The organism is Synechococcus sp. A10-1-5-1 (assembly GCF_023115425.1).
In the GTDB taxonomy this organism is placed as follows: domain Bacteria; phylum Cyanobacteriota; class Cyanobacteriia; order PCC-6307; family Cyanobiaceae; genus Vulcanococcus.
This window is the reverse complement of sequence record NZ_CP096032.1, coordinates 224462-337109: the sequence shown is the minus strand read 5'-3', so window position 1 is coordinate 337109 and position 112648 is coordinate 224462. Positions and strand designations below refer to the sequence as shown.

General features: G+C 61.0%; 113 protein-coding genes, 1 tRNA gene and 1 riboswitch (2 of these 115 cut by a window edge). Of the genes, 59 read left to right on the top strand and 55 right to left on the bottom strand.

Annotation, left to right across the window (positions count from 1 at the left end; translation table 11 throughout):
* Positions 1 to 626: the 3' end of a glucose-6-phosphate isomerase gene (locus tag MY494_RS01725; protein ID WP_247911019.1), read on the top strand. 976 nt of this gene lie to the left of the window's left edge; only the last 626 of its 1602 coding nucleotides appear in the window; its start codon lies off the left edge, out of view; its stop codon occupies positions 624 to 626.
* Between the two features lie 7 nt (positions 627 to 633).
* Here MY494_RS01725 and leuS read toward each other — a convergent pair whose 3' ends face one another.
* Positions 634 to 3282 carry a leucine--tRNA ligase gene (leuS, locus tag MY494_RS01720; protein ID WP_247911018.1) on the bottom strand — a complete coding sequence of 883 codons (2649 nt, stop codon included), beginning with the start codon at positions 3280 to 3282 and terminating at the stop codon, positions 634 to 636.
* Between the two features lie 42 nt (positions 3283 to 3324).
* Positions 3325 to 3564, bottom strand: coding sequence for a hypothetical protein (locus MY494_RS01715; protein ID WP_247911017.1), 240 nt, complete (start codon positions 3562 to 3564; stop codon positions 3325 to 3327).
* Positions 3565 to 3608: 44 nt separating this feature from the next.
* On the opposite strand from MY494_RS01715, the gene dapF reads away from it, so the two are divergent.
* From dapF to MY494_RS01690, 5 genes are all read left to right on the top strand, one after another.
* Positions 3609 to 4751, top strand: coding sequence for a diaminopimelate epimerase (gene dapF / locus MY494_RS01710; protein WP_247911016.1), 1143 nt, complete (start codon positions 3609 to 3611; stop codon positions 4749 to 4751).
* A complete protein-coding gene (locus MY494_RS01705; protein WP_247911015.1) occupies positions 4748 to 5935 on the top strand; it encodes a cysteine desulfurase family protein in 1188 nt (395 codons plus the stop codon). Before dapF ends, MY494_RS01705 begins: the two co-directional genes overlap by 4 nt.
* A gap of 24 nt (positions 5936 to 5959) precedes the next feature.
* Entirely contained in the window at positions 5960 to 6649 is a 690-nt protein-coding gene (locus MY494_RS01700) for a DUF1995 family protein (RefSeq protein WP_247911014.1), read from the top strand.
* A gap of 62 nt (positions 6650 to 6711) precedes the next feature.
* Complete coding sequence (locus tag MY494_RS01695) at positions 6712 to 7227, top strand: DUF4330 domain-containing protein (RefSeq protein WP_247911013.1); 516 nt, start codon at positions 6712 to 6714, stop codon at positions 7225 to 7227.
* Between the two features lie 2 nt (positions 7228 to 7229).
* Complete coding sequence (locus tag MY494_RS01690) at positions 7230 to 8510, top strand: D-alanyl-D-alanine carboxypeptidase/D-alanyl-D-alanine-endopeptidase (RefSeq protein WP_247911012.1); 1281 nt, start codon at positions 7230 to 7232, stop codon at positions 8508 to 8510.
* Here MY494_RS01690 and MY494_RS01685 read toward each other — a convergent pair.
* The gene (locus MY494_RS01685; protein WP_247911011.1) at positions 8507 to 9442 is read right to left on the bottom strand and encodes a hypothetical protein; all 936 of its coding nucleotides are present in this window, start codon (positions 9440 to 9442) and stop codon (positions 8507 to 8509) included. The genes MY494_RS01690 and MY494_RS01685 overlap by 4 nt on opposite strands.
* 20 nt (positions 9443 to 9462) lie before the next feature.
* Positions 9463 to 9939: a pantetheine-phosphate adenylyltransferase gene (coaD, locus tag MY494_RS01680; RefSeq protein ID WP_247911010.1), complete on the bottom strand. Its 477-nt coding sequence runs from the start codon at positions 9937 to 9939 to the stop codon at positions 9463 to 9465.
* Positions 9940 to 10022: 83 nt separating this feature from the next.
* Here coaD and MY494_RS01675 point away from each other — a divergent pair, with 83 nt between their 5' ends.
* The 7 genes from MY494_RS01675 to MY494_RS01645 are packed head-to-tail and all read left to right on the top strand — an operon-like array spanning position 10023 to position 16209.
* A complete protein-coding gene (locus MY494_RS01675; RefSeq protein ID WP_247911009.1) occupies positions 10023 to 10505 on the top strand; it encodes a flavin reductase family protein in 483 nt (160 codons plus the stop codon).
* Positions 10502 to 12550, top strand: a complete 2049-nt coding sequence (uvrC, locus tag MY494_RS01670; protein WP_247911008.1) for an excinuclease ABC subunit UvrC — start codon at positions 10502 to 10504, stop codon at positions 12548 to 12550. The genes MY494_RS01675 and uvrC overlap by 4 nt, the downstream gene beginning before the upstream one ends.
* A gap of 5 nt (positions 12551 to 12555) precedes the next feature.
* Entirely contained in the window at positions 12556 to 12843 is a 288-nt protein-coding gene (locus MY494_RS01665; protein ID WP_247911910.1) for a hypothetical protein, read from the top strand.
* Positions 12840 to 14363, top strand: coding sequence for a cryptochrome/photolyase family protein (locus MY494_RS01660; protein ID WP_247911007.1), 1524 nt, complete (start codon positions 12840 to 12842; stop codon positions 14361 to 14363). Before MY494_RS01665 ends, MY494_RS01660 begins: the two co-directional genes overlap by 4 nt.
* Positions 14364 to 14392: 29 nt before the next feature.
* Positions 14393 to 14977, top strand: a complete 585-nt coding sequence (gene hemJ / locus MY494_RS01655) for a protoporphyrinogen oxidase HemJ (protein WP_247911006.1) — start codon at positions 14393 to 14395, stop codon at positions 14975 to 14977.
* On the top strand, positions 14977 to 15645 hold the full coding sequence (locus MY494_RS01650) for a PHP domain-containing protein (RefSeq protein ID WP_247911908.1): 669 nt from the start codon (positions 14977 to 14979) through the stop codon (positions 15643 to 15645). Before hemJ ends, MY494_RS01650 begins: the two co-directional genes overlap by 1 nt.
* Before the next feature lie 27 nt (positions 15646 to 15672).
* Positions 15673 to 16209: a hypothetical protein gene (locus tag MY494_RS01645; RefSeq protein WP_247911005.1), complete on the top strand. Its 537-nt coding sequence runs from the start codon at positions 15673 to 15675 to the stop codon at positions 16207 to 16209.
* On the opposite strand, the gene cobN is transcribed toward MY494_RS01645, so the two are convergent.
* On the bottom strand, positions 16206 to 19895 hold the full coding sequence (gene cobN / locus MY494_RS01640; RefSeq protein WP_247911004.1) for a cobaltochelatase subunit CobN: 3690 nt from the start codon (positions 19893 to 19895) through the stop codon (positions 16206 to 16208). The genes MY494_RS01645 and cobN overlap by 4 nt on opposite strands.
* An 86-nt stretch (positions 19896 to 19981) precedes the next feature.
* On the opposite strand from cobN, the gene MY494_RS01635 reads away from it, so the two are divergent.
* From MY494_RS01635 to MY494_RS01625, 3 genes are read left to right on the top strand one after another with little or no spacing between them, the layout of a single operon-like run.
* The gene (locus MY494_RS01635) at positions 19982 to 20899 is read left to right on the top strand and encodes a branched-chain amino acid transaminase (RefSeq protein ID WP_247911907.1); all 918 of its coding nucleotides are present in this window, start codon (positions 19982 to 19984) and stop codon (positions 20897 to 20899) included.
* A gap of 7 nt (positions 20900 to 20906) precedes the next feature.
* Positions 20907 to 24515, top strand: a complete 3609-nt coding sequence (gene metH, locus MY494_RS01630; protein ID WP_247911003.1) for a methionine synthase — start codon at positions 20907 to 20909, stop codon at positions 24513 to 24515.
* A gap of 26 nt (positions 24516 to 24541) precedes the next feature.
* Positions 24542 to 24817, top strand: coding sequence for a DUF4090 family protein (locus tag MY494_RS01625; RefSeq protein WP_247911002.1), 276 nt, complete (start codon positions 24542 to 24544; stop codon positions 24815 to 24817).
* A 1-nt stretch (position 24818) separates the two neighbouring features.
* Here MY494_RS01625 and MY494_RS01620 read toward each other — a convergent pair whose 3' ends face one another.
* A complete protein-coding gene (locus MY494_RS01620) occupies positions 24819 to 25046 on the bottom strand; it encodes a hypothetical protein (RefSeq protein ID WP_247911001.1) in 228 nt (75 codons plus the stop codon).
* A 128-nt stretch (positions 25047 to 25174) separates the two neighbouring features.
* Between MY494_RS01620 and MY494_RS01615 the strand changes: the two genes are divergently transcribed.
* From MY494_RS01615 to MY494_RS01595, 5 genes are read left to right on the top strand one after another with little or no spacing between them, the layout of a single operon-like run.
* The gene (locus MY494_RS01615; protein ID WP_247911000.1) at positions 25175 to 25555 is read left to right on the top strand and encodes a DUF2237 family protein; all 381 of its coding nucleotides are present in this window, start codon (positions 25175 to 25177) and stop codon (positions 25553 to 25555) included.
* Positions 25555 to 26472: an NAD(P)H-dependent glycerol-3-phosphate dehydrogenase gene (locus MY494_RS01610; RefSeq protein WP_247910999.1), complete on the top strand. Its 918-nt coding sequence runs from the start codon at positions 25555 to 25557 to the stop codon at positions 26470 to 26472. Before MY494_RS01615 ends, MY494_RS01610 begins: the two co-directional genes overlap by 1 nt.
* Before the next feature lie 33 nt (positions 26473 to 26505).
* The gene (locus MY494_RS01605; protein WP_247910998.1) at positions 26506 to 27399 is read left to right on the top strand and encodes a PhzF family phenazine biosynthesis protein; all 894 of its coding nucleotides are present in this window, start codon (positions 26506 to 26508) and stop codon (positions 27397 to 27399) included.
* Between the two features lie 36 nt (positions 27400 to 27435).
* Positions 27436 to 28275, top strand: coding sequence for an ATP adenylyltransferase (locus MY494_RS01600; protein WP_247910997.1), 840 nt, complete (start codon positions 27436 to 27438; stop codon positions 28273 to 28275).
* A gap of 60 nt (positions 28276 to 28335) precedes the next feature.
* Positions 28336 to 29049 (top strand): sigma-70 family RNA polymerase sigma factor, encoded by a 714-nt coding sequence (locus MY494_RS01595; protein WP_247910996.1) that lies wholly within the window; start codon positions 28336 to 28338, stop codon positions 29047 to 29049.
* On the opposite strand, the gene MY494_RS01590 is transcribed toward MY494_RS01595, so the two are convergent.
* Positions 29000 to 29188 (bottom strand): sigma factor SigF, encoded by a 189-nt coding sequence (locus tag MY494_RS01590; protein ID WP_247910995.1) that lies wholly within the window; start codon positions 29186 to 29188, stop codon positions 29000 to 29002. The genes MY494_RS01595 and MY494_RS01590 overlap by 50 nt on opposite strands.
* Positions 29189 to 29360: 172 nt before the next feature.
* On the opposite strand from MY494_RS01590, the gene MY494_RS01585 reads away from it, so the two are divergent.
* Both MY494_RS01585 and MY494_RS01580 read left to right on the top strand, forming a co-directional pair.
* Positions 29361 to 30926, top strand: a complete 1566-nt coding sequence (locus tag MY494_RS01585) for a DUF3370 family protein (RefSeq protein WP_247910994.1) — start codon at positions 29361 to 29363, stop codon at positions 30924 to 30926.
* Between the two features lie 25 nt (positions 30927 to 30951).
* Entirely contained in the window at positions 30952 to 32028 is a 1077-nt protein-coding gene (locus tag MY494_RS01580; RefSeq protein ID WP_247910993.1) for a J domain-containing protein, read from the top strand.
* Positions 32029 to 32704: 676 nt separating this feature from the next.
* Here MY494_RS01580 and MY494_RS01575 read toward each other — a convergent pair.
* Positions 32705 to 33199: an allophycocyanin subunit alpha-B gene (locus MY494_RS01575; protein WP_247910992.1), complete on the bottom strand. Its 495-nt coding sequence runs from the start codon at positions 33197 to 33199 to the stop codon at positions 32705 to 32707.
* A gap of 107 nt (positions 33200 to 33306) precedes the next feature.
* Between MY494_RS01575 and rlmD the strand changes: the two genes are divergently transcribed.
* Complete coding sequence (rlmD, locus tag MY494_RS01570; RefSeq protein ID WP_247910991.1) at positions 33307 to 34683, top strand: 23S rRNA (uracil(1939)-C(5))-methyltransferase RlmD; 1377 nt, start codon at positions 33307 to 33309, stop codon at positions 34681 to 34683.
* On the opposite strand, the gene pheT is transcribed toward rlmD, so the two are convergent.
* Entirely contained in the window at positions 34672 to 37134 is a 2463-nt protein-coding gene (pheT, locus tag MY494_RS01565; RefSeq protein WP_247910990.1) for a phenylalanine--tRNA ligase subunit beta, read from the bottom strand. The two genes, rlmD and pheT, sit on opposite strands and share 12 nt — an antisense overlap.
* Before the next feature lie 116 nt (positions 37135 to 37250).
* On the opposite strand from pheT, the gene rpmG reads away from it, so the two are divergent.
* The 3 genes from rpmG to MY494_RS01550 all read left to right on the top strand — a co-directional run bounded on the left by rpmG (position 37251) and on the right by MY494_RS01550 (position 39745).
* Positions 37251 to 37445: a 50S ribosomal protein L33 gene (gene rpmG, locus MY494_RS01560; protein WP_010316985.1), complete on the top strand. Its 195-nt coding sequence runs from the start codon at positions 37251 to 37253 to the stop codon at positions 37443 to 37445.
* Positions 37446 to 37492: 47 nt separating this feature from the next.
* Positions 37493 to 37714 (top strand): 30S ribosomal protein S18, encoded by a 222-nt coding sequence (rpsR, locus tag MY494_RS01555; protein ID WP_010316983.1) that lies wholly within the window; start codon positions 37493 to 37495, stop codon positions 37712 to 37714.
* Between the two features lie 219 nt (positions 37715 to 37933).
* Positions 37934 to 39745, top strand: a complete 1812-nt coding sequence (locus tag MY494_RS01550; protein ID WP_247910989.1) for a ribonuclease catalytic domain-containing protein — start codon at positions 37934 to 37936, stop codon at positions 39743 to 39745.
* A 3-nt stretch (positions 39746 to 39748) separates the two neighbouring features.
* On the opposite strand, the gene MY494_RS01545 is transcribed toward MY494_RS01550, so the two are convergent.
* A complete protein-coding gene (locus MY494_RS01545) occupies positions 39749 to 41569 on the bottom strand; it encodes an FAD-dependent oxidoreductase (RefSeq protein WP_247910988.1) in 1821 nt (606 codons plus the stop codon).
* Between the two features lie 73 nt (positions 41570 to 41642).
* Between MY494_RS01545 and metG the strand changes: the two genes are divergently transcribed.
* Together metG and lptC are read left to right on the top strand one after the other, a co-directional pair.
* Positions 41643 to 43211, top strand: a complete 1569-nt coding sequence (gene metG, locus MY494_RS01540) for a methionine--tRNA ligase (protein ID WP_247910987.1) — start codon at positions 41643 to 41645, stop codon at positions 43209 to 43211.
* Positions 43211 to 44428 carry an LPS export ABC transporter periplasmic protein LptC gene (lptC, locus tag MY494_RS01535; protein ID WP_247910986.1) on the top strand — a complete coding sequence of 406 codons (1218 nt, stop codon included), beginning with the start codon at positions 43211 to 43213 and terminating at the stop codon, positions 44426 to 44428. The genes metG and lptC overlap by 1 nt, the downstream gene beginning before the upstream one ends.
* On the opposite strand, the gene MY494_RS01530 is transcribed toward lptC, so the two are convergent.
* On the bottom strand, positions 44361 to 45023 hold the full coding sequence (locus tag MY494_RS01530; RefSeq protein WP_247910985.1) for a cofactor assembly of complex C subunit B: 663 nt from the start codon (positions 45021 to 45023) through the stop codon (positions 44361 to 44363). The genes lptC and MY494_RS01530 overlap by 68 nt on opposite strands.
* Positions 45024 to 45121: 98 nt before the next feature.
* Between MY494_RS01530 and MY494_RS01525 the strand changes: the two genes are divergently transcribed.
* The 9 genes from MY494_RS01525 to MY494_RS01485 all read left to right on the top strand — a co-directional run bounded on the left by MY494_RS01525 (position 45122) and on the right by MY494_RS01485 (position 51197).
* Positions 45122 to 45547, top strand: coding sequence for a tellurite resistance TerB family protein (locus tag MY494_RS01525; protein WP_247910984.1), 426 nt, complete (start codon positions 45122 to 45124; stop codon positions 45545 to 45547).
* 72 nt (positions 45548 to 45619) lie between these two features.
* A complete protein-coding gene (gene psb32, locus MY494_RS01520) occupies positions 45620 to 46264 on the top strand; it encodes a photosystem II repair protein Psb32 (RefSeq protein WP_371820701.1) in 645 nt (214 codons plus the stop codon).
* Positions 46265 to 46271: 7 nt separating this feature from the next.
* Complete coding sequence (gene pxcA, locus MY494_RS01515; protein ID WP_247910982.1) at positions 46272 to 47417, top strand: proton extrusion protein PcxA; 1146 nt, start codon at positions 46272 to 46274, stop codon at positions 47415 to 47417.
* Positions 47407 to 47985 carry a bifunctional adenosylcobinamide kinase/adenosylcobinamide-phosphate guanylyltransferase gene (cobU, locus tag MY494_RS01510; protein WP_247910981.1) on the top strand — a complete coding sequence of 193 codons (579 nt, stop codon included), beginning with the start codon at positions 47407 to 47409 and terminating at the stop codon, positions 47983 to 47985. The genes pxcA and cobU overlap by 11 nt, the downstream gene beginning before the upstream one ends.
* A 5-nt stretch (positions 47986 to 47990) precedes the next feature.
* On the top strand, positions 47991 to 48464 hold the full coding sequence (locus MY494_RS01505; RefSeq protein WP_247910980.1) for a tRNA (cytidine(34)-2'-O)-methyltransferase: 474 nt from the start codon (positions 47991 to 47993) through the stop codon (positions 48462 to 48464).
* A gap of 155 nt (positions 48465 to 48619) precedes the next feature.
* Positions 48620 to 49672, top strand: coding sequence for a M23 family metallopeptidase (locus MY494_RS01500; RefSeq protein WP_247910979.1), 1053 nt, complete (start codon positions 48620 to 48622; stop codon positions 49670 to 49672).
* A gap of 54 nt (positions 49673 to 49726) precedes the next feature.
* Positions 49727 to 49800, top strand: a tRNA-Met gene (locus MY494_RS01495).
* Between the two features lie 156 nt (positions 49801 to 49956).
* Positions 49957 to 50553: a uridine kinase gene (locus MY494_RS01490; RefSeq protein WP_247910978.1), complete on the top strand. Its 597-nt coding sequence runs from the start codon at positions 49957 to 49959 to the stop codon at positions 50551 to 50553.
* An 83-nt stretch (positions 50554 to 50636) separates the two neighbouring features.
* Positions 50637 to 51197: an alpha/beta family hydrolase gene (locus MY494_RS01485; RefSeq protein WP_371820643.1), complete on the top strand. Its 561-nt coding sequence runs from the start codon at positions 50637 to 50639 to the stop codon at positions 51195 to 51197.
* Positions 51198 to 51213: 16 nt separating this feature from the next.
* On the opposite strand, the gene rpaB is transcribed toward MY494_RS01485, so the two are convergent.
* On the bottom strand, positions 51214 to 51978 hold the full coding sequence (gene rpaB / locus MY494_RS01480) for a response regulator transcription factor RpaB (protein ID WP_247910976.1): 765 nt from the start codon (positions 51976 to 51978) through the stop codon (positions 51214 to 51216).
* A 110-nt stretch (positions 51979 to 52088) separates the two neighbouring features.
* Positions 52089 to 52418, bottom strand: a complete 330-nt coding sequence (locus MY494_RS01475; protein ID WP_247910975.1) for a hypothetical protein — start codon at positions 52416 to 52418, stop codon at positions 52089 to 52091.
* Between the two features lie 154 nt (positions 52419 to 52572).
* Here MY494_RS01475 and MY494_RS01470 point away from each other — a divergent pair, with 154 nt between their 5' ends.
* A complete protein-coding gene (locus MY494_RS01470) occupies positions 52573 to 53163 on the top strand; it encodes a peroxiredoxin (protein WP_247910974.1) in 591 nt (196 codons plus the stop codon).
* Between the two features lie 29 nt (positions 53164 to 53192).
* Here the strand turns inward: MY494_RS01470 and MY494_RS01465 are convergent, their stop codons facing one another.
* Genes MY494_RS01465 through purS form a run of 3 tightly spaced genes read right to left on the bottom strand, consistent with a single transcriptional unit; the run spans position 53193 to position 55117 of the window.
* A complete protein-coding gene (locus MY494_RS01465) occupies positions 53193 to 54194 on the bottom strand; it encodes an LD-carboxypeptidase (RefSeq protein WP_247910973.1) in 1002 nt (333 codons plus the stop codon).
* On the bottom strand, positions 54191 to 54844 hold the full coding sequence (gene purQ, locus MY494_RS01460) for a phosphoribosylformylglycinamidine synthase subunit PurQ (RefSeq protein WP_247910972.1): 654 nt from the start codon (positions 54842 to 54844) through the stop codon (positions 54191 to 54193). Before purQ ends, MY494_RS01465 begins: the two co-directional genes overlap by 4 nt.
* A 3-nt stretch (positions 54845 to 54847) precedes the next feature.
* The gene (gene purS, locus MY494_RS01455; protein WP_247910971.1) at positions 54848 to 55117 is read right to left on the bottom strand and encodes a phosphoribosylformylglycinamidine synthase subunit PurS; all 270 of its coding nucleotides are present in this window, start codon (positions 55115 to 55117) and stop codon (positions 54848 to 54850) included.
* 91 nt (positions 55118 to 55208) lie between these two features.
* On the opposite strand from purS, the gene MY494_RS01450 reads away from it, so the two are divergent.
* Positions 55209 to 55544, top strand: a complete 336-nt coding sequence (locus tag MY494_RS01450) for a hypothetical protein (protein WP_247910970.1) — start codon at positions 55209 to 55211, stop codon at positions 55542 to 55544.
* Here the strand turns inward: MY494_RS01450 and cobW are convergent.
* The 3 genes from cobW to MY494_RS01435 form a co-directional block, all read right to left on the bottom strand.
* Positions 55541 to 56608: a cobalamin biosynthesis protein CobW gene (cobW, locus tag MY494_RS01445; protein WP_247910969.1), complete on the bottom strand. Its 1068-nt coding sequence runs from the start codon at positions 56606 to 56608 to the stop codon at positions 55541 to 55543. The two genes, MY494_RS01450 and cobW, sit on opposite strands and share 4 nt — an antisense overlap.
* Positions 56609 to 56610: 2 nt before the next feature.
* On the bottom strand, positions 56611 to 57201 hold the full coding sequence (locus MY494_RS01440; protein ID WP_247910968.1) for a HupE/UreJ family protein: 591 nt from the start codon (positions 57199 to 57201) through the stop codon (positions 56611 to 56613).
* A 23-nt stretch (positions 57202 to 57224) separates the two neighbouring features.
* Positions 57225 to 57373, bottom strand: a riboswitch (cobalamin riboswitch).
* A 5-nt stretch (positions 57374 to 57378) separates the two neighbouring features.
* Positions 57379 to 57804 (bottom strand): pentapeptide repeat-containing protein, encoded by a 426-nt coding sequence (locus tag MY494_RS01435; protein ID WP_247912095.1) that lies wholly within the window; start codon positions 57802 to 57804, stop codon positions 57379 to 57381.
* 166 nt (positions 57805 to 57970) lie between these two features.
* Between MY494_RS01435 and upp the strand changes: the two genes are divergently transcribed.
* The 3 genes from upp to ilvD are packed head-to-tail and all read left to right on the top strand — an operon-like array spanning position 57971 to position 60688.
* A complete protein-coding gene (gene upp / locus MY494_RS01430; RefSeq protein ID WP_247910967.1) occupies positions 57971 to 58642 on the top strand; it encodes a uracil phosphoribosyltransferase in 672 nt (223 codons plus the stop codon).
* Between the two features lie 30 nt (positions 58643 to 58672).
* Positions 58673 to 58969, top strand: coding sequence for a hypothetical protein (locus tag MY494_RS01425; RefSeq protein WP_247910966.1), 297 nt, complete (start codon positions 58673 to 58675; stop codon positions 58967 to 58969).
* Positions 58970 to 59011: 42 nt separating this feature from the next.
* Complete coding sequence (ilvD, locus tag MY494_RS01420; protein ID WP_247910965.1) at positions 59012 to 60688, top strand: dihydroxy-acid dehydratase; 1677 nt, start codon at positions 59012 to 59014, stop codon at positions 60686 to 60688.
* On the opposite strand, the gene MY494_RS01415 is transcribed toward ilvD, so the two are convergent.
* The 7 genes from MY494_RS01415 to glpX form a co-directional block, all read right to left on the bottom strand.
* Positions 60685 to 61068: a hypothetical protein gene (locus MY494_RS01415; RefSeq protein WP_247910964.1), complete on the bottom strand. Its 384-nt coding sequence runs from the start codon at positions 61066 to 61068 to the stop codon at positions 60685 to 60687. The genes ilvD and MY494_RS01415 overlap by 4 nt on opposite strands.
* A gap of 7 nt (positions 61069 to 61075) precedes the next feature.
* Positions 61076 to 61648: a CIA30 family protein gene (locus tag MY494_RS01410; protein WP_247910963.1), complete on the bottom strand. Its 573-nt coding sequence runs from the start codon at positions 61646 to 61648 to the stop codon at positions 61076 to 61078.
* Positions 61649 to 61652: 4 nt separating this feature from the next.
* A complete protein-coding gene (gene pgl, locus MY494_RS01405) occupies positions 61653 to 62378 on the bottom strand; it encodes a 6-phosphogluconolactonase (protein WP_247910962.1) in 726 nt (241 codons plus the stop codon).
* A 10-nt stretch (positions 62379 to 62388) separates the two neighbouring features.
* Complete coding sequence (gene gndA / locus MY494_RS01400) at positions 62389 to 63807, bottom strand: NADP-dependent phosphogluconate dehydrogenase (RefSeq protein ID WP_247910961.1); 1419 nt, start codon at positions 63805 to 63807, stop codon at positions 62389 to 62391.
* A gap of 146 nt (positions 63808 to 63953) precedes the next feature.
* Positions 63954 to 65249 (bottom strand): glucose-1-phosphate adenylyltransferase, encoded by a 1296-nt coding sequence (locus MY494_RS01395; protein WP_247910960.1) that lies wholly within the window; start codon positions 65247 to 65249, stop codon positions 63954 to 63956.
* Positions 65250 to 65385: 136 nt separating this feature from the next.
* Positions 65386 to 66690, bottom strand: a complete 1305-nt coding sequence (locus MY494_RS01390) for a glutamyl-tRNA reductase (RefSeq protein WP_247910959.1) — start codon at positions 66688 to 66690, stop codon at positions 65386 to 65388.
* Positions 66691 to 66777: 87 nt separating this feature from the next.
* A complete protein-coding gene (gene glpX / locus MY494_RS01385; RefSeq protein ID WP_247910958.1) occupies positions 66778 to 67782 on the bottom strand; it encodes a class II fructose-bisphosphatase in 1005 nt (334 codons plus the stop codon).
* Positions 67783 to 68018: 236 nt separating this feature from the next.
* Here glpX and rpe point away from each other — a divergent pair, with 236 nt between their 5' ends.
* Positions 68019 to 68687, top strand: a complete 669-nt coding sequence (rpe, locus tag MY494_RS01380) for a ribulose-phosphate 3-epimerase (RefSeq protein WP_247910957.1) — start codon at positions 68019 to 68021, stop codon at positions 68685 to 68687.
* A gap of 85 nt (positions 68688 to 68772) precedes the next feature.
* On the opposite strand, the gene ccsB is transcribed toward rpe, so the two are convergent.
* From ccsB to MY494_RS01340, 8 genes are all read right to left on the bottom strand, one after another.
* Entirely contained in the window at positions 68773 to 69714 is a 942-nt protein-coding gene (ccsB, locus tag MY494_RS01375) for a c-type cytochrome biogenesis protein CcsB (protein WP_371820642.1), read from the bottom strand.
* 24 nt (positions 69715 to 69738) lie between these two features.
* A complete protein-coding gene (locus tag MY494_RS01370) occupies positions 69739 to 70941 on the bottom strand; it encodes an LptF/LptG family permease (RefSeq protein ID WP_247910956.1) in 1203 nt (400 codons plus the stop codon).
* Complete coding sequence (gene lptB / locus MY494_RS01365) at positions 70938 to 71666, bottom strand: LPS export ABC transporter ATP-binding protein (protein WP_247910955.1); 729 nt, start codon at positions 71664 to 71666, stop codon at positions 70938 to 70940. Before lptB ends, MY494_RS01370 begins: the two co-directional genes overlap by 4 nt.
* Entirely contained in the window at positions 71663 to 72220 is a 558-nt protein-coding gene (locus MY494_RS01360) for an LptA/OstA family protein (RefSeq protein ID WP_247910954.1), read from the bottom strand. The genes lptB and MY494_RS01360 overlap by 4 nt, the downstream gene beginning before the upstream one ends.
* A 49-nt stretch (positions 72221 to 72269) precedes the next feature.
* Positions 72270 to 72665 (bottom strand): DUF309 domain-containing protein, encoded by a 396-nt coding sequence (locus tag MY494_RS01355; RefSeq protein WP_371820640.1) that lies wholly within the window; start codon positions 72663 to 72665, stop codon positions 72270 to 72272.
* Positions 72662 to 74470: a translational GTPase TypA gene (gene typA, locus MY494_RS01350; protein WP_247910953.1), complete on the bottom strand. Its 1809-nt coding sequence runs from the start codon at positions 74468 to 74470 to the stop codon at positions 72662 to 72664. The genes MY494_RS01355 and typA overlap by 4 nt, the downstream gene beginning before the upstream one ends.
* 285 nt (positions 74471 to 74755) lie before the next feature.
* The gene (locus MY494_RS01345; protein ID WP_247910952.1) at positions 74756 to 77275 is read right to left on the bottom strand and encodes a U32 family peptidase; all 2520 of its coding nucleotides are present in this window, start codon (positions 77273 to 77275) and stop codon (positions 74756 to 74758) included.
* Positions 77276 to 77291: 16 nt separating this feature from the next.
* Positions 77292 to 77996, bottom strand: a complete 705-nt coding sequence (locus MY494_RS01340; protein WP_247910951.1) for a D-alanyl-D-alanine carboxypeptidase family protein — start codon at positions 77994 to 77996, stop codon at positions 77292 to 77294.
* Between the two features lie 195 nt (positions 77997 to 78191).
* On the opposite strand from MY494_RS01340, the gene chlP reads away from it, so the two are divergent.
* Entirely contained in the window at positions 78192 to 79556 is a 1365-nt protein-coding gene (gene chlP / locus MY494_RS01335) for a geranylgeranyl reductase (protein WP_247910950.1), read from the top strand.
* A gap of 68 nt (positions 79557 to 79624) precedes the next feature.
* Here chlP and MY494_RS01330 read toward each other — a convergent pair whose 3' ends face one another.
* A complete protein-coding gene (locus MY494_RS01330; protein WP_247912092.1) occupies positions 79625 to 80572 on the bottom strand; it encodes a fatty acid desaturase in 948 nt (315 codons plus the stop codon).
* A gap of 227 nt (positions 80573 to 80799) precedes the next feature.
* Positions 80800 to 82965, bottom strand: a complete 2166-nt coding sequence (glyS, locus tag MY494_RS01325; protein ID WP_247910949.1) for a glycine--tRNA ligase subunit beta — start codon at positions 82963 to 82965, stop codon at positions 80800 to 80802.
* A gap of 175 nt (positions 82966 to 83140) precedes the next feature.
* Between glyS and sir the strand changes: the two genes are divergently transcribed.
* Positions 83141 to 84871 (top strand): sulfite reductase, ferredoxin dependent, encoded by a 1731-nt coding sequence (gene sir, locus MY494_RS01320; protein ID WP_247912091.1) that lies wholly within the window; start codon positions 83141 to 83143, stop codon positions 84869 to 84871.
* On the opposite strand, the gene MY494_RS01315 is transcribed toward sir, so the two are convergent.
* The 11 genes from MY494_RS01315 to MY494_RS01265 form a co-directional block, all read right to left on the bottom strand.
* Positions 84860 to 85582, bottom strand: a complete 723-nt coding sequence (locus MY494_RS01315) for a M15 family metallopeptidase (RefSeq protein WP_247910948.1) — start codon at positions 85580 to 85582, stop codon at positions 84860 to 84862. The genes sir and MY494_RS01315 overlap by 12 nt on opposite strands.
* The gene (gene recG / locus MY494_RS01310; RefSeq protein WP_247912090.1) at positions 85582 to 88020 is read right to left on the bottom strand and encodes an ATP-dependent DNA helicase RecG; all 2439 of its coding nucleotides are present in this window, start codon (positions 88018 to 88020) and stop codon (positions 85582 to 85584) included. Before recG ends, MY494_RS01315 begins: the two co-directional genes overlap by 1 nt.
* A gap of 14 nt (positions 88021 to 88034) precedes the next feature.
* Positions 88035 to 89258, bottom strand: a complete 1224-nt coding sequence (locus MY494_RS01305) for a hypothetical protein (protein ID WP_247910947.1) — start codon at positions 89256 to 89258, stop codon at positions 88035 to 88037.
* Between the two features lie 31 nt (positions 89259 to 89289).
* Complete coding sequence (tsf, locus tag MY494_RS01300; protein WP_247910946.1) at positions 89290 to 89946, bottom strand: translation elongation factor Ts; 657 nt, start codon at positions 89944 to 89946, stop codon at positions 89290 to 89292.
* A 105-nt stretch (positions 89947 to 90051) separates the two neighbouring features.
* Positions 90052 to 90771, bottom strand: a complete 720-nt coding sequence (gene rpsB, locus MY494_RS01295; RefSeq protein ID WP_247910945.1) for a 30S ribosomal protein S2 — start codon at positions 90769 to 90771, stop codon at positions 90052 to 90054.
* A gap of 140 nt (positions 90772 to 90911) precedes the next feature.
* Positions 90912 to 91844 carry a glycosyltransferase family 2 protein gene (locus MY494_RS01290; RefSeq protein WP_247912089.1) on the bottom strand — a complete coding sequence of 311 codons (933 nt, stop codon included), beginning with the start codon at positions 91842 to 91844 and terminating at the stop codon, positions 90912 to 90914.
* Between the two features lie 72 nt (positions 91845 to 91916).
* The gene (locus MY494_RS01285; RefSeq protein WP_006850288.1) at positions 91917 to 92072 is read right to left on the bottom strand and encodes a hypothetical protein; all 156 of its coding nucleotides are present in this window, start codon (positions 92070 to 92072) and stop codon (positions 91917 to 91919) included.
* Positions 92073 to 92119: 47 nt separating this feature from the next.
* Positions 92120 to 92830 carry a DevA family ABC transporter ATP-binding protein gene (locus tag MY494_RS01280; protein ID WP_247910944.1) on the bottom strand — a complete coding sequence of 237 codons (711 nt, stop codon included), beginning with the start codon at positions 92828 to 92830 and terminating at the stop codon, positions 92120 to 92122.
* A 4-nt stretch (positions 92831 to 92834) separates the two neighbouring features.
* On the bottom strand, positions 92835 to 94022 hold the full coding sequence (gene devC / locus MY494_RS01275) for an ABC transporter permease DevC (protein WP_247910943.1): 1188 nt from the start codon (positions 94020 to 94022) through the stop codon (positions 92835 to 92837).
* Positions 94019 to 94927 (bottom strand): HlyD family efflux transporter periplasmic adaptor subunit, encoded by a 909-nt coding sequence (locus MY494_RS01270; RefSeq protein ID WP_247912088.1) that lies wholly within the window; start codon positions 94925 to 94927, stop codon positions 94019 to 94021. Before MY494_RS01270 ends, devC begins: the two co-directional genes overlap by 4 nt.
* Complete coding sequence (locus MY494_RS01265) at positions 94927 to 95658, bottom strand: phycocyanobilin:ferredoxin oxidoreductase (protein ID WP_247910942.1); 732 nt, start codon at positions 95656 to 95658, stop codon at positions 94927 to 94929. The genes MY494_RS01270 and MY494_RS01265 overlap by 1 nt, the downstream gene beginning before the upstream one ends.
* Here MY494_RS01265 and MY494_RS01260 point away from each other — a divergent pair.
* A complete protein-coding gene (locus MY494_RS01260) occupies positions 95636 to 96985 on the top strand; it encodes a pitrilysin family protein (RefSeq protein ID WP_247910941.1) in 1350 nt (449 codons plus the stop codon). The genes MY494_RS01265 and MY494_RS01260 overlap by 23 nt on opposite strands.
* Complete coding sequence (locus MY494_RS01255; RefSeq protein WP_247910940.1) at positions 96982 to 98265, top strand: pitrilysin family protein; 1284 nt, start codon at positions 96982 to 96984, stop codon at positions 98263 to 98265. Before MY494_RS01260 ends, MY494_RS01255 begins: the two co-directional genes overlap by 4 nt.
* Here MY494_RS01255 and MY494_RS01250 read toward each other — a convergent pair.
* Complete coding sequence (locus tag MY494_RS01250) at positions 98262 to 98480, bottom strand: DUF3148 domain-containing protein (RefSeq protein ID WP_247910939.1); 219 nt, start codon at positions 98478 to 98480, stop codon at positions 98262 to 98264. The two genes, MY494_RS01255 and MY494_RS01250, sit on opposite strands and share 4 nt — an antisense overlap.
* 55 nt (positions 98481 to 98535) lie before the next feature.
* Between MY494_RS01250 and MY494_RS01245 the strand changes: the two genes are divergently transcribed.
* The 3 genes from MY494_RS01245 to MY494_RS01235 all read left to right on the top strand — a co-directional run bounded on the left by MY494_RS01245 (position 98536) and on the right by MY494_RS01235 (position 101193).
* Positions 98536 to 99108 carry a biotin transporter BioY gene (locus tag MY494_RS01245; protein WP_247910938.1) on the top strand — a complete coding sequence of 191 codons (573 nt, stop codon included), beginning with the start codon at positions 98536 to 98538 and terminating at the stop codon, positions 99106 to 99108.
* Positions 99108 to 99557, top strand: a complete 450-nt coding sequence (gene lspA, locus MY494_RS01240) for a signal peptidase II (RefSeq protein WP_247910937.1) — start codon at positions 99108 to 99110, stop codon at positions 99555 to 99557. The genes MY494_RS01245 and lspA overlap by 1 nt, the downstream gene beginning before the upstream one ends.
* Before the next feature lie 61 nt (positions 99558 to 99618).
* Positions 99619 to 101193 carry a GTP-binding protein gene (locus MY494_RS01235; protein WP_247910936.1) on the top strand — a complete coding sequence of 525 codons (1575 nt, stop codon included), beginning with the start codon at positions 99619 to 99621 and terminating at the stop codon, positions 101191 to 101193.
* A gap of 140 nt (positions 101194 to 101333) precedes the next feature.
* Here the strand turns inward: MY494_RS01235 and MY494_RS01230 are convergent, their stop codons facing one another.
* Entirely contained in the window at positions 101334 to 102767 is a 1434-nt protein-coding gene (locus MY494_RS01230; RefSeq protein WP_247910935.1) for an aminotransferase class V-fold PLP-dependent enzyme, read from the bottom strand.
* 31 nt (positions 102768 to 102798) lie between these two features.
* On the opposite strand from MY494_RS01230, the gene MY494_RS01225 reads away from it, so the two are divergent.
* Entirely contained in the window at positions 102799 to 103347 is a 549-nt protein-coding gene (locus MY494_RS01225; protein ID WP_247910934.1) for a nucleoside deaminase, read from the top strand.
* Here the strand turns inward: MY494_RS01225 and MY494_RS01220 are convergent.
* Entirely contained in the window at positions 103277 to 104467 is a 1191-nt protein-coding gene (locus tag MY494_RS01220) for an alanine--glyoxylate aminotransferase family protein (protein ID WP_247910933.1), read from the bottom strand. The genes MY494_RS01225 and MY494_RS01220 overlap by 71 nt on opposite strands.
* A 54-nt stretch (positions 104468 to 104521) precedes the next feature.
* Positions 104522 to 105052: an allophycocyanin subunit beta gene (locus MY494_RS01215; protein ID WP_247910932.1), complete on the bottom strand. Its 531-nt coding sequence runs from the start codon at positions 105050 to 105052 to the stop codon at positions 104522 to 104524.
* A 241-nt stretch (positions 105053 to 105293) separates the two neighbouring features.
* Here MY494_RS01215 and glnA point away from each other — a divergent pair, with 241 nt between their 5' ends.
* On the top strand, positions 105294 to 106712 hold the full coding sequence (gene glnA / locus MY494_RS01210) for a type I glutamate--ammonia ligase (RefSeq protein WP_247910931.1): 1419 nt from the start codon (positions 105294 to 105296) through the stop codon (positions 106710 to 106712).
* A 52-nt stretch (positions 106713 to 106764) separates the two neighbouring features.
* Here the strand turns inward: glnA and MY494_RS01205 are convergent, their stop codons facing one another.
* A complete protein-coding gene (locus tag MY494_RS01205) occupies positions 106765 to 106995 on the bottom strand; it encodes a hypothetical protein (RefSeq protein ID WP_247910929.1) in 231 nt (76 codons plus the stop codon).
* Positions 106996 to 107158: 163 nt separating this feature from the next.
* Between MY494_RS01205 and MY494_RS01200 the strand changes: the two genes are divergently transcribed.
* Both MY494_RS01200 and MY494_RS01195 read left to right on the top strand, forming a co-directional pair.
* A complete protein-coding gene (locus MY494_RS01200) occupies positions 107159 to 108214 on the top strand; it encodes a class I SAM-dependent methyltransferase (protein WP_247910928.1) in 1056 nt (351 codons plus the stop codon).
* A 56-nt stretch (positions 108215 to 108270) separates the two neighbouring features.
* Positions 108271 to 108588: a copper-binding protein gene (locus tag MY494_RS01195; protein ID WP_247910926.1), complete on the top strand. Its 318-nt coding sequence runs from the start codon at positions 108271 to 108273 to the stop codon at positions 108586 to 108588.
* Between the two features lie 9 nt (positions 108589 to 108597).
* On the opposite strand, the gene MY494_RS01190 is transcribed toward MY494_RS01195, so the two are convergent.
* The gene (locus MY494_RS01190) at positions 108598 to 108870 is read right to left on the bottom strand and encodes a hypothetical protein (protein ID WP_247910925.1); all 273 of its coding nucleotides are present in this window, start codon (positions 108868 to 108870) and stop codon (positions 108598 to 108600) included.
* A gap of 9 nt (positions 108871 to 108879) precedes the next feature.
* On the opposite strand from MY494_RS01190, the gene MY494_RS01185 reads away from it, so the two are divergent.
* Positions 108880 to 109212: a DUF6439 family protein gene (locus tag MY494_RS01185; RefSeq protein WP_247910924.1), complete on the top strand. Its 333-nt coding sequence runs from the start codon at positions 108880 to 108882 to the stop codon at positions 109210 to 109212.
* Positions 109213 to 109221: 9 nt separating this feature from the next.
* Here MY494_RS01185 and MY494_RS01180 read toward each other — a convergent pair whose 3' ends face one another.
* Positions 109222 to 109611 (bottom strand): ATP-binding protein, encoded by a 390-nt coding sequence (locus tag MY494_RS01180; RefSeq protein ID WP_247910922.1) that lies wholly within the window; start codon positions 109609 to 109611, stop codon positions 109222 to 109224.
* A 61-nt stretch (positions 109612 to 109672) separates the two neighbouring features.
* Positions 109673 to 110395: a GUN4 domain-containing protein gene (locus MY494_RS01175; RefSeq protein WP_247910921.1), complete on the bottom strand. Its 723-nt coding sequence runs from the start codon at positions 110393 to 110395 to the stop codon at positions 109673 to 109675.
* Positions 110396 to 110491: 96 nt separating this feature from the next.
* Here MY494_RS01175 and mnmH point away from each other — a divergent pair, with 96 nt between their 5' ends.
* The 3 genes in view from mnmH to MY494_RS01160 are tightly spaced (at most 49 nt apart) and all read left to right on the top strand, a layout consistent with a single transcriptional unit that may run on beyond the window.
* On the top strand, positions 110492 to 111553 hold the full coding sequence (gene mnmH / locus MY494_RS01170) for a tRNA 2-selenouridine(34) synthase MnmH (RefSeq protein WP_247910920.1): 1062 nt from the start codon (positions 110492 to 110494) through the stop codon (positions 111551 to 111553).
* Between the two features lie 24 nt (positions 111554 to 111577).
* Complete coding sequence (gene psb28, locus MY494_RS01165) at positions 111578 to 111946, top strand: photosystem II reaction center protein Psb28 (protein ID WP_247910918.1); 369 nt, start codon at positions 111578 to 111580, stop codon at positions 111944 to 111946.
* Between the two features lie 49 nt (positions 111947 to 111995).
* Positions 111996 to 112648: the 5' portion of an AI-2E family transporter gene (locus tag MY494_RS01160; RefSeq protein WP_247910917.1), read on the top strand. 406 nt of this gene lie beyond the right edge of the window; the window shows 653 of its 1059 coding nt (coding positions 1–653); its start codon is at positions 111996 to 111998; the stop codon falls past the right edge of the window.

Genomic DNA, 112648 nt, shown 5'->3' with positions numbered 1-112648 from the left:
AACAGCTTGTGATGGAGAGCCTGGGTAAAAAGCTGGACCGCAACGGTCAGGTCGTGCACCAAGGCATTGCTGTCTACGGCAATAAGGGTTCAACGGACCAACACGCCTACGTGCAGCAACTCCGTGACGGTGTCGACAATTTCTTTGTCACCTTTGTCGAGGTCCTTGAGGATCCAGGCGATATTCCGCCACTCGAGGGTGAGAACCCCGGAGATTTCCTTGATGGTTTCCTGCAGGGGACTCGCTCAGCCCTCACTGAAGAGGGTCGCTTCAACCTGAGCATCACGATGCAGCGACTGAATGCCCACAGCTTGGGTGCCCTGATTGCGCTGTTTGAGCGTGCCGTTGGTTTGTACGGCGAGTTGGTGAATGTGAACGCCTACCACCAGCCCGGCGTTGAGGCCGGCAAGAAGGCCGCAGCTGCACTCCTTGACCTGCAATCCAGGTTGGAGATGGTCATGGCTGACCAAAGGGAGCACACCCTGGCGGAACTGCAGACGAAACTGGATCTAGAGACCGCAGAGCCGCTCTACTGGATCCTCCGCCACCTCTGTGCCAACCGCCGTCACATCTCAGCCAACGGGGACTGGGGTCAGCCCGAGTCCCTCGTCTTTATCCACGACTGAGGTGGGGTTAAGGCACCAGGTTCACCAGTTTCCCAGGGACGACGATGACTCGGCTGGGGGCTTTGCCCTCGAGCCATTTCGCCGCAATGTCGCTTTCTAGGGCCAGCCGCTCCAGGGTCGCCTTGTCAGCATCCGCTGGGACCTCAAGGTTGCCTCGAACCTTGCCCTTGATCTGAATCACCAGGGGGACTGTGTCCCGGACAAGGGCTGAGACGTCGCTTTCGGGCCAACGCTGCGTGTGGATGCTGGTGTCAGCGAGAGTGTCATCACCGTTGCGGCCGCCGAGCTTCAGCCAAAGCTCTTCCGCCAAGTGCGGTGCAAAGGGTGCGAGCAGGATCAACAGCGTGCGAAGGGCTTCACAGGCGAAGACGTCGGAGCTGTCCGCCAGGTGGGTCCCCATGGCGTTGCTCAGTTTCATCAGCTCCGAGACCGCCGTATTGAACTGAACGTCTCCATCGAGGTCGTCGGTGACCTCTTGGATGGCGGTGTGCACGGCGCGGCGAAGCTCCTGCTCGGCCGTAGAAAGGGGTGTGGCTGAGGCCATGGCCTCGGCCACGGCCTCAGCCGAACCTGCTCCATGAGCCAAGCTCAGACCCCGCTCTCGGGCGGTTTCCGCCAGGCGCCAGATGCGCTGCAGGAAGCGGAACTGGCCTTCCACATCGGCGTCATCCCACTCGAGATCCTTCTCTGGGGGTGCTTTGAACAGGATGAACATCCGCGCCGTGTCGGCGCCGTACTTGTCGACCACGACAGCAGGATCGACGCCGTTGTACTTGGACTTCGACATCTTCTCGAAGAAGGTGTCGAGGGGATCTCCTGTGAGTGGATCACGAGGATCAGTGGCATCCGCCACCTCGGAGGGGGGGATGTACTTGCCCGTTTTTGGGTTTTTGTAGGTGATGCCCTGGACCATCCCTTGGGTGAGGAGGCGTTGGAAAGGCTCGTCGAAACCCAGGAGGCCTCGATCCCTCAGCACCTTCGTGAAAAAGCGGGAGTAGAGGAGATGAAGAATGGCGTGCTCGATGCCGCCAACGTATTGATCGACAGGTAACCACTGATCAACAGCGTTCTTTGCGAACGGCAGCTGGCTGTTCTTGGCGTCGCTGTAACGGAGGAAGTACCAGCTGGAGCACATGAAGGTGTCCATCGTGTCGGTCTCCCGCCGGGCAGGTTTGCCGCAACAGGGGCAATCGACGTTGACCCAACGCTCCAGCTGGGCGAGTGGCGAGCCGCCCTTGCCACTGAAGGCAATATCCCTAGGGAGTTCGACTGGAAGTTGCTCGCAGGGGACAGGAACAACACCGCAGCTCTCGCAGTGAATCACCGGGATTGGGCACCCCCAGTAGCGCTGCCTTGAAATCAACCAATCCCTAAGGCGGAACTGGACTTTCCCCTTCGCCCAGCCGCCCTCCTCTCCGGCCTTCGTGATGGCGGTTTTGGCGGCTGTGTTGGTCAAACCATCGAAGCCCGCCGAGTGGATCAGCACTCCGGACTCGGTCCATGCACCCCCTTCAAAGGCATGTTCATCACTGCCTTCGGGAATGATCACCTGCTTGACGGGAAGTTCGTACTGGCGGGCGAAAAGGAAATCGCGTTGGTCATGGGCTGGTACGCCCATCACGGCCCCCGTCCCGTATTCGGCCAGGACGTAGTCAGCAATCCAGATCGGGATCAGTTCGCCATTGGCGGGGTTCCGCACCTGTGAACCGATCGGAACACCGCGCTTGGGCTTGTCCTCTGCGGTGCGATCCTGCTCGCTTTGGCGTGAGACCAGGTCACAGAAGGCCTCCACCTCCGTTTGGTGAGCAACGGTCGTTAGGGCCGGGACCAAGGGATGCTCGGGTGCCAAGACCACATAGCTCGCACCAAATAAGGTGTCCGGCCGGGTGGTGAAAACGGTGACACGCTCCTCAGTGTCCTGACCGCCGGCATCGACAACGGTGAAGTGCAGTTCAGCCCCTGTGCTCCGACCAATCCAGTTGGCCTGCATTGTGCGCACCCGCTCAGGCCAGCCGTCCAACTGGGAGAGGTCGTCGAGCAGCTGCTGCGCGTAGTCGGTGATTTTCAGGAACCACTGGCGCAGTTTGCGCTTCTCCACCAGCGCACCGGAGCGCCAGGAGCGCCCCTCGCTATCCACCTGCTCGTTGGCGAGCACGGTCTGGTCAATCGGATCCCAATTGACCGTGGCATCTTTTTGATAGGCCAGTCCTGCCTCAAGGAATTGCAGGAAGAGCCATTGGGTCCAGCGGTAGTAATCGGCGTGGCAGGTGGCCACCTCCCGATCCCAATCGATGGAGAGCCCGAGCTGATCAAGCTGCTCCCGCATGGAAGCGATGTTCTGATCGGTCCAGGCACCGGGATCCACGCCCCGTTCAATGGCGGCGTTCTCGGCGGGCAGGCCAAAGGCGTCCCATCCCATCGGATGCAAGACCTTTTTTCCGCGTAAGCGTTGAATCCTGGCGACCACATCGGTGATCACGTAGTTACGGACGTGACCCATGTGCAGGTTCCCTGAGGGGTAAGGGAACATCGAAAGGGCGTAAAACGCCTCATCGCCGGCCTTGACCTCTGGGGTGCTGTGCAGCCCGTTTGCCTTCCAGGCCCGTTGCCAGCCGGCCTCTGTGGCCTGGGGTTGGTAGCGGCTGGACTCGCTCACGGGCGGATCGGGAGTGGAGCAGTGATGCTCCCATAGCTGCTGTTAAGTCAGCGGCCGCAGCAGCACGATGGCGTCCCGATTGATCAGAACAGCGGCTGCTCCTGTCTCAGGCTCCAGAGCCAGAAAGCAGGCATCGATCCACAGCGGACGACCGCTCAGGCTGCTGCCATTGCTGAGTTGAAGGGAGAGCGGACTCTCTGAACGAATCCATGCCTGGATTTGACGCACTCCCGGTTGAGAGGTGTCGAGGTCTCCGGACCGCCCTTCTCGACTGCTCCCCATAGGATCGATCGAACTGGTGAGCCTGCATCAACAGGCTGTCGCGCGTGTTCCAATTCAGCAAGTACCAAGGGCTTGGTAACGACTTCTTGATGCTCGACGGGCGTCAATCCGGCGATACCGAATTTCTCTTTGGCTTGACCCCAGATCTGGTGGTTCAGCTCTGTGACCGGCGTTTTGGTGTCGGAGGGGACGGCGTGATCTTGGCGCTGCCGCCAAACGCCGGGGGGGAACTGCGGATGCGCATCTTCAACGCCGATGGCACCGAACCCGAAATGTGCGGCAATGGCATCCGCTGCCTGGCGCGCTTCCTGGCGGATTGCGATGGGGACGGCCCTGGGCGCACCTGGCAGATCGACACTCTGGCTGGGCGCATCGTCCCGGAACTGCTCCCCGACGGGACGATCCGTGTGGACATGGGGGCTCCTTTTCTCAACCCCAGCGACATCCCTACAACCCTGGAAGTCGGGGAGGCCCGACTTCCCATGGGTGAGCTGGAGATTGATGGGGAGCGGTTTGCCGTGGCGGCCGCTGGCATGGGGAACCCCCACGTGGTCGTTCCCGTGGATGCCGTCGCTGAGATCGATCTCGATCGCTTTGGCAGTCAGCTGGAGGTGCACCCTGCCTTCCCCGCCAAGACCAATGTTCACTTCGTTGAGGTGCTCTCGCCTTCGCACCTGGTGATGCGGGTCTGGGAGCGCGGAGCTGGTCCAACGCTGGCCTGTGGCACCGGCGCGTGCGCCACGTTGGTGGCCTGTCACCTCCTGGGTCTCTCCGAGCGCACGGCTCGCCTGGATCTCCCGGGTGGACCACTTCAGATCCATTGGGATGCCATCAACGGCAAGGTCTTTATGGACGGGCCGGCCGAGCACGTTTTTGACGGTTCGATCCCTGACCCGGCGGCTGTTGCCGCTGCGCGCCAGCAGGCCGCTGGAGGGCTTCGCTCGGATCATTCCGAGGCGGATCTGCCAGCAGTCGAACAGCCGCAAGGCTCAGGGAGGAGCGAGAAAGGGATTGATTGCTCCACGGTCTGCGCCAATGGCTGCATTCGCCCAGAGAATTGCCCAAGCGAGGCTGCACGGGCCAAGGTCGCTGAACTGCTGAACAACACCTCGTTGGATGACCTGGTGACGATTGCCACCAACTCCCTCGAATCGCGCACGCGGGCCCGTTTTGAGCGGGAGACATGACCTTGGATCTGCGCCGATACCTCGACTGCGCAGCTACAACCCCGGTACTGCCAGAGGTACAGGCGGAGATCCAGCGCGTTGATCGCGAAGCCTGGGCGAATCCCTCAAGCCTCCACGGCTTCGGCCTAGCGGCTGCTGAGCAGCTCGAGCGCAGCCGTGAGCAGATCGCCGGCCTGCTCGGTTGCAGCGGTCAGCTGATTTTCAGCTCAGGTGGCTCAGAGTCGATTCATCTCGCGCTCCAGGGTTCTGCTGCGGAGCTCTGGGATCAGCAAAGCAACCCGCCACGGCTCTTGCTCTCAGCCGTTGAGCATCCCGCCACCGAAGCGGCGGCGCAGCAGCTCCAGCGACAGGGCTGGACCGTAGAGCGAATCCCTGTGAGCCCTCAAGGTCTGATCGATCTGGACGCCTTGCGCCACCACCTGGCGCGGCCGACCCAATTGGTTTCGCTCATCTGGGGTCAGAGCGAGGTCGGTGCGTTACAGCCGCTCCAGGAGATCGGAGACCTCTGCCGCGAGGCGGGCGTGCTCCTTCACGTCGACGCCGTTCAGGTGGCGGCTCAACGCCCCATTGATTTCGACGCTCTCCCGATCGATCTGATGAGTGTGGCCAGCCACAAGCTCAACGGTCCCCGTGGGGTCGGCGCTTTGTTAGTTCGTGAGGGGATCAAGCTCCGCCCGATTCAGTCCGGTGGTGGCCAGGAGCGGGGCCTGCGCTCCGGCACTGAACCGGTGGCCTTGATCGCTGGCTTTGCCAAAGCCCTCGAGCTGCTCCAGGTCCGGCGCTTCAAGGACGGGCAGGATCCGATGCCCTCCCTGCGCGATCGCTTGTTGTCCGCAGTGCTGCAGGTCCCTGGCCTGCAACTCACAGGCCCTGACCCACGCGCCCATCCAAAATTGCGCCTGGCGAATCACCTCAGCCTGCTCGTGCGGGCGGCAGATGGCCGGCCCCTGTCTGGGCGCGCTGTCGTCCGGGAACTCTCGCGGTCCGGCTATGCCATCAGTAGTGGTTCAGCTTGTAGTAGCTCCAGGGCTGCTGGTAGCCCTGTTCTTGAGGCGATGGGCATTGATTCGCACTGGTCGGCCAGTGGGATTCGTCTCTCCCTTGGTTACTGGCACACCGAGTCCGATCTTCAGGACATTCCGGAAGCGTTGCGCTTGGCCATCGCGTCGGTGGCGGCTGATTAGGGTCAGCCGAACGACATGGTCTGGATGCTCCCCGCCGATCTGCGACGTGCTGAAGCCGAAGCCGTCGAAGCGATTCTGGCTGCCTTGGCTAGCCAGACCAAGGGCTTCTGGACCGCTGAATTTCGCTTTGAGGGACTGCGCATCCTCCCGGTGGCCCTTCGTTTGTTGAGCGCCCTGACCCACGCCCATTCCGATGCACGCCTGGTCTTCCCCGATGCGGGGGCTGCTGCCTTGGCGAAGCGTGATGCGGCGGAGCAGGCGGCTGGCATCACCGAACTCAGTGGAATCAAGCGCCTCCAGCAAGCCGATGGCGGCAGTGATGGCCTTCTGGTCCTTGTGGCACCAACCCCAGCGGACTATGAGGATGTGGAGGCGGTCTGTGCCCTGCACCGCGGCAGTGTTGTGCTGCTGAACGGCAAATTGGAAGATGCCGCAGTCGGCATTGGCACTGTTGCCCGAGAGCGCCGCAAGGGCTTCCTGTCTGGTTGGCAATCCGCCTATGCCCTGATCCCGACAGGCGATGGGGCACTGCGACGCGCCTTTCCCCAGGATTGGCAGCTCTACCGCCAGGATCCCGATGGCTACCGCTTCGTTCGGGAGTTTGAGGCGAAGCCGGATGCCGAGCAGATGACCGATGCCCTCGAGGGTGAAGGCGGCGGAGTGGTCCGTGGCCTCAAAGCCGTCGACCGCCTGATTGAGGGTCTGCAGAACTAGGCCAGGGGAATGCTTGTTTCGGCGGCCCAGCCTCCGTACAGTTTGAACTCTGTTTCTCTGCCATGCCTGTGTTGTCGCGTCGTTTCTCGCTGGTGGATGCGGGGGCTGCGGCGGCTGTGGTCCTGGCTATTGGCGGTGTGCTCTGGAGTCCCAAGCTGAGTGGTGCCGTCGCCCGTGCCACCGGTGGTCTCCAACCCGTCACGGTGTTTGTGGATGTCCGCAACGTACCGGTGGCCAACCCGTCGGCCTTGATCGCTGGTGCAAAGGAGCAGGGCAAGGTCGCGATCGTGATCCGCAACCAACCCCATGGTTCGGTGACCGTGGATGACGTCATTCCGCTGCAACGGCAATTGGCTGCGGTCTTCGCTGACGGCAAGGTGGTCACCGCGCCAGATCCCAACCAGAACCAGCTCGGCAACTTGGACGCCCGCTTTGTTCTCAAAGGAGAAGGGCGTAAGGGTGCAGGCGGCGTCGTCTTCGGCAACCAGACCCTGAAGATTGGAGCACCGATTGAACTAGAGGGCCGTGCGTTCCGGCTGAACGGTTCAGTCTCTGGTCTCCAGCTCGGTCAGTCCTGACCATGGCGGGGCTCCGCGCTGGAGTGGGTCTCGGGCTAGGCCTGGCTTTATTTCCCTGCGTTGCCCTGCAAGCGGCGATTCCAGAAACCACCCAGGCAGCCAGGGCCATTGCCCTGCCCCCGGCGCCTCCGCCGTTGGGGCTGCCCCAGCTGCAGGCCCGGGTCAGTTGCCCGGCCCTTCAGAACCGCCTGCGCCAGGTGCTCGGCAGTGAGGCCAGTGTCTGGAGTGTGAGCGTGGCCGATGAATCCGGTCGTCTCCTGGCAGATCTCAATGGTCTGACGCCTCGCATCCCCGCCTCCAATCAGAAATTGGTGGCGACTGCGATTGCCCTGGATCGTCTCGGACCGGATTACAGCCTCACGACGCGACTTTGGCGCCAATCCGACGGAAGCCTGCTGATTACCGGCGAGGGGGACCCCGATTTCAATACCCCTCAACTGCAGCGCTTCGCCAAGTTGGCGCTGGGTCAAGGCGGTAGTGGATCGCCGGCACCGTCCGCGGTCCGAATCCAACTCCAGGAGGAGCCTCCCCAGCGTTGGTGGCCAGCGGGATGGCCCGGCGAGGATCGCGTCGAGGCCTACGGCGCTCCGATCACCCGTTTGGCGGTGACGAGCAATGCCAAAGCGATGGCCGTGAGCGATCCCCCCAGTCGCCTGCAGCAACTCTTGGGCGCGGAGATCCAGCGTCAGGGCGGTCAGGCGGTGATCACCACCGTGAGTCCAGCCCGATCGGGAAATCCCTCCTCAGGCGCTGTTTTGCTCCATGAGGAGCGCTCCATTGGCATGCACGGCCTGCTCAGCCTGGCCAACACCGAAAGCCACAATTTCACCGCTGAGGTGCTCCTGCGTCAGGGCACAGGGAGTTGGGACCAGGCCACCAGTCAGGCGTTGGCCAGCCGATGGCTCGCCGCCCAGGGGTTACCGATGGCAGGGGTCAAGGTCGTCGACGGCAGTGGCCTTGACCGCGGGAATCGGCTCACCAGTCGCCTGCTGGTGGCTCTGATGCTGCGGATGGCTCAACATCCGATGGCGGATCACTACTTCGCTTCGATGGCGATCGCTGGCGAGCGTGGGACCTTGCGTAACTACTGGTATGACACCGAGCTGCAGGGTCAGTTTTTCGGCAAGACCGGAACGATCCGTGGGGTTCGTTCCGTCAGCGGGTTGTTGGACACCAGCTCGGGCCCCCGCTACATCAGCATGATCTCCAACGGATCTGCAGCCCCCAATTCGGTCATGGGGCAACTCTTGCGTCAAACCCGCAATGGGGCGCTCTGCCCCTAGCGATTTCCAGCTGCCCTGCGGATGCGATCAGCTGCGCGGCGGGCGCGGGTGATCGGCACGGCTTGCTGACCTGAGGTTGGATTGGGCACAAGGGAGGCGGGGTTAACGCCTTGGAGCTTCACCAGCTCTCGCTTGCCGGCAACGACCACCTGGCCCATCTCCCGCAGACGGTCCTCCAGTTCACCCAGAACCTGCTCGGCGTAGCGGTTAGCACCCTCTTGAATGGAGCTGGCTTCCTGCCGGCTGCGGGCGATGAGTCCCTCGCATTGTTGCTGGGTCTGCTGGCGGAATTGCAGAGCATCGCCCTGAACGCGCTCGGCTTCGGCCTGGCTGCTCTGTTGAAGCCGAAGGGCCTCAACACGGACTTTTTCCAGTTCCGCAATGCTTTGCTTGCGCGCTTGTTCGTGTTGTTCGCTCAGCTGGCGCTTGAGTTCAATGGCTTCCTGGTCCAGCTGTTGTCGGCGCTGCAGTCCTTCTTGTTCCAGCTGCTGACGACGCTGGCTGAACTGTTGCTCCAGCTGGGCCAGCCTGGTTTGGTGTTCCTGTTCTGTTTTGGCGACCTGCTGGCGCGCTTGGGCGATCATCTGCTCGCACTGCTGGCGGGCCTGCTCGCGCAGCTCGGCCACCTGACGCTCCGCCTCGCTGCGGATGGACTGGCTGTTGATCAGCTGGTCGCGCTGCTGTTTGGCCTGGGCAACGATGTCGTCGGCCTTTTGACGGGCCTGCTGGATGAACTCGTCCTTTTTCGCCACCAGCTCGTCGGCCTTCACCAGCTGAGCTGGCAGCGCATCACGAACGGCATCCATCAACTCGATGGCGTCCTGCTCGTTCACCAGGCGACCGCCGCTGAACGGGACGCGGGTGCCGTCGAGGACGACTTCCTCCAGTTGATCCAGCTGGTCGAGCACGGAGGTCAGCTGCGTCTCAGACATCAGCGGGGTGCATGGAGGGATTACTGATTAAAAAGCCTCGATAGATCTTCTGCCACTCCTGTGGGGACCATGTGACCAACCGGTCCGCCGAAACGGGCCACCTCTTTGACGACTGAACTGCTCAGAAAGCTGTGGGCCGTTGCCGTGGCGAGGAACAGCGTTTCGAGTTCTGGAGCGAGGCTTTTGTTGGTGTGTGCGATCTGGAGCTCGTACTCAAAATCGCTCAAGGCTCTGAGGCCGCGCAGGATCACCCCTGCCCCACTCCGATGGGCAAATTCCACGGTCAATCCGTCAAACGCCGCGACTTCGACCTGGCTGAGATGGCTCGTCGCACCACGGATTTGTTCGATCCGCTGGTCAACGCTGAAGCACGGATTTTTGCTCGGATTGCGGAGCACGGCCACCACCAGACCGTCGAAGAGATGGGACCCCCGTTCAATCACATCCAGATGCCCCAGGGTCAGGGGATCAAAGCTGCCGGGATAGAGGGCTTTCATCCTCTGATCCTAGAAAATCCCGGCTATGGGAGACCCGCAGACGGACTGCTGTTCCTAGAGTTTGGGCACTGTGAGACCGATCCATGGCACTGAATGCAGACGCCAAAAAGACCTTGCTTCGCAAGATTCCCCACGGTGTCTTTATCTGCGGCGTGGCGGAAGGCGATGAGGTGAACGGCTTCACCGCGAGCTGGGTGACCCAGGGCTCCTTTGAACCACCCCTGGTGGTGATGGCTGTGCGCGCTGATAGCACCAGCAACGGGATGATTCAGCGCACCAAGCGCTTCTCGTTGAATGTCCTGGCGGCCGATCAGAAGGACCTGGCTGCGGTGTTCTTCAAACCGCAAAAAGGCGTTGGTGGTCGTTTTGATGCTGCCCCCTTCAGCCTGGGTGAACTCGGACTCCCGATCCTGAATGACGCCCTGGGCAGTGTCGAGTGTGAGCTGATCGGGCAGGTCGCCCACGGAGACCACACCGTCTTTGTCGGTGAGGTCAAGAGCGCCGTTCTCAACCGTGATGGTGCCGCCCTCGAACTGAGCAGCACTGGCTGGCAGTACGGCGGGTGAAGTCCCTGCTGCAGGACCCTGCTCGGCTGAAGGCTCGTCTGAAGGAGGTCCCCACTGAGCCGGGCTGCTACCTGATGCGCGACGCGGAGGACCGGATCCTCTACATCGGCAAGGCCAAGGTTCTGCGCAACCGGGTCCGCAGCTACTTCCAGAGCGGGAGCGGCCATGGCCACTCCCCGCGGATTGCCCTGATGGTGAGGCAGGTTTGCGAGATTGAGTTCATCGTCACCGACAGCGAGGCGGAGGCGTTGGCCCTCGAGGCCAACTTGATCAAGAACCACCAGCCGCACTTCAACGTGCTGCTCAAGGACGACAAGAAATACCCCTACCTCTGCATTACCTGGAGCGAGGCTTATCCGCGGATCTTCATCACCCGTCGGCGTCGTTTTCGTTCCCCCTTAGATCGGTTCTACGGGCCCTATGTCGACGTCGGGCTGTTACGCCGCACCCTGGGCTTGGTGAAACGGGTTTTCCCCCTGCGCCAGCGTCCGCAACCGCTTCATCGCGATCGGACCTGCCTGAACTTCGATATCGGCCGCTGCCCAGGGGTCTGCCAGGAAAAGATCAGCTCTGAGGACTACCACCGCACCCTTCGGCAGGTGGCCATGGTCTTTCAGGGGCGCAATGAGGAGCTACTCGAACTGCTCCACGAGCAGATGCAGCGCTACGCCGAGCGGCTGGATTTCGAAAGCGCTGCTCGCGTTCGTGATCAGCTCCAAGGCATCGACACCTTGACGGCCGACCAAAAGATGAGCCTGGGCGATAGCTCGGTCTCTCGGGACGTACTGGCCTTGGCGGCCGACGAACGCGTGGCAGCAGTACAGCTCTTTCAAATGCGGGCAGGAAAGCTGGTGGGTCGCTTGGGCTTCACTGCCGATGCGATTGGCATGCCCCCGGCGGCGGAGGGCGCTGGCGAAGACCTTCCCCCATCGCCGGAGCGTCGAGACGCCATGGGGCGGGTCCTGCAGACGGTGATTGAAGAGCACTACAGCCAGGTCGAGGGGGTGGAAATACCCCCTGAGCTCTTGCTTCAAGCCCCGTTGCCTCAACAGCAGCTCATCGAGGACTGGCTCTCTGAACTGCGCGGACGCAAAGTCCGCTTGGCGGTGCCGCAGCGTGCCCAAAAGGCGGATTTGATCGAGTTGGTCGAGCGCAACGCCAACTACGAATTGGAGCGCGCCCGACGGGCCAGTGAACAGAACCTGCTTGCCACGGAGGACCTGGCTCAACTGCTCGAACTGAATACGCCTCCACGCCGCATTGAGGGATACGACATCAGTCACATCCAAGGGAGTGACGCGGTGGCCTCCCAGGTGGTCTTTATCGATGGCTTACCGGCCAAGCAGCACTACCGCAAATACAAGATTCAGAGCAGCTCGATCCGCTCCGGACACTCCGATGACTTCATGGCGATGGCCGAGATCATGCGCCGTCGTTTTCGCCGCTGGGCGCAGGCCAAGGCAGCCGGAGCGGACCTCAGGGACCTACGGCGATCTGCAGGCTCAGCACTCCACACCGGTGGGCTCAACGACTGGCCCGATGTGGTGATGATCGATGGAGGAAAGGGCCAGCTTTCGGCAGTCATGGAGGCCCTGCGTGAACTGAACCTGGATGAGGATCTGGTCGTCTGCTCCTTGGCCAAGCAACGGGAAGAGGTCTTTATCCCAGGGGTGAAGGACCCGTTGGATAGCGAGCCTGAGCAGTTGGGCGTTCAGCTCCTGCGCCGGCTGCGGGATGAAGCCCACCGTTTTGCCGTGAGTTTCCACCGTCAGCAGCGGGGCGAGCGGATGAAACGCTCACGCTTGTCCGACATCCCAGGTCTTGGACCCAAGCGCATCAAGGAGCTGTTGGCCCACTTCCGCTCGATCGATGCGATTCAGCTGGCGAGTCCTGAGACGCTCGCTGCCGCCCCAGGCATGGGGCCAGGTCTGGCCAAGGTGATCTGGGATCACTTTCACCCGGGCGCAGACGAGGTCGTCTCGGCCGATCCGCAGGATGGAACGTCCGACATCGAGAATGGTCGTTCTTTGGAGCTCGCTGGTTGAAGCCGTTGCGTTGGATCTTGGCTTCCATCAGCGTTCTGTTGCTGGCGTGTCCCCCCACGGTCTGGGCGGCCCCAGGCCTGTGCATTGGACCCATCTGCGCCGATGAAATCAGCCGCAGCGCGAAACATCATTTTCAGCTCCGCATGCGAATCAGTGACCAACGGGGCCATCGCGAGCGGATCGTGATTGATTGCCGCAACGGGCAACTCTCACCGGCCGCGGGGCTTGTTGAGCGTGGTTATGCCAAGGCAGTAGCCAGCAAGGCCTGCCGTCTGGCGGGTGAGCCGGCATGACCATCGGGATTTGGGTCCTAGGCGATCAACTCAACCTTGAGCAAGCTGCCCTGGCCAGCTCGAGACCTGAGCGTTCCCGCGTGTTGCTGCTGGAGAGCTGCTCCGTCCTGGAGCGGCGGGCTTATCACGCCCAAAAGATGGTTCTGGTCTGGAGTGCCATGCGGCACTTCGCCGGCGATCTCCGCGATCAAGGCTGGACGGTGGACTGCCTTGAAACCGAGCAGTTCAGCACGGGATTGTTGGCCTGGATCGAACGCCACGGCATCGAGGAGCTGCGTCTGATGGAGCCGGTCGACCGAGGCTTCCGCAACGCAATCGAGCGGCTTTCACTCCCGATCCCTCTGCAGTGGATTCCGAGCAACGCGTTCCTTTGGAGCCGCGACGACTTTGCCGATTGGGCGGCCCGGTACAAGCAACTGCGGATGGAGCTCTTCTATCGCGAAGGGCGCAAACGCTTTGGCGTGCTCATGGACGATGACGCTGAACCGATGGGCGGGCAGTGGAACTACGACCAGGACAACCGCAAGCCGCCCACCAAGGGTCTCTCAGGCCCAGCGCCCCTCTGGTTTGAGCCCGACGCCATCACGGAAGCCGTCATCGAGAAGGTCGAGGGGCTGCGAGAGCGCTTTGCCCTGCCAGGTCGTGCCCACCCCTTCCGCTGGGCGGTCAGTCGCAAGCAGGCCCTGGAGGTCCTGGAGCACTTCATCGCGACCCGCCTTTCCGGGTTTGGTCCCTACCAAGACGCGATGGTCAGCGGTGAACCGACCCTCTGGCATGCCCTGCTCTCTCCTTACCTGAATCTGGGTTTGCTCCATCCGCTGGAAGTCATCCAGCGTCTTGAGGCAGAGGGCCTCGCTCGACAGGTCCCCCTAGCTGGTCTGGAGGGTGTGATTCGCCAGGTCCTGGGCTGGCGTGAATACACACACGGTCTGTACCACTGGTTTGGTGAGGACTACGCAGTGGTCAATCACTTCAAGGCCACAGCGCCACTACCGCACTGGTTTGAGGAGTTGGGCGGCAGCGGCATGCGTTGCCTGGACACCGTCTTGGGTGAGATTAAGACCAGTGCTTACGCCCACCACATCCAACGCTTGATGCTGCTGGCGAACTACGGGCTGCTCGCTGGACTGGATCCCCAGGCACTGACCGCTTGGTTCCATCGGATGTTCATCGATGGCTTCGATTGGGTCATGCTCACCAACGTCCTGGGAATGGGCGTGTTTGCCGATGGGGGGCGCCTAGCCAGCAAGCCCTATGCCGCCAGCGGGAACTACATCAAACGGATGAGTAACTACTGCAAAGGCTGCGCGTTTGACGTCAAACAACGCACTGGTCCGCAGGCCTGCCCCTTCAACAGCCTGTATTGGGACTTTCTCGCCCGCCATGAGCCAGAACTCAAGCGAAACCACCGCATGGGCTTGGTGATGAAACAGTTGAGCAAGCTGCCGGAGGAGGAAATCGCCGCGATTCGGTCCAGCGCAGCGAACCATCGCGCCATGGCCGCCTCTGGTGCCACCTAACTTGTTGCCCAGTTCGGCTCCGGCCTGTGATGACCCTGGCGGCCCTTCCTCCTGAGGCCTACCTCTGGTTCAAGACCCTGCACATCGTTGGGGTCGTGGTTTGGTTTGCCGGCCTCTTCTACCTCGTACGGCTGTTCATCTATCACCGAGAGGCCGAAGAGCTCGAGCCTGCTCTCAAAGACGCCTTCCAGGCCCAGTACGGCTTGATGGAGAAGCGACTGGCGAACATCATCACCACCCCGGGCATGGTGGTCGCAGTCTCCATGGCGATTGGGCTGCTTGTGGCCAATCCCGCCTGGCTGCAACAGGGTTGGATGCACGCCAAGTTGGGCTTTGTCTTGGCCCTGCTGGCCTATCACTTTTTCTGCTATCGCCTGATGGGGCAGCTGCAGCAGGGAAGTTGCGGCTGGAGCCCCAAACAGCTGCGAGCCCTCAATGAACTGCCGACTCTGCTGTTGGTGATCGTGGTGATGTTGGTGGTGTTCAAAAACCAGTTCCCAACGGGTGCTGCCACCTGGTTCCTCGTGGCGCTGGTGGTGTTCATGGCCGCGTCGATTCAGTTCTATGCGCGCTGGAGGCGCCTACGGGCTGAGAAAGAAGCCGCTGCCGCCTGATCCCTGTGCCCAGCGACGCTCGCCACCACCCCCTGGTCCCGGTGCTGGAAACGGTCACCGCTTCCTGCTGCCCTGGTCGGCTGAATTTCCATTGCCACACCACCAACAGTGACGGCAGTCTTCACGCGGAGGCCTTGGCTGCTCAGGCGCTCTCCATCGGTTTAGAGCACCTGGCGGTCACCGATCACCACAGCACCGATTCCTTCAGGCCGATTCAACAGTGGTTTGAGCAGCAATCAGAGACCGGTGCCACCACCCCTCATCTCTGGAGCGGGATGGAGATCAGTTGCTTACTCGAAGGCTGTTTGGTTCATGTGCTGGCCTTGGGCTTTGAGCTGGACCATTCAGCGCTGGAGCCCTACCGCCAGGGGCAGGCGCCCGTCGGAGAGCCCTTAAAAGCAGTTGAAGTCCGCCGCAGGATTCATGCGGCAGGTGGATTGGCCGTTCTGGCGCATCCGGGGCGCTATCGATTGCCGTTTCACAGGCTGATTCCTGCGGCAGCGGACCTGGGTTTCGATGGGGCCGAGGCCTTCTACGACTACGAGATGCAAGCGCGTTGGCGTCCAACACCGTTGGTCTGTGAATCAGTGACCCAATTGCTCGACAAACACGGCCTTCTGCGAAGTTGCGGCACTGATACCCATGGCTTGGAGCTTTGCGGCCGCTAGGGTCTCCCAAGATCGTGAAATCTTGCGATGGGCCTGTTTGACCGTCTCCTAGGGAGTGACAAGCCGCAGGCACCCGCCACAAAGCGGGAACCTGCGAAAAAAGAAGAGGCGTTCTTCCTTGATGCTGATACGTCCAGCAGCATGGGAAATGTCGACTTCATGCGGCAGTCCAACACGATCCGGCGAACCTTCCCAGGTACAGTCGACAACCCTGGGAACAAGGAGATCGTCGACGAAGTGGCTTCGTTGACTGCACGTCGAGTGAAGGAGTCCGCTGGATTGGGCGACCCGAAGCCTGCAGAAGCTCAGGCGGATCTCACCGGTGGGATTCCCAAACAGGTGAAGAAGACGTTCTGTGAGCCAATGACCATGGCTGAACTGGATGAACGCAAGCGCGGTTCCTCCTTCGGTGTGAACGTTCCTGGTGGTCCCGCGGCGATCAAAGCTGAGCAGGAACAACAGGCAGAGGTCGCGGCACAGGAGCAAAAGCCTGCATCTACGTCCACATCCCAGTCCAAGGCCGGTGACATCGGTGCCTTCAAAGGCTGGGTGAAGGACCTCTAACCCTCAATCAAAGCCTCAGCGCTTAAGACCAGCTCCCGCAAATGCGCGAGCTGGTTTTTTTGTGCCCCGCTCCAGAGCCCCCGGTGGTGAGCCTCCAAGAGCCGCTCGCCCATGTCCCGTAGGGCCCAGGGATTGTGGGTTTTAAGAAAGTCCAAGACCGCAGGGGACTCAAGCCACTGCTGACAGATCGAGCCATAACTCCAATCCGGAACGCGGCCGGTGCTGGCGTCATAGGCGAAGAGGTAATCGAGGCTTGCGGCCATTTCGAAGCCACCCTTGTAGCCGTGCTGCAGCATCCCTTCAATCCAGCGAGGATTCAAAACGCGGGAGCGCAGCACTTTGTCGAATTCCTTCTCAACCCGATGGATTCGCGGCCGCTGATGCCGTGAATGGTCTCCAAACCAGACAGCGGGAGCGACTCCGCGCACGGACTCCACCGCTGCACTCAGACCGCCCTGGAACTGGTAGTAATCGTCAGAATCCAGGCAGTCGTGTTCACGGTTGTCCTGGTTCTGCAAGACAACTTGAACAGACTCAAGCCGCTGCTTGAAGCCGCCGCGGTCGGACGCGATCCGCAGGGCACCGGTGCCATCCCCCTCGTAGCGCCAGCTTCCCCAATTCAGGTAGGCCTGGGCCAGATCAGCCCGCTCCTCCCACTCGCCACTGTCAATAAGCCCTTGAAGGCCAGCGCCATAGGCGCCAGGGGCAGAGCCGTAGACCCGCCAGGCATGACCATCCTGTTTGGCGGCGGCCGCGAGGGGGTTTTCGCTGGTTGACTCATCGGCGAAGGCCACCAATGCGGTGGCACGGTTCACCCAGCCCACCAATTGTGGAAAGGCATCCCGGAACAGACCCGAGATCCGCAAGGTCACATCCACCCTGGGCCGGCCTAAGGCCGAGAGCGGGATCAATTCGAGATCCACCAGCCGCCGACTCGGCCCATCCCAGACTGGCCGGACACCCATGAGGGCGAGGGCCTGGGCAATGTCTTCGCCACCATTGCGCATCGTGCTGGTCCCCCAGACCGAGAGGGCGAGATGGTGCAGCGGTTCGCCCTCCTCCATGAGGTGTTGATCAATCAGCAATTCGGCGCTGCGGCGGCCAAGGTCCCAGGCCGCTTCTGTCGGTAGACCGCGCAGATCAACGCTGTAGAAATTGCGGCCTGTGGGCAAAAGGTCCGGACGTCCACGGGTCGGAGCACCGGAGGGGCCGGCAGCAATCCTCTGGCCAGCGACCCCGCGTAGGAACGCGGACTGCTCGGCCTCGCCGCAGTGCAACAGGTTTGGAACCAAACGCTTCTTCAACCGGGTCAGCACGATCTCGGTCTGTGGACCAATGCTCGAGCTGATGCTGGATTGGCCCAGAAGATCGCGGCAGAGCTGCAATGCCTGTTGCTCCAGCCACTCGATCGCGTCACCGCAGCGACGCGGCTGCTGGAGACCGAACTCCATCAGACGCCCTTGATCAGCGGCATCGAGGGGTGTCTCTTCGAGGTCGCTCCAAGGATCGACAAGAAGGGCGGCATCGCGGGCCAAGGCCTGGGTGAGGCCAAGCCCTTGGTCCTGGGGGGGGCGGGCCAGACAGGCCAGCAATTCGGCCAGGGCCTCGTCCGCGGGGAGTGAACCAAAGCGGTGTAGTCCTGTGCGGATCTGCGCTTCCTTGAGCTCACACAAATACCCATCGGCAGCATCAAGGGGGTCATCCCCTTCTGCGCTCGCCAAGACATCGCCCAGTTCCGAAACGCTCAGCTGCTCCAAGATCTCGGAGCGCAGCGCTTCACTGCGGGCGCTCCCAAGTTGCACAGCTTCCCAGTACTCATCAATCAGCGCCTCGAGCTCGCGCAGATCTCCGTGGAGTCCGGCGCGCCCTAAAGGAGGCGTCAGGTGATCAAGGATCACGGCCTGGGCGCGGCGTTTGGCCTGGGACCCTTCACCAGGGTCATTGACGATGAAGGGATAGAGGTGGGGCATCGGCCCGAGAGCCAGTTCCGGGAAGCAGCTGCTCGAAAGTCCCAGACCTTTTCCGGGAAGCCATTCGAGATTCCCGTGCTTGCCGACATGGCAGACCAGCTGCACCTGAGCGCATTGGTTCAGCCAGAGGTAGTGGGCGAGATAGTGATGGGTCGGAGCCAGATCCGGAGAGTGGTAACTCAGGCTCGGATCCCTGTCGTAACCACGGGATGGCTGGATCATGACCACCACGTGACCGAAACGCAGACCATGGATCGGGAACCCATCCCGTTCAAGGCAGGGGTCTTGCTCGGGTGGCCCCCACTGGGTCTCCAGGCTGCTTCGGACAGCGCTGGGCAAGGCCCCATACCAAGCGAGGTAGTTCTGAAGGGAGAGATGGGCTACCGGCTTGAGGTGGGTGCTCTCCGGATCATTGGTACGGCCGGCCAACAGGGCCGTGATTAAGGCATCGCCATCGCAGGGGAGATCAGAGCCGACCTCATAGCCAGACGCCCCTAACCAATGGAGCATCGCTGCAGCGCTGGCTGGGGTATCGAGACCAACCCCATTGGCCAGACGGGCGTTGCGCGTCGGATAGTTCGCCAAAACAAGCGCAAGTCGGCGCCTGGGCGCCGGTGTGGCACGCAGGTCACACCAGCGCTGAACCAGCTGGGCTATCCAATCGAGCCGTTCGGGGTCTGGTACGTAGTGATGCAGGGCGGTGGCCAGGCGGTCGTCGGCATTGGCAAGCTCCTTGAAGGCTCCGACCCGTGTGGTGATGCGGCCATCAAGTTCTGGCATCGCCACCTGAAGGGTCAGATCCAGCGAAGCCAAGCCCACGGGACTGGCCTGCCAACCCTCCCGTGACTGGGTGCTGCAGAGCACCTGAAAGATCGGGACACCGAGCTCCTCCCAGAGCGGGGCACCAAGACCCGCCTCGGCGAACTGAACAGAAGCAAAGGATGTGGTGCAGAGAACTGCATCAACCTGTTCCCGTTGGAGCAGATCAAGGGCACCCCTTTGAACACCCGGGTCCCGCAAACTGCTGACCCAGAGAGCGCGCGGACTCATCCCCCGCTGCCTGAGGGCATCCAGGAGAGCCTCCGATAGCGCCAGATCACCGGATTGCAGGAGCGCTCTGTAGAGAATCACCCCAACCCGCGGTCCGGGCTCGTTTCGCCAGTCATGGGCCTTGGGATCCTCAACGGCTTGCGCCTGGGGCAGCGTGACCTGGCCTTGCTCGAGAAAGGAACCCAAGCTCTGCAGGACAGACAGAAGATTCCCAGAACCGCCTTCCCGTAGGCACTGACTGCTAGCCACCGCCAGCGCAGCAGGAACACTGCTCAAGGCAGCCAAGGCCTGGTCTTCATCCTCGGTTCCCGCCAAAACCACAAGATTGCGATCCGGGGCCGACTGCGCCCACTGCCTGAACTGTTCGAGGCCATAACTCCAATGGCCCCGACCGCCCAGCAGACGGATCAAGACGATCCGCGTGCCACTCAAGCTGGTGCGGATGTAGTGGTCCAGAACCGCCGGGTGCTGGAGGCTCGCCAGATTCAAGCCCTGGATTTGACGTCCTTCGCCAGCCGGAAAGCGATTTTGATCGAGCGTGGATGAGAGCGCGGCCAGGTCCGTATCGGCGCTCGAGAGGAAAACCAAGTCCGCCCCCGGCTGCTCCACGTAAGTGACCCCGTCATCAGGGCTCTGGCTACCGGGGACAGCCGCGAGACGGTGCATCAATCCATCTTGCTGGTTCAGGGCTCGCGCTTGGGCACCAGGCAGTGAGAAGATCGTCTGCAGCTGTGGCCGCCCCCACCGACCCCATGCATCAGTTCCTGCCCTACGCCTGGTTCGGTGGCAAGTGTGTGCCTTTTGCTGAGGCCACCCTCTCGGTAGCGACCCACGCCCTGCATTACGGCACCGGTGCGTTTGGTGGGATGCGGGCCATTCCGAACCCCGCCGATGCCAACGAAATCCTGCTGTTCCGAGCGGATCGCCATGCCAGACGTCTGAGCCAAAGCGCCCGTCTTCTGCTGACCGAACTCAGCGAAGACACGATCCATGCTGCGATCCACCAATTTCTGCGCGCCAATAAACCGACGTCTCCTGTCTATCTGCGGCCATTCGTCTATACGAGCGATCTCGGTATTGCACCCCGCTTACACAACATCGAGACGGACTTCCTGATTTACGGGCTCGAGCTGGGTGATTATCTGTCCCCCGAGGGTGTCAGTTGCAGGATTAGTTCCTGGACCCGCCAGGAGGACCGTTCTCTCCCCCTACGCGGCAAAATCAGTGGTGCTTACATCACCAGTTCGTTAGCGAAGACCGAGGCGGTCAAAAGCGGTTTTGATGAGGCCCTGCTGCTCAATAGCCGCGGCAAGGTCAGCGAGGCCAGCGGCATGAATTTGTTCCTGGTTCGCGACGGTGTCCTGATTACACCTGGGGTCGATCAGGACATCCTTGAGGGCATCACCCGCTCCAGTGTTCTTGAACTGGCCAAGACCATGGGCATACCCACCCTCGAGCGGCCCGTCGATAAAAGTGAGTTGTTCATCGCCGATGAGGTTTTCCTAAGCGGCACGGCTGCGAAGGTCACCCCCATCCGCCGGGTAGAAACGACAGAACTCAGTGCAGAGCGTCCGGTGATGAACGCCATCCGTGAGCGCCTGACGGCCATTACGGAAGGGCGTGATCCAGCCTTCGACCACTGGGTCACCCGCATTCGCCTCGACGGCTGATCGATCGATGCTGGCGACCCAACGAATCGGTTTTCTCGAGCGACTGCACAGCCCAGAGCGGCCCGTGTTGGTTTTTGATGGCGCAACCGGAACGTCCTTGCAGCAGATGGATCTGACTGCCGATGATTTCGGTGGTCTGGCCCTCGAGGGCTGCAATGAAAACCTCGTCTTCACCCGACCGGATGCCGTCCAGGCCGTCCATCGACAGTTCCTTGAGGCGGGCTGCGATGTGATCGAGACCGACACCTTCGGAGCGACCTCCACGGTGTTGGCCGAATACGACATCGAAGACCGGGCTTTTGAGCTGAATCAGCGAGCGGCGGAACTCGCTCGGGAAATGGCTGCGGCGTACTCGACGCCCGATAAACCAAGGTTTGTGGCGGGCTCCATGGGCCCGACGACAAAGCTGCCAACCCTGGGGCACATCGGCTTCGATGAGATGCGCGACTCTTTTGCCGAACAAGCAGAAGGCTTGATCGCAGGCGATGTTGATCTTTTCATCGTTGAAACCTGCCAGGACGTTCTGCAAATCAAGGCAGCGCTCCAAGGGATTGAACAGGCCTTTGCAAAAACGGGACAGCGGCGGCCCTTGATGGTCAGCGTGACGATGGAGACCACCGGCACGATGCTGGTGGGCTCGGACATCGCAGCTGTGGTCTCCATTCTTGAGCCATTTCCGATCGATGTCCTCGGTCTGAACTGCGCGACGGGCCCCGAGCAGATGAAGGAGCACGTCCGCTACCTCTCGGCCCACAGTCCCTTCGTGGTGAGTTGTATCCCGAACGCGGGATTACCCGAAAACATTGGGGGTGTGGCGCACTACCGGCTCACCCCTACTGAGATGAAGATGCAACTGATGCACTTCGTTGAAGACCTGGGTGTTCAGGTCATCGGTGGATGCTGCGGCACCACACCGGCCCATATCGCAGCTCTTGCTGAGCTCGCTTCAGAGTTGAAGCCGGCTGAACGCTCCGTGCGTGGCAGTGTTGAGCCCGATCCCGAGGCACCCCGGCCAGCCCTGCAGTATGAGCCGTCGGCGAGCTCGATTTACGGCGTCACCCCGTACCAGCAGGACAACTCCTTCCTGATCATTGGTGAGCGTCTCAACGCCAGCGGCTCCAAGAAAGTTCGGGAGTTGCTCGCTGAAGAGGACTGGGATGGCCTGGTGTCGGTGGCCAGGGGCCAGGTCAAGGAGAATGCCCACGTTCTCGACGTCAACGTCGACTACGTCGGTCGCGATGGTGAGGCCGACATGCATGCGTTGGTGAGCCGTTTGGTGACCAACGTCAACCTTCCACTGATGCTGGACTCCACGGAGTGGCAAAAGATGGAAGCCGGCCTCAAGGTGGCCGGTGGTAAGTGCATCCTCAACTCCACCAACTACGAAGACGGCGACGAGCGCTTTTTCAAGGTGCTCGAACTGGCACGCAACTACGGCGCCGCCGTGGTGGTCGGAACCATCGACGAAGAGGGGATGGCCCGGACTGCGGAGCGTAAGTTTGCGATCGCCCAACGGGCTTATCGCGATGCCGTGGAATTCGGCATTCCCGCCCACGAGATTTTCTACGACCCTCTAGCGCTACCGATCTCAACGGGCATCGAAGAGGACCGCGAAAACGGACTCGCCACGGTTCAGGCGATTCGCATGATTCGCGAAAACCTCCCGGGCGTGCATGTCGTCCTTGGAGTCAGCAATGTCAGCTTTGGTCTCTCACCAGCGGCTCGGATTGTCCTGAACTCCGTCTTTTTGCATGACTGCTGTGAGGCGGGCATGGATGCGGCGATTGTCAGCCCCGCCAAGATCCTCCCCCTGATCAAGATCAGTGAGGAGCACCAACAGGTCTGCCGAGACCTGATCAACGACAGCAGGCGCTTTGAGAATGGAGTCTGCGTCTATGACCCCCTCACCGAACTGACCACCCTGTTCGAAGGGGTCTCAACAAAGGAGGCGAGAGCTTCCGGTCCGTCCTTGACCGATCTGCCCATCGAGGAGCGTCTGAAGCAACACATCATCGACGGCGAGCGCATTGGTTTGGAAGATGCGCTGAAAATCGCACTTGAAACCTATCAACCACTCCAGATCATCAATACCTATTTGCTGGATGGCATGAAGGTGGTTGGTGAGCTCTTTGGTTCAGGCCAAATGCAGTTGCCCTTCGTCCTGCAAAGTGCCGAGACGATGAAGTCAGCCGTCGCCTTCCTCGAACCCTTGATGGACAAGGTGGAAGGCGAGAGTTCAGCTAAGGCCAAGTTTTTAATCGCCACGGTCAAGGGTGATGTCCATGACATCGGCAAGAACCTTGTCGACATCATTCTGACGAACAACGGTTATGAAGTGATCAACCTGGGGATCAAACAGCCTGTTGAGGCGATCATTGAAGCCCAGCAAGAACACAACGCCGATTGCATTGCCATGAGCGGACTGTTGGTCAAATCAACAGCCTTCATGAAGGACAATCTCGCGGCCTTCAACGATGCGGGGATCAATGTTCCTGTCATCCTTGGCGGAGCGGCCCTGACCCCTCGCTTTGTCAACAAGGACTGCCGCGAGGTCTACGGCGGGCAGGTGATCTACGGGCGGGATGCCTTCGCAGATCTTCGGTTTATGGACGCCCTTGTCTCGGCCAAGGCGGACGAGCAGTGGGACAACGTCCAAGGTTTCCTTGGGTCGATCCCCGATGGACTGGGTCTCGAAAACGTCAACGAGGTCGACCGCTCCGATTCCTCCGCTGATGCACCCGCAGCGGAAAGCGCCGGAGCTGCGGCTCTAACCGTCACGACGGAGCGCTCAGACACCGTCCCGGAGGAACAGGCGCTGACCCCTCCGTTCTGGGGAAGCCAGGTCCTCCTCGAGTACACCATCGATATCGAGGAGGTCTTTGGCTTCCTGGATCGCAATGCCCTCTTCGCTGGTCAGTGGCAGCTGCGTAAGGCCCAGGGCCAGTCCCGAGAGGACTACGAAGCGATGTTGGCGGAGAAGGCCGAGCCGGTCCTCCAGCACTGGAAACAACGCTGCATTGACGAGGTGTTACTCACCCCTCGAGTGGCCTATGGCTATTTCCCCTGCGGCAGGGATGGAAACGCTCTTGTGGTGTTCGATCCCGAGGAGCGCCAGATCGAACTGGGGCGCTTTGAGCTGCCTCGCCAACGCTCCGGCAACCGCTACTGCATTGCCGATTTCTACCGCGATCTAGCCCCCGGAGCCTCTGACGTCCTGCCCATGCAGGCCGTGACCATGGGTGAGCGAGCCACGGAGTTCGCCCAAGAGCTCTTTAAAGGAGATCAATACAGCGATTACCTCTACTTCCATGGGCTTGGTGTGCAAATGGCTGAAGCCCTGGCTGAGTGGGTCCATGCCCGCATTCGCAGTGAATTGGGTTACCCCGACCCTGCGGAGATGCCCCTGCGGGATGTTCTGGCCCAGCGCTATCGCGGCAGCCGCTATTCCTTTGGCTATCCGGCCTGCCCCAATGTGCCTGATTCCCGTCAGCAACTGAGCTGGCTGGGCAGTGAGCGTATTGGGCTGAGCATGGATGAAAGCGACCAGTTGGAGCCGGAGCAGAGCACCACAGCCCTCGTCGCATTGCATAGTCAGGCCCGTTATTTCTCCGCTTAGGGTCGAGGGCCTCTCACAATTGAGCAATGGCCATTGCTGGACCTGGCGGCGTTGATGCTGCAATCGCCTCGGGCATTGACCTTGATGGCAGTCCAATTCCCCAGGACATGTTGGCCCTCTACAACGAGGTAATGGACCTGGAGAGCCAGCGCGCTCGTAGTGGCGTCAAGAAATCGATGCGGAATCGAGTGGTCAAGACCGGTTCGAAACACTTCGACCAGCAGACCCTCGATGCTCGCCTCAAGGCTGCCGGTTGGGATGGTCTAAAGGAGAAAGAGGTGGCCTTCTTCTACGGCAGCTGACTCAGCCGCAGAGGTTTTCCATGGTGTCGATCACTTCCTGCTGAAAGGCTTCCAAGTCAGTGGAGTCCGAGAGGTCGACACCTTCTCCAGCTGCGTTCTGCGCTAATTCCTGAAAGTGGAATGCGCCTTCGCCGTTGGCCAAGAACTCAATGGCAGAGCTCTCGCCGCTCTCCTTGAAGGCATCGCAGAGGGCCAGGAAGGCTCCGTCTTCGGTGAAGTCCCAGCTCATGTAGGGGGGTTGGCTGAATGACCTTTAACGCCTCCCCCCCCGATTCCGTCAACCTCCCAGACGGTTTTGTGCCACTCCTTCGTCAGAATTGGGCTCTAGATCCCGGTCTGATCGGACCCCAACCAACGATGAACGCAGCCGAGACCATGCCCCTCAATGTTTTGGGAAACCCCCTGCAGGAGTGTGGATGTGACCCGATGACAGGCTGGTTTCGCGATGGAAGCTGCCGGACGGATGCGGCCGATTTAGGGCGTCACAGCGTTTGTTGCGTCGTCAATGAGCAATTTCTCAGCTACTCGAAGGCCCAGGGCAATGATTTGACGACGCCGATGCCGGCCTACGACTTTCCAGGGCTCAAGCCAGGTGATCACTGGTGCGTTTGTGCAGCCCGCTGGTTGGAGGCTTACCAAGACGGCATGGCCCCGCCGGTACGGCTGGAGGCCTGTGAGGACTCCGCCCTTGCCATCATTCCTCTGGAGCTCCTCCAGGGCCACGCCGCGGCCGCCTGATGTCTCTGGCCATTGGCGTCCTGGGCCTTGGAGCCTGGGGTCACACCCTGGCAGGCCTCTTTGAGCGGCAAGGGCACAGAGTTCGGAGTTGGAGTCGTCGCAGTGGGGGAGATCCTGTGGCGGTCATCCAGGGGTCTGATCTGGTGCTTGTTGCTCTTGCCCTTGATGGGGTCAAGCAGCTCGCACCAGAGCTGGGCCCGCGGTGGGACCAGCAGGTGCCCCTGGTGAGCTGCAGCAAGGGACTCGATCCTGAATGCCAACGCACCGCCAGCCAGATGTGGAACGTTGCGAACCCGGAGCTGCGTCTGCTGGTGCTGAGCGGTCCCAACCTGGCCAGTGAATTGGCCCAGGGTTGTCCAGCAGCCAGCGTCCTGGCAAGTCAAGACCAACCGCTGGTGGAACAGCTGCAGAGACAGCTCAGCAGTGACCAATTGCGTCTCTATGGAAGCGACGATCCACTTGGGGTGGAGCTGGCTGGAGCACTCAAAAATGTGATGGCTATCGCAGGGGGGATCTGTGATGGCCTGCAGCTTGGCGCCAACGCCAAGGCCTCCTTGCTTTGCAGGGGCATGGCGGAAATGAGTCTGGTGATTCAGCAGCTGGGGGGTGACCAGGCCAGCCTCTATGGCTTGGCAGGGCTGGGTGATCTCTTGGCAACGGCCAACAGCCCTCTAAGCCGGAACTACCGCTTTGGCTTGGCCTTGGCAGGTGGGCAAACCGCCCCTGAGGCCCTGATGGGTGTCGGTGCCACTGTGGAGGGCTACAAGACCGCCCAAGCGGTCGCAGGCATGGGGCAGAGACACGGATGGGCACTTCCGATTTGCCAGCAGGTCGTGGCCCTGGCAGAGGGGCGCTGTAGCCCGAAGGAGGCCGTCCATGCCTTAATGCAGCGGAGTCTTCGCGGCGAACAGGGATAACGCTGAATGGTTCTGGTTCAGTCAGAGAAAGCGGTGCAGCGCGCTGTGCTGATTGAGGCCTTCGCCGAGGGGCCGCTGCGCGGGAATGGTGCGGCGGTGGTTGAACTCCACCAGGCGGCGGGCGCCAAGTGGATGCAAGATTTGGCTGGCAGTTTGAAGCAGTCGGAGACCGCCTTTCTTTGGTCGAACGCAGAGGGACAGTGGTGTCTGCGCTGGTTCACACCGACCTGCGAGGTGCCTCTGTGTGGCCACGCCACCTTGGCTTCAACGTTGGCCTTGCAGCGTTGGGGAGCGATAAGAAGCGGAGAGGATCTGGTGCTGGCCTCTCGAAGTGGCGGCTTAACGATTCGAGTGGAGCCAGAGACGGAGGGGGCAGCTTCACTCGTCCTGCCCAGTGAGCCGCTGGTTGGACTCGATTATCCGAGCTATCTAACCGATGTCTTGGGTGGCGAACCCATCGGCTATTGGGGATCGACTCTGGGGTATCGCGTCGTGCTTCTCAGCAACGACATCGTTCTCGAGACGCTCACAGGGGTCAGCGAATGCCTTGAAGGAGCAGATCGGCAGGGCCTTGTCGTCATGCAAGCCCTCCCCTCGGACAGCTCCATTCGCCTCTTGGGCCAACCGTGTGACTATCAGCTTCGATTCTTTGCTCCAGGGCTTGGCATTGAAGAGGACCCCGTCACGGGTTCGGCCCATGCTTTGGTGGCGCCTTGGTGGGCAGAGCAGCTTTCTAAAACCGAGTTGCATGGATGGCAGGCCTCAGGGCGCTGTGGCGGGATGCGCTGTGAGGTGCTCGAGGGCTATCAGATCCGGCTAACTGGAACAGGCCACGTGCTCTGGGAGGGCACGATCGATGCCGGCACACCAGGTCATGAGCCTGGCGCTTGGAGCGTCTGCAGGACAGAGCGTCATTCAGCAGCCTGAGTGGCGCTTTAATCAGGACTGGTCTTGTTCTGGGAGATGGGCGATCTTGGCCGCTACGGAGCGGCGGCGTTGCTATGCAGCGACGTTGCCGAAGCCAATGGCGCCCTGGTTCCCCTGGAGACCGCACTCGAGCCCTTGGAGAGCTGCACGCCGTTCGTTATCCGGCGATTGGAATCGGCGACGCCAAAGCACCTACGCCGGGAAGGCCCCAAACCGAATCCTTTTTTGCCTTGGGATACGCGGTTGGAGGTGGAACGCCTCGGAACCACGCATCTGTTGCTGCTGAACAAGTACCCGGTGCAACGGGGCCACCTGCTGTTGATCACGCAGCAGTGGAAACCGCAATCGGGTTGGCTGGAGACGGACGATTGGGTGCAGTTGGCTGCGGTGGATGGCGAGACCACGGGCCTGTGGTTTTTCAACAGTTGTGCTGAAGCCGGAGCCAGCCAACCGCACCGTCACTTGCAGCTGCTCCCGCGGCAGGCCTCAGAGGTCAGTTGCCCACTGGATGCCGCGATCACAGCCCAGCTCGCTGGAGACGAAGAACCCTGGCCCTGGCGCTATCAACTGAGCCGACGTACCCAGAGCCGGGGTCCAGGGGCTGCGAAAGAACTCCAGCAGCTCTACCACCAACAGTTGTCGCGCTTGGGGCTCGGAGATCCCCAGACAGCGGACCGTCCGCTCGCTCCCTACAACGCCCTGATCAGTCCTGAGTGGTTCATGACGGTGGCCCGGGGCAAGGAACATTCCGCCGGTTTCAGCGTGAACGCCCTCGGGTTCGCGGGTTACCTGCTGCTCACAGAGGGGTCCGATCGCGAATGGTTAGGCAGACACGGACCGTTGGAGTTGTTGCGCTCTGTGGCCATGGCTCCGTGAATTCACGGATGACGCGGGCTTGATCCAAGGTCTTGGCTGGAACGAGCACACCCTCGTTCCATGCGTACCCATCAGCTCCAGAGCGTCCAGGCCGAAGTCGTCGAGCGGCATCGCGGTCTCGTTCAAGCCACGGCAATGCACTACGCGATGCGCTGCCATGAGCCACTGGAGGACCTGATCCAAGAGGGCTGGATCGGCTTTCTAAGAGCTTGTGAGCGGTTCAAGCCTCAGCGGCAATCAAGCCTTGCGGCCTACGCCAAGCCCTTCATTCGAGGGGCGATCTTGCGTCATCTCAGGGACAGAAGCCGAATGGTGCGCTTGCCTCGCTCAACTCAGGAGCGACTCCAGCAACTCAGGGTGCTCAAGACCAGAGCCGAAGCTGAAACGAAGGACCGGTTCACGTCGTGCGCACTGACTCCGTGCACATTGAGCCATCTGACCGGCTGGAGCGAAGCGGCGGTCGTGGCGATCGAGCAGGCCGAGCAGCTCAACAGGCCCCTGCCTTTGGAGCCAGAACGGTGTGAAGCCTCGTCGAGGGGCTCCAGTGGCGAACCGGCATTGGATGCGGAAACCGTGCAGAGCTGGTTGGCATCAATTCAGAAACACCAACGCAAGGTTGTCGAGCTGGTGGTTTTGGAAGGATTCAGCCTGCGCCGAACGGGTGCTGAACTCGGAGTCAGCGCCGCCACAGTGCGGCGTCGGCTGCAGGCAGGTTTGGAAGGTCTTAGGACTCAGCTGGATCTGAATCCTGCATCTGGCGCTCCAAGGTGCTGAGGGCGGCATTGATCGCAGCCAGCTGCCGCTCGAGCCCATCTCTCCAGAACGTCAGCATCTGGTGCTTGCGCTCTTGATGCCGGCGACGCATCTGGGCGGGGGAACCGGAGTCAACGCAAGCAAAGAACGGCGAAATCATGGAGAATGCTGCGGTTATGCCGTTCTAGCCAGCAGCAGCGGTTTGCCGCGACAAGGGGCCGGGCCAAGCCCCAGTGTTGATTTTGATCAGCCGGAAATAAAACAATTCCGATCAGCAACGCACCCATCCGCAAATCATTCGCACGTTGAGAGCAGTTGGTCCCACAGGTCTGATGAGACCCCTTGCATTTGCTCTGGTTGGCGGCGTTCTGATCGCCCCTATTCCTGCTCTGGCTGATGTGGCCCTGATGGCGGGCCAGCAGGCCAGGCCACTTCAAGGGAGTTTCAACACGGTCCCGGTTCTGCATTCGAACCAGCCTGAGGAGGTGCATGGTCCAGGGATTCTGGTCACGACGACGCCGGGCCAGACCATTGCCGCTGAGACCGGACAACCACTCAGGAATGCCGCTTACACCTTCAATGGTGAGTTCGGCCTGCATGTCCACCACAAGTACTACCCCAACGACAAGAGTCGAATGGGGAGCGGCGGCGGCCGCCGCGGTGAGCTCACCTTGGCCACCCTGCTGATCAATCCATCAAGCCAACCTGTTCAAATTCGTTTCGAGAAGGGCGCCGTTCGCAACAGCTTTGAGGCGCCTTATCAGGCCAACAATCTGATGGGGGTCAAACCCCTTGGTCATCGTCCGTGGAACACAGGACCAGGCGATGCCACAGCAGTGCAAATGCTGCGCGGCAAGCTCGATCGCAAATTGGCCGACGAGATCACAATCCCAGCCCACAGCAGGATCGTGCTCTTCAGCACCCAACTTCCAGCGAAAGGAATTGCCAATGGACTCTTAAAAGGTCGCAGTGACGGACCCTTTCAAATGGCGGTCGTTGCGGCCGAGGATCCCCAGTCCGATGCTGATCTCATCGCCGTCCTTGACCAACGCCGTCTAGCTCCCGGCCGTGTCTATCTCAGCCGAATCCGGCAGATCGAAAACGGAACAGTGTTCTCACGGGTCGCGGGGGTTGCGATCGGTGATGAATACACCGCAAGCCTGTCCCACGACCTCCAACAAGGGGCTCTGCATGTTCCGCTGACCAGCACCAATCGCCATCACTTCGGCACCGGGGAAGTCCAGATCAATTCCCTGGTCAGCCGGATGGTGGATTCCTCGCTGAACAACGTGGGGACCTATGGAGTGCGCTTTGACGTCTCCATGAGCCTGAGCGGCTCAGGCCCGCATCAATTGGTGCTGAGCCATCCAACCATCAGCGGCCGAGGTCGTTTTACGGCCTTCCGAGGTTCGATCCGGATTGAAACAGCCGATGGCTTCCAGGAGGTGCACGTCGGGATGAAATCCGGAGACAGCCTGCCCATTGCAGATCTCTATCTCAAACCAGGACAGAGCAATCCAGTCAAGGTGAGCCTGGTGTATCCCGCTGATGCAACCCCTGGACACCTCTTGAGCGTCGTGCCCAATCAACAGTTGGCGGATCTCAAACAGCGGGACTCCATGGCTGAGGTCGCGGAAGTCGCCGCGAAGTTGAACCCGCCAAATGTCCCGGCGGCTGTTGCGCCACCGCCGGTGTTTGAACCAGTCACGATCCGGCCCGCCGCCCCCGCAGTGGTGCCGCCACCGCAATGGGTTCAACCACCACCCGAACTCCCAAATTTGAACGGAGTACCAGCTGCGGTGATCAGTCCGACTCGGATGAGCGAAAGCCTGATGCTGCGCTACCAACAGGCTGTGGAGGCCCAACAAAAGATGATGAACAGCCTGTTGGGTCGATAACCTCAAGAGCAGTTCCCGAGCCTGCGTGAGCCAGCGAGAGACCGACAAACGCCGGATCTCGCTGGAACTCAGCGAGGAGCTTCTGGGATGGATTGATGGCCTGAAGGGGCAACTTGGTCTTCGCAGCCGCGGAGCAACGGTTGAGCGCCTACTCCAGGAGGTCAGGGGAGGGCAGGACGAGGACAGCGAACCATTTGAAGCCGCTGAAAAGACCGTTGCGGGCACTGAGGCAGTGCCGCAGCTTGAGCTGAACGCGTCGACTGAGGCAGCCGAGGAGGAGCCACCTGGGCTTCTCGACGAAGACCTCTCCATCGTTCTCGTTCACTCCAGTCTGGTCGCATTAGCAGACCAAGAAAGGGTCGCATCCGAGAACTCCGAGACAGTCGCTGACCACCGCCCGGCGGCGGCCGGAAGTGGTGGTGGAGGCATCCAGCTGCCTGGCTTTGTTCGAAAGCAAGCCAAGCGTGTCAAGCAAACACTCGAAGCTCCGGCGCGTGCCAACACTTCCGACCCGACCCTTGCGTTGATCAGGGGCCTGGATTTGGATCAAGCCCTCCAGCAAGCCGGACAACATTGGAGCGAGGTCTACGGCCAAGCACCGACGGAGGCCGCACTGGAAGCGGCGATGGTCTGGCTAGGACGAGATGTTTGGCCTCAGTCCGGCGACAGCGACGGCAGACCCTTTGGCTGGAACTTGGTGCAACAGGTCATGTACTCCTATGCACCTGAGTGGGAGGAGGGCCACCCCACCCTGGAACGGGTGATCGTTGCAGCGGGAATCCTCGAGGATCCCTTTGGCGGCACGACCCTGGCTGCTCGTGTTCCCAGCTTGATTACGCGCTTTGTGCAGCGTCACCGCACGCGAACCAAGCGCAGCACATCCTTCGATGCCATCGATAACAGCATGACCGTGCACAGCGCGCTGCGGATGCTGCAACTCACAACCGTTGCTGATCGGCCCTACAGCCTGCGCGAGATTCGCGAGGCCTATCGCACGCAGGCCGTGAGCCATCACCCCGACGCTGGCGGGTCAGCCGACGAAATGCGCCGGCTGAACGAGGCCTATCAATTCCTCAAGGAGCGCTACCGCGAAGCAGCTTGATTGCACGTCTCAGATCTGTCTCTTCACTAGTCCAGAGCAGAAACAAATCTGAGACACTAGAGCAGCCTTGCACCAGTTGTTTATAGATAGTGTTTTGCCTGCAATCTGAGTTGTTGCGTGTATGAGCTTTCCCGGAGCCAGGCACCAAGGCAATTTGGGATTGTCCGCACTCCAGAAACCTCTTGTCCATGAGCGTGGACAAGGGAAAAGAATCCAGTGATCACCGGCTTTTTGTGAGCTGCGTACCTGCTATAGACACAGGTACGCAGCTTTTCAGGCCATTCAAGACACCCAGAAGACATAAACAGAGCACGGTTGCATGCGTCTCGGATAAGACGTGTTCTCAGTCTCAGGCTTCCGGCAGGACGAGACGGCTTGGAGTCTTCGATCTGCCTGTCTACGCATGCGCGCTTGGCGAGTGCAAGCAACTATTCCGCACGTCTAGTATTGGACTTGAGATCAGTCCAGTTATGCGGTTAGAAGAAGATAGCTGGGTCGACCCATTGCAGGCCTCAGGCGCTTACTGAGGAAGGGTGTCGTACTCGTCGCGTTCAGCGCTGGTGACGGGACTAGGTGCGAGGCTTTCCTGAGACTGCTGAGAGAAAGTGCAGACGGTACGCGGACACAAAAAAGCCGGCTTTCGCCGGCGATTGTTGAGCAGAAGTGAAACAGGTGGTTAGCAGGGGGTCTGCATTCCCTGGATCAAGAAGTCGAAATAAGGCGCTGCGACAGCCGCATCCTCTTGGCTGAGGAGGACCAGGGCTGCTTCCTTCATGCAGCGCATGGACTCGACCATGCCGGGCATGGGGACGCCAAGGCTGTTGTACATCTCGCGAGCGCCCTCAAGTCCGATCTTCTGGATCAGTTCGGTGCTTCCAGCGAGAACGCCGTAGGTCACCAGTCGCAGGTACCAGCCAAAGTCGCGGAGGCACTGGGCGCGCTGCTTGGCGCCGTAGGCATTGCCACCGGGCGCAACGTATTCGGGCTTACGGCTGAAGAGCTGCTTCGAAGCCTCATCAACGATCTTCTTCTCGTTGTCGGTCAGGATCCGGACCACGGAGAGGCGATTGGCACCAGTGGAGAGGAACTCCACCATGGAGCGCAGCTCACCGCCGGTGGGGTAGCGGAGCTGATCGTCTGCCTGAAGGATCAGATCGCGTACGACGCTCATCGAAACCACCGTTGACCATGACACTGTATCGAGGAGAAGCACTGAAAAGCCTCGCTCTGAGCAGGTGTTTACGCACCGATAGGGTCAAAGAACGACGGAAAGGGGTGATGGGAGCAAGCAAGGTGCAATTGGGTACAACCATTGACGTGGTTGTGACTGGTCTTGGCCACGAAGGGCAAGGGGTCGGCCGTTGGAATGAAACGGCTGTCTTCATTCCCGGGGCCCTACCCGGTGAAACGGTTCAGGCCCGTGTGCGCCGTTGCGCAAAGCGCCACCTGGAGGCGGATCTACTCGAGGTCAGCCAAGCGAGTCCAGAGCGACAAAAGCCCCCCTGCATCCTTGCGGAGCGCTGCGGTGGTTGCAGCCTGCAGCACTGCTCAAGCCAGATGCAGCTCGAGCTCAAGCGGGACCTGGTTCAGCAGAGCCTAAGCCGGCTGGCCAAATTAGATGTGAATGTCGAGCCCGTCTGGGGCTGCAATCTCGAACTGGGCTACAGAAACAGAGCCCTGATCCCACTGGAGCGCGCTCCCGACGGACGGCTGCGTGCCGGGTATTACCGCCGCGGTAGCCACAAGATCGTCAACCTCAATCACTGCCCAGTCCTCGATCCAAGGATCGATGCATTGATTGAGCCCATCAAGCGGGATTTGGAGAAAGCTGGCTGGCCCGTTGATGTGAACTTGGGGGCCAAGGGTGGGCTGCGTCACCTGGCCCTGCGGGTGGGGTCAGCAACCGGGGAAATCCTGATCACGCTGATCAGCAGTCACCGGCAACTCAAGGGACTGGAGACCCTGGCCCAGCGATGGATGGAGCGTTGGCCCGAGGTCGTCGGGGTTGGACTGAACATTCAGCCCAAGGCATCAAACGTCGTGATGGGTCCAGAAACTGACCTGATCGCTGGTCGACCCTGGTTGCTTGAGGTCTTTGACGGCATCGAATTGCGCATCGCTGCGGACACGTTCTTTCAAGTCAACACGCCCCAAGCTGAGCGTCTGGTTGAACCGTTGCGAGCCTTTTTTGCCACAGGTCAAAGCGCAACGGTGATCGATGCCTACAGCGGTATCGGCACCTACAGCCTGCCCTTGGCTCGCTCTGGTCTGAAGGTCTTAGGCCTGGAAGTGCATCCGTCCTCGGTCAGCCAAGCCACGGCCAATGCAGAGCGCAATGCGATCAAAACAGCCTTCTTTGAGCAGGCCGAGGTGGCCAGCGTCTTGGCCGATCGCTTAAAAATGACCGGTTCGCTGCTGGTCGATCCGCCCCGGAAGGGATTGAGTACGGAGGCGCTGGCGGCCATCCTCGACGAAAAGCCAGAGCGGCTGGCCTATATCAGCTGCAACCCCTCAACCCTGGCTAGGGATCTGCAACAGCTCTGCAGCGAGGAGGGTGGTTATCAGCTTCAGCGGGTTCAACCGGTGGATTTCTTCCCCCAGACCAGCCATGTTGAGTGCTTGACCCTCCTCACGCAGACGGGATCAGGCACGTAGCTGGGCGCCGAATTGCTTTTCGAGAGCAGCACGGATCTTCTGGTGGGCCTCATCAACCTCGACGTCCTTCAAGGTCCGCTTGGGATCCCTGTAGCGCAGACGAAAGGCCTGGCTGCAGGATCCGGCCGCCACTTGTTCCCCGTCATAACGATCCACCAGTTCTGCCTGCTCCAGCAGGGGCTTACCCGCCTTACGAATGGCGTTGAGCAGCTGGGCGCTTGCTGTATCCGCAGAAACCACCAGGGCAAGGTCACGCTCTGAGGCGGGCACGGTTGCGAAGGGGGCAAAGCTCGGTTGCCAGCGGTTGCGTCGGGTCGCAGCGCTCAGCAGCGCGCTGACCTCCAACTGGAACAGATACGTGGTGGCAGGCAGATCAAACTGCTCGGCCAGCTCGGGATGGATCTGACCAAAGAAACCGGCAGGGCGACCCTCGACAACAACCTGGGCGGCACGACCGGGATGAAGCAGCGGATGATCACTCAGGCGCCGATCTTCCAGGGGAAGCTTGAGACCAGCCAACGCGGACTGAAGGACACCACGGGCGCTGAAGTAATCAGGGGCCTGGGGCTTGCCGCTCTGGCTCCAAAGCTCAGCCTGCCTGGAACCGCAGATCAAACCAGCCAGGTGTTGGCTCTGGGGTGCCCCCTTGGCTGTGGCATCAAAGACATTGCCAATCTCGAAGGCCCAGAAGCCACTGCGACCAGCCTTGAGGTTGCGCTGAGCCGCCAGGAGCAACTCATCGACAAGGCTGTCGCGCAAATGGCTGTAGTCCGCCAAAAGCGGGTTGGCCAGAGGCACTCGGCAATTCGGGTCGGCACCGGGGCGCTCAGCCTCTGCGGGTCCCAAGGACAGGCTGCAGACCTCCTGAAGACCGGCGGCAGTCAGAAGTCTGCGGAGCCTCCGCTCAGCCTCTTGCAAGGGCGTTAGCCCACCGGGGGCGATGGGGTCCGGCAGGTGGCTGGCGAAGCGGTCATAGCCAACCAGACGGGCCACCTCTTCGATGAGGTCCACCTCCCGTTGCAGGTCCATGGCGCGGGCCGGGGGCACCTGGACCAGCCAGCCGTCATCCGCAGCCTGAAGGCTGCAACCGAGGGCCTGAAGAATGCGCTCGATCTCATCATCGGGCAGATCCTCTTCGAGGCCATCCGCTGTGGCCACCGGACCGAGGAGGTTGTGGAGGGCATCGCGGCGCAACTCCAATGGTTCAACCGCTGCCTCGGCGCGCTGATGCAGCCAGCGTCCTTCAACCGTGGCCCCACAGAGTTCCTTGAGGAGCGCCACAGCCCGATCCGCAGCGCTCAGCGTGACTTCCACAGGCAGGCCCTTCTCAAAGCGACTGCTGGCGTCCGTGCGCAAGCCCAGGCTCCGGGCACTCTTGCGGACGGTTTGGGGGGCGAACATCGCCGCCTCCAACCAAATCGACTGCGTACCGAGATGAACAGAGGTGCCTTCGCCGCCCATCACACCGGCAAGGGCGATTGCTTGGTCGGCGTAGCTCACGACCCAGGCGTCCTCGCTGAGGGTGTGGCTGCAGCCATCGAGTGTGGTGAAGGCCTCGCCGGAACGGCCCGCACGCAGGTCGATGCCCGTTGGGTCCAAACGATTTCCGCTGAGCTGGGCGAGCCGATCGGCATCAAAGGCGTGGAGGGGCTGACCTTGCTCCAGCATCACCAGATTGGTGATGTCGACCACGTTGTTGATCGGCCGCAGACCGGCACGCTCAAGCCTGCTCTGCAGCCAGCGGGGAGAGGGTCCGACCTTCAGCCCGGAGAGAGCTGTCAGGCTGAAGAGACCGCCCTGCTCAATGCGGGCCTGGACATCTGCTCCAACCGGCAGGGCCTCCGAAGCGAGGGGTTCTGCAAGAGGAGGAAGGCTCAGGGGGGCTCCCGTCAGGGCCGCCACCTCCCGGGCAATGCCCAACATCGAGAGGCCGTCGGGTCGATTGGCGGTAATCGCCAGCTCCAAGACCTGGTCGTCGAGGCCAAACAGAGGTCCAACGGGGCTGCCCACGGCAGGCACGGACTCCAGGGCCTCATCGAGGATCACGATGCCGTCGGAGCTGTCGGCGAGTCCCAGCTCTGAGAGGGAGCAAATCATGCCGCTGCTGGCGACGCCACGCAGCTCAGCGGGCTTGATCTTGAGATCCACAGCCGGTAGGTAGGCACCAACGGTGGCCACAGCGACGTGGATTCCTGCGCGCACGTTCTTGGCGCCGCAAACAATTTGAAGGGGTGCGTCTGCGCCGACGGCAACCGTGCAAACGCTCAGCTTGTTCGCATCGGGGTGGGGCGCCCGATGTTCGACGAACCCGACAACCACCCCTGCGGCACGGGCGGCAAGATCGGTGATCTCTTCCACCTCGAAGCCCGCAATCGAGAGCTTTTCGGCGAGTACATCCGGTGCCAGATCGCAGGCCACCAGCTCCCGGAGCCATTGGAGCGAGACCTGCATCTGAGACGGGCAAACAGAACGCCGAGTTTAAAGAGGCAAGACACCAGGCCTGGTCAGGCGACAAGGTATGGTTGTCCACTGTCCAATCGCATCGCTCCAGCGGCGCAACGTCCTTTATGGCTAAGAACAAGGGCGTCCGGATCGTGATCACTCTCGAGTGCACGGAATGCCGGTCCAACCCCGCGAAGCGGTCTCCTGGCGTGTCTCGTTACACCAGCCAGAAGAACCGCCGCAACACCACTGAACGGATTGAACTCAAAAAGTTCTGCCCGCATTGCAACAAGTCGACGGTCCACAAAGAGATCAAGTGATCTCAGCGGCGTGATCTCCATGTTCTGCATTTCCTCTCCGTTCAGTCATGCCTAGTTCCTTTTTCAAGAAACGTCTTTCACCGATCAAGCCCGGTGAACCGATCGACTACAAAGATGTCGATCTGCTCAAGAAGTTCATCACCGAGCGCGGCAAAATCCTGCCCCGTCGTCTGACTGGCCTCACCGCCAAGCAGCAGCGTGATCTGACCAATGCCGTGAAGCGTGCTCGCATCGTGGCCCTTCTGCCCTTTGTTAATCCTGAGGGCTGATCCCTGAGCGGTGCGGTCTTCCACAGCGGCGATCTCGTCGGCCTGCAGGAGTCGCGTACCGCTCAAATAGCCATCGTCGAATCAATCCAGGGCAGCAAAGCGCGGCTCAGGGTTGGTTTTGACTCCAAGCAACAGGTTGTCCCTCAGAGGCAACTGGAGTTGATCTGCCCCCTACCGAGTGGTGCCTCTGCACCGCTTCGGCTGGGGGCTTCTCCGTGGGTGTTCAATCGCGAGGTTTTAGCTGAGGCCAAGCCACGTCGCTCGGCCTGGGGTGCCGCCTGGTTGCTGCTCAAGGACGAAAGCGAACCCTTGGGTCTGCATGACTTCTGTGATCTGGTTTGCGGGGGAACCGAACCAGCCCAGTTGAGTGCCTGTTGGCTTGCCTTGGTGGGCGGGCAACAGTGGTTCCGCTGGAAACAGTGTGCTGTCCAGGCCCGCAGCCTTGAGGAGCTGAAGCCCCTACGCCGCGAACGGCGTCTCAAGGCCATTGCGGAAGAGGCGGAACATCGCTGGTTTCTTCTGCTCAAAGAACGACGGCCGATTGAGCCCAGCCTTTGCAGCGAACTGCAGCTGGAGCGCATAGAGTTACTCAAAAAAGTGGCCAGTGGGCGCCTTGAGCTTGAGGGGCTGCCTGAAGCAATGCGCCAAAGCTTGGGCCAATTGCACCTGACCCAAGAGCGAAGCCAACTGCGTCATCTCTTGGTGGACTTGGGGCAGTGGGACCCGCATCAGCTGGTCTCCATGACTGGGACGGTCTGGAGCAGTGGCTTTTCCGAGGAACTACTGAAGCAAGCCCAACAGATCGAGCAAAACGCTGAACAAGAGCAGCCCAGCGATGCCAGTCGCCGTGATTTATCCAGCCAGCGCTGCGTCACCATTGACGATGAGGACACACGCGACATCGACGACGGACTTGCGCTGGAGCAGACCGCCGCTGGCCCAACGCGAATCTGGATCCATGTGGCCGATCCAGGACGTCTGATCTCAGCTGGCTCGCCGCTCGATCTGGAGGCTCGCAGGCGTGGAAGCAGCCTGTATCTCGCCCAAGGGAACGTGCCGATGTTCCCGGAAAACCTCTCCACCGGAGTCTTCAGCCTGCGAGCCGGTCAGCGCACGGCAGCGTGGAGCACCTGGGCCGAATTGAACGACGACGGATCCCTGGCGGACTATGGCGTGGTGCGTAGCTGGGTCAAACCGATCTATCGCCTGAGCTACGAGGACGCGGATGAACTGATCGAATTAGCCCCACCACAGGACCGTGACCTCGCCGATCTCGAAGCACTCTTGAGCCGCAGACGGCTTTGGCGGTTGAGTCAGGGGGCGTTGCAGATGGACCTCCCTGAAGGACGGATCCGCTGCCGTGACGGCGCTCCTCAGCTGGAAGTCACCGAGCCGAGCTCCTCTCGGCAAATGGTGGCTGAGGCGATGATCCTGGCCGGCGCAGTCACTGCTCAGTTGGGACAAGACAGGGAGCTGGCCCTTCCATTTCGCAGTCAGCTCCCAGCGGAACTGCCGGCCAAAACTGAATTGGAGGCCTTGCCAGATGGGGCAGTCCGCTACGCCGCCATCAAACGCTGCCTGAGCCGCGGGCTGATGGGAACCAAGCCCGCGGCTCACTTCAGCCTGGGCCTTCCGGCCTATGTCCAAGCCACCTCCCCAATCCGCCGATACGGTGACCTGCTGGTTCAACGGCAACTGGCCGCCGAAACCCCCCTCAGCGAAGAAAGCCTCCAGGAGCTGGTCAACGAGGTCGATGGTGCCGTTCGAGAAGGCATCGGCATCTCCAGGGAAGATCAGCGTCATTGGCAACAGGTCTGGTTTGAGGCGCAGAAAGGTCAGCAATGGCGCGCTCAGTTTTTGCGCTGGTTGCGTCCCCAGGACAACCTTGGCTTGGTTCGGATTGATGAATTCGCTATGGATTTGGCAGCTGAATGCCCAAGCCAAGCCAAGCCAGGGGATGGATTACTGCTTCGCGTCCAGTCCGTGGACTCTCTTCGTGATCAGTTGAGACTCAGCGCGTCACCCTTCTGAGACCTAGTTCGCGACAGCTGAGACCCGCAACCAGGGGCCCCACGGGTTGAAGCAGCCCATGAGCTCCACGTTCTTGGCGCAATCAAGCTTCGCCAGCCAGGTATCCACGGCCGGCTCCAGGGTGATCACGGGCCAGCGGCGAGATCCGAGCATGGGCCTGGCGAGATCGAATGCATAGGTCCCGTCCTCGATCGGAACCAACGACCCCTGGAGTCGTTGTTGCGCTCGATCCAAAGCTGAGGGCCCCTGAGCGGCGCCAACGGATCGGCCTGAGGCGCCCCCCTGCCAAAGACCGGTTTGGCTCAACAGCTCCGGCGCCTGAAGAACGGCGCGCTGTCTCTGGGCCCAGTCCGGATGATTCCATGCCGTATCCCAGAGCGGAACCACACCAGCTGGCGCCATTGGGTCACGAATCAAGTGTTCCTGCAGGGCCAGAACGGGCAGCTCGGCTGGCGGCTTCCCCATCTCCACGGACAACGCCGCCGCGGCACCTGCTGCCTGACCAAGATTGAAAATCAATGGCTGCAGGCGCGTGGCACCGTTGGCCATGTGGGAGGTGCTGAAGGCTTTGTCAGCCGCCAGGAAATTGTCGAGATCAGCGCTCAACAGCGCGCCGTAGGGCACACAGAAGGGTGTCCCTGACCAGCGCCCACCCCAGCGGCAGCTTTTGGGAGCCAACGGCCAGTCACCGCCTGGGTAGTGGTGGTCATTGGCGTAATTACCAACGGCAATGGAGTTCACCTGCCCTTTGTCATCGCGAGGAAGTTCGGCGATGGAGCGACCGGAATGCTGGGGGAGGAGGTCCTGTTCAATCACGGTGTTGCGGCCCCTGATTCGCCGGCCTTCTCGCCAGTAGGGCATGGCGGCGAACCAGGGGGCTGGGCTACCCGAATTCCTGGGGAAGGCATCACCGAGTTCGAGCCAACCATGGGAGGCTTCCCGCAGCTCAGCCGCGAAGGAAGAGCTGTGATCCTGCATCTCGCGATAGAGATCGGACTCAGCGGCTCTCTCAGCGCTGAAGGCCCGTGCGAGGTCCTGATGCCAATCGTTTCCATCCAGGGGCCAATTGAGCATCACCAGGCCACCCGGTAATCGCCCATAGGTGAGTGTCTTGGCCAGGCCAAAGGACTGGCAGGCCTGCTCAAAGGGGGTAGAGAGCCGTGGCTTCTCCGGCAGCCCCGGCGGTGGTTCATCCGCACTGAGTTGACCCATCACCACCCAGGTGGGGGACTGCACAGGTTGCTTGCGAAAGAAGGGCTCAGACGCCATGCGCCTGGCGCTCGGAGCACTGGGCTCATTCCAGACCTCCTGGGCTTCCCAGCCAAAGCGAAAGGGCAGGTCCAATAGAGGAAGCAAATCGCCGCGATCACTGCCGTCAATGAGAACGCTGCAGGCCAGCTCTTGCCTCACGCCTGCCTGCTCGACTTCGATGGATCGGATCAGGCGCTCTGAGCGATGCACGGCCAGAGCACGACAGCCCGCTAACCAGCTCAAATTGGGGAGAGCCTGGACCCAACGCTGCAGCAGGTCCTCGGCCTGAGCCGGCCGAAAGCCAAAGCAACTGACCCAATTCTGGTCGAGGCCGCCGGGTTCCGCGTCAGCCATCCCACGCAAGAACGCACCCCAAAGCCCGGTTTGCCATGGACTGAGCTCATTGCCATCCGGGCAGCACACCCCGGCAGCACTCACCATTCCCCCCAACCAGGCACCAGGGGTCAACAGGATGGTGGCGGCCCCAGATCGCGCGGACTGAATGGCGGCTGACACGCCCCCCGTTCCACCTCCCCACACCACCACCGGGGCGGATTCGATGTGGGCTGGCATGCCTTGATTGAGCAGTCACTCCCAGGCTCGCAGCTGAAGGCGGGATCGGGAAGGGCTGCGTAGGATCCGGCCGATGACTTACACCCTCACCACCCCCCTCTACTACGTCAACGACAAGCCCCATTTGGGGAGTGCGTACACAACCCTGGCCTGTGATGCCCTGGCCCGGTTCCAGAGGCTCAAAGGGGAAGAGGTGCTGTTCATCACCGGCTGTGATGAACACGGGCAAAAGATTCAGCGCACAGCTGAGGCTGCTGGCCTCACGCCTCAGGCCCACTGCGATGGTGTCAGTGCTCAATATCGCGATCTCTGGGAACGCTGGCAGATCAGCAATAACCGGCTGATTCGCACAACGGATTCACGTCATCACCAGATCGTTCAGCAATTTTTTGCTCGGGTCGAAGCCAGTGGAGACATTGTTGAAGGACGCCAACAGGGCTGGTATTGCGTCGCCTGTGAGGAGTTCAAGGACGATCCCCATGAGGCCCAGGATCCGGAGTGCCCAATCCACCGCAAAGCCCTGGAATGGCGCGATGAACTGAACCTGTTTTTCCGGCTGTCGCGCTATCAGGAGCAGATTGAAGCCCTGATTAGCCAGCCTGGTTTTATCCAACCGGTCAGCCGCCGCCGTGAGGTGGAGAATTTCGTCAAGCAAGGGCTGCGGGATTTCTCGATCTCCAGGATCAACCTCCCTTGGGGCATCCCGGTGCCGGGCCATGAGGGGCACACCTTCTACGTCTGGTTTGATGCGCTGCTCGGCTACATCACCGCGCTGCTGGAGGAGAGCGATGCTCCCGATCTCGAAACAGCACTGCAGCGTGGTTGGCCCGCTTCAGTTCATGTCATTGGCAAGGACATTCTTCGCTTCCACGCCGTGTACTGGCCGGCAATGTTGCTTTCAGCCGGGCTGCCTTTGCCCGCCAAGGTGTTTGGCCATGGCTTCTTGACTCGTGAGGGGCAGAAGATGGGGAAATCCCTGGGCAACGTGCTCGATCCTGTCGACTTGCTGGATCGCTGCGGCCGTGATGCAGTCCGCTGGTATCTGTTGCGCGACATTCCCTTCGGTGAAGACGGCGATTTCCAGCAGCAGCGCTTCAGCGATCTGGTCAATAACGACCTGGCCAACACGATCGGGAACCTGCTGAACCGCACCAGCTCCATGGCACGTCGCTGGTTCGATGAGGCCGTCCCTCCAGCGGCTCAGGCCAAGGACAGCAACCATCCCTTAGCGCTCGCGGCCTCCCAGGCCAAGAGCATCAGTCTTCCTGCGCTGGAGAACCTGGAGTTCCGCTCCGCCGCTGAAGCAGCGCTGCAACTCGCCATTGCAGCCAACGGCTTTCTCAATGAGCAGGCCCCCTGGAGCCTGATGAAGAAAGAAGGCACCCGCGAACAGGTGGCCGAAGACCTCTATGCGGTGCTGGAAGCAGCACGAATGGTGGCGTTGCTGATGGCACCCCTTCTGCCAGATCTCTCGAGCCGGATGCTGCAACAGCTCGGACAACCCATTCCCCAGTCCGGAGCCCAGGCCGGTGTCAGCTCAGATTGGCTCGAGCAGCTGAATTGGGGAGGCCTGCAATGCGGAGCCCCATTGCCTGAGCCCTCACCGGTCATGGCGCGTCTGGAACTGGAGGATCCCCTCTGATGGCATGGACGACCCGATCGCTCCTGATCGCCTCTGCTTTCCTTCTTGTGGGCTGCTCGACGGCCACTCGGCAAACGGCTCAACCATTCGCCTTTCGAGCGCTGGACCTCCGCCAACAAGACCCCAACGGAGCTCCGGCCTGGGAACTAAAGAGTCCAGAGGCCCGCTACGACATCCAGCGGAAACTGGCCCAGGCCTTGAAACCCCGCGGCACCGTGTTTCGACGCGGCCAACCCAGCATCTTGATTGCGGCCCAACGGGGAACCGTGATCGGCGACGGTCAGGCGATCCAGCTTGAGGGCGGTGTTCGTATCACCCTGCTGGGTAACGAACCTGTGGAGATCACCGGCGATGCGGCCCGCTGGCTCCCGCGCGAAGAGCGAATGGTCATTGACCAACGCCCTGTGGCTTTGGACCGGACTTCGCGCATCAGTGCGCAGACGGCCCAATACTTCATCAAGCGGGATCTGGTCGAGCTGCGGGGTGCTCCTGTGCTCGAGCACTGGCAGGACGGACGCAGCAAGGTGAGCAATCCCAAAGCCCCCGCCCCACTCCCCCTCAAAGTCAAAGCTCAATGGGTGGATTGGAAGCCCGAGCAGGGCGATCTCAAGGCCCCTGCCGTGATCCGGGGTGAACGGTTTGAGCCCAACGCGTCCTCAAAGGATCAGAACCAAGGAGTCAAGACACCAACGCCCAGTCTTGTCCTGACCGCTCAAGGGCTACGCGGCAATCTTCGTCAGGGCTTTGTTGACCTCGTCGCCCCAGTGAAGATCCGCAGTGCCGATGGCAAGGGTTGGCTTGATGCACAAGAAACACGCTGGGCGATTAACGATCAGCAGCTGAGCAGCAATCAGCCCTTCAAGGGTCAGTTCAATGCCCTTCAAGCGCAAGGCGATCGCTTCTCGATTGATCTGGAGAAGAGTGATGTCAAGGTTTCACGAAGCTGCGAGCTCAAGCAGCCCGGAGAACGGCTGACGGCCACCCGCTGCCTTTGGAATTGGCCCAGCGGTCGATTTGAAGCCCTTGATCAGGTGGTCCTTGAACGGGACACCTACAAACAAGTGACACGAGCCAAGCGACTCGAGGGCAAGATCGGTGATGACGGAACGGCAGTCTTCAGTTCTCCTGGCGCACGGGTGAACTCACGCTTCACGCTTCCTCCGAAGGGCCAGGGTGGAGAGGGGAAGAAACGAGCTCCCGCTCCAATTGCATTCTGAGCTTCTGGCTCCAGCCCTCGATCCAACTTTCATCGCTACGGGTGAAGCAACGGGGGGACCAACCAGCCACCAACAACAATCCATCCTGCGCAATGGGTTGAACGATCACGGCTGGTGTGTTCGTCGGAAGCCCTTCAAACTCGTTGCGGCCTGGATACAGGGCGAGGTTCACAAGATTGATCGCTTTTTGGGTTGTCCAGGCCCGCGTACAGATCGGGCCTGGCTGAAAGCGGGAGTCCGCCAGCACACCTCGGCGCAACAGCACTTGCCCGCGCCAAAGCAGCAGCAGCGAGGCAGCGGGGGTAGCCGTCAACAGCATCTGACTACCCCAACCCAATTCCTGACGGAGTGGTTCTGGCAGATCGGCCGCCAACTCCAAACCCTCCTCCCCATCCAATGCAACCCGTTCCGGGGCAAGCGGAGCAGCCCTGGTCCAGAGAATGGATACAAGCATCAAGCCAACGGAGAGCAGACTGCTCAGCACAGCTGCCCTCTCCAGGGCTGGACTCAACTCCGGTGCCGTGAGTTGATTGCCCACAGACAGCAGCAAGCCAAGGACGCCAATGACCAGGCAGAGGCGAGCTGGGAGAGGCAAGGCGTCGGCGAAAAAGTGCTCTCACGTTGTCACAGGCTCACATCAGAAGCGATTTCGCGAAGGAAGACGCTCAAATGGGGGCGACCAGCGCAAGCTTCATGAGCAAACCCGAGCTCACTTCAGCGTCCGAGGCGTTTGCAGCCGTCGCCCTCGCGGCGATTGCTTCGGACGGGGAGCTCAGTGCAGTGGAAGCCAGGGCGTTGCGCCAACAACTGGAATACCGCCAGCCCTTCCGTCGCTTGAGCGATCAAGAGATGGGGTCGCTTCTTGATCGGGTTTTGAACCAACTGCGTGGCAGCAACTGTGAGGCGTTGATCGAGCAGGCGACGCCCCTCCTCTCCATCGCTCAACGGGAAACGGCCTTGGCTGTGGCCGCCCATTTGATTCACGCAGACCACATTGAGACCCAGGCGGAGTTGACCTTCCTCGATCAATTGCAGGAGGCTTTTGGCCTGGAGCCAGCCCGAAGTACATCAATCCTTGAGGTGATCTCCCTGCTTCATCGCGACAGCCTGGCCAGCTAACGGCAGACTGTCCGGAGATTCAAGCGTTCGCTGGTGCGTCATTTCCTCCGCAGCAAGCTCTGGTCTCTGGTGATGGTCACCGCTTTGGCGATCACCGGCCTCATCGCCCCATCCGCTGCGCTGGCAACTGGGGTCGCTGATTTTCCCGCCCAGCGGCCCAGCAGCCATGTCCTCGATGGCGCCGACGTTCTCAGCCGGGCTGCCAGTGGCGATGTCAACCAGCGCCTCGAGCAATTTTCTGATCTCGGCGTTGATGCCCGTCTGGTGACCCTGCGTCGCCTCGACTACGGCATCAGCCTTGAAACCCTCGGGGAGGAATTGCTTCAACAGTGGCAGGACGCGAGCAGCCGTGAGGGCTTGCTGCTGCTGTTGATTGAGGCACAGAACAACAGCGCTTCCGTCGTGGCGAGTGCAGACCTGCTCGAGCAGCTGCCGTCCAACCTGCTTTCCAGCACGGCCATCAGCACGATGGGTCTCCCTCTGCGGGAGGGAGCCCGATATCGCCAAGCCAGCCTCGATGCCCTCAATCGCCTGGAAGTGGTACTCCAAGGGGGCGAGGATCCCGGCCCGCCGCAACTGGTGGAACGGATGCCGGTGGAAACCAATATCCCGACCAAGGAAGAAACCGAATCCAGTAACGCGTTTCTTTGGGTTGTCGTTTTGTTGGTCGTTGGCACGCTGGTACCAATGATCACCTGGTGGGTCTTCTCCCGCTGAGAAATCCATGGGGCTGACCGATTGGATTGGAAGCTTTGATCGGGCCAGTTCCCATGATCTGAGCAACAACCTCGAGAGGGCTTACGAAGCGGCTTTGCTGATTCAAAGCCTCGAGCTCGAGTACTACAACGATCGACCGGTTCGGCCGGAGCTCGAACTCAGCATTCCGAAATCAGCCAAGGCCCTGATGCTTCGGCGCTTTCGTGCGGCGCTTCAGGTCGCCCAAGACAACCTTGCTGATATCGCGCCTCGACGGGCCGAACTCGACAGTCAGGAGCTCAGACAACTGCAATTGGTGGAGAGCGTTGTCTCCCGCTACGGGAGGGCTCGCTCCACAACTCCTTCGATGTCTCGCTCCCCTGAGATGTTGCCCCGCAGCCTGCTGGGCATGTTCGACGGAGTCCGCCGTCAACTCGACCCGGAGGCAGAAGCCTCAGTTGTGGCGGGCTTCCGTCGCCGCAGGGACTCGACCCTGGTCTCGCTGCGGGTCCTGCTGCTGCTGATCTTGGTGCCGCTCGTGATTCAACAGACCAGCCGGAGTCTGTTGATCTCACCGCTGATGGATCGCTTCGCACCTGAAATCCCCTTCCTGAATTACACGAAGCCTCATCTGCAGGAGAAGGCTGTCGCCAAGTTGCGGCTCTTCCAGCAGGAATTGGAGTTTGAGGCTCTGCTGGAGGGGAAACAGCCTCCCTCGCCTGAAGAGATCCAGTCCGCCCTCGCCCGTCGAGCCAATGCCCTCAAAGATGAGGCTGATGCGGAGAGTTTGGAGGCTTCGAAAAACGTCCTGGCTGACCTGGCCGCTCTGATTGGGTTTGTCTTCGTCTGCCTCTTCTGCCGGCGTGATCTCCAGGTCCTGCGTGGCTTCCTGGACGAGGCCGTCTATGGATTAAGCGACAGCGCCAAGGCCTTCGCAATCATTCTCTTTACCGACATCTTTGTCGGATTCCACAGTCCCGAAGGTTGGACGGTCCTATTGGACGGGATTGCTCACCACCTCGGGCTGCCAGCTGAGGAAAATTTCATCCTGCTGTTCATCGCCACCTTCCCAGTGGTGTTGGCGACGATTTTTAAGTATTGGATCTTCCGCTACCTCAACCGTGTGTCCCCATCGGCTGTGGCAACCCTGAAGAACATGAACGGTGGCGGCTGAAGCCAGGGTTTCGGCCGGACTGGTTCTCGTCACAGGTCCCAGCCGCAGCGGCAAAAGTCGTTGGGCGGAGCATCTCGCAGCTCAACATCCCGGGAACGTGATTTACCTCGCCACCGGAGAGGCCCCTGGCGAGGACCAGCGTTGGGCCCAGCGGGTCGCTGCTCACAGGGACAGGCGCCCAAGCGAATGGGAGACCTTGGAGGTCGGTCCTGATTTGACGGCGGCCCTTGCCGCACTGAATCAATCAGCGGATGCCAAGCACCCGCGTCTTCTGCTGATCGATGCCCTCGGGACCTGGCTAGCCCAACACCTTGATGCCAGCCCACAGCATTGGCAGGAGCGCTTCACGGCCCTGCTTCAGCAGCTGGCCATTCAGACCGAGCCGGTGGTGTTTGTCATGGAGGAAGTGGGCTGGGGTGTGGTTCCGTCCACAGCCATTGGCGGTCTCTTCCGCGACAGGATGGGTGAGCTGCAACAACGGTTGAACGCCATCAGTCGCGAGTCCTGGCTTGTGGTCAATGGGCGAGCCCTCAACCTGAACCAGCTTGGAATCCCTGTCCCTGGCTGATCTCCATGCCCAAGGTCGTGCTCTTTCAACCGGAGATCCCACCTAATACAGGGAATGTTGCCCGCAGTTGCGCCGCAACCTGTACTGAGCTCCATTTGATTGAACCGCTGGGATTTCGGATTGATGACCGAACCTTGAAGCGCGCTGGACTCGACTACTGGCCTTGGGTCCAACTTGAGTGCCACAGCAGCTGGGAGGACTTCCTCCGTGTCCGTAGCCAACGGGGTGGCCGCCTTCTGGCCTTGAGCCGGCATGCCAGCGAGCCGTACCACCAGATCCAGTACCGCAAGGACGACTGGTTGTTGTTTGGACGGGAAAGCAGCGGCCTTCCGCAGGAGCTGCTGAGTCAGGTCGATCAACGCTTGCTGATCCCGATGCCCGGCTCAATCGATCACGGAGGTGGAGTGAGAAGCCTGAATCTCGCCACTGCAGTTGGAGTCGTTCTCTTCGAAGCCATCAGGCAACTTGAACACAGCTAACCGCTTGCAGCACGGTTGGTCTCGGCCTGAGACTCAGGTGTGTTCGACTCAGAAGTTGACCCCTTGGACTTGCATGGGTGCCGGCCAGTCGTTAATCTCGCGCCGTCCGGAGGATGTTGGCTTCTCCACCGGGCTTTGACCTTTGGCCAAACTGGATGAAGCCTGTTCACTTTCTACTGACAACAGCAGCCAGCACAGCAGCCCTAGGGGCTGCCGGCTCTGTTGTCGCTCCTTCCCTGGCTGATTCCAAGTCAGCCTCCCTACCCCAGCTCTCGGCGCCCCCCGCAATTAGCGCTGATCTGATTGCCGCCGCCGACAGCAAACCCAGCACCGAAAAGATCTGGGTCAAGGCACGGCAAGCCATCACTCTCAAGCATCTTGCACGCCAGCTGGAGCAAGAGGAGTCACTGCTCTCCTCGCTGAACGATGTCAAGGCAGATCATGTCTTCAGCCGCAGCGAATGGTTAGTGCTGCCAAGCGGCAGCATCAAGCGGGTCAAACAGGTTGCTGCCGTTGACACCTCAGAACTTCGCCGCACACCGCCGCTGGAGGCACCGCCTGAGCCCAGTGACACCGCCCGCATCCGCCGTGGCGACAACACCCTGGCCAAGGTGGCTCAGCGCTACAACCTCAGCATCCAGAAGCTCCTGAAATTGAATCCGGGCCTTCGAGGTGCTCAGCTCGTCGTGGGCACTCCGATTCGCGTCGCCCAGGCCAACGCTGCTCGCAGCCGCATGGTGCTCGGCCTCAAGCCCGTCGGCTCTGGTGGTCTGAGTTGGCCTGATCAGCCCGACTTCGGCTTTGGGGCAGGTGAGAACCTCAACGATCGAGCTTGGGTCTGGCCCACCAAAGGCATCTTCACCTCTGGTTACGGCTGGCGGTGGGGTCGGATGCACCGCGGGATCGATATTGCCAACAACATTGGTACTCCCATCGTTGCGGCCAAATCTGGTCAGGTGGTTTCAGCCGGATGGCATGGCGGCGGTTACGGCTACCTCGTCGAGCTGCGTCATACCGATGGAACCGTGACCCGTTACGGCCACAACAGCCGAATCCTGGTCCGCGCTGGAGAGAGCGTCGCCCAGGGCAAGGTCATCTCATTGATGGGGAGCACCGGCCGCAGTACAGGACCACACCTGCACTTCGAAATCATCCCCGCTGGCCGTGGAGCGGTGAATCCGCTTCAGCTTCTCCCACCAAGGGCCTGATCGCTGCTGCGAACAGGGTTTCGGACCGGCGATCCTCTACAATCACACCACCGCGGCTCGGTAGCTCAGCTGGTTAGAGCGTGGGATTCATAACCCCAAGGTCGGGAGTTCAAGTCTCCCCCGAGCCACTTTGATCGCCATTGATCAGGGCCCCGCGAGAGCGGGGTTTTTTTGTCTGAAGATTCCAATGCCCGACCTAGGGTCGTCACACCAGAACACTCTTGAGAACGGTACGTCCCCAAAAGCTTTGAACTGCGGCCGCCTCTCCCTGGGCTGTTGAAGCAATGATCCCTCTGTTGTGCATTTGCGGACCCTCAGCGGCTGGCAAAACCACCATCGTCCGAGCACTCCAGACGGCCTTGTCAGCTCAGGGCGTGAGAGCACTGCAGTTGTCCTGCGATGACTACTACTGGCCCAATTGGACGCCCGATCCGGTTTACGGCTACGACACTCCAGCGGGGATTGACACAACGACACTGCTCCAGGAGCTCAATCAGATCTGCCGCCGTGAAGCGGACACCCTGCGTCGCTACGACATGGTCAGTCACCGGACCTGGCGCGAGCCGCTGGATCAGGTCTATGAACTGGTAGTCCTCGAGGGAGCCTTCGGTCCGCAAGTTCTGCTGAATCAGCCGCTCCTCCAGTCGTTGGTCTATCTCGAGCTCGGACTCCCGGTGCGGCTCTGGCGCCGCCTCTGGCGTGATCTGAACGAACGGGGGCATTCGTTGTCTTTCGCACTTCGCCAAACCGTTTTTGAAACGCTCCCCGGCGAGCGTCAGTTCATTGATCCGTTGAAACAGGAGGCTGATTTGATAGTCGAAAACAGCCCTAACGGGCTAGCGAGACTCACCCGTCACGCCCAATCCCTTCTGGCGCGATGACTCGTTGTGATGGCCCCAGGTTGGTCGATGGACCAGAAGCGTCGGACACCACCATTCTTTTGGCTCATGGAGCTGGTGCTCCGATGGATAGCGACTGGATGAGCACCATGGCCGAAGGCCTAGGAGCCTGTGGACTCCGGGTGGTTCGCTTCGAGTTCCCCTACATGCAGCGAAGCCGGGAACTGGGTCGCCGATGTGGGCCCGATCGTCTCCCCAAGCTTCTGGATGCCTACCGGGACGAGGTGAGCCGGGAACGACAGCACAGTCCTGAGAGCAGCCTCATCATTGGTGGGAAGTCCCTCGGGGGCCGGATCGCAAGCCTCCTGATCGATGCCTTGCCAGAGGTCCAAGCCTGTCTCTGTCTTGGCTATCCCTTTCATCCCCCAGGAAAACCAGAGTCCCTGCGTACTGAGCATCTCAAGGTGATGCGCTCACCTTGTCTGGTTCTCCAGGGGGAGAGAGACAGCTTCGGCAAGCGAGACGAAGTGGAGCAGTACGCCCTGGCCCCCTCCGTTGAACTGGCCTGGCTGCCAAGCGGAGACCACAGCTTCACTCCCACGAAAGCCTCCGGTCTGAGCCAAGCGGAGAACCTGGCCGCAGCGATCGATCAGTGTCGGCGCTTCATCAGCCGCCAGGTCGGTTAGTCCCTCAGGGATCGCTTTAAGCGCTGATGGCCTCCATGGCCTGAGGGATGCGCTGGAACATGTAACCCAGACCCCGTGCCGTCAAGATCAGCTCGGGGTTCTCGGGGTCGTCTTCCAACTTGGCTCTCAGACGGGAAATGTGCACGTCAACGACGCGGCTATCCGAGGAGCGCTCCGGCTTGTAGCCCCAGACCTTCTCGAGCATGTCGAGGCGGCTGATCGGTTCGCCAGATCGGCTGATCAGCAGCTCCAGCAGATTGAACTCCATGCCGGTTAAGCGGATCCGCTCATCGCCCCGATGGGCCTGACGCTTGTTGAAGTCGATACTGAGGTCACCGACCACCACCACATGGGCGGTGCGCCCCGGACCAGCCACTCCATTGGCCTGAACCGACGAAACACGGCGCATGACACAGCGGATCCGCGCTTCAAGCTCCTTCGGGCTGAAGGGCTTAACCATGTAATCGTCAGCACCAAGTTGCAGGCCCGTAATGCGGTCGGCGACATCACCCAGGGCGGTCAGCAGGATGATCGGAACCTCTGACTGAGCGCGAATGCGCTCGGTTACGGCAAAGCCGTCGAGCTCGGGCATCATCACGTCGAGCACCACCACATCAGGCTCGGAAGCCCGGAAATGCTCGAGGGCCTGAGCTCCATTCTCAGCCAGGGTGATCTCGTGGCCGAGCATCACCAATCGGGTTTCCAGGATGCGGCGAATGTTTTCTTCGTCGTCAGCAACCAGGATCTTGAGGGGAGCGGTCGAGGTCGTCGCTTCAGTCATCAAGAGGAAATTGGATGCTGCTCTGACTCAACGAATAGCTGAAGGAGATCCCGTTTATGAAGGAACAACAGGGTTTGTAACGAAGACCAGTACCGCAGGCCTGTCACTGCTTAGTTATCCGGTTCTTGAAAGGCGTCCAGAAGAACTGGCACGGTCACGATCGGATCAAAGCTTGTGATCGCAGGTTGCTGGGGCTCAGGCTGGCGACGGCTACGGCTTGGAGCGCTCCTGACAGGCGCAGGGGTCGCGGAAGGGCTGGACGCGATGTGCTGATCCGGTTCAGAGCGACGACGGACCGGATTGCGGCGAGTGGCCTCGGGACGACTGGTGGCCAGGGGACGCTGGATCGGTTGGTCCTTCAACTCACCACGGAGCTGATTGAGCAGCCGAAAATGCCCTGTGGTGTTGTATTTCCGCAGCAGCGACGGATCCCAAGCCATTAGCGCTGTTCAGTAATGCCCTCAGCCTATGGGGCAACCTGCGGCCTGGAGAAGCGTGATAAATTGTTGCGGTGACAACTGGAAGTCGTTACGGGTTCGGGTTAACCGAATGTCGGCACTTCCGCGCCTGTCTCAACCACTCATTTCACTGACTATGTCGAGGCTCGTCGGTCTTCAAGCTCCTGACTTCACTGCCACCGCAGTGGTCGATCAGGAATTCAAGGAGGTGACCCTCTCCTCGTACCGCGGCAAGTACGTGGTGCTGTTCTTCTATCCCCTCGACTTCACCTTCGTCTGCCCGACGGAGATCACCGCCTTCTCCGACCGCTACAGCGATTTTTCCAGCCGGAACTGTGAAGTGCTGGGCGTGTCTGTGGACAGCCAGTTCTCCCACCTGGCCTGGGTTCAGACCGACCGTAAGAACGGTGGTCTTGGCGACATCGCCTACCCACTGGTGGCGGACCTGAAGAAGGAGATTGCTCGCTCCTATGAAGTCCTTGACGAAGATGCTGGCGTGGCCCTGCGCGGTCTCTTCATCATCGATCCAGATGGTGTGATCATGCAGAGCACCATCAACAACCTCCCCGTCGGCCGCAGCGTTGATGAGACCCTTCGCCTGCTGCAGGCCTTCCAGCACATCCGCAACCACCCCGACGAGGTCTGCCCCGCCAACTGGACCCCTGGCGAGAAGACCATGAACCCCGACCCCGTGAAGAGCAAAGAGTTCTTCGCCGCCGTCAACTGAAACCTGTCTTCAGTGCAGGGTTGAGGGGCCTAACGGCCCCTTTTTTTGTGCTGATGCACTGGCTCGTGCGCCGACACCAAACTCAATTGACCACTGCCCCCATCCAGTCGCGCCTGAACACCCAGCGGTAAGGCCATGTTTGGCCGTCCATGGCCGACGGGCAGATCCTTCACCAAGGGAATGCCCAAGGACCCCAAACGCTCCTCAAGGATCTCGTCCATCGAGAAATCCCCTGGCAGCACATCATCTTCGGCCCAGCTAAAGCGACCAAGACCGATACCTCGCACCCCAGCCAGCTGACCGGACGTGCGCCATTGGGTGAGCTGGCGATCGATCCGGTATGGAGCTTCACCGGTGTCCTCGAACACCAGAATCGTGCCCCGAAGCGAGGGCAGCCATGGCGTCCCAATCAAACTGGTGGCGATGGTGAGGTTGCTCACCACCAACGGTCCCTGAACCAAGCCGGGACGCAGCCCTTGACCATGCAAGGCCGGAACGTTCATCCCCTTTAACAGGGCCGCAAGGCGCCGCCACTGCTGATCCGAGCCACCGAACCAGCCATGGATAGCCCCAGAACTGCCAGCCGCCAGCTGAGCCAGAAGCAGGGCAGAACAGTCAGAGAAGCCAACGCACCAGCGTGGTCCAGGCGGGATCGACCAACCCTGTTCGAGAACGCGAGCACTCCCCCAGCCGGCCCCGACCAGGAACAGGGCATCGATGGAGGGATCAAGCCAGGCCTGACGAAGGGCCGAGGCCCGCTGCTGATCCGTCGCCGAAAACCATCGCCATTGACCGCCTAACTCAGGAGGCGTTAACAACACCCAGCCCTCTTGCTGGCAGCGCCGCCGCAGTCCCTCAAGCATGGGATCTGTCCGCTCAAGCCAGGTGCCTGGCGCAAGCGCCGCGATGCGCGCCCCCTGTTTCAGGGGTGCAGGACTGGTCTGGAACGTCGCCCCGGCGGCGAGGGCAGCCAGTGGGGCAGCCGCCGTCACCGCCCCAAGGAGCAGCTCACGGCGGCCCCAGAGCGTCATCCCAGCAAACTGCCCAACAAGCGACGACCATCCACACCACCTGTCGCGGGATCACAGGCTCTCTCAGGGTGAGGCATCAGACCGAGCACATTCCCCTTGGCATTGGTCAGGCCTGCCACATCAGCCATCGAACCATTCGGATTGCGGCAGTACCGCAGGACCACTTGGCCCTGATCCTCCAGAACCTTGAGTTGATCAGGATCGGCCTGGTAGCGGCCCTCACCGTGGGCGATGGGGAAGTTCACCACTTCGCCGCTGGTATAGCCCTGAAGCCAACTGCACTGGCCGGGTTCAACCCGCAAATCAGTGGGTTCACAAATGAAGTGCAGTTTTTGGTTTCGGGTCAGGGCACCAGGGAGCAATCCCATCTCCGTCAGCACCTGGAAGCCGTTGCAGATCCCCAGTACGCGCCCGCCTCGGTTCGCGAAAGCAACGACCTCCTCCAGCACAGGGGCAAAGCGAGCGATGGCCCCACAACGGAGATAGTCTCCATAACTGAAGCCACCGGGAATCACCACGGCATCGAGTCCGCTCAGATCCCGCTCTTCATGCCACAGGAAACGGGTCTCAATGCCGAGGCAGCCCTGGGCTGCCCACTGAACGTCCCGGTCACAATTCGACCCGGGAAAGACGACTACGCCGAGGGTCATTGCTCAGGCTCCTGCGTTGGAGTCGTCCTTGAGCTCGAGGCTCCAGTCCTCGATAACAGGATTGGCCAAGAGCCGGTCGCTCAAGAGCTCCAGCTGCTGACGTGCGGTCTGGGCGTCGGGGGCAGTCAGTTCCACCTCGACAGCTTTGCCAATCCGCAGCTTGCTAATGCCGTCTACACCCAAGCGTGATGCGGCGGCTCGGGTGGCTTCACCGGCGGGATCGAGCACGGAGGGCCTCAGGGAGACCAACACACGGGCAGAGAAGACGGGCACCTGAGCTCTAGGTGGGGTTTGTTAAATCTTGGCAGGCCGGCTGTCGCCAAGCCTCTGCGTGATCAGGTTGGTGGTGGTCCCACGGGGCGCCATGAACCACCTGCATCCGCTGCCCTCGCTGCTGACGGCCTGCGCCGCCCTGGCCTGTCAGACCGCAGCCCAGGCCGGTGAGCCGTTCACAGTGCCCTTGGAATGCCGCCTCGATTCCAGTGCCTGGCTTCCCTGCACGATGACCGTCGAGCGGCTCGGTGAGCACTGGTGGCTGCAGGTGGGTCGCCGTCGCTTCGACTTCCGCCATGACGGACGAGGTCGGATCGAACTCCAGGAAGCCCAAGGAACCAGACGCCTGGTGCAACCCAGCTGGAGGTCCCACCAGGCGCTCTGCTGGGACGGAATCTGTGCGAAGGGAGACCTGCCGCTCGATTAGGAAAGGGCCGCGCTCAACTTTTCCTTGAGCTTTGAGCTGTCCAAGGAAAGGCCTAAGGCGACCAGCTCCAGCCCGTCGATCTCGGGCCGATCCAATCGGGAGCTGGTGTCAAACCAACACTCCAACCGTGGGCCCACGGCCTGGATCTGGAGGGGGTGGCTTTTTCCAGGCAGCCAAGCCCGTCCCTTCAGCCTGAGCAGACCGTACTCAGCGATCACAGCCGGAAGAAGCAATTCCAGCTGTGCCTTGCTGGTCGATCCCTTCCAGTCCAAAGCCATGGACTCCATCGCCACGTGGGTGTGGTCGTGATGGTCGTGGTCGTGGTCGTGGTCGTGGTCGTGGTCGTGGTGATGGTCCTCGTGTTCCGGGCGATCCAGTCCCATCAGCAGGGCGGCGGGAACATTGCCACGGGCCATGGGCAGGACGGAGACCCCGCTGCGGAGCTTGGCGCTCAAGCGCGTTTGCAGGGCGCCAATGGCCTCATCACTGAGGCAGTCAGCCCGGCTCATCAGCACGAGGTCCGCGGCCTCGAGTTGGTCCTCAAAAAGCGCATTGATGTCGCTGAGGTGATCCAGGCTGGGATCCGCTTGACGTTGCGCTTCAAGGGCCGCGGGATCAGCAACGACGCTGCCGCCACTGAGAGCCTCCCCATCGACCACCGTCACCACACCGGTCACCCGAGTTCTGGTGCGGATCTCGGGCCAGCGAAAGGCCTGGACAAGCGGAACAGGTAAGGCCAAGCCGCTCGTCTCAACCACGATGCCGTCGAGCTGATCGGCCCGCTGAAGGAGCTGCTGCATCACCGGCAGGAACTCATCTTGAACAGTGCAGCAGAGACAACCATTGGCCAGTTCGACCACACGGCCCTCGAGCTCGTCCTCGGGGCAAAAGCCGCAGCTACGAATTAAGTCGCCATCGATCCCGACCTCACCGAACTCATTCACCAGAACGGCGAGTCGGAGGCCACTGGAGACGAGCAGTTGGCGCAGCAGCGTGGACTTACCAGCGCCAAGGAATCCGGTCACGACGGTGACCGGTAGGCGGGATGCAGGAGCCGCAGTCATCGTCAGGCCAGAAGGGCAGTCCAGGTGAAGGCAGCGCCAATGCCGACCATCACACCAGCCAACAACTGTCTAACGGTGGGCTGAATCTCAAGGCTGACGCGGCGCATGGCCACCAAGGACACCACAAGAAGAGCGCCTTGGCTCAGAAGCAAACCGAGCAGATAGAAGGCAATCGGGGTGGACTCCCAACCGATGACCGAAGCACTGAGGACGTAACCGTGCAGAGCAAAAGCAGGGATCAAGCTCAAGGCCGGTAAGCGTCCTGCGATCACCAAGCCTTCAACCACCAAGGACAGCGAGACGAGGGCCTCAGCTCCAGGCAATCCAGGAAGCCAAAGACCCAGGGCACTGGCGGACAAACCAACCACGAGCAAGGCCATGGTCCAGCGCATGGAGCGCTGTAGCCCAACCAAACCCAGGGCCATGAGGAACAGCAGATGATCCGGCCCCAACAGCGGGTGGGCCAGACCACTCAGCAGGCCGCTGACGGGTGACGGTGCAAGAGCCAGGGACTCCATCGGGTGATGGGCCAGTGCTGGAGAGGCAAGAACGGGAGCCAAGAGGAGCGCAGCGGCCCCAAAACGCTTCAACATCAAGAGAACTGGTCCGCGCCAGGGGTCATTTGGATGGAACCGGCGGGCGTTCTGACTGGAGTCCTGGGGTCAGGACTCTTCACAGCTGCGGGACAGCGCCGGAATTTCACCGGACTTTCCCCGTTTCCTCTTCGGGCTGATCCCCCGAAGAACCGGAGACCAGAGCCTAAGCGCTGATTAACGGCAGGCCAGGCTTTCGCGGGTGTCGACTCCGGTACGAGGGTTCACACCACTGGCCCGGGCACAAAGGGCCTTCTGTTGAGGAAGATCCAGCACCGCATCGGTGAAGTCCGTTCCCTCGATGACGGCACCGGTGAATTTGCTGTTCATCAACATGGCGTTGCGAAAGACAGCACCACTGAGATCAGCGTTGTCAAAGCGGGTGGCAAAGGCGACGACGTCCTCAAGATCCGCTGCGGAGAGGTTCGCCTTTTGAAGATTGGCGGTGTTGAACACAGCACCGCGCAGGTCGGTTTCGCTCAAGTCGAAACCTTCCATGGAAGCTTTCAAAAACTCCTGCTGTTGCAAGTTGCGGCCGTGCATGTCCGGTTGCAGATCCTGAGCACTGCGCTGACCCCGAAGCTCCGGGGCTGTGATCGCCATGGCCGGAGCGGGAGCAGGCAGAACGGCCGTCACCAGTACAGCCAGGCAGAGGGCGAGGGCGGTGAGCGACCGGGCCACGAGCGACTGAGCAAGAGCTCCGAGGTTCCGCACTGCAGCTTTAGCTTGGGCGCTCAAGTTATTGCAGGCGGATACCGGAGCGCGACCGATGAGCAAGACCCTTCGGGTGGTGGTGCCGCCCCATCCACTCATTGGCCACTGGTTGACCCTTCTGCGGGATGCGGACACGCCACAGCCGTTGTTTGCCACGGCCATGGCGGAATTGGGGCGCTGGTTGACTTACGAAGCCATGCGCGACTGGATCCCCTACCAGCGTGTTCAGGTGCAAACGCCATTAGCCCAAACAGAGGGAACCATCGTCGATGGTTCGATTCCAGTCCTGGCCGTTCCCGTCCTGCGTGCTGGTCTTGGCCTCTGGGACGGGGCGAAGACAGTGATCCCCAGTGCGTCGGTGGCCCACATGGGCCTGCAACGGGATGAAGCCAGTGGACGGTGCCGTTGTTACTTCAACGGCTTGCCCGAATCCATTCCAGCCAACGCGGGCGTGCTGGTCTTTGATCCGATGGTGGCAACCGCCGGCACCCTGCTGAATGTGCTCGAGCAACTGGAGACCAAGGGCGTCACAGGTCAACGGGTGCGCGTGATCTCCGCCCTGGCGGCTAGTCCGGGCCTGAAAACCCTGGGGGAGCGCTACAGCGATCTCACCATCTACACCGGCTGCATCGATGCGGAGTTGGACGGCCAACAGCGAATTCTCCCCGGATTGGGTGACGCTGGCGACCGTCTCTATGGCAAGCCGCAGTCAGGCTTCGTAGGCTGAGCACACTCCTCAGACCCTCGACCTGCAGCTATGTCCAACCGAGACGGCGGTTCCGGATCTCTGGGCACCCTCTTGGCTGGTGCAGTGATTGGTGCGGCTGGTTTCGCATGGTGGCTCTACTCAGAAGCAGAACGGCGCCAGCAGCACACCCGCCAAGAGCGCAGCCTGCGGCTCAGCCGTCTGACCGATCACGACGAGCAGGCCTTCGACCCCAACAGCGAAAGCCCCGTGGTCCGAGAACACGAACTGCAGGACAAGGTTCAGCAACTGAACCAAGCGATTGAGGATGTTCGCCGGCAACTCGAAGGCCTAAGCCCCCAGAGCTGATCAGGCTCCTCGGTAGGTTGCTGTTGAGATCAAACCGCAGCCATGCTCCGCTCCGCCGCGATTACCCAGGGCATTCAGCGCTCCCCCAACCGCGCCATGTTGCGGGCTGTCGGTTTTGGGGATGCTGACTTCAACAAGCCGATCATTGGCATTGCCAACGGCTACAGCACGATCACGCCCTGCAATGTCGGTCTCGATGACCTAGCCAGGCGTGCGGAGCAGGCAGCCCTCGAGGCCGGGGCGATGCCACAGATGTTCGGCACCATCACCGTCAGCGACGGCATTTCGATGGGCACCGAGGGAATGAAGTACTCCCTGGTGAGCCGCGAAGTGATTGCTGATGCGATTGAAACGGCGTGCAACGGCGAGTCCATGGACGGGGTCCTGGCCGTTGGCGGCTGTGACAAGAACATGCCCGGCGCCATGTTGGCGATGGCGCGGATGAACATCCCGTCTGTCTTTGTCTATGGCGGCACAATCAAGCCGGGCAAGTTGGGCGGTTGTGATCTGACCGTTGTCAGTGCCTTTGAGGCCGTCGGTCAGCTCACCAGTGGCCAGATCGATGAGGAACGCCTCACCGAAATCGAAAAAAATGCCTGTCCCGGTGCGGGGAGCTGCGGCGGCATGTTCACCGCCAACACCATGAGTGCGGCGATCGAGACGATGGGCTTGAGCCTGCCCTACAGCTCGACCATGGCCGCCGAGGATCCAGAAAAAGCGGAGAGCGCTGCCCGCAGTGCTGAGGTCCTGGTCGAGGCGATCAAGGCCGATATCCGCCCCCTGGACCTTCTGACCCGTGAGGCCTTCGAGAACGCCATCAGCGTGATCATGGCCGTGGGCGGCTCCACAAACTCGGTCCTGCACCTACTGGCCATTGCACGCACTGCTGGCGTCGAACTGAGCATCGATGACTTTGAGCGGATTCGCGAGCGGGTCCCGGTGATCTGCGATCTCAAGCCCAGCGGTCGCTACGTCACCGTCGATCTCCATCAAGCCGGGGGGATCCCCCAGGTGATGAAGCTGCTCCTCGATGCAGGTCTGCTCCATGGCGAGTGCCGCACGATTGAAGGCAAAACCCTGAAGGAAACCCTCGCGAATGTGCCATCCGTTCCTGCCGCGGACCAAGACGTCATACGGCCTCTGAGCAATCCCCTCTACGCCAAAGGGCATTTGGCGATTCTCAAGGGCAACCTGGCCCAAGAAGGAGCCGTGGCCAAGATCAGTGGTGTCAAAAATCCCGTGATCACCGGCCCTGCTCGGGTGTTCGAAAGTGAAGAGACCTGCCTCGAGGCCATCCTCGACAAGCGGATCAATGCGGGTGATGTGGTCGTGGTGCGCAACGAAGGTCCTGTCGGCGGTCCCGGCATGCGCGAAATGCTTTCCCCCACCTCGGCCATCGTGGGTCAAGGCCTGCTCGACAAAGTGGCCTTGATTACCGATGGACGCTTTTCAGGGGGGTCCTACGGCCTGGTGATCGGCCACGTGGCCCCAGAGGCTGCCGTCGGTGGCAACATCGGCCTGATCCATGAAGGCGACAGCATCACGGTCGATGCCAAGCAGCTGTTGATTCAACTGAATGTTGATGAGAGCGAATTGGCCTCCCGTCGTGCGGCTTGGAGCAAGCCTGAACCCCGTTACCGCACGGGTGTGCTGGGTAAGTACGCCCGGCTAGTGAGCTCCAGTAGCAAAGGAGCGGTCACAGACCAGCCCGACCTCTAAGCCTCGCCGGCAATCAGGGCACGGATGCGCCGGCAGAGGGCCTCCAGGGGGGCGCCGGCGCTGGGACGCTCGCAGCGTTCTCCAGAGTTGGACTGCATCCAGACCGGGTGGCTGCCGTGCCAGAGCATTGGTGATTCCTCATCCGCCACCATGCTCAGCATCAGATTCAGCTCCTCACCACTGCGGTAGATCTCGAGCTCCAGATCGCGATCTGGGTGACGCACTCCCTCAGCGTCGCGGGCCTCGATCAGCAGACAGCAGTCACTGCAGTCTCCGACCGTTGACGGAGGCTCACCACTGAAACGAAGGGCATGGCGATAGGGCTTGAGGCAGACGTCAGCCGCCTTGGCCAGTTCACTGAGCAGGGGTTCGAACTCCACGGGTCAATCAGGCCACTGCACGAATGGAGCGGATCAGCAGCCGCAGGGGGCCCGGCCGGAAGCCTGGATTCCGGCCACCCACGTCTCCAAATTTGGAATGAAGGACCTGGATGCGTGTCACACGAGCGGGATCGAAGCGAAGCGGGAAGCCAATGGGGGTCGCACGCACGCTGGGAGTGAGTCGATTGAACGGAATCGTCACCACCGTGGTTCCGCTCGGTCGAGTTGAGAATTCAGCGACCCAGCGCAATCCCCCTGGAATCAGCTCAGTCAATCCGCCCACACCATCGCGGCAAGCGATGGCGAGCTTGTAACGACGACCATCGCCATCAAGCTGCAGCTCGATGGCGCCGTAGGACGAGAGATCGCGGGCTGGATCCAGCACAGGGGAGCGGCAACTGACAAAGCCGCCACCCTCGGACTCCACAAAGGCCTCCATCAGCAGGCCATCAGCTGTCGCTCTGCACTGGCCCTGACTGCGGCCGCCCATGATGGTGTCGTTCAGGGATTGCCATCCCGGGAAGTCAGCTCCGTTTGCCAGCACCAGCGGGGCAACCATGGACGCGATCCAAGCGGACATGCCCTCAGCCTGCCGCAGGCACCCCCTCCAGCGCAGCCTCATCGGCCAGCACCAGAACCTCCGTGCGAGGAGTCACCAGCTTGGCCGGAGTCCTTTGGGGGGATTCCGCGGGATCCAGTAGACGTGCCAGGGCCTGAGACTTGCCCGCGCCGCTCACCAGGAAAATCACCTGGCGGGATGCACTCAGCACAGGTGCAGTCAAGGTGATGCGCTCGAGCCCTTTACCCCGTCCGATCGCGGTCCAGCGATCCGTGATGGTCGGCGCCTCGGTCCCTGGAAAGAGGGACGCCGTATGACCGTCTTCACCTAGGCCGAGAACCATCAGATCAAAGATCGGTGGTTCGCCAGGACAGACCTTCTCGATTGCTGCCTGGAAGGCCGCAGCACTATCCTCTGGGGTCGGCAAACTAACCGTCGGGACAGGATGAAAGGCGGCATGGCTGCCCGGCGCTTCCTTCAGCAAAGATTGCCTCAGCATCCGAGCATTGCTAGAGGGATCGTCGCCATCCACCCAACGCTCATCCCCAAGAAAGACGTCGACCCGCTCCCAGGGCAGATGTTCCTGGCCCAACAGGCCATAGGCAACCGCAGGGGTACTGCCGCCTGAGAGGGCAAGTTGAGCGCGATCCCGTTGATCCAGGGCGAGATCGAGATGGGAGGCAATGGTCTGGGCCGCGATCCGGGCCAGATGCTGGGCGTCCCGTGCCCGTTCAATGCGGTAGGTGGTCATTGCCCCTGCCTCAATCGAGCCATTCGGTGTGGAAGGTGCCCTCTTGATCCACCCGTTGATAGGTGTGCGAGCCAAAGCAATCGCGCATGGCCTGCACCAGGTTTTGGGGAAGACGAGCCGTGCGATAGCTGTTGATGTAGTCGAGCGTGCTGCTGAGGCAGGGCACGGGGATCCCCGCTTCTGCAGCTCCAGCGACCACCTTGGCCAAACCCGGCAGGCGTCGGTTGACCTGCTCGGCAAACCAGGGGTCGATCAACAGATTCACCAATTGAGGATCGGCGTTGAAGGCATCTTGAATGCGCTTGAGCAGGCGCGCGCGGATGATGCAACCCCCCTTCCAGATCTGAGCAATGGAGGGCATGTTGAGGTTGTAGTCATGCTCGGCGGAAGCGATCCGCAGCAGCTCCATCCCCTGGGCATAGCTCGCCACACAGGCCAGGACGACGGCATCCATCAGGGGACCTGTTCCATCGGCGGCATTGACGAGGTCGAACCCTTTGACAGCCGGTCCATGCAGGATTGATTCAGCCGCCGTGCGCTGAGACTTCATCGAGCTCATGACCCTGCCGTTCAGTGCGGCGTAGATCGTGGGGACCGAGGCACCCATCTGAAGCGCGCTGACCACGGTCCAGAGTCCGGTGCCCTTTTGCCCGGCCTGATCGACGATCTTCTCGACTAGATCAGTCCCATCACTGGGGTCCTTCGTGCGCAAGCAGACCTCGGTGATCTCAACGAGATAAGAGGCCAGCTCTTCTGTGCCGTTCCAGTGGCGGAAGATCTCAGCCATTTGGGTGCCGTCATGACCGCCCACACGCTTGAGCAGGTCGTAGGCCTCGGCAAGGATCTGCTCGATCCCGTACTCAATGCCGTTGTGGACGGTTTTAACGAAGTGGCCGGAACCGCCGGGGCCGATGTAGGTGACACAGGGACCGTCCTCCACCTGGGCGGCCATCTTGCAGACCAAGCTCTCGATGGCGTCGTAGGAGGCCTTGGTCCCACCGGGCATCATGCTCGGCCCCTCCAGAGCCCCCTTAGCTCCACCGGAGACACCCATCCCGATAAAGCCAAAGCTCTTGCTCTCCAGCTCAGCCACACGGCGCTCGGTGTCGCGGTATTCGGAGTTCCCGCCATCGATCAACAGATCACCGGCTTCGAGGTAGGGGGAGATCTCTTGGATGACCGCATCCACCGCTGGACCGGCCTTGACCATCATCAGGATCCGGCGGGGGTGCTGAAGCTTGCTGACAAAGTCCTCCAGGCTGGAGGAGCCAACGATGTTTTTCCCCGCTCCACGGCCGGCCAGGAATTCTTCTGTTTTGGCGTACGTGCGGTTGTAGACCACGCTTGAGAAGCCATTGCGCTCAGCGTTGAGCACCAGGTTCTCGCCCATCACACCGAGACCGATCAAGCCGAAATGGGCCTTGTCCATGGAGCTTTGATGTGTCCGATGTCACCAGTCTGGCGGAGCCCTCTGGATGCGTGAACGGATGTTGGGGAACACTGAAACAGGGAGAACAGGCACAAAAAACCTCCCTGGATGTCCAGGGAGGTTTAGCCAAGTCCGTGGGGTCAGGACTAGATGACAGTGTTGTCAGGAATGGTGGCGTTCTTCACAACAACAACAATGCCGTTGCGGATGTAGAAGCCGAGCTCAGGCCGATCCGCTTCGTCAATGTTGTCCTTATTGACGATGGTGACGTTGTCACCGATGCGGGCGTTCTTGTCGAGGATCGCGCGCTTCACCGTGGTTCCACGGCCAACGCCCACGGGGGTGCCGCCCCGATGACGTAGGGCATTGCGATCAGAGGACGACTCGAAGAAGTCATTGCCCATCACCAACGTGTCCTGGAGGACCGCATCCTCCTCAACACGGCTGCGGACACCGAGGACGCAGTGGTGAACGCTGCAGGCCTTGAGGATCGAACCTTCGCCAATGATCGATTGGGTGACCTGAGAATCCAGCAACTTGCTGGGGGGCAAGTAGCGAGGACGGGTATAGATCGGGAAGGATTCCTCGTAGAACGAGAAGGCGGGGTTCGGTTGATCAGTCAGGGCCAGGTTGGCTTCGTAGAAGGCACCGATGGTTCCGATGTCTTCCCAATAGTCATCAAAGAGGTAGCTCTGGATGTGGTCGCCCCGTTCCAGAGCAGCCGGGATGAGCTCCTTACCAAAGTCGGTTGCGCTGGGGTTCTTGGCCAGGAGGTCAAACAGGGTCTCGCGACTGAAGACATAGATCCCCATGGAAGCGAGGTAGGGACGCTTCTCGGCTTCGTCAGCGGAGAGGCCCAGGCGTGAGGTGTCAACCCACATCTGCTTGAGAGCATCACCCTTGGGCTTCTCTCGAAACTCGCGGATCTTGCCCTTCTCATCGGTATGCATCAAGCCAAAGGCTTCTGCTTGAGACGCATCCACGGGCAACGCTCCGATGCTGACGTTGGCACCGGTAGCGATGTGGTGATTGACAAACTCGCTGTAATCCATCCGGTAGAGCTGGTCACCGGAGAGGATCAGGTAGTGGTCGACGTCCCATTCCTGGAAAAGCCACTGGTACTTCCGCACTGCATCGGCAGTTCCCTCGAACCAACTGGGACTCTCAGGGGTTTGCTGGGCCGCCAGCACTTCCACGAAACCCTGGCCGAATCCGGAAGAGAGGTTGTAACTCTGGCTGAGGTGGCGGTTGAGTGAAGCGCTATTGAACTGGGTCAACACGTACATCTTGTTGATGTCCGAGTTGATGCAATTGCTAATGGGGATATCAATCAGGCGATATTTGCCGGCCAGGGGAACGGCGGGCTTCGCCCGCATCTTGGTCAGAGGGTAAAGGCGGGTGCCCGCGCCACCGCCCAGAATGATCGCCAGAACTCGCTTCATCGCTTCCCTCTACGCCTAAAAGCACGGCGACGTTAAGCGATTCTTGAGGCCGCTCCAAGACTTTTGGAGCAGATTGGCGGGAATTGGTACGGGTTTTGCCGCAATAGCCTCGATCCCTGGAAAAACCAAGCTGATCTCAGCTCTGCAGGTCATCCAAATCGAAGAGGTCCTGAACGACCTTCATGGCCTGGTGGCGCTGTTGACGGGGTTGGGGTGCCCGCAATTTCGTAACCGGTCCGTGCAGGATTTTGTTAATGATGCCTTTGCTCAAGGCTTCCACGACCTTCCGCTCCCGCGCTGAAAGATCTGGACCCATCCGACTCAAGGCTTTTTGAAGCTCCTGCTCGCGGAATGACTCCAGTTGCATTCGCAGCCTGTTGGCCACTGGAACGGCCTCGAGTCCGTCCCACCACTCAATGAACTGCTGACCCTCTTGCTGGAGCATCCCCTCGGCCTCCGCTGCAATCTCACGGCGGGCTTCCTGATTACGGGCCACGACCTCCTGGAGGTCATCAACGTCATAGGCCGCGATGCCGCTCAGCTCCGAGACATCAGCAGAGATGTTCCGTGGGACACCGATGTCCACCAACATCAGTGAAGAGCGCCGGTTCAGTTGGCCAAGACGCTCGGCAGTGATGATCGGATCGTCTGCACCCGTGCTGGTGAAGACCAGTGAACAGGTGCTCAGGCAGTGGTTCAGATCGGTGAGGGGACGGCACTGGACCGGCAGAGCTGGGAAGTCAGCCGCCATCTCCTCGGCGCGGGATACGGTGCGGTTCAACAGAACGACGCCGCTCGCCCCCTTGGCCTGGAGATGTTGGAGCAATAGCCGGGCCATTCGACCGGCGCCCACCACGGCGATTTGTTCTTGATCCAGGGGAACCAGATCATCAATGCCCCGGGCCTGACCGACCTTGAGCTGGGCGAGCTCGACGGCGGCGGAGCTAATGGACACAGCGCCGGTACCAAGATTGGTCTCAGAGCGCACTCGCTTGCCAGTGCTGACGGCCTGGTTGAGCAGCCGGTTGAGGATCGGACCAATGGAGCGATGCTCCTGGCCCAAGCGGTACATCTTTTTGACTTGGGAGAGGATCTGACCCTCACCAAGGACCAGGGAGTCCAGGCCGGCCGCCACGCGCATCAGATGCCCGATGGCTTCTTCGTGGTGGTAGGCGAAAAGATGGGGCATGAGCTCAGAGAGCTCAAGTCCGGAATGCTGAGAGAGAAAACTGCCAACGGCTGAAACCCCCTGCTCAGGGTTGCGAAGCAGGGTGTAAATCTCGAGACGATTACAGGTGCTCAGAATCGAGGCCTCGAGGACCTGCTCATCCGCCCGAAGGCGCTGGAGGGAGTCCTCCATGCTCTGCTCAGCAATGCTGAGACGTTCCCGGATCTCAACCGGGGCCGTTCGGTGACTGAGTCCGACGACGGCGATGTGCATGAAGGTTGACCCTGGGGTGCGCAACAGGAACGGCTAAAAAGAAAGCCGGGACTCCGCGAGAAGACCCGGCTTGAACTGATCGATTGATCAGCGCAGAGCGATGCTCTGGGCGCCGTCCTTGATGTGCACCGTGGTGGTGAAGCGGGCGGTGTTGTCGAGGGTGCTGATCACCAGGGAGCTGGTGCGGGTGCAGTCCTTCTCAAACTTGACGCCGTCAAACAGCAGACCGTCGGTGATACCGGTGGCAGCAAAGACGACGTTCTCACCACAGGCCAACTCATTGGCTTCGTAGACGCGATCGGGGTCGGTGATGCCCATCTCGGCCAGTCGGGCCAGGTTGCCTTCCTTGGTCAGGCCTTCCCATTCGGAGGTCTGAGCCACTGCAGGGTCATAAACCAGCTGACCTTGGAAGTGACCACCCAGGGCGCGCAGAGCAGCGGCTGAGATCACACCTTCGGGAGCGGCGCCAATGCCCATCAGGCAATGCGTGCCGGTGCCAGCGAAGCCGCAGGCGATGGCAGCTTGGACGTCACCATCAGAGATGGGCTGGACGCGAGCGCCGGTCGCACGGATCTCTTTGATCAGGTCTTTATGGCGGGCACGGTCCATGACCACGATCACCAGCTCGTCAGCGGGGAGGCCGAGGCACTCGCTCAGGATCTTGATGTTTTCAGTGGCCGACTTGTTGATGTCAACCTTGCCCTTGGCTGCCGGGGGAGCAGCCAGCTTCTTCATGTAGAAGTCGGGGGCGTTGAACAAGCCACCGCGATCGGAGGCGGCGAGAACGGCCATGGAGCCGCGCTGGCTGTTGGCACACAGGTTGGTGCCTTCGCAGGGATCGACAGCGAAGTCAACGCCAGGGCCGGTGCCGCTGCCCACTTCTTCGCCGATGTACAGCATGGGAGCTTCGTCGCGCTCACCCTCGCCGATCACGATGCGGCCCTGCATCTGGATCTTGTACATGCGCTCACGCATCGCCTCCACGGCGGCTGCGTCTGCCTCGTTCTTGAGGCCCATGCCGGTGAGCTTGGCGGAAGCAATGCCTGCCTGCTCAACAACCTCGAGAATTTCTTGAATCAGGGTGCGATCCACGGCGGTCCGGCGATGGGAAGGGATGAAGCGCAGAGAGGCATCTGGGGGGCTGGGACACTGCGCTGACGGCCCATAGAGCCGATCATTGAGTGGAAGTCCAGCGGCAGCAGGGCCTCTCGGGCTTTAAGCGCCGCTCACTGTATCAGTGCTTCCTGGTGAACCGAGTTCCGTCTTTGGCCTGAAGGGCAGCCAGGGTGATTCCTACAATCGAACCCTGTTCAGCCGCGGTTGCGCCCATGAGCACCAAGTCACTGGTGATCTCCCCTTCGATCCTCTCCGCGGACTTTTCCCGGCTAGGTGATGACGTACGCGCTGTGGATGAGGCGGGTGCGGACTGGATCCACGTGGATGTGATGGACGGACGCTTTGTCCCCAACATCACCATCGGACCGATGATCGTCGAGGCCCTGCGACCGGTCACCAAGAAGCCCCTCGATGTTCACCTGATGATCGTCGAGCCCGAGAAGTACGTCCCTGACTTCGCGAAGGCCGGTGCCGACATCATCTCCGTCCAAGTCGAAGCTTGCCCGCACCTGCACCGCAACCTCGGTCAAATCAAAGACCTCGGCAAGATGGCTGGCGCTGTCCTTAACCCCGGCACCCCGATTGACACCCTCGAGTACTGCCTCGAGCTCTGCGATCTGGTGCTGGTGATGAGTGTCAACCCCGGTTTCGGTGGCCAGAGCTTCATCGAAAGCCAGGTGCAAAAGATCCGTGACCTGCGTCGGATGTGCGACGACAAGGGCCTCGATCCCTGGATCGAAGTCGATGGTGGCATCAAGGCCGAGAACGCCTGGAAAGTGATCGAAGCTGGCGCAAACGCCATCGTCAGCGGCTCTGGCGTGTTCAACCAGCCCAGCTACGCCGACGCCATCACCGGCATTCGCAACAGCAAGCGTCCCTGAGCTTCCCAAAGAGTCCAACGCGAAAGCCCCGGCATGCCGGGGCTTTTTTGTGTCTTAAGTGGACCTATCTAGCAGCGCAAGTCAGCTAAAAAAACCAGCCATAGCTGTGCAAACCAATGCCCAGCAAGTTGACACCGATGTAGCAGACGCAGATCACAACAAATCCAGCCACAGCAACCAGTGCAGGGCGACGTCCTTGCCAGCCACGGCTCAGGCGGGTGTGCAAATAAGCGGCGTACACCAGCCAACAAATCAAGGCCCAAGTTTCCTTGGGATCCCAACTCCACCAGCTTCCCCAGGCCTCATTGGCCCAGACCGCACCGCTGACGATGCCAACGGACAGCAACAAGAAACCGACGGTGATGGTGCGGTAGCTGAGGCTGTCGAGCTGCTCGCTCAATGACAGGGACGCACTGCTCAAGGAGAGGTCGGCGGGTGCTCCATCAGCGGCCAGCCGCGCTTGGCGAAAACCACCGCTGCCAATGGAACTACTGCGCAGTTCCAAGGCTTGGCCGCGATCTGTGAAGAGAACCGCCATCGACAGCAGGGATCCGACCAGCAAGGCGGCATAGCTGACCATGATCACGCTGACGTGCATGACCAACCAACTGGAGCGCAAGGCGGGGACCAGTGGTGCCGCTTGTTGCAGTTGATCAGGCAGGGCAAAGGAGGCGAAGGCCACGCAGCCCAGACCCATCGGCGTGGCGGATGCCGCCACCAGGGGGGAGCGGTAGGTGCGCTCCACCAGCAATTGAGTCAGGGTGCAGGCCCAAGCCAGGAAGCAGAGCGATTCGTAAAGATTGCTGATCGGGAAGTGACCCGACTGCCACCAGCGCAAGACCAACTGGGCGGTCAACGCCAAATTGGCCGTCGCCACCAGAAGACGAACAACGGTGCTGCCTTGACCGGCACCACTCACGCTCCAGAACGACAGGGGAAGGGCCAGGAGCAGCAGCGCGAAGGCTGAAAGGCCAAGCGCAAGAACCGGATCGGTCACGAAACCGCTGACGAGATCAAAGATGTGCACCAGTCTGCCGCGCCAGCGACAGGATCAGCGGCTTGCCTTGCGAAGCAGAACAAGACCGCCACCGAGACCAATCAGGACCGGTAGCCAGGCTGCGAAAAACGGATAAAGGGTGCCCTTGATGCCAAGAGAGCTAAAGATGAATGACATCAAGTAGTAGCCAAAGATCAACAGGACGCTGATGCCAAAGCCCTGGCTTCGGCTCGTGCGGGAATTGGGCCTGACCCCAAGGCTGCTGCCAATCAAACCGAACACCAGGCAAATCGCGGGGAAGGCAAATTTCTCTTGGATGCGAACCCGTAGGCGGCGCGCTTCCTTTTGATCACCCGCCTGAATCAGCAAGGCTTCGGCACGGCGCGCCTGGGCCACGGTCATCTGGGCCGCATCACTGGGAAGCATTCCCACATCCTGCGGTGCCCGAGTGAATGGGTAGTAGTAGCTCGTGTAGTTGGCCGAGGTGGTGAAGTTGTTCGCGGCGTCGATATTGAGGATGCGGCCGTTCCGGAACTCCCACATCGCCCTGTTCTCATCCCAGACCGCGGTGTTGGCCGTCAGGACCTGCTGTTGGTCTTCACGGGAGAAATCGAGCAGGGTGACCCCCTGCATTTCTCCATTCTTGAATTCCTTGGCATAGAAAAGCTGGGTCAAACCCTCTCCGGCATTCCCACCGGGTTCCTTGGGGGTGATCCGGCCGAAGCGGGAATAGACGACGTTTTTACCGGTCTGTGCGGAGAGGGCACGCCCAAGGGCACTGTCGAGAACGTTCGAGGCTGAATAGTTCGCACTTGGAACGATGACATCGTTAAAGACGAACGTCAGCACCGTCATCAGGGCAGCCATGACCAGGGCGGGGACGACCATGCGCCAGGTCTTCACGCCGATACTGCGCAAGGCCGTGAGTTCGCTGCTTCCGGAGAGACGACTGAAGGCCAACAAGGTGGCCATCAACGTCGCCATCGGGAACGACAGAACGAGGAAACCCGGCATGCGGAGGGCAAGAACTTTGCCAGCGGCCCAAAGCGGGAGGCCAGCTTCCGCCACCTTGCGGACTAGCTCAAAGACCACCCCGACCGACAAAGAAACCGCCGTAAAGGCAGCGATGCCAAAGAGCAACGGCCCGAGCATCTCGGCAAACAGCCAGCGATCCAACAGAGGAAGGGATCTCCACTGACGCTGCAGCTTTTGGGACTGCCGGCGCAACGGCTCAGTCCAGGTCGGGGCGATCGTCACAGCCGGAAGTCCTCTCCGAGGTAGTGGCGACGCACCAAAGGGTCATTGGCCATCTCCCGGGAGGGACCACTGGCCAAGATGCTTCCCTCCGTAAGGATGTAGGCGCGGTCAGTGATCGAGAGGGTCTCTCGCACGTTGTGGTCCGTGATCAGAACGCCCATGCCTCGATCTCGCAAACCAGCAATCAAGGTTTGTAGATCGGACACAGCGAGAGGATCGACGCCGGCAAACGGTTCATCCAACAACAGGTATTGCGGACCGCTTTGCCCCACGGCAAGGGCCCGTGCGACTTCGCAGCGTCGCCGTTCACCACCGGAGAGTTGGTAGCCCAGGCGGTGTTGAAACGGCTTGAGGTGGAAGTCCTCGACCAACTGCTCCACCCGCTCCCGTCGCTGCTCCTTGGAAGCCCCACTTTCTTGAAGAGCCAGCAGCAGGTTGTCCTGAACGCTCAGGCTTCGGAAGACGCTGGCCTCCTGGGGCAGATAACCGATGCCCAGGCGCGCGCGCTCCGGCATCGAAAAATCAGCCACGCAGGTGCCGTCCATGGTCACCGCCCCTGAATCGGGACGCAGCAATCCGGTCACCAAATTGAAGGTGGTGGTTTTTCCTGCACCGTTTGGCCCGAGCAAACCCACCACCTCACCTGGATTGAGGTTGAGGCTGACCTCTTTGACCAGGGGGCGCCCCCCGATCGTCAGGGCGACGCGGTCAAGAACCAGGCTCATGGCGTCTCAGGGCCCGAGCTAGGAATGGTTTGCAGGACGACGCGACTGAAGACCTGCTGTCCGCGCGCTGGGATGGCCTGCATCCGCTCACTATCCACCAGGTAGATGACCTGCTCAGCCCGCAACCAATTGCCGCCGTCCTGAAGAATGTCCACATCCCCGCTTAAGACAACCCGTCCCTCGTTGCTGAAGTACTGGGCCTGGCGTGCAGTCGCAACCACCCGCTCATCGGGATAGACGATTCGAACATTGCCGCGGGCCGTGATCACGCCGGTCTGCTGATCTGCCTGCTGCTGGTCGGACTCGATGGTCACCAAACCGGTGTTGATTCGAAGCGGCTTGGTGGGAATCGGGGAGGCGCCTTCTAACTCAACGCTGCTCTCCTCCACCTCTTCAACGCTGATGACTTCAGCCGCTGGCACCACAGCCTGGGACCAGGCCGGAAGGCTGCAGAGGCTTAAAAAGCCAAGGCTGGCGGCAACGCTGAGGGGAAGGCGAATGCTCAGGAGGCTGCTCCGGAGACGGGCAGTGCTGCGATCTGCGGCCAAGCCCACTCGTGCAACGCGATAAGCCCCATCGTATCGCCGTGCTCCGCTGAGCACCTCAGGAATCAGCACGAACGGTGGCGAGCATGGGAATGGGGAGGGACTCGAGAGAACGGTTCTCGTGCAGGGCCAAGAGTCGGTCGCGGGCGGCCTGGCGCAGGGGATCCAAGGCCAGGTTGAACTGCACCGCCCCTGCCCCCTGCAGGCGCCCAAGCCCCTCGCCCAACAGAACCATCGCACCGCGCTGATTGCCGCGATCAAGGTGGTGATGCGCCACCGCAATCTGAAGAATGCCCTGCAGGGTCCGCCGACACGGCCCTTGGGTTTCATGCCAGAGCTCTTCAAAACCGTCGTGGCAGGCGTACCACTCGCCGGCATTAAAAAGCCTGACGGCTTCCCCAAAACGGGGATCGCGCATCAGGCTGGTTTCCTCTGGATCGAGGTACTGGGTCAACGCTTCGCAGGCTTTTTCGCCGGCAGCTTGCGCAAACGAATGGACTCCGGAGTGACCTCGAGCATCTCGTCGGGGCCGATGTACTCCAGGGCACGCTCCAGGGTCATCTGCATCGGGGCCTGGAGGGTGTCGAGCTCCTCCGCACCGGCCGAGCGCATGTTGGTGAGCTGCTTGGTCTTGCAGACGTTCAGGTCAAGATCCTGGGGGCGGTTGTTCTCGCCAACAATCATCCCCTTGTAGACCTTGGTTCCCGGGCTGATGAAGAACTGACCACGGTCCTCGGCGTTCTTCAGGGCATAGAAGGTGGCCGTGCCTTCCTCGAAGGCGATCAGAACACCGTTGCGACGGGTGTCGAAGTCACCCTGCATCGCGCGGTAGTCCAGGAAGGAATGGCTCATGATCCCCTCACCACGGGTGGCGCGGATGAACTCACCGCGGAAACCAATCAGGCCACGGGAGGGCACCACGAACTCCAGCTGGGTGCGGCCGTCGTTGGTGTTCTCCATGTTCTGCATCTCGGCCTTGCGGACGCCGAGCTTCTCGATGCAGGCACCAACGGACTCCTCAGGCACATCCAGCACCAGGGTTTCGTATGGCTCCGATGGGGTGCCATCAATGGTGCGGAAGATCACCTGAGGCTGAGAGACCTGGAACTCATAGCCCTCGCGGCGCATGGTCTCAATCAGGATTCCCAGGTGCAGCTCACCGCGGCCACTGACGGCCCAGCGGTCAGGGGAATCGGTGTCTTCAACCCGCAGTGCAACGTTGGTCAGCAGCTCCTTGTTCAGACGATCGCGCACCTGACGGCTGGTGACGAACTTGCCTTCCTTGCCGGCGAAGGGGGAGTCGTTGACCACAAAGGTCATCTGCAAGGTGGGCTCATCCACCTTGATCAGGGGCAGAGCCTGGGGCTCATCGGGGCAGGCGATCGTTTCGCCGATGTTCACCTCGTCAAAACCGCAGACGGCGACCAGGTCACCTGCGCGGGCTTCTTCGACCTCGACGCGCTGGAGGCCCTGGAAACCCAAAAGCTTGCTGATGCGACCGCGCTTGACGCTGCCATCGTCACGCAACAGGGCGACGGGCTGGTTGCCTTTGATGGTGCCGTTGTGGATCCGGCCGATCATGATCCGGCCGAGGAAATCGCTGTAGTCGAGGGTGGTTACCTGCAGCTGCAGGGGCTTCTCGGGATCACCGACCGGGGGCGGAACATGGCGCAGAATCGCGTCGAAGAGCGGACGCATGTTCTCGCTCTCGGTCTTCATGTCGGGCTTGGCGTAGCCGCCCATGCCACTACCGAACAGGTAGGGGAAGTCGCACTGGTCGTCGTCAGCGCCGAGTTCCAGGAACAGATCGAGAACCTTGTCGACGGCCTGCTCGGGGTCAACGCGGGCGCGGTCGATCTTGTTGACGAACACGATCGGCCTGAGGCCCTTCTCCAAGGCCTTTTTCAGCACAAACCGGGTCTGGGGCATCGGCCCCTCGTTGGCATCAACGATCAGAAGGCAGCCGTCGACCATGCCGAGGACTCGCTCCACCTCACCGCCGAAGTCGGCGTGGCCAGGGGTGTCCACGATGTTGATGCGGATCCCCTCGTAGTCCACCGCGGTGTTCTTCGAGAGAATCGTGATCCCACGCTCACGCTCCAGGTCGTTGGAGTCCAACACGCAGGTGGGGACGGCCTCGTTGTCGCGGAAGATGCCCGATTGCGCGAGCAGGGCGTCCACCAGGGTGGTTTTGCCGTGGTCGACGTGGGCAATGATCGCGATATTGCGAATCGGTGTTCCGGGATGCTCGCCGCTCATGGGTTGGGCTCGAGGGAGGAGGTCAGGGATGGTCTGGCTGGAGCACGCCGCAGCTCGAGCTAGCGGCCGCAACGCTCAACTCAAGAGCAGGCGTTGGCGTGGGAACGGTGGCTGAAACCCATGGGCAAGGTCGCAGGGATGAACCTGATCGAACAGAGCCGGTATCTCTTGCAGCGTGGCTGATGTGTTTGGAACGTTCGTGACGAACGACCACACACCAAAACCAAAGAACCCTTCGGTGCGTTAACGCAATCTATCCCAGCAGCACACCCGGAAGTTCCCCTCTCACTGACGCTCCGTGAGGGTTCCGCGGGTGACCCCCAGTCGACTTTCCAACTGTTCGCTCTGCCAAACCATCCGGCCGCTGATCTCTCCGTTGAGGGCCTGGCGGTAGAGAGCGACACGTCGCTGAGTGTCAGCCGGGCTCTCCTGCAGCAATTCGAGCCTGAAGTGGCGCACGCCAGCGTCGAGGAACTGGGGAATGGCCTCGGCAGCAGTCTGCGCGCGGCCATTAAACAGAGTGTTCCGGCAGCCCAGGTCAGCGCGCAGGGGATGTTCTGCGCCACTGCGGTCCCGCAGGAGGACCTGATGCTGCTCACAGGGACGGCCGCAATCGGTGTGGTCATGCCCGTCAGAGAGAAAGGCGCAAAACAGGCAGTGCTCCATATGAAAGAGCGGCATGTGCTGGTGCAGGGTCAGCTCCAGGGCATCGGGGGGACATCCCCGCACGAGGGCCAAGAGTTGATCGAGGGCTAGGTCATAGCTGGCGGTCAGCCGCTCCAGTCCCCAACGCTCGAGCAACCAACGGGCTGTGATCGGGTTGGCGACGTTCAGTGAGAAATCGCCTTGGCAAGGGGCAAGGGGCGTCAGACGCTCCAGCTGATCGGCATTGCGCACCAAGAAGCCATCAGGCTCGGCCCTGATCAAGGGCTCCAAGCTCCAGGACTCATCGGGCCTGCAGATCCGCTGACCCGCTAGCCAGATCCCGCCAGGCCAGCAATCCTTACCGCGTTTCACAGCCTCGCGCAGTTGCGCTGGATGTTCGAGATCAACGATCACCCGATCAACGGGGAGGTCCCTGAGTACATCCAGTTGCTCCAAATCCCGAACCAGGACCGATAGCTGCGGTGCCTGCGTCTGCGCCAAACCAACAGAAGGCATCAGCGACGCCAAAGCCGCCGCCACAGGCCGCTGCTCCTGCAGAGCCATGGGTGTCGTCGTGGGTTCGATCCGCCGTTCAGCGAGCTGGTCCACCAGCTGCCGACGCAGTTGGTTCAACTGAGCAACTGGCAAAAACAGAGCGTCTTGAAGCTCCAGCTCCAGGCGCTCCAAGCGCCATGGCGTTCCGCCGAGGCGACCGAGTTGCTGCATCAAGCGCTGGCGGGTCAAGGCCTGGCCTTGGGCGGGCTGCAGGGACTGCTCGCTGAGAACCATGCATCCCTCGACTGCCACACCAGAGGCTGTCGAGACCTCAAGCCTGAGGGGTTCTCCACTGGTGCCAGAGACTTTCAGGACCAGGGGTTGCCGCTGCTCCTCAAGCGGGCGGTCCGCCATGCGTTGGAAGCGACTTTCTCGCTGTGGATCACTGGTCAACCAACAAGGGCTGCCAGTACGCAAGTCCCTCAGATCCACTCGTTTCGGACCCAGCCGAACTGCACAGCCTCCGCGGGGCCTGGACTCAATCGCCATCACACGGCCCCCCACTTCTTTGGGAGGCAGAAGGGGATCGGGATTGGGCACCTCGAGCACGAGCCCATCTCCGGCCTTGCAATCCACCCTCCGCCGAAACAGCAGCCAATCCCCTTCAACACGCTCCAAACGCCCAAGCCAGGGGCCCCGTTTTTTGCTCCAACGCCCATGGACCAACAGGCGGTGATCAATGCCGGCGAGCCAACCGGTGCTGAGGCCTCGAGAGAAACTCAACTCAAGGTTGCGTCTGAGCTCAAGCTGATCCGCCGGCGACACGGCTTCACGTTCGCCAGAAAGCTGATCGAGCCCCTGGCGATAGGCGTCGGTGACAGCGGCCACATAGGTGGCATCTTTGAGCCTCCCTTCAATCTTCAGGCTGGCCACGCCGGCATCGACCAGATCGGGAAGGAGCTCCCACGCAGCCAGATCTTGGGGTGAAAGGAGATAACGCTGTTCGCCGAGGTCCAGCTCCTCTCCATCGACGATCAGCTCATAGGGCAACCGGCATGCTTGGGCGCATTCGCCGCGATTGGCACTGCGCTGACCGAGGGCTTCACTCGTGAGGCACTGGCCGGAGTAGGCCACGCACAGTGCGCCGTGAACAAAAACCTCCAGGGGCATCTCCATCTGACGTTTCACCAGCTGCTGCTGAATCCGTCGAAGGTCCTTGAGGCTCAACTCCCTGGCCAGGACCACCCGCTGGCAACCCAGCTCCTGGGCCATGGCCACACCCGCCGCGCTGGTGATGGACATCTGGGTCGAACCATGGATGGCCAGTGCTGGGGTGAGTTCTTGTGCCAGCACAGCAAGCCCGATGTCCTGAACAATCAGGGCGTCGACCCCAGCGGACTCAGCGGCCAAGAGCAGCTCTGCAGCACGGGTCAGCTCATCGCTAAAAACCAGGACGTTGAAGGTGAGAAACCCTTTGAGGCCGCGGCGATGCAGCCAATCCATCACCTCTGGGAGATCAGCAACCTTGAAGTTCTCGGCCCTTAGACGCGCGTTGAAGGTCTCGACTCCGAAGTAGACCGCGTCAGCTCCGTTGGCAGCGGCAGCCTTCAGGGACTCCCAACAGCCGGCCGGTGCCAGCAACTCCGGCATGGCGGCCTCATGCATGAATCGGCCTCATCGATTAATCCGAAAACTTGCCAGCGGCATCAAAGGTCTTCAAAGCATCAGCCGATCCTTCAAAGCGCCAGTGCCAGGGCTCGTAGCTCACGCCCTGACGGTTGTCCTCAGGAAACGAGAGAACGAAGTGAAAGCGGTTGGCATTGCGCTTGAGCCAGGCAAAAGATTCGGTGCTGTCAAAACTCGGTGCGAGATGGGTCTCTGGCCTGCGGCCATCACCAAAATCAACCGCATAACCAGTGCTGTGCTCCGAGAAACCCGGCGGAGCGCTGACTCGGGCTCGTTCACGGGCGCTTTGGTTGCGCTCCGATTTGACATCAAAAAAGATCTGCTTCTGCAAAGCAATCGAGCGGAAGGCACTCAAAACCCTGAGGTCCACACCCTCGGCATCGGCAGCCCGGCGCATCTCACGAAGCGCTTCGGCTGCCTGGGCATTCAGCGCGACGCCCGGGCCAATGCTGATCAACTCCGCATCGCCGGCCTCGGGATAGGGGAAGTGGCCGAGCAGACGCCCATCGGAGCTCAACCGTGCGCTTAGTCCGGCCACCGGAACAGGGGCCAGCTTTTGCAGGATCGGAGCCCTCAGCGCATACAAAACTGAACCCACCAACACCAGTGCTCCGCCTGCACTCGCCAAAGCGACGGGAGTCCGGCGTTTGCGCTGCAGGCTGGGGGAGACAGTGCGCTTGGCGAGGGGTATGTCATCCATGCCAGGCCGATCAGCGCCGCCCTTGCTTGAGCCTGCCCTGTACTGACTGGTCAGTCGACCGGGGCTAGGCAAGCAAAAACTCCCGTTGGAACTGGGGTTGTGTGATGTTACGAGCTGATGCTGTAGATGCCAGCGGTTGCTGATCCAGCGGTGTTAGCTTCAGCCCAACATCCTTCTGGCGGAGCGGGTTTCAAGATGTTGCGAGTCGCGGTGGTGGGCGGCGGCCCGAGTGGTTCCTGTGCTGCAGAAATTCTGGCCAAAGCAGGGATTGAGACCTGGATCTTCGAGCGCAAGCTCGACAACGCGAAGCCCTGTGGCGGAGCTATTCCCCTGTGCATGGTTGAGGAGTTCGACCTGCCCGAGTCGATCATCGACCGCAAGGTCCGCAACATGAAGATGATCTCCCCCTCCAATCGTGAGGTGGACATCAACTTGGATAACGAGAACGAGTACATCGGCATGTGCCGCCGGGAGGTCATGGATGCCTTCATGCGTGACCGGGCCGCCGAACTGGGTGCCCACCTGGTGAATGGTCTCGTCACCAAGATCGACACCGGAGCCAATCGCCAAGGCCCTTACAACCTCACTTACTCCGACTACAGCGAGGGCGAGGCAACAGGTGACACCAAGACCCTTGAGGTTGATCTGATCATCGGCGCCGACGGTGCCAACAGCCGCGTGGCCAAGGCCATGGATGCCGGCGACTACAACGTGGCCATCGCCTTCCAGGAGCGCATCAAGCTGCCTGCGGAGGAGATGAAGTACTACGAAAGTCTCGCTGAGATGTATGTAGGCACGGACGTGTCCCCCGACTTCTATGCCTGGGTCTTCCCTAAGTACGACCACGTCGCGGTTGGGACAGGCACCATGCAGGAAAACCAGTCCCTGATCAAGAGCCTTCAGGAAGGGATCCGCGAGCGCGCCAAAAAGCGTCTGGTGAATGGCGAGGTGATCAAGGTGGAAGCCCACCCGATTCCTGAGCACCCACGGCCTCGCCGCGTTGTGGGTCGGATGGCCCTCGTGGGCGATGCCGCTGGCTACGTCACCAAGAGCTCCGGTGAGGGCATCTACTTCGCCGCCAAGAGCGGTCGGATGTGTGCCGAGCAAATCGTTGAAGCCAGCCAGGGCGGTAAGCGCGTCCCCACAGAAGCTGATCTCAAGAAGTACCTGAAGAAGTGGGATCGTCAATACGGCGCAACCTACAAGGTCCTGGAGATCCTCCAGAACGTCTTCTACCGGAACGATGCTGCCCGTGAAGCCTTCGTCGAGATGTGCGACGACAAAGATGTGCAGCGCCTGACCTTCGACAGCTACCTCTACAAGCGAGTGGTGGCGATGAATCCATGGCAGCAGCTCAAGCTCACCTTGCTCACCCTCGGCTCTGTTCTGCGTGGCAACGCCCTGGCACCCCAGGGATACAAGCCCGTTCCAAGTGCCGTACGTGAAGACGGTGAAGTGAATGCGATGCTTGCCGTTAGCACCATCAAGGGAGGAATTCGCGTTGGCAGCCAAAAGGCCAAAGTGAAGTCTGAACGTGAACCTGTCCTGACCAACAAGTAAACCAGCTACTTAACAGCTGATAAAAGGGCAGTGGATCTCCACTGCCCTTTTTCTATGGCAAAAAACGACTACGAAGCTTTCATCTGGGCCTGATGAATGCTGACCAGTTCCAGCTCATTGGAGTCCCAAAGGATGAGGTCAAAGCAGCGAGGAATGTCGCTGAGCCTCAGATAGGTGCATCGCTTCAGCAGTTCTGAATGCAAAAGATGGCACTCCCTGAGCCTGTAATTCGGAATACGCTCACAAAGATGATGGACTGAATGAAAGGCGATATCAGCGGTAAACCAGTTCAAGAAACCTGGCAACACAAGGTTGCTGCTGCCTTCAATGGCTCCTTTGAAATAGCTCCAGCCTTCCGTTCCACTGGTGTAGGACCCACTGAAGTTGTGCTGGACAAAAAAGACACAGATAAACATGGCCGCTGAGCATGCCATGACGAAGGAATAGCAGCTCAAAAACAAGCCAAGACCCAGCCAAGAAGCCATCCAGTACCAACTGGCGATCACGACCACATTGTTCGCAAGCAGGTCCATCCACTCACCAGTCGTGTACCAATGGCTGGACTTGAAGGACAAAACAAAACGCCTCCAGCCCTGAGGACTGGTTCGCGGGAATTGAACGGCGTGCTTTAGGGCTGCTCCGATGAACTCAGCCACCCCAAGCAAGAGCTGGAGCCTTGGCCGGATCACCAGATAGAAAAAGCCACCAGGGAAAAGCATCAAGGGGTGCCGGATGACGCGGTAGCGCCACTGGGCAGCAGGCGACAACTTCAGGAACTGATTGACACTCAGGAGTGAAGACGGCCCCCGATAGACATCCCAATTCCCATTGTGTTTGTGATGGAAGGCATGACCACGGGACCAGGGAAATTGCGGAATGGCATTCAGACACCCCAGGACAAAGCCGGTCAGTCGATTGCACCAGGTGGTCGACCACAACGTGTTGTGCCCGCAATCGTGCATCAAAGAGAAGCTGCGGGCCGAAAACAAGACCAGTGCCAGCAGCACAGGGGCCATCAGCCAGCGCAGGCCAGGTTCAGCCGCGAAGATCGGTATCAGTGCCCAGAGCAGAGCAATGGGCACCAACGTCACGGCAAGTTGCCAAAGCGCTTTGGCGTTACTGGATTGCCGGAAAGGAGCGAGTGAAAAGTCGCCGCGACTTAATGGCTTTTGGAGCTCCGCAGAGCTTGTGGAAGTCGTCAGCTGAACGCCCGCACGATTGCGCCCAGGCTAGGACGTTCGCCTTAGCCACTGATCCGGCTGAAGTCAGCCAGAACCGACGCCTGGTTGTTGAGTACTCCCAACAGATTCAAGCGATTGGTGCGGATGGCCGGGTCCTCGGCCATCACCATCACGCTGTCCTCACCATCAAAGAAGTTCGACAGAGCGGAGGAACCAGCGATCAAGCCTTGGGCCAGTTGGCCGTAACGATCGGGATCAGACCCCGTGGCGATGGGCTCTAGCCCATTCAGCACCACGAGCATTCCCGCTTCACTGCCTTTTTCAAAGAGCGTTTCGTCAACAACCGCGTTGGCGGAGAGAACAGTTGGTGAGAGGTCACCCTTGGCAGCCAACTTCGCGGCGCGGGTGACGACAGCCTGCACCGCACTGAGATCGCCACCAGAACGAAGGGATTGCAGCAAGGCAGCCCGCTGGCGGGCATCGGCCGGATCAGCCAAGAGCCGCTGGAGAGAGACACTCTCACCTGCGACGGCTTGAACCAGATCGGCGTCAGTGCCGGCCTCCTCGAGCAGACTTTGCAGGCGTTGACGCATCAGTTCGCCCAGTTCCTCAGCCAACGCAGGGGCATCGACCTTGAAGTGGGGCAGAAGCGAGGCCCAATGCACGGTCGCCCGCTCGAGCAGGCTCTTGAGGTTGAGGCTCCATCCCTGATCCCAAAGGATCTGGAGAATCCCATTGCCAGCGCGGCGGAGGGCGTAGGGATCAGAGGAACCAGTGGGCCGCTCACCCTTTGCATAGATGCTCAAGAGCAGCTCAAAGCGCTCCGCCAGAGCAACGACGGCCCCCGCAACAGAGCTGGGCAAGGCATCGCCGGCGCCCTTGGGCTGGTAGTGCTCCAAAACAGCAAGGGCGACCTCCCGCGGCTCACCCTCAGCCAAAAGGTATTTGCCGCCCATCACCCCCTGGAGTTCAGGGAACTCACCGACCATCTGGCTCACCAGATCGTGTTTGCAGAGGTGAGCAGCACGGCGCGCATGGGCGACCGACTCCTTTGAAAGGTCGAGCTGGTCGGCCAGGACATCCGTGAGCCACTCCAGCCGCTCGACCCGGTCCAAGAGGGAACCCAAGCCCTCAGCAAAGGTCACACGCTTGAGCTGATCGCGGCGATCGATGCTGGGGACAGCACGGTCCGCTTCAACAAAAAACTCGGCATCGGCCAGACGGGCCTTCAAGACCCGTTCATTGCCCCGTCGAACGGTGTCCGTCGCCTCCGCCAGGCCATTACCAATGCAGAGGAATCGGGACAGAAGGCTCTTCCTGGCATCCAGCGCCAGGGGATCGGCATCAGCCTCCTTGCGGTACAAGGGCACGTAGCGCTGGTGGGCACGCATCACGGTGCTCAGCACTTCAGCGGGCAGCCCTAGATAGTGATCTGCGACGTCACCCTCAATAAGCAGCGGGGTCTCGACCAGATCCGTCAGTTCTTCGAACAGATCGTCAGGGAGATCGGGGACGGCGTCCAGGGCCGCCGCGCTCTGCTCAACGGATCTGCGAATCGTCTCAGCTCGTTCATGGCGATGGACCACGACCCCAGCGGCGGCCAAGGCAGCGGCGTAGTCCTCAGCCGAGGGGATCGGGACGGCGTCGCTGAAAAGACGATGACCGCGGCTGATCTGGCCGGAGTGCACAACCGGGTCACTACCGGTGAGGGTGACGGGAATTAACTCCGAGCCCAACAGGGCGACGAGCCAGCGAACGGGGCGGGAGAAGCGGCTTTCTCCCACACCCCAGCGCATGAAGCGACGGCCCTGGAGCGCAGCGATCCACTGGGGGATGGCCTCTGCCAGTAGCTCCCGAGCAGGGCGACCCTCTTCAAGAACCTCAGCGAAGACAAAGGGACCCTTAGGGGTCTCGCGCACCTCCAGAACAGAAGGTTCGACCCCGCAGCGCCTGGCGAAACCAATGGCGGCTTGTGTCGGAACACCATCCTTGAACGCCTGGGCAGCCGGTGGTCCCTTGCGCTCATCACGCAGATCGGGTGCTCCATCGGCCAACTCGGAGACCTGAACCACAAGACGGCGTGGGGTGCTGGTGGTCTCCACCTGGCTGTAGGTCAGTCGAGCCGCCTCGAGATCACGCTTGACCTGCTGCTCCAGCTGCGGCAGCGCCAAACGGGCGAAATCCGCGGGCAACTCCTCGGTCCCGATCTCAAGCAGAAAGGTGGACACGGAGCAGGAGGCCTCGACAGCCGATCAGCTTATTGAAACGGCCCCAGTCCCAAGCCTGATCGGTGCTTCGCTACGGTCGAAGGACATCTGTACGTGGTGCGTGAGCGTGGCCGTAGGGCAGTCCGTAGGGGATTCGGAGCAGAGCAGCCCTGAGGATCGGACGTTTTCCCCATCGATCGCCACAGGCGCTGAACGCACCAAGTTTGAACAGCTCAAGGCGGACAGCGGGTACCTGAAGGACCCACTGGCCGCTGAGCTTCAAAACGACCTCAGCCACTTCAGCGATGGGGCTGTTCAACTGCTGAAGTTCCACGGCAGCTACCAACAGGACAACCGCGAGAACCGCCAAAAGGGTCAAGACAAGGATTGGCAGATGATGCTGCGGCTGCGCAGCCCTGCGGGACGGATCTCGACTGGCCTGTATCTGGCCATGGATGAGCTAGCGGATCGCCTCGGGAACGGAACCCTGCGGGCCACCACCCGCCAGGCCTTTCAGATGCATGGCATCCGGAAAGAGAACCTCAAAGAGGTGATCGGGACGATCCTGCGCTCCATGGGATCAACCTTGGCGGCCTGCGGGGATATCAACCGCAACGTCATGGCACCAGCGGCCCCCTTTGAAAAGGGCGGCTACCCAGCGGCCCGCCAGTTGGCCAATGACATTGCCGACGTCCTCAGCCCTCAAGCTGCGGAGGGCAGCTATCTCGACCTCTGGGTCGACGGTGATCTGAGTTACCGGATCAAGCCCAGTCGCCCCGTCAAAAAGGCCCGGGAACGTCAGCAGGATGGCGGGGTGTTCAGCGGTGACGCGAACGAACCTCTCTACGGAACGACCTACCTACCTCGCAAGTTCAAGGTGGCCGTCACGGTTCCCGGCGACAACTCCGTTGATCTCCTGACCCAAGACATTGGGCTGGTGGCCTTTGCCGATGCCAATGGCGAACTCAGAGGCTGCAACGTGTATGTCGGTGGAGGCATGGGCCGCACCCACAACAAAGAAGAGACCTTCGCCCGGACTGCCGATCCGCTGGGCTACGTGGCAGCGGAACACATCTTTGATCTCGTTCAGGCGATCCTCGCGTTGCAACGCGACCACGGCGACCGCAACAACCGGCGCCACGCACGTTTGAAATATCTGATTCATGACCAGGGGATCCGCTGGTTCAAGCAGGAGCTCCAAGGCAAGTACTTCTCGCAACCGATCAAAAGGATGCGACTCGAGCCCAAAGCCAAGCTGGAGGACTATCTCGGCTGGCACCGGATCAGTGCCGGGAAATGGTTCATCGGTATTCCGCTGCTATGTGGGCGCCTCTCCGGTGATCTCAAGCGCGGCTTGCGCCAGCTGGTTGAGACCTATCAGCTGGAGATTCGGCTGACCCCCAACCAGGACTTACTGCTCTGCAACATCGGCACCTCCCAACGGTCCGCCGTGAAAGACGCTCTGGCGGCGTTGGGCGTTGAGACCCCCGAAGCACCAGATCTGCTGGCCCGCCATGCCATTGCCTGTCCCGCTCTTCCGCTTTGTGGGCTCGCGGTAACCGAAGCGGAGCGAATCCTTCCCAATGTGTTGGATCGTCTCGATGCGCAATTGCGTCGCCTGGAGATCGAGAAATCAATTCTTGTTCGCATGACCGGCTGCCCCAACGGATGTGCCCGTCCCTACATGGCGGAGTTGGGTCTGGTGGGTGACGGTGTCAATCAGTACCAGCTCTGGCTGGGGGGTACCCCCAATTTGAGTCGCCTTGCGCAGCCCTACCTCGAGCGCATGCCCCTCGAGAAGTTGGAGACCACAATCGAACCACTCCTCAAAGGCTGGAAGGCTGCCGGTGGTCGCCGCAGCTTCGGCGACTACGTCGCCAAGCTGGGCAGCGAGTCAGTGAAAGAGCTGGTCAACTCAACCCTCTGACGAGCGGCCATAGAGGGCCTGGGGTTGGCCGGTGCGCCAGGCCCATAGCTGATCTCCGTAGCTGAAATGCCACCACTCATTGGGGTGTTGCGCGAAGCCAGCGGCGACCATCGCCTCAGCGAGCAGACTGCGGCGGTGGTGCCACTGGAGAGCTTGATCCCGTTCTTCGCCATTGCCCGTGCCATTGGCAACCTCCAGGTAGTGATTCGGTTCTGAAACAGCTCCAATCGCATCGATCGCAGAGCCCATATCGACAAGCTGTCCGCTGTGATCCAGCAGGGTGAGGTCGACAGCCGCACCTGTGCTGTGGGGTGGTGGCGAGCTGGGATCCAGGCTGGGGGGAGCCCAAAAGCGTCCGACTTCCTCAATCACGGAACGGACTTCGGGCAAATCCTGCTGGGGATCCAATCCTCGTGCGTTGCACTCCACGCCGATGGTGTGATCGACCATGTAGCGCTGCACGGCGATCGGGCGCCAAGCATCAAAGATCGCCAATCGGTAGCCAGTGCCCTGATCCAGTAGGTGGCTTTGGGCTTGCAGTAGACGTTTGATGACCCCACGGCGCAGGCGAAAGGGGCAAGAGCCTTCGCCATAGGGAGCACCGATGGCGGCATAGGGGTGCGGTTCCATCCGAAACAGAGCCACGGGTAGCGGCTCCAGCAACTCACCGCAGTCACTGATGGCGATCTCACTCCAGGGCCGCAGAGACATCAGTTCAGACGGGCTGCTTGGGCAACACGGTGACGTTGGTCACTCAGCACCTTGGCAAGGCCTGGATGCTGCTGGAGGTCAGGGTCCGCTGCGACGATCTCCTGGGCCACCCGCCGGGCCTGCTCCAGAACCTCGCCATCATCGGTCAGGCTGGCCAGGGCGAGATCCGGAAGGCCGCTCTGGCGGGTGCCTAGAACCTGTCCAGGGCCGCGCAGGCGCAGATCCATCTCAGCAATTTCAAATCCGTCGTTGGAGCGCACCAAGACCTCTAAACGCTGACGGGCAAGGGCATTACGACTGTCATTGACCAGCAGGCAGTAGGAGGCAGCAGCCCCACGGCCAACGCGGCCCCGCAACTGGTGTAGCTGGGCCAGCCCGAAGCGATCGGCATGGTCAATCACCATCACGCTGGCCTCCGGCACATCGACACCGACCTCCACCACGGTCGTGCTGACCAAGACCTGGGTCTCACCACTCGCAAAGGCTGTGATCGCGGCCTGCTTTTCAGCACTGGGCATACGGCCATGCAGAAGACCGACCTGAAGATTGGGGAACACCTGCTCACTGAGCTGCTGGTGGACATCAACAGCGGAGCGCAGATCGAGCTTCTCTGACTCCTCAACCAGGGGCAGGACGACATAGGCACGCTGGCCAAGGGCCACCTGCTCGCGAATCAGGCTGTAGGCCTCATCACGATCGGCACTGGCCAGAAGGCTGGTTCGAATGGGCGTCCGACCAGGGGGCAGCTCATCAATCTGGCTGACCTCCAGGTCCCCGTGAATCGATAGCGCGAGGGTCCGAGGGATCGGCGTAGCCGTCATGGTCAACAGATGGGGCTGCAGACCCTTATCCAGCAAGCGGTTGCGCTGATGGACGCCAAAGCGATGCTGCTCATCGACAACGACGAGACCCAGGCGTTGGAACTGGACAGGATCCTCCAGAAGAGCATGGGTTCCAACCAGCATCTTCAGGGTTCCATTGGCCAAATCGGCCAAGAGTTCACGCCGCCGTCGCATGGGCGTCGAACCGGTTAACAGGGCGCAGGTGACATGCAATTGCGGAAGCCACTCGCAGAGCTTCCGGTAGTGCTGTTCCGCCAAGACCTCGGTCGGTGCCATCAAGGCCCCCTGACAACCGGAATCAATGGCGGTGAGGAGTGCGGCGATGGCAACAACGGTCTTACCGCTGCCGACATCCCCCTGCACCAGCCGGGCCATCGGTTGATCCCGGCAGAGATCAGCGCGGATTTCTGCCAAAACACGCTGCTGGGCTCCCGTCAGGGGGAATGGAAGCAGCTGCAGAAAGTCCTGAAGCAGCGCATCGCCCCCGACCGCAAGCGCTGGAGCCGGGCGACTGGTCAGCTGGCGGCGACGCTGCAACAAGCCCAACTGCAAAAGCAGGAACTCGTCAAAGACCAGGCGGTGGCGTGCCGCACTCAAGCTCTCTTGGTTGGTGGGCCCATGGATCTGGTTCAACGCCTCCGGCAGCGGAACCAGTCCCTCCCTGGCCTGAACGTTCTGCGGTAGAGGATCACCCCAGTGGCACGCCGCAGCCACCACAGGACGGATCAGATTGCGTAGACGATCGGCCGTCAACCCCTCCGTCAGCCCATAGACAGGCAGCAGACGTCCAATCTGCTCACTGCGCACCGTGGCATTGGGGCTCTCCAGGACCTCCATTAAGGGGTCTTGAAAGGCAGGACCGTAGGGGGTTTCCTTCACCAAGCCACTAATCGCCACGGAGGACCCGACTGGATAGTTCCGTTGCTGGGCCTTCAGCCAAGCGGGCGAACTAAAGCGCTTTCCTGCGAAGAACTTCGAGACCCGGATCCGGCCGGTGATATCGGCCAAATGCAGTTCAAGAATCGAGAGGTTCGGATTGCGGGGACTGGTAAAGCTGTGGCTCCGGCGGACCGTGGCCACGATGGTGGCCGTCTTGCCTGGCTCTAGGCCAGCAATTCGAACCAAATTGGCGTAATCGAGGTAATCGCGCGGGTAGTAGCGAACGAGGTCCCGAGCGACCCAAAGATCGAGGGCAGCCAGCCGCGTTGCACTTTTGGGGCCCACACCACGGACCTCACTCAAAGGGGTCTCCGGCCGGATGGCCTGCCCAGGGGCCGAGGGGACCGAGGGGCCTGTGGACACCACGCGCAGCCTGGGTGGTGCAACCGGTTGCACCGGCTGGACCGCCCGTTGCAGTTCAAAGAGGTACTGCCGGCAGCGGCGAACCAGGCTCTGACGACGGGACTGGCTCATCTCCCCATAGCGGGAGAAGTCATGAGCCAGCGCACTGAGGCCTGAGAACCGCTGCCCATCGAGGTCCTCCGGTGGTGTCCCCAGGGCCCGCTCAAGAAAGCTGCTGAAGCGCTCCTTGCGGCCCAGCAGATCTTCAAAACCGCGATCAGCCTCCAGCTGGAGCGCCTGTTGCAACGGACGCAGCCAGGCCTGGATCGCTAGATGCGATCCCTTGCTGGATCCTGGGGTGGGGCACTGTCCTGGAACCACTGCTGCTCTGCCTCGAGGGCGCTGACCCGGCGCTGCCAGGTGCGATACCGCTTGGCCATTGTGCGCAATGTGCGGCGCCGCTGTTCGAGGCGCTGACGGCAGGTGCGCAAACGGGGTTGTTCAAACTCCAGATCAGCACTGCGCAATAGCAAGGTCAGAACCTCGCTCGGGGCACTGGCAGGCGCCGCTGGATTCAACGACAACGGCAGGGCTATCCGCAGGACATTGGCGGGCGCTGGCAGCGCTTCCACTTGCCCATCCAAAACGGCATCCAGGAGGTTCAAGGGCAGCAGACCTTGCGCCAGACCCACGCGCATCATTTCGACATTGATCGCATGGGAAAGATTGCGAAGACGCCTGCGCAAGGCCCGATCGAAGTGGGCCCACCAGCGAACCTGGAGCAGAGGGTCTTTGGGCAAATGCGAACTGGTGACCTCCAAAGAGAGCAGCTCCAAGGGTGAGCCGCTATCTCCCTGCTCCTCTTCCTCCTCTTCGGCTTCTGAGTTCTCGGGCACCGAAGAGGCGGTGTTGAGGGTCTCTGAGGCCATCGCGAAGAGCGACTGGAGCAGTGCCAAGTCGCCTTCAGGGGGAGCCGGCTCTGGTGAAGCCTCCTCCTCCTCGCTTGCGTGACGGGGCGGTGTCAATGGGGGCAAGCCGGGGACGCCGCTGTCAAACAGATCAGCCGTCAGGGGGAGATCCAGACTCAAGTTCACCGACTGAGGGGCCTGTTCCGCTGGTGCAGGCTCAGAAGGGGATAAAGCTTCAGTGGGCGATGAGTGAGCTGGATCTCGCCCTTCCAGCATCGATTGCAAGAGCTTCTGCTGCTCCTGCAGCTGACGACGCTGCTGCTTGCGGGTCTGCTGGGCTGCCAGGACCATGACCTGCTCCACCGTCAACAGAGAGCAGGAACGCTTGACCAAGCTCTGGAGGCGCCGTTGAAAGGTCTGTCGGCGCTCAGGCGGCAGTTGGTTGTAACGCTCAGGAACCACCTGAGTGGCCAAATGAAAACAGGCCTGCTGCACGCTGTGCAACAGGCCATCGCGCAGCACCTGGAGGTACAGGGCCAAATCGCGATACAGGGCCGGGGTGAACTCCTCCTGCTGCTGAAGCAGCGAGAGGAGTTGTGCTTTGGCCTCGTCTAGGGATCGTGCGTTGGGGTCCACAGGACTCACAACAACAGTGAGCTGAGAGGGCGGCTCCCGATCAAGCAGCCTGCATGGCGGCCACTTCGGCTGCGAAGTCCATCTTCTCGATTTCGATGCCTTCGCCAAGGTTGAAGCGAACGAAGCGGCGAACCTGAATGTTCTCGCCAACCTTGCCGGAGACCTGCTTGACCAGCTCGTCCACGGTCATGCCGCTGTCCTTGATGTAGGCCTGATCGAGCAGAGACATCTCTTTGAGGCGCTTGCCAATGCGGCCCGCAACGATCTTCTCCTTCATCTCTTCTTTCTTGCCGGCGAGGTCATCGCGGCCCATCTCGATCTGCTTCTCACGCTCGGCGACTTCAGCGGGGATCTCGTCCACCTTGACGAAGTCAACGTTGGGGCATGCGGCGACTTGCATGGCCACGTTGCGAACCAGCTCCTGGAAGATTTCGCCACGGGCGACGAAGTCGGTTTCGCAGTTCACTTCAACCAGAACGCCGACGCGAGCACCGGTGTGGATGTAGCTGCCGATGGCGCCCTCAGCAGCAGCACGACCAGACTTTTTCTCAGCGGAGGCAATGCCCTTCTGACGCAGCCATTCCACGGCTTTGTCCTTGTCGCCGTTGGTCTCGTTGAGTGCCTTCTTGCAATCCATCATGCCTGCGCCGGTCATGTCGCGCAGTTCTTTGACGAGCTTGGCGGAAATCTCAGCCATGGGGAGTAGCGGTGATGAAAGGGGGAAAATCAAGACAGGGGCTAAACACCGAAGAGCTTCCCCGAGGGGAAGCTCCTGGCATCAACCACTGGGGGCAGAAACGAATCAGGCCAGGGCTTCTTCGTAGGCGCCTTGCTCAGCGGAGCCGTGGCGGCCTTCGTTGATGGCATCTGCAAGACGTCCGAGCACCAGCTGCACCGAACGCACTGCGTCGTCGTTGCAGGGAATGGGCACGTCGCAGAGATCGGGGTCGCAATTGGTATCAAGCATCGACACCAGGGGGATGTCCAGCTTGCGGGCCTCGAGCACAGCGTTGGTCTCGCGGCGCTGGTCCACCAGAACCACCACGTCGGGGAGACGGCGCATGTTCTTCAGACCGCCCAGGTACTTCTGCAGACGGTCGAGCTCGCGGCGCAGAACAGCGGCTTCTTTCTTCGGACGCATGGCAATGGCGCCGGAGGACTCCATCCGCTCGAGGTCTTTCAGACGATCGATACGGGCGCGCATCGTGGTCCAGTTGGTGAGCATGCCGCCCAACCAACGCTGGTTGACGTAAGCCGCACCGCAACGGCTGGCTTCGATGGCGATGACCTCCGAGGCCTGCTTCTTGGTGCCCACAAACAGGAAACGCTTGCCGCTGCGTGCAGCACTACGCACCCACTTGTACGCGTTGTTCATGCAAACCGCGGTTTGCACAAGATCGATGATGTGGACACCGTTGCGCGCGCAATAGATGTAGCGCGACATCTTGGGGTTCCAGCGGCGAGTTTGGTGCCCGAAGTGGGCACCCGCCTCCATCATTTCGGAGAGAGTGACGACAGCCATGTTGTGTTGAGGTTTCGGGTTTGCCTCCACCTGCCAGGGACCGACCGAACAGGGCGAACCTGAATGAACGGTTGATCACCCGAAACGCGCAGGTGTGCGGTTTGAAAGTGCCTGTGAACACTACCAAACAGGACTTCTAGTCAGCGCAAGCCAGCGGCCCGTGCCTCGGCATAGAGGGCTCGAACTCCGATCCGATTCAAAGGAAGCCTGAGCAGTTCCATTGCCCAAGCCGCCTGGCCCTTGCGGATCAACCAGGCGAGCACAGGCCGGAGACTGCGCTCGTTCAGTGCCCCACCCAGGGTTAACAGCTCCCAAAGGATCCGGTGGAGGACAGTGAATTGAATGATGAACCGCACTCGGCGGGTGGGGTGTTTCTTGTAGAACACCAATCCCATCTTGGCCCGTTCCCCTTCAACGGCAATCAGGCGAGGAACCTGCTCCAAACTCAGGGGTGGGTGCCAGTGATAGCCAACAGCGGCTGGACAACGCACCAGCGCGACCCCCATTTGGCGCAGGCGCTCCCCCAACTCCAGATCTTCCCAGCCATAGAGGCGGAAGCGAGTGTCAAAGAGACCACTCCGTTCCAGGACCTCACGGTCAATCGCGACATTGCCGGTGGCGAAGTAAGCCCAGGAGAGGTCGCGGATCTTATGGGGTTCGCTCGTTGGATCCTCAAAATTGGCTGTATTAATGACCGCTCCGTAGGTGAAGCAGAGGCGATCACCCCGCTCCTCCCAGCTCTGCTGGAGTTGGCTGGCGTGGCTTAAGAGGAACTCCTCGGTCACCACCAGGTCGCTGTCAATGAAGACAATCACGTCCCCGCGAGCGTGGTCGACTCCCCGGTTGCGCCCTGCAGCAGGCCCACCATGATCCTGTTCAACCAGGCGGACATGCGGGAGTTCAGCCTGATGCTGGCCTAACCAAACCACCGTCTCGTCGGTGGAACCGTCATCGACAACGACCACTTCGTAGTCGGTGATCGGTGACGCCAGTCGCTGCCGTTCGAGGGCCCGAAGGCACTTCTCGAGAATCGGCAAACGGTTGTAGGTGGGGATGACGACGCTGAGAAACATGGCCAGGTCGACGGATAGAGCAAAAAAAAGGGATCCCACGGGATCCCAGAGCGGTCAAGTTCAGACGGAAGGTCAGTCGGCAGCGCCGCCGTTGTTGGCCGTACCGGTCACACCGTTACCAGCACCTTCGCCACGGCCATCGTTCCGCATTTTCCGCTTTTTGAACTTGCGGGCATAGGCGCGGTTGCGCTCTTGCTTTTCCTTCTTGAGGTTGCGGCGTTTGGCCATCGAAACGGCAGACAGTTCGGATTAGTCACCACCCTACTGAATCGCCCTCAACGGTGGGCAGAGAGGGCCGGTTTTGCATCCTCAAACAGACGGCCGTCTTCCATGCGCACCAGGCGATCCGCGATATCCAAAATCCGCGGGTCATGGGTAACCATCAAGACGGCACAACCCTGATCCCGGGCCAGACGCCTGAGCAGCTCTACGACTTCTCGGCCCGTTTGCGAATCCAACGCTGCGGTTGGTTCATCGGCCAGGAGCAGGCGCGGATGAGCCGCAAGCGCACGGGCAATCGCGACCCGCTGCTTCTGACCACCGGAGAGGTCATGGGGCAACTTATTGAGCTCGTCACCGAGACCCACGGCCCGCAACCATTCCCTGGATTGATCGCGCCGGACGCGATAGCTCAGGCCGGGCAACAAATCGGACCCCATCTGCACGTTCTGTTCTGCTGTGAGGCAGCGCAAAAGATTGTGACCCTGAAAAATCATGCCGATGGAGCGGCGGAGGCGCTGGCGCTCGCGGCGACTGGCTCCAGCCAGTTGCTGGCCCAGCACCTCCACAGATCCCTCCTGAACGGAGCGAAGGGCGCCAACCAGGGTCAATAGCGTGGTCTTGCCACAACCCGAGGGTCCAGTCAGGAGGACGACCTCTCCTGCTGCGACGGTCAAATTGACGCCCTGGAGCACCTGACGGCGCATGGTTCCCGCTCCATAAAAGTGGGAAAGCTCGCGGAGATCGACTGCAGCAGAGGGAGCCATCAGTTCAGAAAATCTCTGCAGGATCTGCGTCAGCCAGACGCCGCATGGCGAGCCCGGCCGAAGCCATACACATCACCAAAATCATGGTGAAGACGGTGATCGCTCGTGTGGAGTTCATGAACACCGGGAGTTGCGTCGCGGAGCGCACAAGCCAATAGAGGCCCTGGCCTGCGGCATAGGCCGGGAGGTAACCGAAGGCAGCCAGCAGTAGACCTTCGCGGGCAACCACCCCGAGCAGGCTGGGCAACTTGTAGCCCATGGCCATCAAGGTCGCGTATTCCGGAAGGTGGTCACTCACATCGGAATAGAGGACCTGATAAACGATCACGCAGCCGACCACAAAACCCATGGCAGCACCCAGGGTGAAGATGAAACCGATGGAGGTACTGGTGCGCCAGTAGTTCTGCTCGAAATCAATGAAGCCCTGCTTGGTCAACACCTTCACATCGCTGGGGAGCTGAGCCTGTAAACGTTGCGCCACGGCCTCGGGATCACTGCCGGGCTTCAGTCGAACCAGTCCGACCTCAATACTGCCGGGGGGGGTATTGGGGAGGAGATCAATAAAGGTCTCCGAACTCGTGAGCAGATTCCCATCAGCCCCAAAGGAGGTGCCCAGGCCCACCAGACCGGCCACTCGGACGCGCTTGCCAGCGATTTCACTCTCCACGGTGCGGCCTTCGCGAAACCACTCCGCCACCGGACCGAATTCAGGGCGGGACTGCTCGTCAAACAGAACACGTCCTTTTTGGGTCAGAGCACGGGCCTTTGGGGCCAGCGAGGGATCCGTGAATAGGGGATCGTTGGGCTCGAAGCCCAAGGTGAGGATCGAGCGTGTGCCCCGTGTCTGCGGGTTGCGCCACAGCAGGAGGTTCCAGTGCACAGGCGTGATGCCCTCAACCTCAGCCGCCGCCATGGTCTGAACCAATCGGCGTTTTGGAAAGCCCGCCATGCTCACCGAACTGGTGGAGCGGGGACTGATCAAGACCAGATCGGCATCAAACAGCCGGTGAATCGTGACGCTCGCATCAAACAGGCCGTCTCGAAAACCCAACTGCATGAACATCAGAATTCCTGCGAAGCTGATGCCTGCAAGAGCAACGGCCAATCGCACGGGCTGCCGGGTCAGCAGCAAGAGGGCCAGTGGGATACGCCGGCGTTGCCAGGCTCCCTCAAACCAACGCTGGACACTCACGGATCAAAGCGAGCGATGATCTTGAGGCCTGAAAGCTGTTGAACCCGCTTGGCATCAGCCGGGTCCAAGGCCAGTCGAACTTCGACAATGCGGGCATCCGCATCCCCTGTGGGGTCCGTTGAGAGCACATCCCGCTGCCTGATTTGCGGGGAGATGCGCACGACCTCGGCCTTCAACTTGCCGCTGAAACCTCCGTTTTCGCTGATCAACGAAGCGCTCTGGCCCAAGCGAATTCGACCGATGTCACTTTCGTAAACCTCAGCAATCGCCTCCATACGATCGCTGGCACCAACCGCCAGGATCCCCTCGGAATCTGGACGCTCGCCGGGCCTGGCGTAGATCCGCAAGATGGTGCCGTCGATCGGTGAACGGAGTTGGCTGTCCTTGAGGTCCACCTCCACACCACTTCGCTCCGCCAGGGCTTGGCGGCGTTGACCTTCGAGCTTGACGAGCTCGTCTTGCTTCTCCTCCAGCACCACCATGGAAGCCGCGCCTTCGCGAGCAGCCTGCTGGTAGCGACCGACCTCTCTCTGCTGCATCGCAATCTCGCGATCCAGGGTGCTGATCCGAGCATTGATCGCCGCCAGGTCAGCCAATAGGCCCGGACGGTTATCGAACGTCGCCAAAACTTGACCGCGTTTCACACGGTCCCCCTCTTGTACAGAGAGGCTGCTGAGGCGCGGACTCCCGCCCATGGAGCCCATGGGCGCGGCCAGTTGGCGGACGTCCCCGGCCGGCTCTAAGCGGCCTAAGGCCGAAACGGATTCAATCCTGGGCTGAACAACCGGGGGCGGAGGGGGCGCCGCAGGGCGGTCAAAGACGCGACCAATCGCGACAAAAGCCAGCACCAAGGCCGCGGCGCCTCCGGCGCTGCGCCAGGGGTGCCGCTGAACCCACCGCAAAATCACTGCAGGGGCAATGGATCGTCGAAAAGCAATTCTTCGATGTAGCGATCGGCCCACTCCGGATTGAACGCCTTCTCCAGAACGCGGCGGGTTTTGTCGTTGCGCTTCTGTTGCTGGCAATAGGAGAGCTGGCCGCTATACCTCCTCACGGTATCTGGGTGATCGATGGGCTGAGCGGTTGCTTCCCTGCTGGCCTCGCCCAAGACCTGAAGGAAATCACTCACCACTTCAATGAAGCGTTGTTCCTCCTCGTCATCGGCGGGACGAACAAAGCAGACATAGGGAGAGAAGATCGTGCCCCATTCCGGCAGCTCACGCTCTTGGCTAAATCTGCGCTTGGGAAGGGCCTCGAGCCGCTGCAAGATCGCCCGCGGAAGGGTTCCATCGACGGGCGAAAGATCAACAATGGCGGCAGAGACCACGCCACGGCCCGCAACGATATCTGCGCCAAAAACAGGCAGGTCGAAGCGAGGGTCGGGGAAGAACACGCAATGGAGAATCTGGAGACCAGCCCCAAGTCGAGCGGTTTCCAGATGCAATTTGCGTAAGCCGCGGCTGGAGCGCAGCTCATTGCGGATAAACAGATCTTCCCCATCGAGGCTGCCGCTGATGGCCTCCAGTTGGGGATCAACCGCCAGGGGCTGCACCTCCGGCAATGACGCCCACTGCTGACGAATTCGATCGGCCAGCCCATCAACAAGCGGATGAATGCCGAGGGCTGCAGAACTCATCGGGGCTGAGAAGGCGACCGTCCTGGCGATCCTGCCAGCAGAATGGGGCAAACCACAGGTTCGCGATCCGTTGTCAGGTCTGAACACCGCTCCGCTGCCTGAACCGCAGCGTGGTCAGCTCGCCAACGGAACGGCTCTGGTGCAACTCGATCTACCCAATGCGCCAGTGGTCTGCCTCGACTTCTGGTGCCGGGCTGGCAGTGGGGTTGAGGCTCCAGAGGAGTCGGGTATCGCCCACTTCCTCGAGCACATGGTGTTTAAGGGCAGTCGGGCGCTTCAGGCGGGGGAGTTTGACCAGCGCATCGAGGCGCTTGGCGGGAACAGCAACGCCGCAACGGGATTCGATGACGTGCACTACCACGTGCTGATTCCACCGGAAGCCTGTGCAGAAGCGCTGGGGCTGTTAACGGATTTGGTCCTTCAACCCAGGCTGGACCATGCCGATTTCGACATGGAGCGCCAGGTGGTGCTCGAGGAACTCGCCCAGAGCGAAGATCAGCCTGAAGAAGTGGCCTTTCAGCAGCTCCTCCGGCAAAGCTGCCTGAATCACGCCTATGGCAAACCAATCCTTGGCGAACGGGATGCACTCCTGAGCCACACACCGGAAGCCATGGCGGCTTTCCACGGGCGTCATTACCGGGCCGACCGTTGCTGTCTCTCCGTTGCCGGCCCCCTAGCGGCACTGCAACTTGATGAGCAACTGTCGCGCTCAGCCCTGGCGGGATTGCAAGCATCCAAGGGCGATGCCCGCCCGACTCCCCTTCAGTTCGCTCCCGGTGAAGACCGTCTAGAGCTCCCTCGCCTCGAGGCCGCACGTCTATTGATGGCCTGGCCCTTGCCGGGTGCTGCGGATCAGATGAGCGTGGTTGGCGGAGATCTGCTGACCACGCTGTTGGCGGAGGGACGGCGCAGTCGACTGGTGGAGCGTCTACGGGAACAGCTACGCCTCGTGGAGAGCATTGATCTGGACCTGAATGTGTTGGAGTCGGGATGCCTTGTCTTGCTGGAGGCGGTCTGCGAGCCCGAACACCTCAGCGCCGTCCGCGCTGAGATCAATGCCGTCCTGCTGGAACTGCAACAGGAGATCCCCAGCGATGCGGAGATGGATCGTGCCCGTCGGCTAGTGGGGAACGGCTACCGCTTCAGCCTGGAGGCCCCCAGCGCCGTCGCGGCCATGGTGGGCAACAGCGCTCTGTGGGATCGCAAACACAATCTGCAAGCACCCCTGGACTGGCTGAATGAATGGGATAGCCAGCGCCTGGTGAAGGACGTCATTCCCCAACTTCAACCGCAGCATGCCTTCGTTTTGGAGGCCGTCCCAGCGTGAGCACAGGCGGTACACAACAGCTTTCCCTGAGCGGAGGTTGTCCGCTGTGGCTGATCGAGCGGCCTGGGCCGGCGATCCTCTCGGCCAAGCTCTGGATCCGAGGCGGAAGTAGCGCCGACCCCGTTGGCCAGCGTGGTGTTTCTCAATTGCTGGCTGGGGTGCTCAGCCGTGGCTGCGGCCGTCTCAGTGGTGACGCTCTGGCTGATCTCGTGGAGGGACGGGGGGCGGGACTGCGCTGCGAAGCAGCCGAGGACGGCACCTTGATCAGCCTCAAATGCGCCAGTGATGACGCCGCTTTGCTGCTGCCACTGATCTTGCAGATGGTGACAGCCCCGTGGTTGGTCGAGGATCAAATCACCCTCGAGCGCCAACTCAATCTGCAAACGCTGCAACGGCAGAAGGAAGACCCATTCCAAGTCGCCCATGACCAGTTGCGTCAGCAGCTCTATGGCTCAGGGCCCTACGGCCATGACCCCCTCGGGGTTGAAGCCGAACTCGCCCAACTGGGACGGCCGCAGCTCGAGCAGATGACTCGCCAGCTGGGTCTCGAGGGGGCCGTGCTCGTGTTGGCTGGACAGATCCCATCACAGCCTGAGCAACTGCTGCTTCAGGAACTTGACGGTCAGGCCTGGAGCACACAGTCACCTGTGCGCAAAGCCGGAGCCAGCGGGCTCAAGCGGGGCTCACTGGCCAGCAACCTGGATGACACTGAGCAATTGGTGCTGATGCTGGGGACCACCACCGGTCCGCTCGGCAGTGACCAGGCGCTCGCGCTACGGCTCCTCCACTGCCACTTGGGCATCGGCATGTCCAGTCGACTGTTTGTGGCGCTGCGGGAAGAAAACGGCTTGGCCTACGACGTGGGCGTGCACTACCCGGCCCGTCTGGGGGATGCACCCTTTGTTTTTCATCTCTCCAGCTCCAGTGATCGGGCCAAGGAGGCCACCCAAGAACTCCTCAATGAATGGTGGCGCCTGCTTCAGGAGCCCATCAGCGAAGAACAACTCAACTTGGCCAAGGCCAAGTTCAGAGGCCAGGAAGCCCTAGGCCGCCAAACCTGCAGTCAAATCGCCGATCGCCATGCCCTGGTCCTGGGACATGGTCTTCCCTTCGATTTTGCGGATCGCTGCCTGATCGAAGCCGAAGAGCTCAGCCCAACTGACCTGCATCAAGCCGCAGTGGATCTCCTGCAGAATCCTTGCTTAAGCCTTTGCGGCCCCAAGGAAGCTCTGGCATCAGCCGCGGCAGTTTGGAATCAGCACCCGCTGAACCGCTCTTAAACCGACTCCAGCTGCGTCAGCTCCAGCAAGAAGGTGCCGCGACGAAAGCGAACGGCGACTTGATCCATCGCCTTCAGGGCCACAACCTGGCCGATCTCACCGGCATCGATGAGGTCTGGGGGACGCAGCATCGACATGGCATCGGCGGTTTTGAGGTAGCTGGGTTGCTGCAGAAGCCGCACCTGGGTGCCAACGCTGATGGATTCCTGAGACATCGGTCCTTGCAAGACCACCACTCTCCTGCAGGATGGTCGCACTGAGAGGCCAACTGTGCGCGCCCTTGCCAACTGGAGTGGTGCCCTCGCCGGATTGCTACTCATCCTCTGTGGCGGGTTAATTCAAGCCGCAATCCCATGGCCCGGGGAGCAAGGCGTGTCGCTGCTGCCGTTGCCGATGACCTTGCAGGTGCCGGCGCTCCTCTTCACGGCCCTGGTCTGCGGGCACCGACCGGCCATGTTGGCCGGCATGGCCTACATCAGCTTGGGGCTGTTCCAACTACCCGTCTTTCAAGGAGGAGGGGGACTGAGTTATCTCAGCGACCCAGCTTTTGGCTACCTGGCGGGGTTCCTACCTGCGGCCTGGCTGACCGGACGCCTCGCACAACAGCAGGACATGGATGATCTGCTGAATCTTCTGGGCGCAGCAGTTTTGGGACTACTCATCCTGCAGGGCTGTGGCCTCGCCAACCTGCTGCTGGGGGGCATTTTTCAACGTTGGGGTGGACAACTGCCGCAGCTTGTCTTGACCTACAGCCTTGGTCCTCTGCTCCCTCAACTGCTGCTGTGCTGCGCGGTTGCCGTGCTGGCTTGGCCGACTCGACGCCTGTTGTTGCTGGAGCGTTGATGGCACCGAGCTACTGGATCGCCATCGCCGTCGTGCTGATCGACCAGCTCAGCAAGGCCTGGGCCATGGATCATCTGGCCGGAGTTGGCATCCGCCCACTGATCCCCGGTCTGCTCCAACTGCAGCTGATTTTTAACTCTGGAGCCGCCTTCAGCATGCTCGAAGGCAACGCGCAACTGCTAGGGCTCGTGAGCCTGGCTGTTGCGGTGGGTTTGGTGGTCTGGATCAAAACCAGCGGACCACTCGGTCGCTGGCAAGCCATGGGCCTCGGCTTCCTGCTGGGTGGCGCCATCGGCAATGGGATCGACCGCTGGCGCTTGGGTCGGGTCGTGGATTTCCTGGAGTTTGTTCCGATCAGCTTCCCGATCTTCAACGTGGCCGATGTCGCCATCAACCTCGCGATTCTTTGCCTGGCGTTATCAGTGTTGCCTGCTTGGCGAAGGCGTTAATCACAGAGATGATCAGTCCGTGTGGTCGAGGCACCCTTGACCTCCACCAACAGGTGCTGCCATGAAACCCCCTGGTCGAATCTGGCTGTGGCTCGGCCTAGCCCTAGGGGTCTTGGTCGTGGTGACCGCCGTTCTCCAGGCGGTCAACAATCTGCTCTGGCAGCTGAGCTATTTGCTGCCCAGTTGGCTCGTCGGTCCGTTCAGTTTGCTGCTCTTCGGCGGAGCGGCTCTGCTGATCGCTCGCTTTGCCTGGCCTTGGTTCAACAACCTCAGGCGCTCGGGTTGGCAGGTCTTCAAAGAGCCCAACCCAGTGTCCAGCCAACGGATCGAAGCACCGGTCAATCGCCAGGAGGCCGTCCAAAAAAATCTCGCCGGGATCGATTCACTCCTGCAGCGCATCCGCAATGAAGTGCAGCGTGAGGCCCTGCAACAAGAGAGGGAACGGGTTGCCGCTGAGCTGGAACGCGGTGATCTGGTGATTGTGGTCTTTGGCACCGGATCAGCCGGCAAAACATCACTCATTCGCGCCCTCCTCCGCGATGTCGTGGGTGAGGTCGGGGCCGCGATGGGATCGACCAGCACCACAACGAGCTATCGCCTGCGCCTGCGCAACCTGGAGCGAGGAATTCGTCTGGTGGATACACCAGGGATTTTGGAAGCCGGCATCGAGGGGCAAAAGCGAGAGCAAATGGCCCGTGATCAAGCCGCCAATGCCGACCTGCTCCTGCTGGTGGTCGATGGGGACCTACGGGCCGCTGAGTTGGAGGTCTTTGCGGCCCTTTCCAGCCTTGGCAAGCGGCTGTTACTGGTGCTGAACAAGTGCGACCTACGTGGTGAGGACGAGGAGAAACGCTTGCTCGAACTCCTGCAGCGCAGAACGCAAGGGCGCATCGCAGCAGAGGACGTCTTGACCGCGAGTGCCTCTCCGCAGTCGGTTCCGATGCCGGGAGGTCAACCCCTCCAGCCGCCCCCGGAAATTGATCGTCTCCTGCGAAGGATCGCTCAAGTCCTCCATAGCGACGGTGAGGAGCTAATTGCCGACAACATCCTCATGCAAAGCAGCAGGCTGAGCGATGCGGGACGTCGGCTGCTTGGCCAGCAGCGTCAGCTCGATGCTGAAGCCGTGGTGGATCGCTACAGCTGGATCAGCGCCGGGGTTCTAGCAGCAACACCTCTACCTGGCATCGACTTACTCGGGGCCGCTGCAGTCAATGCCCAAATGGTCATGGAAATCGGCCGCGTCTATGGCGTGAGCCTCTCCAAAGCTTCCGCACAGGAATTGGCGGTCTCCGTCGGACGGACCTTGGCGAGCCTGGGGCTGATTAAAGGGGGAATCAGCCTGATCAGTGCTGCCCTCAGCCTGAATCTGCCGGCCCTCCTGGTGAGTCGTGCGATTCAGGCGGTAGGAGCGGGCTGGCTCACACGAATCGCGGGCCGCAGCTTCATGACCTACTTCCAACAGGATCAGGATTGGGGGGACGGCGGAATCCAGGAAGTCGTGCAACGGCAGTACGACCTCAACAAGCGCGAATCTGCCCTCAATGCTTTCCTGACGGCAGCGATGAACCGAGTGGTCGAACCGCTTCAGCGTCAGGGAAAGCAGGGGCAATTGCCGCCACGCCCCCCGCATCGTTGAAGGCCTCCGGCGGCGGCGGTTGCATGGGACCGCGGGCATCCAAGACGGTGATGAACGCCAGGTAAGCAACGGCAATGAGGATCGAAATCGCACCAGTCACGATTGCGACCCAGCGACCTTGGGGATTGGGTTGATTCATCTCAGGCGGGGGCCAAGGATTGCTGAATGACCGATGCCACAGCGGCAAGGTCACTGGAACGGGTGTGGGGATTACCGAGGACAGCTTTGAGGTGATGCCGACCGGCGTAGAGCGGTCGAGACAGCATGAGCTGCTGCTCCAGCAACTGCTGCCTGGTCTGGATGGACCAACGCTCAGCCTCGTGGGCCTCCAGCGCCGATGGCGTAAATGCAAGCAAGTGCAGTGGACCACTGCGCAGCATCAAGGGCAAGGCTGAGAGGTGCTGCTGAAGCTCTGCGCGGCGCTGAAGGGCGCCATGCAGCAGGCTCTCAATGCCATCAAGCCCGAGCTGACGAAGTCCAAGCCAGAGTTTGAGAATCTCGGCAGGCCTTGTGCCCTGCAGCCCGCATTCGCCGCCATGGGCGTCCGCCCAACTGGGCTCCATGTAAGGCAAACCAGTTCCAAAACAAGAGGCCAACAGCTCCGGACGTTTAAGGAGGAGCAGGGATGAGGTCTTGGTGATGCCCAGCAGCTTTTGCGGATTCACTGTTAAAGAATCCGCTCGATCGAGATCGGGGACCAACTGCTTGTGGCTCTGGCTCAGGCCAAAGACCGCGCCAATCGCACCATCGACATGGAGCCAAACACCATGGAGGCGGCACAGGTCGGAAATCGACGCCAGCGGATCGACGGCTCCACGCACCGTGGTCCCAGCCGTGGCGACGACAGCCAAGACACGGCGACCATCCCGCTCAGCATCCTTCAGGGCCTGGGCGAGCGCATCTGGAGAAAGACGCCCTTCTGCGTCGGTCTCGATGGTCTGCAGGCTCTGCTTGGGCAGGCCCATCACCATCAAGGCCTTGGCGATTGACACGTGGGCATCGGCGCTGCAAAACACAGTCAGGCCTTGAGCCTCAGCGAGGCCGGCCTGGTGACGAGCCACAACCAAGGCCATCAAATTGCTCAAGCTGCCGCCGCTGGCGGCGACACCGCCGGCCGATTCACCCAAGCCGAGCTGCTCCGCCATCCAGGTCGTCAAGCTGCGCTCCAAGCGCGAGAGGCTCGGGGACAGCTCCTCAGCCAGCAGGTTGTTATTGAGCCCAGCACAGACCAGATCAGCCGCCACCGAAGCGGTCAGTGGCGGGGGATCCAGGTGAGCCATCGCACCCGGGTGAATGGGGTTGTAGGCCCCATCCATCACCAACTGCAAATCCTCGAGAAGGGCCTCTGGGGAGAGCCCCTGTTGCAGGGGACCCGGTTCAGGCAGGACGCTCAGCAGGGGGAGAGGCGAGCGCTGGGCGGATCCAGCCCACCACTGGCAGAGGCGAGCGCTGGCCTCACGCAGAAAGGATTCCAAGGCCGGATCCTCCCGCAGGGGATCCGGGAAGCAGGCAAGGCTGCGCTGCGGCTGGCTCGGATGGGCGTGAGCCAAAGACCCTGAGCGTTCAGCGGCCATTGTCCCGTGTCATCGGACCCGCCGTGCTGGCATGGTTCAAGAAGCCTGCAGATGGGCGTCTGGTTTGGACGAGGTTCAAAAGCACGAGCGTTGGATGGAGCTGCTGCTGCGCCGAGCGGCGGCGATCGGGGAGATCGGCGAAATCCCTGTGGCTGCAGTTGTTCTTGACAGCCTTGGACGTGCCGTCGGATGGGGTGTGAACCGGCGGCAACGGGAACAACGCCCCCTAGGCCATGCGGAACTGATGGCCCTTGAGCAGGCGGCGCGGCTGAGGGGGGACTGGCGGTTTAACGACTGCAGCTTGATCGTGACTCTGGAGCCCTGCCCCATGTGCGCAGGCGCCCTGGTGCAGGCGCGGATGGGCCGAGTGATTTTCGGCGCCCACGATCGCAAACGAGGGGCCCTTGGGGGCTGCCTGAACTTGGCGACCGATCCGAGTGCCCATCACCGGATGGAGGTGATCGGCGGGGTGATGGAGCCGGAATGCCGAAGCGGCCTCGAGGCCTGGTTCAGGCAACGGCGGCAGCAACGGCAGGCGCAGAAGAACGGAATGCCGGTAGTTCCTGCTCCAGCAGGTTGAGGAGCAGGTCGACGTTCTCTTCGCGGCTGTTGTAGCCCATGAGGCCAATGCGCCAGACCTTGCCAGCAAGAGCGCCGAGGCCACCACCCACTTCGATGCCGTGGGTGTTGAGCAGATGGGTCGTAAAGGCCTTGCCGTCCACACCCTCAGGGATTCGAACGGTGGTCAAGGTGGGGAGCCGCAGCTCCAGAGGAACGTGGGGCTCAAGGCCGAGACGCTCAAGACCAGCCCAAAGGCGCTCGGCATTGCGGCGATGGCGTGTCCAGACGTTCTCCAAACCTTCTTCAGCGATAAGGCGCAAAGCCTCACGCATGCCGAAGTTCATGTTCACTGGGGCGGTGTGGTGATACACACGGTCGCTACCCCAGTACTGGTTGAGCAGGCTGACGTCGAGATACCAGTTGGGGACTTTGCCAGTGCGGGCCGCGAGCTTCTCCTCAGCTCGGGGTCCCATGGAGAAAGGACCCAGACCAGGGGGGCAGCTCAGTCCTTTCTGGCTGCAGCTGTAGGCAAGGTCGACCTTCCAGTCATCGAGGTAGAGAGGAACCGCGCCAAGGGAGGTCACGGTGTCGAGCAGCAGCAAGCAGTCGTGCTGACGGCAAAGGTCACCGATGCCCTCCATCGGCTGGCAGACCCCAGTGGAGGTCTCGGCGTGAACCATCGCCAGGACTTTGGGCTTGTGCTGCTTGAGGCCAGCTTCGATCTCGTCGAGACTGAAGGCTTCGCCCCAAGGCTTCTCGATGGTCTGAACAGTCGCGCGATAGCGGCCTGCCATGTCTTGAAGACGCAGACCGAAATAGCCCTTGACTGCCACCAGGACGGTGTCGCCGGGCTCAACGATGTTGGCGATCGTGGCTTCCATGGCCGCCGACCCAGTACCGCTCATGGGCAGGGTCAAACGGTTATCGGTCTGCCAGGTGTAGCGAAGAAGCTCCTGGACCTCACCCATCAAGGCGACGTAGAGGGGATCCAAGTGTCCGATCGGCGATCGACTCAGAGCCTCAAGAACTGTGGGGTGCGCATTGGAGGGGCCAGGTCCCAACAACAGACGCTCCGGGGTGTCAATCGGAGCAAGCGACAGCCGATGTCGATCTGACACGGTTGATGTGGTGGAAGCCAAGGCCTGGGAGGGGGCTGGATGGGTTGAGACTACGCAGTCGCAGGTGCGACCGAATCAGCGGTTGCGGACGTTGGTGACGCCCAAGCCGCGGCAGAGATGCTCGAAGGGGGCTCGAACGACCGCATTGATCGCATCAGCACTGGCCGCGCCGGAATCAAGGAGCTTTTCGCAGACCACATCGGCCATTAGGGCGATGCTGCGAACGGTGGGACCGGTGGGGACGCCCAGACTTTTATAGGTGTCATCAAGACCATTGAGAACACGCTCGTTGAGGATCGTGCTGTCGTCGGCCACAAGGGCGTAGCTGGCGTAGCGGAGGAAGTAATCCATGTCCCGCAGACAGGCGGCCCAGCGTCGCGTGGTGTAAGCATTACCGCCAGGCAGCAACAGCTCTGGATCGGCTTGCCAAAGGCGCTGACTGGCCTCGCGAACGATCTCAGCGGCTTCGCAATTGATCAGTTCAACTGCGGACAGCCGCAGGGCAGCTTCGGAGTAATAGGTGGAGATCCGGTCGATGGCCGACCCATCCAAATAACGACCTAGTTGGTCGTAACGGCCGATCAGACCGGTGATGGCATCACGCATGGGGGTGGGAGATCGACGCACCTACGGCGGACCGTAGCACCGGCAAACGTCCAGATCCCTTGCCAGATCGAGCCTTTGAGGAAGTTGACAGAAACGGTTACTCAAACCGGATGCCCAGTCCAAACCAGGCCCATCAGTCCGCCATTTGGTTACCGGTGATACAAAGAGGGTTCCACCTCGCTCCGTACCGTCTGATCCGCCCGGCATAGGCGGGCACCCACCAAGCCACTTGCAACGCGTCATGGCCAAGACCGCCCAGGACGTCCTCCGTCAGATCAAGGACGAAGGCATTGAACTGATCGACCTCAAGTTCATTGATCTCCACGGCAAGTGGCAGCACCTCACCGTCACCCCTGACCTGGTTGAGGAAGAAGCCTTCACCGAGGGCGTGGCGTTTGATGGTTCGTCGATCCGCGGCTGGAAAGCCATTAATGAGTCGGACATGGCGATGGTGCCCGATCCGAACACCGCCTGGATCGATCCGTTTTATGGCCACAAAACCCTCAGCCTGATCTGCTCGATTCAGGAGCCCCGCAGCGGCAAGCCCTACTCCCGTTGCCCCCGGGCACTGGCCCAGAAGGCCCTGGATTACCTGAGCTCCACCGGCCTAGCCGACACGGCCTACTTCGGCCCCGAGCCCGAATTTTTCGTCTTCGACGACGTCCGTTACAAGAGCGGCAACGGCTCCAGCTCCTACAGCGTCGACTCGATCGAGAACCCCTGGAATACCGATCGCGTTGAAGAGGGCGGCAACCTCGCCAACAAGATCCAACTGAAGGAGGGCTATTTCCCCTGCGCCCCGAACGACACCCTTCAGGACATGAGGACCGAAATGCTCCTCACCATGGGTTCCTTGGGTGTACCGATTGAGAAGCATCACCACGAGGTGGCAACGTCCCAACACGAATTGGGAATGAAGTTCGCCGAACTCATCACCGCGGCGGACAACGTGATGATTTACAAGTACGTGGTGCGCAACGTTGCCAAGAAGTACGGCAAAACAGCCACGTTCATGCCCAAGCCGATCTTCGCCGACAACGGCAGCGGCATGCACGTCCACCAGAGCATCTGGAAGAACGGCGACACGCTGATGTGGGGCGACGGCACCTACGCCAATCTCTCCCAGACCGCCCGTTGGTACATCGGTGGCCTTCTGAAGCACGCACCGAGCTTCCTGGCCTTCACCAACCCGACCACCAACAGCTACAAGCGTTTGGTACCCGGCTTTGAGGCCCCGGTGAACCTGGTGTACTCCCAGGGCAACCGCTCTGCCGCCGTTCGCATTCCGCTCACCGGCATGAACCCCAAGGCCAAGCGCCTGGAATTCCGCTCCGGCGACGCCCTGGCCAACCCCTACCTGGGCTTTGCCGCCATGCTCATGGCCGGCATCGACGGCATCAAAAACCAGATCGACCCAGGCAACGGCACCGACGTCGACCTATTCGAGTTGCCCGCTGAGGAACTGGCGAAGATTGCCACTGTTCCCGCTTCGCTCAACGGCTCACTGGAAGCCCTCAAGGCCGACCATGAGTACCTCCTGGCCGGCGGGGTCTTCACCGAGGACTTCATCGACAACTGGATTGCCCTGAAGTACGAGGAGGTGCAGCAGCTGCGCCAGCGGCCCCACCCCCACGAATTCACCATGTACTACGACGCCTGATCCGCGTTGCACTCATGGATGCCCCGGCCAAGGCCGGGGCTTTTTTTGAACCTCAAACGTGGTGCAGTTGCTCAAGGGCGCTGTCGTGCAGACGTTGCTCGTGGGCGTGGCGCTCAGCCCAGACCAAGGTCTGGGAGTCCACACGCTCCCCATGCTCGAGATCTGGCTTGGCACGACGTTGAGACAACCAACCCGAAAGACGTCGAGCGGACTTTTGACGCTCCCGCACCCAAGCGACGTAGTGGGGCTCGTTTAAGCGAGCACTGGGGCTGGAATCAATCATCGGCTCCTCTCCTTTCCTTTTCACAACTCAATTCTGTAGCCGTTGCTACCGAATTGAAGGTTTCTCAATCAATCTTGATCAGGGTTCAGTCGGATACAGGCCCACGACGACACCGCCTGATCAGCTGAAATAGACACCCCTTCTTTTCGCTACGACCTCGCCCATGGCTGATGCCGTCACCAAGCTCGCCTATGAGGCCCTGCAGCAGGGCAAGAGCCTGGTTGGGGTCGCCCACAAGGAGATCAGCACACGTCTGATGGAACTGGTGGCGCCCGATGGGGCGCCCAAGACCCTGCCCATACCGCCTGAAATGTTGCGGGACCTGCAGGCCTCCCACAAAGCCTTGCTCGATGTGGACTGGCAGGAAGCCGAGGCAGGTCTCTACCCCACTGCGTTGCTCTTCGATGCACCCTGGGGCGATTGGGCCACCCGCTACCCCTTGGTTTGGCTGGATATGCCAAGCACCTGGGCCAGGCGTTCGGAGCGGAACGTTCGCGATCTACCGACCACGGTTGAAAAGGAGAACTACCCCGATTACTACCTTCAGAACTTTCACCATCAAACCGATGGGTACCTGAGCGATCACTCAGCATCGCTCTATGACCTGCAGGTCGAAATCCTGTTTAACGGCACCGCTGATCCCATGCGGCGGCGAGTGATCAAGCCTCTCCTGCAGGGGCTACGGGCCTTTGAGGGACGCTCCAGCAGCTCCATGCGGGTCCTGGACGTCGCCACGGGCACGGGACGCACCCTCTACCAGCTGCGAGCTGCTCTGCCCCAAGCCCAACTGGTTGGTCTGGACCTTTCCTCGGCCTACCTGCGCCAAGCCAACCGCTGGCTCTCCCAGCGACCATCGGAATTGCCACAACTGGTCCAGGGCAATGCTGAGTCGATGCCCTTCGCAGAGTCGAGCATGCAGGGGGTGACCTGCGTCTTCTTGATGCACGAACTGCCGGCTGAAGCAAGGCAGGCCGTGATCGAGGACTGCTTCCGAGTGCTCGAGCCCGGTGGAGTTCTGGTGCTCGCCGATTCGGTTCAACTGGCCGACTCGCCGCAATTTGAGGTAGCGATGGACAACTTCCGTCGCGTCTTCCACGAGCCCTACTACCGCGACTACATCAGCGATGACATCGATGCACGCCTGAGCGCTGCTGGTTTCAGCGGCATCCGTGCCCAGTCCCATCTGATGACACGGGTCTGGACTGCCACCAAGCCCTGACACAGGGCTAGCCATCGCCTGCAAAGTCCATAGGGTCTTCAAAACCGAAGCCCCGGATGAGCAATCCTTTCAAGGTGCGATGGCTAATGGGCTGGACCTTCCAAACCGTCTTCATGGAAGGGGCTGTTCAAGTGGAAGCACGAGGGTTCGGGATTTGCCTGCGCACTCCCCTGCGCCACAACGAAAGCCCGACCGTTGCAGCCGATCGCCTCGTCCTGGCAGAAGATCGCCGGCGCCGTGCTCTCCATGCCGCCTGGCTGCGGGGAGAAAAGCTCAGTCAGGCCACCGATCAGAACCAACCCATGGGTGATAGCGCTGAACTGGATCCCAGCTCAAGACCAGCGGCGCGTTCTCTGATCCAGGTCACGGCTTGAGCCGGGTGTTCAGCGCTTCAGGAGGACTGCCAGAAGCGCGCCAACACCACCCCAACGCAAAAACTGCCAGAGGGCACGCTCTCCCCAGACGGTGGATTGCAGGGGACTTGGCAGTGGATCCAGGAGTCGCTGAGCCGCCGCTAGACGTTGACGGAGGCGGCGGGCCTGGAGGCTTTCGTCAGCAGCATCAAGTCGTTCAGCCGCTGAAACTGTCGCCAGCACGTTGGCCAGCTGATGCAGCCAGCGAATTGGCTGATACGGGGAACGCGGTCGCTGTTGCATGGCGTCAGGATGACCTGGTCCGAACGGATCCGTCCAGTGCAGGCTCAACAGGCAAAGCAAAATCCCCGGGAATGGCCCCTGGAGAGTCAGCAGCTGGCACAAGCTCTGCACCACAAACTGGCAATCGGAAACCAGGACTGGCATGCCCTGAAGGGACAGCCGCAGCGGCGGGCAGCAGAACAGCTCACCGCGGCGCTCGTGCTGCTGCTTGACCGCGAGAACAGTCCAGCTGCAGCCAGTGTCAGTCCCCAGCGACGAGAGGCGACGGCCCTGGTGGAGAGTGCCCTCGGATGGCTGAAGGGTGACCTCAAAGACCCCGGGTGCCCCAGCCACGGTCACTAGAGCGGCGCCCTAGGCCCGGCGGATCGCCACCTGCACGCGATTACCTCTATGGCTCCAGCGCACATCTTCAAAGCACTGGTGGATCAAAAAGAAGCCCCGACCGGTGACGGCATCGAGTTGATCGGGAAGCATGGACTGCCGAGCGGCAGGAGGCACGCCAGGGCCTTCGTCTTGAACTTGAAAAACACACCAGCGCGGAGTCAAGATTCGGCGGACACGCACGCACTTGAGCGGGTCATTGCCGTTGCCATGGCGCACGGCGTTGACCAACACCTCTTGGAGGCCCAGCTGCAGGCTTGCCAGTTGCTCTGCACTCTGAATCGGCTCTAGCAACAGCTCCAGGAGCGGAGCGAGGTGCAGAGTCGATGGGGTGATGTAGTCAGCCCAACGCAGCGCCATGGAGCCCCAGAGAGGGGAACAGCGAATGAATTGACACTACCCCTGAGTGAGGGGCTGTGCCTCAGGAAGGAACGCGTTGTTGCACCCCTGGATGGGATAGCAAGGCGTCCATCAGGCGAACTCCCCTCAGCTGGTTCACCAGGGGCATATGCCCCTCAGGGGCTTCCAGGGTCCAGGTAAAGGCTTTGGGGTATCGGGTCCAAATTCCCGCTTGCTTCCAGCCAATCCGCGGCCAGAGCTGCTCCCAGCGGTTACCCAGGCTGCGCAGAAGGCGCAGTTGGACGGAGAAACCAAAGCGGGCTTGGGAGTAGGTCACCCACAGACGGTCGAGGCCTTCGAGATCAACGGCGGCCATCGGCGGCACCTCGGAGTAGTAGACGTACCCCCGCTTTTCGGCGGCGGGTCCGGCCAACTGACGAAGGTGCTCGCTTGTCAGCCGATCCGCTTCTTCAAAGTCCTGGCGGATTAACGCCAGCTGCAAAGGGACGTAATCCAGCCCCTGACCGCTGGTCACCGCTAGCCAACCGTCTGGATAGCGGGCCCAGAAGGCCTGGGCCAGAGCATCGTCTTGCGAGACCAACAGCTGAATCAAGCAACCGCAGGCCCAGTCATCGCCCGTGGCATCCCAGCGATCGATCTGATCGGCAATCAAGGGACGACACTCGCTGCTGCGCTTGAGGACTTGCGGCAGCAAGGTGCGGCGCTGACGAGGAGCGCTGCTGAGAAAGCGCTCAATCAACTGGTCAGCGCTGAGCGTGGTGGTGACGGGTGGTCCGGAGAGCATGGAAAAGGGCTGACCTGACGCTGGCCTGACAGCGTTGGCCCACTATGTCAGGCATTGCAGTCGCATAGCGGCAAGAGCCCAACCAGGATCAACGCCATGGCCGAACGGCAATCCATCGAGGCCTTCTTGCAAAGCCAAGGACCTGTGGTGGATGTCCGCGCTCCAGCGGAATTTGAAAAGGGCCACATCCCTGGTGCCCAGAACCTGCCACTGTTCAGCGACCTCGAGCGAGCCGAGGTCGGAACGACCTACAAGCAACAGGGGCGAACGGCTGCTGTTCAATTGGGGCTTTCCCTGGTGGGGCCAAAGCTGGCGCCCTTGGGGAAGACGTTGCAGCAGTTGGGTAGCCGTTGCCCAGGCCAGCCCCTCAGGATCCACTGCTGGCGAGGCGGAATGCGCTCGGGGAGCATGGCCTGGCTCGCTGAAACCCTCGATCTGCACGCTGTGGTGCTCGAAGGCGGCTACAAGAGCTATCGACGCTGGGTTCTCGAGCTGATGGAGCAGCCATGGCCCATTCAGCTTCTGGGCGGGAGAACGGGTACGGGAAAGACTGATGTGTTGGTTGAGCTGGCGAAGAAAGGGGTCGCCGTCGTGGATCTCGAGGGGCTAGCCCATCACCGCGGCAGCAGCTTCGGAGGCTTGGGCCTTCCTCCCCAACCGAGCACAGAGCATTTTGAGAATCGGATCGCCGCGGTCCTCAAGCAGCAGCGATCGGCAGCGCAGATTTGGCTCGAAGCGGAGAGCATTCAAGTTGGACGCTGCCGAATTCCAGCCGGGCTTTGGCGACAGATGCAAAAAGCACCGCTTCTGGAGATCACCAGACCCGTTGAAGAGCGCCTGGATCAGCTCGTGGCCGTCTATGGCGTCCAAGATCCTGAGGCCTTAGCCGATGCAACCCAGCGGATCGCTCGGCGCCTCGGTCCCCAACGCACGAAGACAGCCCTCGATGCAATCGCAGAGCGTGACTGGCATGGGGCCTGTGCCCAGATGCTCGATTACTACGACCGCTGCTACGACCATGAGCTCGAGGGGCATGGCCAGGCTGAGCAAGCCAGCCAACGCGAACGGATGGATTTGGCAGGGTTGACCGCGGCGGAAGCCGCCGAACGACTCATCAACAGCGGAGCCGCAGCCAGATCGCCTGAGCATCATCACTAGGATCAGCCTTTGCGAAGACGGGCGATGGCCGCGATCCAGTTTTTCCCCGGTGTGGACGAGCCGGTCGTGCCCGATATCCGTATGACTCGTTCTCGCGATGGCCGCACTGGCCAGGCGATTTTTGTCTTCGATCAGCCCCAGGCCCTCTCGCCCGAGAGCATGGCTGACATTGGTGGCATGTACCTGATCGACGAAGAAGGTCAGATGGTGACCCGTGATGTGAACGCGAAGTTCGTGAACGGCAAGCCCGCGGCTCTGGAAGCGACTTACACCTGGAAAACCACCGAAGATTTCGAGCGGTTCATGCGCTTCGCCGAGCGCTATGCCCAGGCCAATGACCTTGGCTTTGCCCAGAAGAACAAGGATGAGGCTGGCGAAGGGGACGCCAACTGAATTCAATCGCCGTAATCGGCGCTAAAACAACACGAGTTGGCCTCCCCTTTTGAGATTCGGCCAGTGGCTCGGAGTAATGGCCACGGCAGTGGCGCTGCTACTGCTGTGGAGCCTGCGAGAGGTCCTCGTCCTTGTCTTTGCCGCTGTGGTGCTCGCCATGGCGGTCTGCACCCTGGTGGGTGTAGCCCAAGAACGTCTGCGATGTAGCCGTCCGCTGGCGCTTCTGGTCAGCCTCAGCGGCTTGCTGCTGGTGGCTGTGGTCACCATTGCCGTCGTCATTCCCCCCTTCATCGCGCAGTTCCAAGAACTGCTGATCCAGCTGCCGGCGGCTCTGCAGTTGGCCGTGCAGCTCCTGCGCAGGAGCCTCGATCAGAGCAGTCAGATGCTCTATGGACGTGAGGCGCTGCAATGGTTACAGCAGAGCTGGCAAAACCAGGGCTCCGGAAGCCTTGATCCAACGGAAGGACTGCTGAAACTGCTGGGGATTGCCGGGAACCTCGGAAGTGGCTTGTTGGAGTTGTTCTTTGTGATCGCCGTCAGCTTGATGGTGGCAATCCAACCCACTGCCTATCGGGAGATTGCGGTCCTGATGGTCCCGTCTTTTTACCGGCGGCGATTCCGAGACGTGCTCTCGCTTTGTGGCGAGGCCCTGAGCAGCTGGATGGCCGGAGTACTAATCAGCTCGCTCTGCGTCGGTGTGTT

Bases quoted from the DNA above. Each gene is read 5' to 3' on its own strand.
- upp (WP_247910967.1), top strand. From the start codon at position 57,971: ATGAGCAAGACCCTTCGGGTGGTGGTGCCGCCCCATCCACTCATTGGC.
- MY494_RS01230 (WP_247910935.1), bottom strand. From the start codon at position 102,767: ATGGCCGCTGAACGCTCAGGGTCTTTGGCTCACGCCCATCCGAGCCAG.
- coaD (WP_247911010.1), bottom strand. From the start codon at position 9,939: ATGAAAGCCCTCTATCCCGGCAGCTTTGATCCCCTGACCCTGGGGCAT.
- metH (WP_247911003.1), top strand. From the start codon at position 20,907: ATGCTGGCGACCCAACGAATCGGTTTTCTCGAGCGACTGCACAGCCCA.
- MY494_RS01545 (WP_247910988.1), bottom strand. From the start codon at position 41,569: ATGCCAGCCCACATCGAATCCGCCCCGGTGGTGGTGTGGGGAGGTGGA.
- MY494_RS01225 (WP_247910934.1), top strand. From the start codon at position 102,799: ATGGTTCAAGAAGCCTGCAGATGGGCGTCTGGTTTGGACGAGGTTCAA.
- chlP (WP_247910950.1), top strand. From the start codon at position 78,192: ATGTTGCGAGTCGCGGTGGTGGGCGGCGGCCCGAGTGGTTCCTGTGCT.
- MY494_RS01610 (WP_247910999.1), top strand. From the start codon at position 25,555: ATGTCTCTGGCCATTGGCGTCCTGGGCCTTGGAGCCTGGGGTCACACC.
- MY494_RS01625 (WP_247911002.1), top strand. From the start codon at position 24,542: ATGGCCATTGCTGGACCTGGCGGCGTTGATGCTGCAATCGCCTCGGGC.
- MY494_RS01700 (WP_247911014.1), top strand. From the start codon at position 5,960: ATGCTCCCCGCCGATCTGCGACGTGCTGAAGCCGAAGCCGTCGAAGCG.
- rlmD (WP_247910991.1), top strand. From the start codon at position 33,307: ATGGGAGCAAGCAAGGTGCAATTGGGTACAACCATTGACGTGGTTGTG.
- MY494_RS01615 (WP_247911000.1), top strand. From the start codon at position 25,175: ATGAACGCAGCCGAGACCATGCCCCTCAATGTTTTGGGAAACCCCCTG.
- MY494_RS01435 (WP_247912095.1), bottom strand. From the start codon at position 57,804: ATGGCGATCACAGCCCCGGAGCTTCGGGGTCAGCGCAGTGCTCAGGAT.
- MY494_RS01205 (WP_247910929.1), bottom strand. From the start codon at position 106,995: ATGATTGATTCCAGCCCCAGTGCTCGCTTAAACGAGCCCCACTACGTC.
- MY494_RS01425 (WP_247910966.1), top strand. From the start codon at position 58,673: ATGTCCAACCGAGACGGCGGTTCCGGATCTCTGGGCACCCTCTTGGCT.
- MY494_RS01185 (WP_247910924.1), top strand. From the start codon at position 108,880: ATGACCTGGTCCGAACGGATCCGTCCAGTGCAGGCTCAACAGGCAAAG.
- cobN (WP_247911004.1), bottom strand. From the start codon at position 19,895: ATGCACCGTCTCGCGGCTGTCCCCGGTAGCCAGAGCCCTGATGACGGG.
- MY494_RS01505 (WP_247910980.1), top strand. From the start codon at position 47,991: ATGCCCAAGGTCGTGCTCTTTCAACCGGAGATCCCACCTAATACAGGG.
- MY494_RS01180 (WP_247910922.1), bottom strand. From the start codon at position 109,611: ATGGCGCTGCGTTGGGCTGACTACATCACCCCATCGACTCTGCACCTC.
- rpsB (WP_247910945.1), bottom strand. From the start codon at position 90,771: ATGGCTGTCGTCACTCTCTCCGAAATGATGGAGGCGGGTGCCCACTTC.
- MY494_RS01265 (WP_247910942.1), bottom strand. From the start codon at position 95,658: ATGAGTTCTGCAGCCCTCGGCATTCATCCGCTTGTTGATGGGCTGGCC.
- MY494_RS01485 (WP_371820643.1), top strand. From the start codon at position 50,637: ATGGATAGCGACTGGATGAGCACCATGGCCGAAGGCCTAGGAGCCTGT.
- rpsR (WP_010316983.1), top strand. From the start codon at position 37,493: ATGCCTAGTTCCTTTTTCAAGAAACGTCTTTCACCGATCAAGCCCGGT.
- MY494_RS01175 (WP_247910921.1), bottom strand. From the start codon at position 110,395: ATGCTCTCCGGACCACCCGTCACCACCACGCTCAGCGCTGACCAGTTG.
- glnA (WP_247910931.1), top strand. From the start codon at position 105,294: ATGGCCAAGACCGCCCAGGACGTCCTCCGTCAGATCAAGGACGAAGGC.
- MY494_RS01330 (WP_247912092.1), bottom strand. From the start codon at position 80,572: ATGGCCCCTGTGCTGCTGGCACTGGTCTTGTTTTCGGCCCGCAGCTTC.
- MY494_RS01685 (WP_247911011.1), bottom strand. From the start codon at position 9,442: ATGTCTGAGACGCAGCTGACCTCCGTGCTCGACCAGCTGGATCAACTG.
- MY494_RS01465 (WP_247910973.1), bottom strand. From the start codon at position 54,194: ATGACGCTCTGGGGCCGCCGTGAGCTGCTCCTTGGGGCGGTGACGGCG.
- MY494_RS01705 (WP_247911015.1), top strand. From the start codon at position 4,748: ATGACCTTGGATCTGCGCCGATACCTCGACTGCGCAGCTACAACCCCG.
- MY494_RS01410 (WP_247910963.1), bottom strand. From the start codon at position 61,648: ATGTCCGCTTGGATCGCGTCCATGGTTGCCCCGCTGGTGCTGGCAAAC.
- pheT (WP_247910990.1), bottom strand. From the start codon at position 37,134: ATGCAGGTCTCGCTCCAATGGCTCCGGGAGCTGGTGGCCTGCGATCTG.
- MY494_RS01690 (WP_247911012.1), top strand. From the start codon at position 7,230: ATGGCGGGGCTCCGCGCTGGAGTGGGTCTCGGGCTAGGCCTGGCTTTA.
- psb28 (WP_247910918.1), top strand. From the start codon at position 111,578: ATGGCCGCGATCCAGTTTTTCCCCGGTGTGGACGAGCCGGTCGTGCCC.
- metG (WP_247910987.1), top strand. From the start codon at position 41,643: ATGACTTACACCCTCACCACCCCCCTCTACTACGTCAACGACAAGCCC.
- rpaB (WP_247910976.1), bottom strand. From the start codon at position 51,978: ATGACTGAAGCGACGACCTCGACCGCTCCCCTCAAGATCCTGGTTGCT.
- MY494_RS01590 (WP_247910995.1), bottom strand. From the start codon at position 29,188: ATGATTTCGCCGTTCTTTGCTTGCGTTGACTCCGGTTCCCCCGCCCAG.
- MY494_RS01595 (WP_247910996.1), top strand. From the start codon at position 28,336: ATGCGTACCCATCAGCTCCAGAGCGTCCAGGCCGAAGTCGTCGAGCGG.
- hemJ (WP_247911006.1), top strand. From the start codon at position 14,393: ATGACCCTGGCGGCCCTTCCTCCTGAGGCCTACCTCTGGTTCAAGACC.
- MY494_RS01525 (WP_247910984.1), top strand. From the start codon at position 45,122: ATGAGCAAACCCGAGCTCACTTCAGCGTCCGAGGCGTTTGCAGCCGTC.
- MY494_RS01645 (WP_247911005.1), top strand. From the start codon at position 15,673: ATGGGCCTGTTTGACCGTCTCCTAGGGAGTGACAAGCCGCAGGCACCC.
- cobW (WP_247910969.1), bottom strand. From the start codon at position 56,608: ATGACTGCGGCTCCTGCATCCCGCCTACCGGTCACCGTCGTGACCGGA.
- mnmH (WP_247910920.1), top strand. From the start codon at position 110,492: ATGGCCGAACGGCAATCCATCGAGGCCTTCTTGCAAAGCCAAGGACCT.
- lspA (WP_247910937.1), top strand. From the start codon at position 99,108: ATGGCACCGAGCTACTGGATCGCCATCGCCGTCGTGCTGATCGACCAG.
- MY494_RS01470 (WP_247910974.1), top strand. From the start codon at position 52,573: ATGTCGAGGCTCGTCGGTCTTCAAGCTCCTGACTTCACTGCCACCGCA.
- lptC (WP_247910986.1), top strand. From the start codon at position 43,211: ATGGCATGGACGACCCGATCGCTCCTGATCGCCTCTGCTTTCCTTCTT.
- MY494_RS01235 (WP_247910936.1), top strand. From the start codon at position 99,619: ATGAAACCCCCTGGTCGAATCTGGCTGTGGCTCGGCCTAGCCCTAGGG.
- tsf (WP_247910946.1), bottom strand. From the start codon at position 89,946: ATGGCTGAGATTTCCGCCAAGCTCGTCAAAGAACTGCGCGACATGACC.
- MY494_RS01315 (WP_247910948.1), bottom strand. From the start codon at position 85,582: ATGTCTCTGCGGCCCTGGAGTGAGATCGCCATCAGTGACTGCGGTGAG.
- MY494_RS01395 (WP_247910960.1), bottom strand. From the start codon at position 65,249: ATGAAGCGAGTTCTGGCGATCATTCTGGGCGGTGGCGCGGGCACCCGC.
- MY494_RS01215 (WP_247910932.1), bottom strand. From the start codon at position 105,052: ATGCGTGATGCCATCACCGGTCTGATCGGCCGTTACGACCAACTAGGT.
- pxcA (WP_247910982.1), top strand. From the start codon at position 46,272: ATGGGGCTGACCGATTGGATTGGAAGCTTTGATCGGGCCAGTTCCCAT.
- MY494_RS01340 (WP_247910951.1), bottom strand. From the start codon at position 77,996: ATGGATGACATACCCCTCGCCAAGCGCACTGTCTCCCCCAGCCTGCAG.
- MY494_RS01675 (WP_247911009.1), top strand. From the start codon at position 10,023: ATGGCACTGAATGCAGACGCCAAAAAGACCTTGCTTCGCAAGATTCCC.
- MY494_RS01200 (WP_247910928.1), top strand. From the start codon at position 107,159: ATGGCTGATGCCGTCACCAAGCTCGCCTATGAGGCCCTGCAGCAGGGC.
- MY494_RS01450 (WP_247910970.1), top strand. From the start codon at position 55,209: ATGAACCACCTGCATCCGCTGCCCTCGCTGCTGACGGCCTGCGCCGCC.
- MY494_RS01490 (WP_247910978.1), top strand. From the start codon at position 49,957: ATGATCCCTCTGTTGTGCATTTGCGGACCCTCAGCGGCTGGCAAAACC.
- purQ (WP_247910972.1), bottom strand. From the start codon at position 54,844: ATGACCCTCGGCGTAGTCGTCTTTCCCGGGTCGAATTGTGACCGGGAC.
- MY494_RS01390 (WP_247910959.1), bottom strand. From the start codon at position 66,690: ATGCACATCGCCGTCGTCGGACTCAGTCACCGAACGGCCCCGGTTGAG.
- MY494_RS01475 (WP_247910975.1), bottom strand. From the start codon at position 52,418: ATGGCTTGGGATCCGTCGCTGCTGCGGAAATACAACACCACAGGGCAT.
- MY494_RS01290 (WP_247912089.1), bottom strand. From the start codon at position 91,844: ATGTTTCTCAGCGTCGTCATCCCCACCTACAACCGTTTGCCGATTCTC.
- rpmG (WP_010316985.1), top strand. From the start codon at position 37,251: ATGGCTAAGAACAAGGGCGTCCGGATCGTGATCACTCTCGAGTGCACG.
- lptB (WP_247910955.1), bottom strand. From the start codon at position 71,666: ATGAGCCTGGTTCTTGACCGCGTCGCCCTGACGATCGGGGGGCGCCCC.
- MY494_RS01285 (WP_006850288.1), bottom strand. From the start codon at position 92,072: ATGGCCAAACGCCGCAACCTCAAGAAGGAAAAGCAAGAGCGCAACCGC.
- MY494_RS01600 (WP_247910997.1), top strand. From the start codon at position 27,436: ATGGGCGATCTTGGCCGCTACGGAGCGGCGGCGTTGCTATGCAGCGAC.
- MY494_RS01190 (WP_247910925.1), bottom strand. From the start codon at position 108,870: ATGCAACAGCGACCGCGTTCCCCGTATCAGCCAATTCGCTGGCTGCAT.
- MY494_RS01260 (WP_247910941.1), top strand. From the start codon at position 95,636: ATGCCGAGGGCTGCAGAACTCATCGGGGCTGAGAAGGCGACCGTCCTG.
- MY494_RS01715 (WP_247911017.1), bottom strand. From the start codon at position 3,564: ATGGGGAGCAGTCGAGAAGGGCGGTCCGGAGACCTCGACACCTCTCAA.
- MY494_RS01695 (WP_247911013.1), top strand. From the start codon at position 6,712: ATGCCTGTGTTGTCGCGTCGTTTCTCGCTGGTGGATGCGGGGGCTGCG.
- MY494_RS01250 (WP_247910939.1), bottom strand. From the start codon at position 98,480: ATGTCTCAGGAATCCATCAGCGTTGGCACCCAGGTGCGGCTTCTGCAG.
- MY494_RS01500 (WP_247910979.1), top strand. From the start codon at position 48,620: ATGAAGCCTGTTCACTTTCTACTGACAACAGCAGCCAGCACAGCAGCC.
- rpe (WP_247910957.1), top strand. From the start codon at position 68,019: ATGAGCACCAAGTCACTGGTGATCTCCCCTTCGATCCTCTCCGCGGAC.
- MY494_RS01280 (WP_247910944.1), bottom strand. From the start codon at position 92,830: ATGGCTCCCTCTGCTGCAGTCGATCTCCGCGAGCTTTCCCACTTTTAT.
- MY494_RS01585 (WP_247910994.1), top strand. From the start codon at position 29,361: ATGAGACCCCTTGCATTTGCTCTGGTTGGCGGCGTTCTGATCGCCCCT.
- MY494_RS01195 (WP_247910926.1), top strand. From the start codon at position 108,271: ATGAGCAATCCTTTCAAGGTGCGATGGCTAATGGGCTGGACCTTCCAA.
- MY494_RS01575 (WP_247910992.1), bottom strand. From the start codon at position 33,199: ATGAGCGTCGTACGCGATCTGATCCTTCAGGCAGACGATCAGCTCCGC.
- psb32 (WP_371820701.1), top strand. From the start codon at position 45,620: ATGGTCACCGCTTTGGCGATCACCGGCCTCATCGCCCCATCCGCTGCG.
- MY494_RS01440 (WP_247910968.1), bottom strand. From the start codon at position 57,201: ATGTTGAAGCGTTTTGGGGCCGCTGCGCTCCTCTTGGCTCCCGTTCTT.
- ilvD (WP_247910965.1), top strand. From the start codon at position 59,012: ATGCTCCGCTCCGCCGCGATTACCCAGGGCATTCAGCGCTCCCCCAAC.
- pgl (WP_247910962.1), bottom strand. From the start codon at position 62,378: ATGACCACCTACCGCATTGAACGGGCACGGGACGCCCAGCATCTGGCC.
- MY494_RS01345 (WP_247910952.1), bottom strand. From the start codon at position 77,275: ATGCATGAGGCCGCCATGCCGGAGTTGCTGGCACCGGCCGGCTGTTGG.
- MY494_RS01620 (WP_247911001.1), bottom strand. From the start codon at position 25,046: ATGAGCTGGGACTTCACCGAAGACGGAGCCTTCCTGGCCCTCTGCGAT.
- MY494_RS01660 (WP_247911007.1), top strand. From the start codon at position 12,840: ATGACCATCGGGATTTGGGTCCTAGGCGATCAACTCAACCTTGAGCAA.
- typA (WP_247910953.1), bottom strand. From the start codon at position 74,470: ATGAGCGGCGAGCATCCCGGAACACCGATTCGCAATATCGCGATCATT.
- MY494_RS01635 (WP_247911907.1), top strand. From the start codon at position 19,982: ATGCATCAGTTCCTGCCCTACGCCTGGTTCGGTGGCAAGTGTGTGCCT.
- gndA (WP_247910961.1), bottom strand. From the start codon at position 63,807: ATGGACAAGGCCCATTTCGGCTTGATCGGTCTCGGTGTGATGGGCGAG.